Genomic DNA, 115,343 nt, shown 5'->3' with positions numbered 1-115,343 from the left:
TTACCAAGCATGATTTCACCACCTTCTTAACCTATATATCGGTCCATCATCTCATCTATTGACCTTTTTTGGAAATGGTTTCTAATTTTTTATGAGTTATTAACATATTATAGTTGATCAACCACATCATAAAAGCACCTGCTTGTCATTTATGAAAAGTAGGTGCTTACTGGACATGCCTTCTATTCAATTTTGAAACCCCCATGTTGATGGTTCTTTTGCTGTAGCAATTCGAAAAAGAGTGCTTTATCATTCTCTAGTAATGCTTGATCAATTAAATGATCCCAATTTCTGTCCTCTAGCTCTGCGATAAGCTGATCGATTTCGCCAACTGTCACAGTAGAAACCATCGGAATTTGTTGCTTTGGTGTAGCGCTTTCAAGTATTGGTGCTAAATGCTCATGTACATTGGTAATAAGCAATAGTTGATAAAGTGGTAATCGAATAAAGCGATTTCCTTTTTGGAAAACAAATACCTCAGATAAATTTTCAATCTGCTGTGTCTTCATGTTGATGATCATCTCTTTACCTTCTATGGGAATGAAATGGAAAATCTCATTCTCTTTTAAAATAGAGAAATATTGATAAGCAAATACGAGACGTAATTTATCTCCAGTAACTTTTGTGTAAAACGGCTTCATGTATTGAACTTGCATCATCCTTCATCCCTCCTTAGTTATCTGATTATTCAGATTTTAACATAAATCAAAAGCCTTGTTAACTATCTTTACCTCATTTTTTTCTTTCTGATCATTCAGCTTATCATTACTGCATTTTAATCGTATAATGGAAGGACAGTCTTTTTTTCCTTTTTACAATTAACAATGTTAACTATAGCCATACATGATGAAAGGAGTGAGGTTATGGCATTGTCTATATCGCAATTAGCTAAGGAACATCAAACATTTGTGCTGACTAAATTAAAAGAAGCTGAACAAGGGTTACATCCTTCCTCTACCGAAGATGAGGAACTAGTACGCCGTGCTGTCTTTTCAGTAAGGAATAAGTCCATTGTTTTTGAACGATTTAATGGAGCAAGTTCTATATTATATGCAAGTGTTCAAGATGTCAGACCCGCTTCTGTTGAAATTGATTTTTCAAAGGAAGAGCTACATTGTAGCTGTCCTCAAGCAAAATGGTGTCGACATCAAATAGGTGCTTTACTCGCTCTCTACCAATATTTTGATTCGGTTCAAAATTGGTCGAGTGCTTGGCGTGCACAAAAATCAGTTCAATTAAAATCTTTAGCAGATGAACGCAGCCCGCAAAGCTGGTCGATGATGGTGGATGAGGTGATGAAACGATTATTACCACCTGGGCGCATACTAGAAGGCTATGGGCTTTCCGCTGTAAGAACCGATGCTTTGGAGCGTCTTCGTCGGCATATGCCCTTTGAGCGTGAATGGCAACCCCTTTATAAGCTCTATATGGAACTAGCCATTTTAAATTCGATATGGCGGCATTTAAATGAAACACCTGGTCATTCTTTAGATTCATCTTATATGAAATATTTTATCGATCAAAGCACTCAATCTTTTGAGAGCATTCTCACAGAGCTTTCTAATCGGTCACGTCTGTTTGCGACTGACCCATTTTATGACGCCATCCAAGAGCTAGTAAGAGAATTTTTATTAGAACGACAAGGGCTTTTCGCCAACCGACTTCGTCTATACATGCTGCTATGGGCAGTGCTTTTTTATGAGAAGCCTCGACGTGAAAAGGAATTGGCATATATAAATAATCTTGATCACCCTTCAGCAGAAATTTCTCTACAATCGCTAAAATTATTATTTTATGTGCTATTACAGAAAGAGAATTTGCTGCTTGAAAGTTTGGCACAAATTGATTTACCACAAATGCAGGACTTGTTTGAACTGGCTACTTTTGCTCAACGTGCAGGAGAGTCCTATTCATTAGCAGTCATTTTACGAGCAATTTTACCTTTGACTGAAGTATTTCTACAGGAGGTCGTTCCGGTCGTTCAACGTGCCCAATACGTAAGGCAATTCCAACTTCTATTTGATGAGATCCAGCTTACGGAGGAAGAGGAAGCAATGCTATACAGTGCCTTTGGTGTGTATGGACTACAGCCGTTCTCAAGTTTTTTAATTAAAAAAGGTCGCTATCGGGAATGGGCAGCCCTACATCAATTAAACCCATCCTCTCTATCCTATTTAGAAATGTGTGGATTAAAGGATGTATTGCAGATTGAACCTGCAACTGTTTTACCTTTATATCATGTCTATGCAATGGCTGAAATTGCTCAAAAATCACGCTTAAATTATAAACAGGCTGTGCGTATTTGGAAAAGTATGCGGAGTGCTGCAAAGCGAGCTGGCAAAGCAGCTTATTTTGAAACATATATGCAAACCATTCGTGCAGAATATAAACGACTACGTGCGTTACAAGAAGAAATTGAGAAAGGAAACTTAGTATGATGACAATAAATGCTCCTTCCCCTTTTTCCAAAACACAACAGCTCCGTATTGAAGTAGCTCGGGAAGGATATTTTACGTTGCAGGGTTTTACTGCAAATGGTGCAACAATTGATGTTGATACACTAATTTCTTCGCTATTCTTTACTTATGAGGCAAATGTTTATGGATTATTAACAAATCGGACTGATTATACAATTGAGGTTTCTACAGCTGAGTTACTAGATATTTTTTCAACAAGCTTCCAGCACCCTTTCATCAATTGGATTGGTGCAAATGAAGAAAGTATGGAATGGCTGAAAAAGGTATTCGCATTACAGGAATACTGGCAAGAGCCGTCCCTTTGGTCACATGCTGTGATTGCAGATGATTTTTTATCATTAAGTTTCCCTATTGATCATATAGATTCAGCATTATTGGAAACAGCTGTACAGCAGAAGCTTTCTCAGGTTGGTCTAATACTAGCTGATTTACCAAAGTTACTACCTTTTTTCCTACGAGGTGGCTGGCCATTAGATCAAGCTCGTCAGGCTGGAGCCGTTTCCGTTTCTTTACGGTTAAGTGAGCCCGAGGAAGAGACAGATGTATGGTTATTAGAAACGGTCCTAAGCACCGCTACAACCAAAAACTATTGGACACCTGCTATTCGTAAACAATCTTTACCTATAGAAGAGGCACTACCTGCAAAATGGCGAATGTTTGCAACTGAAATTGCGCAGCAACAACAACAAATTGTAGAACTTCTATCCACTGATACGATCAATAGTGATATCTTTATTCGTGTGACACTGGAAGATTTAGAAGTTCGCTCATTCCTACGTGAGGATCTCGCTAGATTACAGGCTCTTGGTTTCGATGTTGTACTCCCAGCATGGCTAAAGGATTTAAAACAATCTAAAATTCGAGTACGCGTCACAACTAGCAATGTCTCTACAAGGAAGGTAGCAGGTTTAGATGATATTTTAACGTTTAAATGGCAATTTTCTATGAACGGACAAACGATTTCGGCTGAGCAATTTAAAAAGCTCGTGGATGAGAAACGTGAATTTATTCGTATTGGTACTGAATGGTTCCGAGTAGATGCCAATTGGATGCAAGAAATGCGTGAATTAATGCAGCAGGCAGAAGATGAAAGTTGGACTGTTCGAGAATTATTATTTAGAGAATTACCAGAAGACTTGTCTGCCCCTCTTGAGGAAGAGGATGCAGATGATGCACTGAGAGATGATCCAGTCTTTGCACTAGAAATACAACAATCATTAAAAGCATACATGGAGCAGCTTCTAGAGAAGAAAGGCTTGCCTACCGTTTCAATTCCATCGTCCTTACAAACCGAATTACGCCCCTATCAATTAGAGGGCTATGAATGGTTAGTCTTTATGCGCCAACAAGGTTTCGGTGCATGTCTAGCTGATGATATGGGCCTTGGAAAAACGGTTCAATTGATTACCTATTTACTTCATATTTATGAGTCATCAACTGATTATACAAAGCCATCCATCATTATTTGTCCTACTTCAGTGCTTGGGAACTGGCAAAAAGAACTTGCTCGATTTGCCCCGTCTCTAATTGTGCATACACATTATCAAACAAATCGAGCAAAGGATGAAGAGTTTAAACAGCTAGTGACAGCAGAAAGACCACATGTCATTTTATCAACCTATGGTACTGTGTCACAGGATACTGAATTTTTACAGAATATCGATTGGGCAGCAGTTGTACTCGATGAGGCTCAAAATATAAAAAATATGCAAACATTACAATCAAAAGCCATTCGTAAATTGCTAGGTGACCATCACATTGCTCTCACTGGGACACCTGTAGAAAATCGTTTATCTGAGTTATGGGCTATTTTTGATTTTATTCATAAGGGCTATCTAGGTAGCTTTGGCCGCTTCAATGAAGAATTTATTTTGCCTATTGAACGGGACGAATCAGAGTCGCATAAACAGAAGCTTCGAGCAAAAATTCAGCCGTTCTTGTTACGTCGTACAAAGCGTGACCCACATTTACAGCTTAACTTACCAGATAAGCTAGAATCGAATGAATATTGTCCATTAACAACAGAGCAGGCTTCACTCTATGAGGGCTATATTTTAGAGACGCTTGATCAGCTAGAGCAATTAACAGGCTTTCAAAAAAAGGGGCGCGTCTTAAAGATGCTCAGTAAATTAAAGCAACTATGTAATCATCCTGCCTTATATTTAAAGGAACCTTTCGAGGATGCCAAAACAATGCTTGCACGTTCAACTAAGCTAGAGCGCATTGTACAAATGGCAGCAGAGATTGTGGACAATGGAGAGCAATGTCTCATCTTTACACAATATATTGGAATGGGACAATTACTACAGCATTGCTTTAGTGAATTATATAATGTAGATGCACCGTTTTTAACTGGTGCTATGCCTAAGCAGCAGCGAGACCGCTTAGTAGAGGCTTTCCAGGCAGGAGATTTCCCTATATTTATCCTTTCTTTGAAAGCTGGTGGAACAGGACTTAATCTAACAGCAGCCAATCATGTTTTACATGCAGATCGCTGGTGGAATCCTGCTGTTGAAAATCAAGCAACAGATCGTGCTTATCGCATCGGACAGACACAATTTGTGCAGGTCCATAAATTTGTGACAATTGGCACGATCGAGGAAAAAATTGATAAGATGCTGGTGCAGAAATCTGCATTATCCGAAGAGCTTATTCAGTCAAGCCAATGGTTGACCGAGTTAGAAGATCAAGAACTCCGCGATTTAATAACATTAGATATATAATAATGAGATGCGCCAAGAGCAAATTCTTGGCGCTCTTTTAGTGGAACTTGCTACTTCTTTTCCCTACTTACTTCATCATTCATATTTAGTTGTGTTGAAAATCCCATTGCTGTGCGGTCTTCAGCAATGTTTATTATTAGGGGTACACATCACATTCCTTTCTGTCGTTACGGTGCAAGAATTATAAGGAGAATGGCGGATCAGACAATGAATATTCTCTTGCCCCGTATGTAAACTTTCTTGCTAAGGTAATACAAAATCCTTTAAGTGCTCTTGTTCATTCGGTGGCTGTGACGGTACAGTAACTGCTTCGTCACTATCTCTTTGTTTAAGTTGATAAAATCTAACATCCTCAACCACTACCTCTGTCATAAAAATCTTTGTGCTTTCCTCATTTACAAATGACCTTGTTTGAATACGGCCATTGGCACCGATTAACGAACCTTTACCGCAATATTTAACGATATTCTCTGCAAGCCTTCCCCAAGCTGTACAGAAAACAAAATCTGTATCTACTTCCCCTTGATTGTTTTTAAAATTACGATTAATGGCTAGTGAGAAATGAGTCTGCACACGATTTCCAGATAAGTAACGTAACACTGGGTCTTTTGTAAACCTTCCAACCAATCCGACTTGATTCATTCGTTCACCTCCTTTGTTTTTGATTGCTCTCATCTTACAAAATGATTCCAGCATTCGCAAAAATCAATATTGTTAATTTCCTTCAGTTATTGAGCATAAATTGGGTAAATTAGCAATTTTAATTTTCTATTTTTTATTAATTTTTTAACTGAATGCTTTAGGCTGTAATGGCAAATGCTATTTCATGAAATCTGCAATTTCGCAGTTTTTGAAAAATCGTCACAGGTGCGCATCACAAACAACTGCTACCTCATGTGTTATACTAAAAGAATGACAGACTTAGGAGGAATATACATATTGAAAACCTTTAAAATGCTTTCCTTTGACCTTGTCACAGAAGATGGCGTGCAACCATTCCCTTTAATCGATGGCATCATTATTAATCAGGAAAATAGCCATCAATCTTGGGTACTTGAATTGTTTATGGAAAAACAATATCGCTCAACCTTTGATGAGCTCTTAGCGAATGCTACAGTCTTCAATGTACGTGCAGTTATTTCATTTCCAGATAATGAACCTGCTCCTTTTCAGGTGATCGTACATACTGTTGAAGAAATCGGTGATCATGTTTCAGTACTATTAAAAGGTACTCTTAAAATTAAACGCTCAAAATATGCAGAACAATTACTTTCAGAGCTACTTGCTGAGGGCGTCTCTCTAGAGGATTTATTGGATCGCTTTACGCAAGATATGAAAAAGCGACCAAAATTAAAAAATGACTGACGATGCGAATTTTGCATCGTTTTTTTTATTGGACAAGCAGTAATTTTTTTGTACAATACAATTTAAAAAAGGAGGGTTACATTTGGTGGTTGCTATAAGGAAGAAGCCTTTAAAATTATTATGGCTTGAGGCTTTGATGAGGCGCCTTTTAAAGGATGATGTAGAATTTCATTATTATCAAGAGCAGTATCGTCGACTAGATGCAGGGTTTGCTGGCGAACAAAAAGTTGATCGCGTATGGCATGAATTAATATACCCAAATACCTTTTTTGTCTTACATAATTTATGTCTTATGAACTCGGCTCAACATCTGCATCAGATTGATACGCTTTTTATTTGTCCTCATTTTATGTTGGTTGTAGAAATCAAAAACATACATGGTCGTCTTGAATTTGATCAACACACACATCAATGCATACGCACAAAGGTTGATGGTACTGTTGAAGGATTTCCAAATGCTCTTACTCAAACTGAGCGTCATAGGGGATTTCTTAAAAATCTTATTGCAAGTTATTCCCTTCCTGTTGAAGGGGCTGTTGTTATAGCAAATCCTTCCACAATCATCGTCAATTCAACTAGTACTCTCCCCATTTTTCATGCGTCCGGTCTTCATAAGTATCTCCAGTCGCTTTTTAAAAAGCACCCTAAAAAATTAATGACGGATAATCATTTAACCCAATTAGTGAACGCGCTACTTTCTAAACAGATGATTCCTCAAATTCATACATCGATTTCCCCATCACGATTTCGACACGGTGTTCTTTGTCCAAAATGTACCTATCAAAATAATATGTACTTTCATCGTGGCATTTGGAAATGTTCATTTTGTCATTATAGAAGTATAGAAATTTTCGCAGAGGCTATGCTTGATTATCGGTTATTGATTAGTCATTCTATTACCAATAAACAGTTACGAGCGTTTTTTAGAATTAATTCTAGCGATGCAGCTACTCGATTGCTACGGAAGTTTCAGTTTCCATATACCGGTACCTATAAGAATCGTGTTTACCATTTACCTGAAAACTTACTGGAGCATATGAAGAATTTTTTTTGATGGGGGTTTTGCTTAGCTTGCAGGTATTCACTCTGCTTCCGCGGGTATTCACTTTGCTTCAGCGGGTATTCACTTCGCTTCCGCGGGTATTCACTTTGCTTTCGCGGGTATTCACTTCGCTTTCGCGGGTATTCACTCTGCTTTCGCGGGTATTCACTTCGCTTTCGCGGGTATTCACTCTGCTTTCGCGGGTATTCACTTCGCTTTCCTCTAAATTGAAAAAAGAGTGTTTTCCGCAGAGGAAACACTCTTTTTATGTTATCGGTTGTTCATACCATCACGGTATTTTTCAGTGTTGTTTACTTTATCGTCGACAACATCATTTTTATTGTTACCGTTCATGTTGTCATTACGTTCAACACCATTTACACCGTTTGCATTTGGTGTGTTGTCGTAGCCGTTTGTGCCGTTCATATCGGCATTTGAACCAGGTGTTGTTGCTTCAGGTAATGTTGTATTATCGTTAACAGTACCTCGATCTACACCATTCCCATTTACATTATTGCGATCGTATGCATCATCACGATTATTCGGATCTAATGCGTCTTCGACATCGTCGACTCCTCGACGTACGTCATTCTCGACTTCTCGAACAGGGTGATCTTCTACTGCATTATTTCCCCAGTTACAACCTCCAAGGAATGCAGTTGCAAGAATGATGGTTAAAAATGACATTTTCCACATAGTAAAAAACCTCCTTTCTTGGGTACTATGTCATCAAATACATCTACTGTATTTGTGATCCTACATAGATTGCCCGAGAAAGGAGGGAACTATCCGATTTTTGTACAAACTATTTTTGTTTTTCTTTTAATAACTGTTCAATATATGCTGCCTCTGCTTTACAGTCGTAGCTATAGTTTGTGCCTAGCTCTTTTTGCAATGCCTCGATTGTTTCGACTTGCTGTGCTGTTGGTTCTTCATTTAAAATTTTGGCAATAACCTCATCGATTTTTTGTGCCATTTCTTCATGAAACTGTGCGCTCATCAATGTATCAGAAGGGATTTTTTCGATCCACGCGGCATTCTCCTGAAAATAAGTCTGCCAGTTTGCAATGAAGTCTTCCATGGAAAAGCGCTCTTCATCCCAACCAATACTTGCTAAGTATGTTTCAAAAGATGTTGAAATCGAACGAGTAATGCTAATTTTAATACCTGAAGACAATTCCTTATACATCTTAATAATCCTCCTACGTTTGTAAAACCTAAAAATTACATCTATTTCAATTCACAATCGCTTATTTACCATCGCAATTTAAGAACCTACTAATCAATTTTTGACTTGACTTTATCTATTTTATATCTTTTGGTCTACAAATGCAAATTAAGCTTGTTTAGGCTGTTCAGGCCCAATGGCAAATAGAATATCGGCTTCACATACAAGTTCTCCATCTACCGTTGCTACACCATGACCTTTACCCATTGCGCCACGAAGTTTTACAAATTCTACTTCCAATTTAAGTTGGTCGCCAGGTACGACTTGACGCTTGAAACGACAATTATCAACACCCGTTAAAAATGCTAAACGACCCTTAAATTCTTCAGCATTTAATAAAGCCACTCCACCTACTTGAGCTAAAGCTTCCACAATTAACACACCCGGCATAACTGGATAACCTGGGAAGTGCCCATTAAAAAAATCTTCGTTGATTGAAACGTTTTTTAATCCTACTGCACGCTTCCCTTCTTCTAATTCAATGATGCGATCTACGAATAAAAAAGGATAGCGGTGTGGTAAAATTGCTTGTATTTGTTCTGCAGATAACATGTCATTTCCCCCTCAAAAATTAAGTATGTATACACAAAGTAAGGTAAAGAATAATGTTATTCTTTACCATTCATAATATCAAATATATGCTGCCATGTTTCTCGTTTAAAAATATCCATAGCATTGCCTTCTCCAATAACGCTAAAGCCAAACATTGCGCCTAATGCTGCGGCAACAACGACTAAAATGAGAACAATTACAATGCGTAACCAAATCGGAATCAGTCGGATTTGCACCCATCGAACCTCGCGTTGCTCTCCAGTCGAGCGGCGTTCTTTCTTTTCTGGTTGCGGTTGCGTATCGGTTTCTTGTGTCGGCACAGAACGTCGACGTGAATCGTTTGTCATAGATTGTACTCCTCTTCATTCCTTACTATGCGCTTTTGGATAACTTGCTATCGAATGCCATTAATTAGTCCAAGCATTTGATCTGCTAATGTCACCGCTCTTGCGTTGAATTGATAAGAACGTTGTGTTTGAATGAGTTCTGTCATTTCTTTCGAGAGGTTAACATTGGACATTTCTAGTGTACCACTTTGCATGCCAATTTGCTGACGGTTGGCTCCCACAAGCTCTGTCAAAACTTCCGCCTGCGTATAGCCAAGTTCAGCTAAATTATTAGGTAATCCCATATAAGAACCGGCAACATGCTCCATTAATTGCGGCTTTTGGAATTCTGTTACAGCTAAATTCGTACGAATTATATCTCCATTTTGATAAGCTGCTTCTAATACGCCACCATCTCGAACAGCAAACTTTTGAACCGTGTCGGGTAATGTAATAGCTTGTCCTGCAGCATTAGCTACTGGATAACCCTCTGCTGTTACAAGCATAACTGTTCCATTATTCAATGGAGATAAATAAAAGTCACCTTGTCGAGTATACACTGTTTCAGTTCCATTTTCACCATCTGGCATCAAAATATTGAAATATTGTTTCGCTTTTGTGAAAGCTAAGTCTAAATCACGATTAGTTGTTTGTAATGAACCTTGCTTTTCATTGGATTTAATTTGGCCGACCATTGCACCAGATCCATAGCGAATACCAACAGGTGTTTGTCGTTCTGCGCGATCCTGCTTATCATTATTAAATTGCTGATAAAGTAATTCATTAAAGGATGCTTCCTTTGTTTTATAGCCCGTTGTATTACTGTTAGCAATGTTATTACTAATTGTATCCAGTTTGTTTTGTAATTGCCCCATTGTGTTTGTAGCTGTAATCATTGTACGTAGCATTGATAAAAGCCTCCTGTTCGCCCATTAAATTTTTCCGATTTCATTTACAGCCTTCTCCATGCTACGATCATAAGCTTGTAATACTTTTTGGTTTGCTTCAAATGCACGGTAGGCAGTCATTAAATCTGTCATTGTGCGACTAGAATCTACGTTTGACCCTTCTAAAAAGTTTTGACGTAGTGTAAAGGAAACACCATTCGCTCCATAAGCTGTTGGCAAGTTCTCACCATTTTCTGTACGAATAAGGCCATTATCTTGTTTTTGTAGCATGTTCGGGTTAGCAGCAAATGATACACCAACACGAGCTACTTGTTGATTATTTACAAAGATAGCGCCACTTTCATCTAATCGGAAATCATCATTTGGTAGCTGGATACGTTGCCCAGCATCATTTAGTACATATAATCCTTGACCGTTAACTAAATAGCCTTGCCCATCTAATGTGAAATTACCATTACGTGTGTAAGCCTCACCACCAGCAGGATGTTCTAGTCGGAAGAAAATTGAACCCGTAACACCATCTTCATTTTGTGGTAAGTTTCCATTAATCAATGCCATATCTGTTGTAAAATCAGTGTTATAGATTTGGCCTTGTATGTAATTTGGTAATGTTTCTTGTAAATATGTCCCTGTATTTAAAGCTCCTACTTGACTCATATATTCAGCGCCGGCTTGTTGGTGAGCAGGAGCATTTGTTTTTCCAATGCTAGACATTAGCATATCTGGGAATGAGCGAATCGTAGATTGATCTGCCTTAAATCCTGGTGTATTCGCATTTGATAAATTATTGGTAAGTAATTCTGTTCTTCTTTGTTGCGTGATCATACCTGTTGCAACTGTATAAAATCCTTTAAACAAAGAAATCACCTCATTTTAATTTTATAAGGATGCTGGCACACGATCAATATTTTCAAGCATGATACCTGTACCAATGGCTACACAATCCATAGGTCTCTCTGCAATGAAAACAGGTACCTTTAGCTCTTCTATTAATAGCTGGTCCATTCCATGTAATAATGCACCACCACCAGTTATAATCACTCCACGATCAATGATATCGGCTGATAGTTCAGGTGGTGTTTTTTCTAAGACATTTTTAGCTGACTGGACAATCATGGCTACTGATTCATGTAGTGCACGTTCAATTTCTTCAGACTCAATTGTAATTGTACGTGGTAAACCCGTTACCATATCACGGCCACGAATATCCATTGTATCATTGCGACTACCTTTGAAAACTGTACCAATTGTCATTTTGATTGCCTCTGCAGTACGTTCCCCAATTAGCAATTTATATTCTTTTTTAATATATTGCAAAATATCGTTATCAAACACATCGCCTGCTACTTTAATGGATTCACTTGTTACGATATCACCCATTGATAGAACTGCGATATCTGTTGTTCCGCCCCCGATATCGACTACCATATTTCCACTTGGTTGGAAGATATCCATTCCAGCACCTATTGCTGCTACTTTTGGCTCTTCCTCTAAATATACTTTTTTACCACCGGATTTTTCAGCAGCTTCACGAATTGCCTTTTGTTCAACACTTGTAATATTCGTTGGACAACAAATTAATATGCGTGGTTTCGCCAAAAATCCTTTTACGTTTAATTTATTGATGAAATGTCTTAACATCGCCTCTGTCACATCAAAATCTGCAATGACTCCGTCTCTTAGTGGACGAATAGCTGTGATATTACCTGGCGTTCTCCCTACCATTTGGCGGGCTTCTTCCCCTACCGCTAATACTTTATTTGTCTTTTTATCGATCGCCACAACAGATGGTTCATTGAGGACAATCCCTTTCCCTTTAACGTGGATTAATACGTTCGCAGTCCCTAAGTCAATGCCAATATCTTTCGAAAACATTTTATAATTTCTCCTTCCCGCCAGTTCCAACTACATAACGTTCATTTTATCTCTTTATCTAGAATATTTTATCATATTCTATTGGTAATTTCACCTAAATTTAGTGAATAAGACTGTTTTCTTTTTACGCAGTGAACGGCTATAATATAGAATTACTATTCCTTAGAAAATCATCACTTATGTTTGTCCAACACAACAAAAAAGAACGAATCATTCTTGACTCGCTCTTTCTTTCCACTTGTTTTTCGTTGCTTCTCCTCCGCGAATATGACGTACGGCCTTATGGTAGGCGAGTATTTCTTTCACTTGGTCAGCTAATCCTTCATGAATTGTTGGTAATCGCTCTGTTAAATCCTTGTGCACCGTACTTTTTGAATAACCAGTCATTTTCGCGAGGACACGCACAGTCTCACGCGTCTCAATCAGTAATTCACCGAGGCGTATGCAGCGCTTCCGAATGTGCTCATGCACGTTCTTCGTCCTTTCCACACAATTTCACAAAATGCTTTGGCAATCAGATGCACATTTGCGCATTTCTTCACCTTATGTGAGGACAAAGCTATTCAGAACACGTTTTGCATTTTCTTGATAAAATGCTGACTTTTTATGCGTTACTAGCTTTTCTCATTAAAAAGCTAGTAATTTTTTCGGATTGATATATTTTCCGTTTTCAAGAATTTCGAAATGCATGTGGACGCCAGCCGCTTGATTCCACTCGTTGTCAGTCGCTTTTCCTAATGCTTGACCTTGTGTAACCTCATCGCCTTCTTTAACAGCGATATCCTTCACAGAGCTATAATGTGTCTGCATGCCATTTGGATGTTCGATCACGATCTTATTGCCTGTAAATGCGTCTAGTTTTACCTCTAGTACTTTACCACTCATTGCAGCTAGTACTTCAAATTCTTCACCATTCATAGCAATAGAGATTCCAGAAGATGTAGTAAATGTTTGATTAAATACCATTAGTGCATTTTCACGAGACTCTTCATTTGCCTCTAACTCGTAAAATTCTTGTAAGACTTGTACTTTACTAAAATTCTCTTCTTTGAATGGATACATCATGTTTTCTGTACGTGCATTCGTTTCCACTACAGGACCTGGATCTACTTCAGCTAAATCTGGTAAAGGAGCCTCTTCTACTTTTGATACGAGACTATTGTAACCAAATAACAATCCTGCTAGAACAAGTGCACCACCTGTGTAAACTACTGGCCAAAACCACGGTTTCTTTTGTAATTGGCCATTTTCCTTTTGATTTGGATCTTGGTTTTGAGAAGCTTTGTTATTTTTATCCTCTCTCATTTTCATCACCTCTAGTTGCAGTGTGAACAACTAGAAGTTATTTTAAACATGCATCTATTTTTTTTATTTCAATATCTTGATAATAATAGTGTAAAATTTCGGCAGCAGATTTCCCTTCATTTGCCATTGCCTCAGCTCCATATTGACTCATGCCCACTCCATGCCCATAACCTTGAGTTTTCACTTGAACCTTTCTTTTATTGGCATTAAAGATGATTGTGAAATCAGTTGATGGAATACCAAGGAGCGTTCTTACCTCTCTCCCTGTCCAGACGTTATTCCCTAGCTGTAAACGTTCTACTCGCCCAGAATCATTATAAAATAACTGAATACGATTAAAATCACTAGGTTGCCATTGTATAGGCCAGAGCTTATTCCATTGAGCTAAAGTCCATTCTTGTTCAGCCTCAAACTTAGGAGATGCTTGATCAGATATACTTGCAACACTTTGCAAATATGGTATATCATTTCCACCATATCCATAAGCGCTTTCTGTTTTACCATTGCTTGTTGAATGAAACATAGCTGTAATCAATTCATTATTATAAAGAATAACTTGTCCTTCTGTTTCATTGATAGCTTCGACAATTTTCTTTTCATTTCCCAGGAAATTGCTAGCCCAATTCGCCTTTCTTTGTTCTTCATCATAGAAGACTTGCTTTGCCACAGTTGGGGCGATCGCAATTTTACCGTAATTTGTCGTTTTCAAAGCATATGTGCGTGCTGCAATAGCTTGTGCCTTCAGTGCCTCTTTTTTAAAAGAAACGGGCATTTCTGCAGCAACTACCCCTGTAATATACGTTTCCAAAGGGATTTTTTCTTCTTGCCCCTCCACTTCTATAAATATTTCACAAGCATTCTTATCACTAGCTTGAGGTATGATAGCCTCTTGTCTTTCACTAAACCCTACTAAAGGAAGCATATATAATGCTCCAATCAAGCAAATGACACCTATACTAATCATCCATTTTTTCATAAGGAATAATATGCTAGATTTCTTGTAGTTATGAGAAAACAAAAACCCTCTGCTTAAAAAAGCAAAGGGTTTTAAAATCTATTTAGTTTGTAGGCAATTCAACTGTTACATCTTCAATTGTCACTACTTCTTCTGTAATACGTTCAATATTAGCACCAAGAGATGCTAACTTTCCATGGAAATCAACATAACCACGATCTAAATGATGAAGTTTTGTGACACGTGTCATTCCTTCAGATACAAGACCCGCTAAAATTAATGCAGCCGCAGCTCGTAAATCCGTTGCCATTACCTCAGCTCCCTGAAGATCCACAGGCCCCTCGATAAACACAGAACGTCCCTCTATTTTAGCACCAGCATTCATGCGACGGAACTCCTCAACATGCATAAAACGGTTTTCGAATACCGTTTCTGTAATAATACTCGTACCTTCAGCAGTAAGCATTAACGCCATCATTTGTGATTGCATATCTGTTGGGAAACCAGGATGTGGCATTGTTTTGATATCAACTGCTTTTAGTGTTTGAGGAACTCGTACACGGATACCTTCATCCAACTCAGTAATTTCTACGCCCATCTCACGCATTTTAGCTATTAAAGCAGTCATATGCTCAGGAACTGCGTTTTCAATCACCACATCTCCTCTAGTAATAGCTGCTGCTACCATAAATGTACCAGCTTCAATACGGTCAGGAATAATATGATGCTCTACTCCATATAATGTATCGACTCCTTCGATACGAATCGTATTTGTCCCCGCACCGATTACACGGCCACCCATACTATTAATAAAGTTTGCAAGATCCACGATTTCAGGCTCTTTCGCTGCATTTTCAATTACAGTTGTCCCTTCAGCTAAAGATGCAGCTGTCATAATATTTTCAGTCGCCCCAACACTTGGGAAATCCAAATACACATTAGCCCCTTTTAAGCGACCCTCTGTCTTCGCCTCAACATAGCCATGGCCAAATGAAATTTTTGCACCCATTGCTTCAAAGCCTTTTAAGTGTAATTCAATCGGACGTGATCCAATTGCACAGCCTCCAGGAAGTGCTACACGAGCATAGCCATTACGAGCAAGTAGAGATCCCATTACTAAAATAGATGCACGCATTTTACTAACAAATTCAAATTGTGCTTCACTTGAAAGTTCTTTTGTTGCATCTATATATACGGCATTATCTTCAGGTATATATGTAACTGCTGCGTTTAAACTTTTAAGTACTTCATTTATTGTAAAGACGTCTGCTAAATTAGGGACTTCTTTAATTACATTTTCTCCTTTTGAAGCAAGTAAAGCTGCTGCAAGTATTGGTAACACTGCATTTTTTGCGCCCTCTACACGTACTTTTCCCTGTAGTTTTTGGCCGCCAGTCACTATTATTTTATCCACCCTATGTCCCTCCGAATTCAATCTATTAACCTACCAAATTTTTATTTTAATAAAGAAGTATAATGTCATAATCAGTAAACAAACAACTCTATAGTACAACTTTTCTAACGCTCGTTCAAGCGTCCAAATCACTATTTTAAGCTATTATTAGATTTTTTGCTATTTATTTATTGTACGCTGCTAAATTTTTTTTGTGAATGACCAATAACCCGTTCGCTTCTAATACATACCCAAAGATATATGAATAAAAAACAACTTTTCATTTTTTTCTATAAAAAATGAAGTGGCGGGCACCTATTATCGTACATTTATCAATGGGTATCTTGGTAGCTAATAGCGTGAAATTCATAAGAATTTAATGCATTAGCGTCTTTTTACATAGTTCAAAGGGCCACACAAATGGTATTATAAAGTCCTTTGAAGCATGTAGACCTATAAATTTATGAAAGAAAGAAACAAATTCTTTAAAATAAATAAGGGAGTTTGCCTGACCAGCTAGATATTTGAAGAAAGAAATTTGATACTGCTGAGCCTATCGCAATACTAAGTAAAATATAAATGAGCTGAATTTGAAAAACTCGATTCTTTTTAAATAGTTTTTCGATCATAAAAGCTTGTAAGGCGTAAAAAGTAATAGCAATAAAAAACAGGTGAGATAAAATACCCAATAAAGCTTCTTGGCCAATCGCTTCATATATTTCCATGTAGCATCCTCCATTTCTCTATATTTATTCACCTTAAAAAACGGGCAGATGCGATATCTGCCCGTTAAAAATGAATTAGATATTACCCTCATGAACGTTGATACGATTCAACGCACGTTTTAATGCTAGGTCAGCACGTTTGAAATCAATGTTGTCTTGTTTACTTTGAAGACGTCCTTCAGCACGTTTAACGGCTTCTTTAGCACGTTGAACATCGATGCTTTCAGCAATTTCAGCAGACGGCGCTAAAATTGAGATTTTTTCTGGACGAACTTCAATGAAACCACCGCTTACAGCAACAATATCAGTCGAACCGTTTTCTTTTTTAAGCTTCACTGCACCAATTGCAAGTGGAGCAACCATTGGAATATGGCCTGCAAGAACACCGATTTCTCCTGAAGTTGTTTTAGCGATTACCATTGATACTTCAGAATCGTATACTGGGCCGTCGGGAGTGACAATATTGACTAGAACTGTCTTCATATTTTTTCCTCCTCGTCCCTAGTATTAAACCTCTACGCCCATGCTTTTCGCTTTTTCAACTACTTCATCAATTGAACCAACTAGACGGAAAGCATCTTCTGGTAGATGATCCCATTTGCCATCAAGGATTTCCTTGAATGAACGAACAGTTTCTTTTACAGGTACATAAGAACCTTTTTGACCAGTGAATTGTTCCGCTACGTGGAAGTTTTGTGATAAGAAGAATTGAATACGACGAGCACGTTCTACTGTTTGTTTATCTTCATCAGATAACTCATCCATACCTAAGATTGCAATGATATCTTGTAATTCACGGTAACGTTGGATTGTACGTTGTACACCAGTAGCAATTGCGTAGTGCTCAGCGCCTACGATTTCAGGTGATAATGCACGAGAAGTCGAAGCTAATGGGTCAACCGCAGGGTAGATACCCATTTCAGATAATTTACGCTCAAGGTTAGTTGTTGCATCTAAGTGGGCGAAAGTTGTAGCCGGAGCCGGGTCAGTATAGTCATCGGCTGGTACATAAATCGCTTGAATAGAAGTTACAGATCCTTTGTTCGTAGATGTGATACGCTCTTGTAGTTTACCCATTTCAGTTGCAAGTGTTGGTTGGTAACCTACCGCAGAAGGCATACGACCTAATAGGGCAGAAACCTCAGAACCTGCTTGTGTGAAACGGAAGATATTGTCGATGAATAAAAGTACGTCTTGGCCTTGCTCATCACGGAAGTATTCCGCCATTGTAAGACCAGTTAAAGCTACACGCATACGTGCACCAGGTGGCTCGTTCATTTGACCGAATACCATCGCTGTTTGCTTGATAACGCCTGAATCGCTCATTTCGAAGAATAAGTCGTTCCCTTCACGAGTACGCTCACCTACACCAGCGAATACAGAGATACCAGAGTGCTCTTGTGCGATATTGTTGATTAATTCTTGGATTAATACAGTTTTACCTACACCGGCACCACCGAATAGACCGATTTTACCACCTTTGATATATGGTGCAAGTAAGTCTACTACTTTGATACCTGTTTCAAGAATTTCAACTGTAGTTGAAAGATTCTCGAAAGTTGGTGCTTCACGGTGAATTGAATCACGACGTGCGTCTGCTGGAATCTCTTCACCTAAGTCAATTACTTCTCCAAGTACGTTGAATACACGACCTAGTGTAACTTCACCAACTGGTACTGAGATAGCTTTTCCTAAGTCTGTTACTTCTGCTCCACGTTGTAAGCCATCAGTAGATGACATCGCAATTGTACGAACAGAATCATCACCTAAATGAAGCGCAACTTCTAATGCAAGAATTGTTGGTTCTTCATTAGGACGTTCAATCTTAACAGTTAAAGCGTTATAGATTGCTGGTAATTGGCCATTGTCGAATTTAACGTCAACAACTGGACCCATTACTTGAATAACATGTCCTTTATTCATTACTGTGTACCCTCCTATCGTATTCTTATACGACATTGGGAAGCTGCTTGCCTATTCTAAGGCTGCAGCTCCACCAACGATTTCTGTAATTTCTTGTGTAATCGCCGCTTGACGTGCACGGTTATATTGCAAAGAAAGGTCTGAAATAAGATCAGTTGCATTATCTGTTGCATTTTTCATAGCCGTCATACGAGAAGCATGTTCACTTGCTTTTCCATCTAATAATGCGCCATAAACTAAGCTTTCCGCATATTGTGGAAGTAAAACTTCTAGAATTGCTTCACCAGATGGCTCGAATTCATAAGAAGCAGTACCGCTTGCAGGGGCAATATCTGTTAATGGAAGAAGTTTTTTCTCTGTCACTTCGCTAGCAATAGCGCTGACAAAGTGATTATAGTACATATAAAGTTCGTCATACGTACCATCAATGAACATACCAACAGCATTACGAGCGATTTCTTTTATATCAGCAAATGTCGGTTGGTCAGGTAGACCGACAACATTACTGATGACATTATGATCACGTTTCACAAAGTAGTCACGAACAACACGACCTACTGCTAAAATAACGTATTCGTCTTTTGATTTATGACGCTCGTTAATTGTACGTTGTACTTGACGTAGGATACTTGAGTTGTAAGCACCTGCAAGACCACGGTCAGAACCAATGACTAAGTAAGCCGTTTTCTTAACAGGACGAGCAGTTAACATTGGATGTCCGCTGTCTTTTGTGCCTGAAGCGATCGCGCCTACTACGTCCTGAATTTTTTCCATGTAAGGAACGTAAGCTTTAGCATTTTGCTCTGCACGACGTAACTTAGAAGAAGAAACCATCTGCATTGCTTTTGTAATTTGCTTCGTACTCTTTGTTGAAGTAATACGACCTTTAATTTCGCGTAAGTTTACCACTGGTATTTCACCACCTTCTGTTTTTTAATCAAGTGACTAGCTAGAACTTATTCTGATTTAGCGAAAGTTTTTTTGAATGCATTGATTGCTGCTTCATAATCCGCATCAGGAGCAAGCTCTTTAGTAGTACGAACATGATCTAAAACGTTTGTGTGGTTTGAATCTAACCAGCTTAAGAATTCTGATTCGAAGCGAACGATATCTTGTACTGGAATATCATCTAAATGACCTTTAGTTAATGCGTAAAGGATCGCAACTTGTTTTTCAACTTTTAGTGGTTTGTTAAGGTCTTGTTTAAGAACTTCAACCGTACGTTTACCACGCTCAAGTTTAGCAAGTGTTACTTTATCTAAATCTGAACCAAATTGAGCAAATGATTCAAGCTCACGGAATGCAGCTAAGTCAAGACGTAGTGTACCCGCAACTTTTTTCATCGCTTTAATTTGAGCAGATCCACCTACACGTGATACAGAAAGACCGGCGTTAATCGCTGGACGTACACCTGAGTTGAATAAGTCAGATTGTAAGAAGATTTGTCCATCAGTGATTGAGATTACGTTAGTTGGGATGTATGCAGAGATATCCCCAGCTTGTGTCTCAACGAATGGAAGAGCTGTAATTGAACCATTTTGATATGTTTCATTTAACTTCGCAGCACGTTCAAGTAAGCGGCTGTGTAAGTAGAAAACGTCACCAGGATATGCTTCACGACCTGGAGGACGGCGAAGAAGAAGTGAAAGTTCACGGTAAGCTGATGCTTGTTTAGAAAGATCATCATACACGATTAATACGTGTTTACCTTGTAACATGAATTCTTCAGCCATAGATACACCAGCAAATGGTGCTAAGAATAATAATGGAGCTGGTTGAGAAGCAGAAGCTGTCACAACGATTGTGTAATCTAAAGCGCCATGTTTACGAAGAGTTTCTACAACACCACGTACAGTAGATTCTTTTTGACCGATTGCTACGTAGATACAAATCATGTTTTGGTCATTTTGGTTAAGAATTGTATCGATAGCTACAGATGTTTTACCAGTTTGACGGTCACCGATGATTAACTCACGTTGACCACGACCGATTGGTACTAATGCGTCAATCGCTTTAATACCAGTTTGTAGTGGTTCGTGTACTGATTTACGAGCCATTACACCGAAAGCAGGACTTTCGATTGGACGAGATTTTGTAGTGTTGATAGGACCTTGTCCATCCACTGGTTGTCCAAGTGGGTTTACAACACGACCAATTAGTTCTTCACCAACTGGTACTTCCATGATACGACCTGTACGACGAACTTCATCGCCTTCTTTGATGTCAGTGTATGGACCTAAGATTACGATACCAACGTTACCTTCTTCTAGGTTTTGAGCCATACCCATAACACCATTAGAGAACTCTAGTAGTTCTCCAGCCATGGCGTTGTCGAGGCCATGAGCAAGAGCAATACCGTCACCAATACGGATAACTGTACCAACTTCGCTTACTTTAAGTTCAGATTCATAATTCTCAATCTGTTGTTTAATCAGACTGCTGATTTCTTCAGCCTTGATGCCCATGTATGTCACCTCTCACATTTCTAAATTATTAACCGATTAATTCACGTTTTAGACGCTCTAGTTTGTTTGCTACTGAGCTATCATAAATATGGTTACCGATTTGAACACGAATACCACCAAGTAAAGATGGATCAACTTCGTTTGTAATATTTAATGATTGTTTTCCAACAAGTTTCGCGAACGCTGCTGAAATATTAGCGCTTTCTTCTGCAGAAAGTGCACGTGTTGAAAATACTGTTGCATCTGCAGTGCCTTGTGCTTGCGCAGCAAGTTCAGCATATGCCTTAGCAATTTGTGTCATCTCGTTTACACGTTTTTTCTCAACTAGAAGTTGAACAGTGTGTAAAACTTCTGGTGTTGCACCATTAAAGATGTCAGCTACCATTTGTTTTTTTCGTTCGACGGAGAACTTAGGTGCATTTAAAAGCGTTAAAAAATCAGGAGATTCTTTTACTACTTTTGTTAGTTCACTTAAGTCTGCTCCTACTTCAGTAAGAATATTTTTTTGTTGCGCCAATTCAAAAAGCGCTTGAGCGTAACGTTTTGCTACAGTTGAATTACTCATCGAGCTTCCCCTGCCTTCGCAATCGTCTCTTCAATTAGAGCACGGTTGTCTGCCTCAGAAATCTCTTTGCTAAGGACTTTAGATGCTGCAAGTACAGATAATGAAACGACTTCATCACGTACAGCTGCAATAGCTTTTTCTTTTTCAGACTCGATTTCACGTAAAGCCGATTCTTTTAAGCGGTTTGCTTCATTACGAGCTACAGTAAGAATTTCTTCTTTTTGTAATTCGCCTTGCTTCTTAGCGCCCTCAACAATCGATTGTGCTTCTGTACGAGCTTCCTTAAGAAGGCTCTTTTGTTCTTCTAAAAATTGGTGCGATTCTTTGCGCGCTTTTTCAGCTGCTTCGATTTCACTCGCTACTAATTCTTCACGTTGTTGCATAATGCCCATAAGTGGACCCCAAGCGAATTTCTTTAGTAGTAACATTAATACGATGAAAATAACTAATGTTGCGATGATATCTCCACTATTTAACGAAGCACCGCCTGCACCTAGTACAAGATTATCTAAAAACACGATTGTTTCACTCCCTTCAAGAGCTTTAACTTCAACATAATATAGTGACTAAAAAACTACCTATTTTAAAAAGCTATATTTACACATAGCTTTTATCCGTTCCAAAATGAAGGGCGAAGTTTCATCTGGAGAATCCTGCTTCGCCACTAGTAAAATTCAGTGTTCAACTGAATTATTTGTTCATTACGATGAATGCTACTACTACTGCGATGATCGGTAGGGCCTCAACTAATGCAACCCCGATGAACATTGTAGTTTGAAGAACGCCACGAGCTTCTGGTTGGCGAGCGATACCTTCTACTGTTTTTGATACGATAAGACCGTTACCAATACCTGCACCAAGTGCACCTAAACCGATTGCGATTGCTGCTGCTAATAAACCTAATGAACCTGTCATTTGAAAATTTCCTCCTTGGAATTGTTTGTTTTTGTTGTTCAAGCATAGGGTATATGCTTTATATTAATGGTCATCGCTCACTTTATGAGCCATGTAAACCATTGTTAACATTGTAAAGATAAAGGCTTGGATAAAGCCGATGAAAATTGAGAAACCTTGCCATGCCATCATAGGAACGATTGCCCCGATGAATCCCACAGCACCTGATGATGCTAAACCTGCAAGTAAGCCAAGTAAAATCTCACCCGCGTAAATGTTACCGTAAAGACGTAAACCTAATGTTAATGTGTTTGCAAATTCTTCTACTAATTTAAGTGGGAACATGAATGACATTGGTTTGAAGAATGTACCTACATAATGACCTGTACCCTTCATTTTTACACCATAGAAATGCGTTAAGACTAATATCATTGCTGCTAACGTCATCGTTACTGTAGGGTCAGCTGTTGGTGATTTCCACCATAGCTCATGCCCATAGACAATTGAGAAAGGAAGACCTAGTAAGTTAGATACTGCGATAAACATAATTAGTGTGATACCTAGAACGTGGAATCGACCACCAGTTTTCCAATCCATGTTGCTTTTAATGATATTCTTAACGAAATCCATAATCCATTCCATAAAGTTTTGCATACCAGTAGGTTTTAACTTTAGGCTTCTAGTTGAAATAAAGGCAATTAAAAATACGATAATTGCTGCAACTAGTAACATCATAACTGTTGATAAGTTAAATGTTAAAAAACCGACTTCTAGTAACGGAGCTTCATGATTCATTGTTATTTTTCACCTCTCTTTCTAATTTAAAGCACATTAGCGGTTCCTTACATGTGACACAATTCTCTCGACAAAGAGAAAAACGTACGGAATCATTAGCCCTATAACCGTGCTAATTAAGTGAAAATAGTTTGGCAACGAAATGGCTATTGCGACTGCCGCAACACCTGATCCAAAGCGAAGCGCTGTACCAAGTGAGCCTATTTTCTTCCCTTCACTAATGGATCTGTCAAACTTCTCCATACGCCGAACTAGAATCCAAAAATTATACGTACCAAAGAATGCACCGACTGCGATGCCCGCAAAAACAGTTTGATAGGGGGTAAATCCCCAGCCTAATGCGCAGAGTGCAAGCAAAAAAAATAACGCCCTCTTCTGCACAGCAAAAATGTGATGCAAATCTAGCATTGGTTGTAATCTCCTGAATCGTTTTTTCGAGTAATGAAAACGTTTGCTGACCACTATGTGAAATCAGAAAAGAGCAGTGAAAAGCACTACTCACAGCGGAATAGTAATGGGAGAGTCATTTCAATTACAGGTGTAAATGCCCAAAAAAATAACTTACACCCCTTACCGACTCGGTAAAAACCGAAACGCACAAAACGTTGCAAATCGACAGTTTTATTTTGAACTGTCAATTTAGTAGAAAGTTGATATAACAAGTGTTTCAACGTCCTATTTATAAACAGAAACCCTTATCATTCTTACCCTTTGTAAGCATACAATAGGTGATATTTGAAGTCAATTGGTAAAGGAGAAAAACTTCACAGCCTCTATACTCTTGTCAAATTGTTGACAAATTTGTGTATGAAATTTCATAGTTTCAAAATTTCAAAACCTGCTCACGCATAAAAAAAGCTAATTTACGACAAGATTATGCTCGTAAATTAGCTTACCCATTTCAACAGGTACATTAGACTTATTTTTATTATAAAATATAGTATTTTATTTAGTTTTTTGTAAAAATCCTAGCAACGCTTCAACAATACGCTTAGATGCATGTCCATCACCATATGGATTTGATGCTTTAGCCATTGCTTCGTAGGCATTATTATCTGTTAGTAATTCCTTTGCTAGGGCATAAATTGTTTCCTCTTCTGTGCCTGCAAGCTTTAATGTTCCTGCTGCAATTCCTTCTGGACGTTCTGTTGTATCTCTAAGTACAAGTACTGGCTTCCCTAATGAAGGGGCCTCTTCTTGCACACCACCTGAATCCGTTAAGATCATATATGAATTTGCTGCAAAGTTATGGAAATCAAATACTTCAAGAGGCTCAATTAAATGCACTCGTTTATTTTTCCCTAAAATTTCATTCGCAATTTCTCTTACAGCCGGATTCATATGAACTGGATAAACAACTTGAACATCTTCATGTTCTGCTAGTATTCTGGTAATCGCTTTAAACATATGGCGCATTGGCTCACCAAGATTTTCGCGACGATGTGCCGTTAATAAAATCATACGATCTTCGCCTATTTTATCTAATACCGGATGTGTGTAGTGTTCACTGACCGTTGTTGCTAATGCGTCTATTGCTGTATTTCCTGTAACAAAAATTGTTTCTGGATTTTTATTCTCATCTAATAGATTCTTTTTAGATACTTCTGTTGGCGCAAAATGTAAATCAGCCATCACGCCTGTTAGTTGACGATTCATTTCCTCTGGATATGGTGAATATTTGTTCCATGTTCGAAGTCCCGCTTCTACATGCCCTATAGCAATTTGGTTATAGAACGCAGCAAGACTCGCAATGAAAGTCGTCGCTGTATCACCATGTACTAAAACGATATCTGGTTGTGCTTCTTTCATTACTTTATCTAAACCCTGTAAGGCGTTTGTCGTTACATCAATTAATGTTTGGCGATCCTTCATAATATTTAAGTCATAGTTTGGTGTAATACTAAATGTCTCTAATACTTGATCGAGCATTTGGCGATGCTGTGCTGTTACCGTTACAATAGATTCTATTTGCTTAGGATACTTTTGTAACTCCAAAACAAGAGGAGCCATTTTAATTGCTTCTGGTCTTGTACCAAAAATCGTCATTACTTTCCATTTCTTTATCAAAACGATCTGCACCGTCCTTTTTGTTATTGTATGTAAGGTCAATCTACCCGATGATGAGGGGTTACTTACCTACACATACTATGAAACGCCCTTCAATTTGAAGGACGCTTTCACAAGTTATTAGTTTCCTAAATGAGGAAATATCATGTATTAATTTTTATTTTGTACCGAATAGGCGGTCTCCCGCATCACCTAAGCCAGGTACAATATAGCCATGGTCATTTAATTTTTCATCAAGTGCAGCAATGTAAATATCTACATCCGAATGTTCTTCTTGAATAGCTTTTACACCCTCTGGAGCAGCGATTAAGCACATGAATTTAATGTTTTTAGCTCCACGCTTTTTCAATGAATGAATTGCCTCCACTGCAGAACCACCAGTTGCAAGCATTGGATCTACAATGATGAAATCACGTTCTTCAACATCTGCAGGAAGTTTTGCATAATATTCAACTGGTTTTAATGTTTCTGGATCACGATAAAGACCAATATGACCAACTTTTGCAGCTGGGATAAGCTTTAATACGCCATCCACCATGCCGATACCTGCACGTAGAATCGGTACGATTGCAAGTTTTTTACCAGAAAGTACTTTTGTTTTTGCAATTGTTACAGGTGTTTCAATTTCAATTTCCTCTACTGGCATATCACGTGTAATTTCAAATGCCATTAGTGTTGCCACTTCGTCTACTAGCTCACGAAATTCTTTTGTTCCTGTATTCTTGTCGCGAATATAAGTTAATTTGTGTTGGATTAGTGGATGATCAAATACATAGACTTTGCTCAAAGGGATTCTCTCCTCACCGTTCGGATTCATTTTTATCTCAACTAGTATAACAGAAAAAAGGAGTCGCCTCAAAAATAAATTTAGGACAACTCCATTTATCATCTATTCTTTTATCAAAACTAAATTATTGATCAAGGATTATATCTAATTGTTCAATTGGCATTGGCTTAAAATAGAAATAACCTTGTCCTACAGTGCAACCTAGCGCACGTAGAATTTCAACCTGTTCCTCTGTCTCTATGCCCTCTGCCACTGAAATCATTCCTAAATTTAATGCTAACTGAATGATAGAGCGAACAATAGCAAGTGTTGCAGGATCTTCAATAGCATTAATAAAGCTACGATCAATCTTTAATTCAGCAAATGGCAGTTGTTGCAAATAGCTTAATGAAGAAAAGCCTGTTCCAAAATCATCTACGGATGTTTTAAAGCCATAGCTCTTTAGCTCTTGAATGATCTTATAGGCTGATTGAAAATCTACTAAACCAATATTTTCTGTCACTTCTAAGATAATGTAGCTAGGGTCAATTTTATATTTCTGTACAAGTTTCAGCGTGTCCTGAACAAAGTGTGTGTAGTAAAAATGATCGGGTGAAATATTGACTGCTATTTTCACTAATTTCTTTCCTAGGCGTTGTCGTTCTGAAAGCCATGAGAGTACCGTCTCTAAAATAAGCACATCAATTTCTCGAACCTTACCAGCACTCTCTGCTACTGGAATAAAGACTGCTGGTGAAACAAAACCCAATTTTGGAGAAATCCACCTTGCAAGTGCTTCAATACTTTGAATTTCTCCATTGCGTAAATCTACTTTAGGCTGTAAATGGACTGTAATTTCTTTATTTTTGATGGCTTCTGATAAATGATTCAAGACCGTCATCTTCTGTACAAGCACATCATTTTTCTCTGTTGTAAATATTTCTGTATGTGTGCCTGGTCGATCAATTGCAAAGGATAACGCATTATCTGCAAAACGGATCGCATCATTAATATTTATGTCATCATTATAGGAAGCAATTCCCGTTTTTAATGTAATATAGATTTGCTTTCCTCCTATAATAAAAGGCTGGCGAATCGTTTCTTTTATTCTCATCTCATAATCATGCAAATTTTCATGAAGTGACATTGTAGTCATAATCAAACTAGAGCTTGTAAATCTAGCAACATACTCATTATTTTCCGATTTGTCTTGCTCAAGACGTTTGGCAAGTTGTCTTAATAGTTCATCACCAATTTCACGGCCATACAGTTCAACTACTTGATGAAATTCACTAGGTTTTAATATTTTTATAAAGCCGCTTTGACCCTGTTGAACTTCTCTTTCAATCGTATTAACAAAGCTGTGACGATTAGGTAAACCTGTTGTAATGTCTGTATAGGCTAAATCCCAAATTTTTTTCTGCGTCCTTGCATACGAATAAGCCAATGCAACAAGAGCACCTATTTTTCGAAACATATTTTTAAACATTTGGTCACTTTGTGTTTTTTGGCTAAAGATCGAAAAAACACCTATTACTTGCCGCTGTTGATTTCGTATAGGTATAAACCATCCATGCGGCTTTTTCGCTAGCGAAGCATATTGCTTATGTTCTTCAGGAATATTCACTTCATCTAAGTTCTCTATGAAAGTAGATGTTTCTGATTGCATGACCTTATTAAAGAAATCATTGTTTGCACAACATCTTGGTACGCTCTCTGTTTGATTATCTCCTATGAAAACTTGTAATTGGTTTACTTCTGTTTTTATAAGCACCATACTCGCAATATTTGGCATAAAAAATTCATCGAGACCATGACAAATAATCTTCATCTTTTGTTCGAAAGTAAACTCCTTCTCAATTGCCCTGTACATATCATTTTCTAAACGCATTAAGAAGTCTTCCGTATGATAATATGTAACATCCTTCACAAATACTAAAACAAATTGCGTTATATTTGCATCATTGCAAAATGGTAATGCTTGTATTTCTGCCCAGAAGGGAGGTTTATTGATGCCGTTATGATATAGCTTCGCCTGCACCATTATTCCGTTATGTATTTTTTCTTTAATCATTCCAATGGTTGTCTTTTTTTCGTCCATAGATAGCCATGAAAAATAATCAGTATTGAGAACTTGTGAACGTGCAGCATTAGTAAGCATACAAAAAGAATCATTACACTCCAATATGCAATGATGCTTTGTCGCATCAAAAATAACGTAGCTTTCTTTAGAATTATTCCCTAATTTGCGAATGCTGTTTAATAATACATCATAATCTGTGTTTAACGATTTAGTGACCATCCAACCCCTCCTTTTCTATCACTTCATCTCATTTCCATTGTACATAAAATTTAATTAAATTTTCACTTTTATTAAAAAAAACTTCTTTTCTAGGACACTATCTGTCCTCTGCCTACTATAATATATCCCTTTATACCGTTTTTATGTAAATTTATTCAAAAATAAGAGGATTATTCTACTTTATTAGAAAAAAGATGTTTTTTACAGTTTAATCTTTCATTTCCAAAATAAAAAGCTGTATTTAAAGTAAATTTTGTACTTTAAACACAGCTATTATTCTATTGATTATACATATAATGGATGCTTATCAGTTAATGCCTTCACACGATCTTTTGCATCTGCTTTAACTGCCTCATCTTCAGGGTTTTTAAGAACAGCTGCTATAATTGCTCCTACTTCTTTCATATCTTCCTCTTTAAAGCCACGAGAAGTGACAGCTGGAGTACCAATACGAATTCCAGAAGTGACAAATGGAGATTCAGTATCGTAAGGGATTGTATTTTTATTTGTTGTAATACCCACTTCATCTAGTGCGTGCTCTGCTACTTTACCTGTTAAGCCAAGAGATTTAACATTTAGCAATAATAAATGGTTATCTGTACCACCAGAAACAATTTCAACACCCTCAGCAATTAATACTTCTGCTAATGCCTTTGCATTGGCTTTAATTTGTTTTGCATAGTCTTTAAATTCTGGTTGTAAAGCTTCTCCAAATGCTACAGCTTTTGCAGCGATAACATGCATTAATGGGCCACCTTGAATTCCTGGGAATACAGATTTATTTAATTTTTGCTCCCATTCTTTTGAAGCAAGAATTAATCCACCACGTGGTCCACGTAATGTTTTATGTGTAGTTGATGTAACAAAATCAGCATATGGCACTGGTGATTGATGTTCGCCAGCAGCAACAAGTCCAGCAATGTGTGCCATATCCACCATGAAATAGGCACCCACTTCATCTGCAATTTCACGGAATTTAGAGAAGTCAATTTCACGTGGATAAGCAGATGCACCTGCAACAATAAGTTTCGGTTTATGCTCTAAAGCCTTTTGTCGTACATCTTCATAATCAATCACTTGTGTATCTTGAGTTACTCCATACTCTACAAAATTATATAGAATTCCAGAGAAGTTTACTGGAGAACCATGTGTTAAGTGACCACCATGTGAAAGGTTCATACCAAGAACTGTGTCACCTGGTTCTAGAATCGTATGGTAAACAGCCATGTTTGCCTGTGCACCTGAGTGAGGTTGTACATTTGCATATTCTGCTCCGAAGAGTTCTTTTACACGATCACGTGCAATATCTTCTACTACGTCTACATGCTCACAGCCACCATAATAGCGTTTACCAGGATAACCTTCAGCGTATTTATTTGTCAGTATAGATCCTTGCGCTTCCATCACTGCTTCGGATACAAAGTTTTCTGATGCAATCAATTCAATATTTGCTTGCTGACGTGTTTTTTCTGCAAGAATTCCATCTAATACTGCTTTGTCTTGTACTGCTAATTTTTCATATGCCATGTTTGAAAAAGCCTCCTAAAGTATCGTTATTCATCTTTACCACTAAATAGGGTGGTAATTATTTATATACTGCACGTTCTCCGCCAATTAGCTTAGGACGTGTTGTTGCAATCGTCACAACAGCTTCTCCTACCATTTTTACTGATGTTCGAACAGGTACAGCTACTGCTTTCAAATGCATACCGATTAATGTTTGTCCAATATCAATACCTGCATGTGCCTGTATTGTTTCAACAATCACTGGGTTATCAAATTGCGTATAGGCATATGCTGACATTGAGCCGCCTGCCGTGCGTACTGGGACAACTGCTACTGGATCATAGCCAAATTTTTCAGCTGTTGATGCTTCCATAGTAATGGCGCGATTTATATGCTCACAACCTTGGAATGCTAAAAGCAATTGATGCTTTGCTGCAAATTCTTGTAACGGCTCAAAAATAGCTTCTGCTATCTCCAACGCTCCCGCTGTGCCAATTTTCTGACCAATCACTTCAGATGTAGAGCACCCTACTACAAAAATTGTATGGGGTCGTAACGTTACCTGCTCTTCAAATTCACTGAGTAACTGAGTCAAATGTGTTCGTATTTGTTTTACAACCATTAAGCTCAGCTCCTTCATCTATATCCATTAAAATCACGCCATCTATGACATCCTATACGAATGCCATAGATGGAATAACAAAACTACTATTGCTCTAGTTCAGTAATTTTTTCAATTCGGCGCGCATGGCGGCCACCTTCAAAATCTGTTTCTAGCCATGCTTGTACAATTTCACGTGCAAGACCAGGGCCAATAACACGCTCACCCATTGCTAAAACATTCGAATCATTATGGCAACGCGTTGCCTTGGCACTAAATACATCGTGTACTAATGCACAGCGTATGCCCTTGACCTTATTAGCGGCAATGGACATACCAATTCCTGTGCCACAAATTAAAATGCCTTTATCAAATTCTCCGTTCGCAACACCTTCAGATACAGGTTTTGCATAGTCTGGATAGTCTACTGAATCCGCAGATTGTGGACCAAAATCTTCGTAGCTAATTTGAAGTTCATCTAATAGCTGCATAATCTCACGACGTAAGTTATTGCCTCCGTGATCAGAAGAAATTGCTATTCTCACTGGGTTCCCTCTTTTCGAATTATAGTCAACCTTAGTGTACCACTTCTTTCTGAAGAATAACACGATTTTTCTTGTATTTTTACGCTGATTTCTCCCGAAAGACGAACATTATTGTATATTAACATAAAAATATTCACTTTTAAACCTATATTTTTGTGGATAATGTGAATATCATGTTAATAAGTTCGGATAATGGTCTTTTGTTGTAATATTCCATCTTCTGAAGTTTTTTTAGATTTTTACTTACAGTGGACATAAATTGTCCTCTAATAAAAAAGGTTATACATAAATCCGATTTTTCATGGATTTATGTATAACCTTTAGGACTATGCTTGTCTATCAAATTGTTGAATCATTTTATGCAATGCTTCCGATTGCTTTTTCAAACTTTGAGCCAGATGCTCGACTTGCTCAATTGCATAGGCTTGCTCTTCAGCCGCACTACGAACTTCCTGTGCACCCGCTGACGTTTGTTCTGCAATGGCAGCAACTTCCTGGGATTGTCGAGCTGTCGTTTCAATATTATGCATTTGCTGTTCGATTAAAGAAGAAATCTCAACAATTGATGATGCCATTTCATGTACATTAGAAGCCATATTTTCTACTGCTGTCGTTGTTTCAGAAACTCGATCAGCTTCCTTTGTAGCAAAGGCTACTTGTTCATTCATTTGTTTCACAACTACTTCTACGTTTTGCTGCATGGTTTGAATTAAAGCTGTAATCCCTTGTACTGCTTTTGCACTTTCATCAGCCAAACCACGGACTTCCTCAGCCACTACCGCAAAGCCCTTTCCATGCTCTCCAGCACGGGCAGCTTCTATAGAGGCGTTTAGTGCCAACAGATTGGTTTGTGCTGCAATGTCACCAACTAAGCTAATTATACGTTCTACCTGTCCCGCGTTCTCTTCTAGCGCATGAATGCTTTTTAATGCCTCATTATTGCCTGTCGCAATTTGTTGAATACTATTCACTAATGTTTCGATGGCTTTTGTTGTTGTCGATAAATTATGTAGAATCTCTTTAGTTTGTGATGCTGATGCCTCTGCCCTACTATTTACCTCTGTTGCAAGCGTTCTTACATCTTCAATTGCTTCAGCAGTATCTTGTACAGCTGTTGCAGATGCTTCTGCTCCTGTAGAAATATGCTTTACGGTAGACGCAATGCCTTCTGCCTTCCTTGTCGCCACTCCTGCTTCATCGGATAGCTGAATAATCGATTGATTTGTTTGTTGGAAGTTTTGATCAATACTTTCCACCATTTGACGCAAGTTTAAGACCATTTGTTGGAACGCCTCTGCAACGGATCGAATCTCATCATTGGTATTAGGCATTTGTACATCCTGCCCTATTTTTCCTTCAGCCACAAGTGTTGCTGAATGCTCAAGCTGCTGTAAGGGCTTGATGAGGATTACACTTAAAAAGGCAGCTAATATCCCTGACCAAGTGATGCCTAACGCATACGTAATCACTTCAAAAACTTTTCTATTTGTATCAGGGAAGAAAGTAGGTTGTAAAAACTCAATGAATATAAAACTGACACTGTAGGTGATTAGCGCAAGAATACTAACAAATAATACCAATTTTAGTCGTAAACCAAATTGTTTTTTCATAGGACCCCTCAATTCTTTTCTAGTTTTAGTATTAATTGATCGACCAGTTCTTTTAATTCTGCAAATGTTGCTTCATAAATTGCTCTATTACCACCATAAGGATCCCCTACATTTTCCAAACTGCCCTCATTTGTATATTCTTTCAATGTAAATACTTTATGCTCAGCTTCTGGATAATTGGAAATGACGGTATCTTTGTGCGCATTCGTCATCGTTAAAACTAAATCTGCCCATACCATTTCAGCTTGTGATAATTGCGTCGCAAAATGTTGATGGGACATTTGGGCTTCATTTAACACTTGTTGTGCATGTGCTGACATTTGTGCATTAGGCATCGCATAAATACCTGCTGAGCGCACTTCTACATTGTTTATTTGTTTATGTTTTAAAATAGCTTCTGCCATCGGACTGCGACAAGTATTGCCTGTACAAACAAATAATATCTTCACACTTATCACTCTCCAATTTGATCTATTGTTGAATAGCTAGAATACTCATGATAATAAATATAATGCCAGCAACTACTTGAATTTTACTGCCAAAAAAGACTTGGCTTCTACGCGCAATGACTAATGACCCATAAGCACAAATTAATGCACTTAAGCCTGCACTCATAATAAAAATTGTTTTTTCTAAGTTAAGCATACCAAAAGAAACACTAACTGAAAAGGTATCTAGGCTTGCAGTCACTGCTAAAAGTACAGGTGAAATCGTTACTTTTTCATCTCTGTGAGAAAATAAGAGTAAATGCATACCGATACAAAATAATAAAATACTTGAAATCCATTGTCCCCATTCTAATAGAAATCGAATTAAATAGTTTCCTAATTCAAATCCTAATAAAGGGAAAAGCATATGTAATGCAGCCGTCCATAATGATAAAAATAATCGATATCTAACATTTGGCAGCAAAACATATAGACCAATCACATCAACAGACGTTAATATACCTGCAAGAATACCCTGCAAGAATGCACTCCTTCGCTCCCTAATATTTTATCATTTTATGCTCGAAAATACATTATTATCATAACTGTTTACTATTGTTTTTCATTTTAATAGGACAAAAAAAGACAAAAAACATGTGGTTGTTCAATGCCTTTTGTCTATAATGATTCTATTATTATTTACAGTGAATACCATTTACCTCCAGAGGCTTTTTCAAGTCTATTCATAATAGCTGCTCCTACTCCTTCTTTTGAAGTAGTTGTGGCTAATATTACGGTAGCGGTAGTTTTATCACATGCTCTAAGTGCATTATATAAGGCCGCACCCATTTCTTCTTTACTTCCTGCTTCACCAATGGAGAAGTAAAAATCAACTTTGATTTCCTCAAAGTTTACAGGTGCAAGTAGTGCTACGCGATGTCCTTGTCTCTGTAAATGTAGAACCGCTTCGTTGACTTTCTCAACATCACAGTCTATTAAATACACTGGAGCATTTGGTGCATAATGCGTATATTTCATTCCTGGTGCCTTAGGCGTTGTGTCTAGCTTCTGTTCTATTTTAGTTGGTTGAATCACTGGGCCAATCTTAGCCTCAAGCATTTCCTTCGTAATGCCACCTGGACGTAAAATTACTGGAGGTTCATGTGTCACATCTAATACAGTAGACTCAAGCCCTATGCCTGTAGAACCTCCATCTAAAATATAAGGTATGTACCCTTCTAAATCATCTAAAACATGAACGGCTTCTGTAGGACTTGGCTTTCCACTACGATTAGCGCTTGGTGCAGCAAGTGGTTTTTGGAGCTGTTGTAGTAAGGCGAGCGCTACTGGATGATCAGGCATTCGAATGCCTACTGTTGATAACCCAGCTGTGACACTTTTAGCTAATACATCTGGCTTCGCTGGCATCACCAGTGTTAATGGACCTGGCCAAAATAAATCCATGCATTGTTTAGCTATGTCAGAAATATGGTCGATATAGATCGCTACTTCCTCTTTTGTACCAACGTGGACAATTAAAGGATTATCTGAAGGTCGACCTTTTGCTTCAAATATCTTTTTAACTGCCAGATCATTTGTGGCAATCGCTCCTAAGCCATAAACCGTCTCTGTTGGAAATGCGACTACCTCTCCTGCATTTAAGATATCCACAGCTTGTGTATAATTAATCTGACTATTCACATTACTGTCCACAACCTTACAAACAGTTTTCATGATTAATACCTACCTTCAATTATTCGTTTTTACTGAATTATCCACAAATTGTTTATAACTTATTAAAAAATGTGTATAAGTTGTCTGAATTTGTGCACAATTCATTCAAAAAGTCCTTTAATCCATTCCCATATAAAGAATGTAACTTGTTCTTTTTCTTCTTCTACTTCTACTTCTTCTTTTACCTCTTCTTTATCAGGCTCACATATCGATGGGAAGATACTGCACCACCAGTTATCTCCACGTGCATCACCAATCTTTACAACAATTGATTGATAGACATTTTGTGGATAAAGTACAGCACCTTGTCTTTTTGGTGGGAACAAATTATCCCCAACAACAACCTGTGTATCCAATTGTGGATAATTTTCGCTCAGTTCAGCTTCAATTTGTTGTTTTAACGAAAGTATTTGCTCATTCCCAGCAAATCCAGCAGTACCTACTTGTAGAAAGTATGGCTTTAAATCTTGAACAAGCTGCTGTTTCGCTAGCTGATCTTGTGCAGTATTACTGTTTGCAATAACACGTATACGAAAATCTTTTTCTTGCACATCAACGGAAGATTCCTTCGCCAAACCTACTAATGTTGGAATATATAAAACACATAACTGTAAAACAATCGCAATTAATACTAGTCTAGCAAAAGCTAGAAAGATATTTTGTTTAGGTAATCTAATAATCTTGTATTCGTTCAACATAAAAATCCCTCCTTGCTCAACATTGTTGGCAAGATTAAGAAACTTTATACATGTAACTCACAAAAAATCATTCGAGGTTTACCATTAATATCTTTTTCTACTGAAACTGTCGCCTGTGGAAAACTATCTTGAAAGAATTTGGCTACTTTTTCCCCCTGTGTATAACCGATTTCTAATCCAATCAACGCTGGCCTATTCATATAAGCTGGTAATTGTTCAGCTAATTTTCTATATAAAATAAGACCATCTTCCTCTGCAAAGAGGGCGCTATGCGGCTCATGCTCTAGCACAACGCTTGACATTGCTTGTGCCTCATTAAATGCAATATACGGTGGGTTCGATAAAACAATATCAAATTTTTCTCCTGCAAGTGGAGCAGCTAAATCTCCCAATCTAAAATCAATATCTGCCTCTAATCGCTGTGCATTTTTTTGAGCAGTTGCTAGTGCAGCTTCTGATAAATCGGTAGCTATGACCGTTAATGCTGGACAATCCAGCTTCATTGAAATAGCAATGGCTCCACTACCTGTACCGATATCAGCCAGCTTCAATGTTTGCTTTGTAAATAATTTAGGTAGTCGATTAATTGTTCCAAGTACCAATTCCTCTGTTTCAGGTCGGGGTATTAAGACAGATTCATCGACTAAGAATGAACGACCATAAAACTCCTCATACCCAACACAGTATTGGACAGGGCGTCCATTGGCATGTTCTTCTATGAGCTCATTAAATCTCATTTGCTGTGCTGCTGTTAATTCATCCTGCAAATGCAACATAACTTCTCCATAACTAGTACCAAGCACATGTTGCATAACAATCCGCGCTGCTGTTTGTTCACAACCATTATCCACTAAAAAAGAAGAAGCCCACTCAAGGGCCTCCATCACATTTTTATAAGTCATCATTTAAACGCTCTAACTTCGATGCTTGTTCTTCTAAAATAAGAGCATCGATAATCTCGTCTAGTCTGCCTTCAACGATTTGATCTAGCTTTTGAATCGTTAAGCCGATACGGTGGTCGGTTACGCGGTTTTGTGGATAATTGTATGTGCGAATTCGCTCAGAGCGATCACCAGATCCAACAGCTGATTTACGTGTAGCATCAATCTCTTTTTGCGCTTCCTGCATATACATATCTGCAACACGAGCACGAAGAATTTTCATTGCTTTTTCACGGTTTTTAATTTGTGAACGTTCATCCTGCATCGAAACCACAACACCTGTTGGTAAATGGGTCATACGAACAGCAGACATCGTTGTATTTACAGATTGACCACCCGCACCAGAAGATGCGAATGTATCTACACGGATATCTTTTTCATGGATTTCAACATCCACTTCCTCAACCTCAGGTAAGCAAGCAACTGTTGCTGTTGATGTATGAATTCGGCCTTGTGATTCTGTAGCAGGGACACGTTGTACACGATGTGCGCCATTTTCAAATTTGAATTTTGAATAGGCTCCTTGTCCATTAATCATAAAGATTACCTCTTTATAGCCGCCCATTGGGTTTGGTGTAGCTTCCATAATATCAATTTTCCAGCCTTGCGTTTCTGCATAGCGAGAATACATACGGAACAAGTCACCTGCAAAAATATTAGCCTCGTCACCACCAGCTGCCCCACGGATTTCCATAATTACGTTTTTATTATCATTCGGATCTTTTGGAATTAATAAAATACGTAATCGCTCTTCTAGCTCTTCCTGCTGTGCTTTTAAAAGGTTAAATTCTTCCTTTACCATTTCGTGCATATCAGGATCTTTTTCGCTATCTAACATTTCTCGTGTATCGACTAGCTGTTCTTTCACACTTTTATATTCACGATAAGTATCTACTGTCTCTTGGATATCTGATTGTTCCTTAGAATATTCGCGTAATTTCTTACTATCATTAACAATATCCGGATCGCTCAAAAGCTCAGTAAGCCTTTCATAACGATCTTCCACTGCCTGTAATCGATCAAACATGGATTTCACCTCTATTTAGTTTTTTAAGTTGCTCCTTTTTTATAGAGAAGCCGCTTTCATCAAAATTACGCTAAGGCGTAATGGTTTTTTCATTTCTTATTTCCACTACTTAGTATAAGGAAATTTTCACATGTATGCTACTTTTTCTTAGTGCTATAACAAGCTACTTAGCTTTAAAGCGGTGGATTTGCATGACATTTTCGGCAAACAGGGTAATACGAATCATTGCCACCGATTTGAATTTGATCTCCTGTGTAAACTGGCTTTCCACTTTCATCTACTCGCAAATTCATTGTTGCTTTTTTATGACAGAACCAGCAAATTGTTTTCATTTCCTCAATTTTATCTGCATATGTAAGCATGTACTGGCTACCTTCAAATAGCTCATTTTGAAAATCATTTTTTAAACCAAAGCCCATTACGGGAATGTCCAATTTATCTACAATGTTAGCTAGCTGTAAAACATGTGCTTTTTTTAGAAATTGAACTTCATCCACAAGCACACAATAAGGTTTGACAGCATTAGTTTTCACTATTTCAAAAATATTTGTATCTTCATAAACAGGAATGGCTTGTTGTCGTAAACCTACTCGACTGGAAACAAAGCCCACCTCATCACGCGTATCTAGACCTGAAGTAAACATCATTACAGGTTTTTGTTGTTCTTCATAATTATGGGCAACTTTTAGAATTTCTATTGACTTCCCACTATTCATTGCACCATGTTTAAAATATAGCTGTGCCATTTTGTCTTCTCCCTTTCTTTGTGTCAATCTGGATTTTGAAAAGACTTGCATCAACGTGTATTATTTACTGAAAAAAATACCTGCCAAGCGCATGCTTGGCAGGTATTAAACTAACATTAGTTTTTAAGACCGTATTTTTTGTTGAAACGATCCACGCGACCATCAGCAGACGCGAATTTTTGACGGCCAGTGTAGAATGGGTGACATTCGTTGCAGAACTCGACAACGATGTTTTCTTTTACTGAACCAGTTTTGAAAGTGTTCCCACAAGAGCAAGTTACTGTTGCTTCTTTGTAGTCTGGATGAATTCCTTGTTTCATATTCGTTTTCTCCTCTCGCCCTGAACCATCTGGAACAGAGTATTATCGAACTGTACCTTACATAGCCCGAATATGTCGACTACAAAATTTGTGTCGAAGTGGAACGTCAGCTACATATGTACACGTTGCATACTTTTGAAGTATAGCATAGGCATTTTATTTTTTTCAAGTAAAAAATATTAAAAGCAAACTATCCCTAATACCTAACCTCGAACTTCACGATAATCATTGTCTACTAACCCAATTTTCTCATTTCGCTCTTTAAAGCGAATATTATGTGAAGATACATAGGCTACTTTCGGTGCATCTGGCTCCAAGTATAGTTTTGCACTATTTAATGCTAGTATTCCATCGGTAAATGCACCAGCTATTAATCTAACTTTACTAGGGTGATCAATAAAATCGCCAGCTCCATAGATACCTGCTACGTTCGTTTCCCGATTCTCATTAACAATCGCTACGCCATCCTGGATGTTTAATCCCCATTCTTCAAGCGCACCGTAATCACATTTTAAGCCATGATTGACAATGACAGCATCTACCTTCACTCGTTCCATTTCATCGGTATCTTTATTGACAATGGATACATATTGAATTAAATCACCGTCCCCATGCAATTGAACGACTTCATAGGGCGTTTTTACATGAACTGAGGATTCTTTCATACGTAAGACATTTTTTTCATGTCCACCAAAATCATCTCGACGATGAACAATCGTGACGCTTGCGGCAATTGACTCTAGCTCGTTTGCCCAATCAACCGCAGAATTACCACCACCTGAAATCAACACATGCTTGTCTCGGAAGATTTCTAATTCCTGAACTGTATAATGTAAATTCGTTACTTCGTAGCGATCCGCTCCTTCAATTTCAAGCTTTTGCATAGAAAGGACGCCATAGCCTACTGCTAAAATAACCGTTTTGGAATAATGCTTTTCTCCTGTAGAGGATGTTAAAATAAATGTTCCATCCTGTTGCTTATCTAATTTCTCCACTTTTTGATTTAAGACAATCGTTGGATCAAAGGTTTCAGCTTGCTCCACAAGTTGTTTAATAAGCTGACCACCTAAAATAGGTGTTACTCCACCTACATCCCAAATCATTTTTTCAGGATATATTAGCATACGACCACCTAGTTGTGAGCTATACTCGATAATTTTCGTTTTTAAATCTCGCATTCCACTATAAAAGGCAGTATAAAGCCCTGCTGGACCACCACCAACAATCGTTACATCATATAGTTCCTCTGACATCTCCTCTTCTCCATCCCCTTCTAATCTATTCAAACGTAAATTGTTTGACAAGAATTAATCTAATAACCGTCTATTCTTTCCCCTCATGGAGAAAGGGAAAAGTGCTATTTACTCTTTTAATCGTGCTAGTAAATACAAGAAATAGGGTGCTCCTAAAACTGCTACCACAATCCCTGCTGGAATTTCTGAAGGTTCTAAAATGGAACGACCAATTGTATCAGCCATTAACACTAAAAACCCTCCTAATAATGCTGCAGTTGGCAATAAAAACTGGTGTTTGGCCCCAACAAGCTGTCGAGCTAAGTGTGGCGCAACAAGTCCTACGAAACCAATACCACCACTTACAGAAACACTAGCTCCAGCCAAACCAACAGCAGCAGCCAACAACCAGCGTCGCTCTTTTTCAATCGAGGCACCTAGTCCTACTGCTGTTAATTCACCTAAATTCAATATGTTTAATACACGTGATTTTGAATAGACGAATGGCAATAAGATAACTAACCATGGTAATAACGACAGAACAAATCTCCAATTTGAGCCCCAAATGCTACCTGCTAACCATGTTGCTACAAATTGATAATTCTCTGGTGATAGACGTAGTGTTAGCACAATCATAGCCGAGCTAATCCCTGCTGCCACAGCTACCCCAGTTAAAATTAAACGCATTGGTGTAATCCCCTCATGACGTCGATAAGAAAGTGAATAAATCAGTACAGCTGTCAAACCTGCTCCTACAAAAGCCAGTATCGGCAGTAAATAAACAGGTGCTGCTTTCGTAGTGGGGAAAAATGACACATAGAGCATAACGGCTAGACCTGCTCCCGCATTAATACCTAGGATTCCTGGGTCTGCTAAGGCATTTTTAGAAATGCCCTGTAAAATAGCGCCTGATATAGCTAAACCCATACCTACTAATACAGCAATCACAATTCTAGGAAGTCTGAATTCATATAAGATAAGCTGCTGTTGTGCGTCACCTTGACCAAAAAGAGTCCAAAGAACCTCCATTGGTGTCAGTTTAATGACACCTGTATTCATACTTATGACAAAGGTAATAACGATTAACACAATGAGCGTAGCAAGGATGGAAAAATTTTTCCTTTTCGCCTTCAGCTGACTTGGTGTTAAATAGCTGTTACTCATAGTTCTTTCCCTCCTTTTCGAGCTAAATAAAGGAAGAATGGTACTCCAATAAAGGCTATAAGCGCACCAATGGGTGTTTCATAAGGTGGATTAATAACACGTGCTACTAAATCAGCTAACACAACAAGCAATGCTCCATATACCAAGGAACAAATGATGATCCAGCGATAATCATGACCAACTATGTATCTGGTTAAATGAGGGATAATTAATCCTACAAAACCAACCGCACCGACAACAGAAACTGCTGCACCCGCTAAAACTAAAACAATGATCATTCCCCATACTTTAACCACAGCAGTACGTTGCCCTAGCCCGACTGCAATTTCTTCACCTAAGCTCAGTACGGTGATGGAACGCGATAGGATAAGAGCTCCTATCATCGCAACAAGTATCCATGGAGATAAGATTTGTAGATGGCTCCATTTTGTACCCGAAACACCACCCGCATACCAAAATGCGAGGTCTTGTCCGATACGAAAATAAAGAGCAATCCCTTCTCCGAGCGCTCCAAGTAATGCACTAACAGCAGCTCCTGCTAAAACTAGTCGCATAGGTGTTAAGCCACCTTTAGAAAGCGAGCCAATACCATAAACGATGGCCACACCAAGACCTGCACCTACAAAGGACCATAAAATTAAATACATATAAGGTAGCCCAGGGAAAAAGGCAAAACATACGGCTAACATAAAGGCAGCTCCTGAGTTCAAGCCTAATAACCCTGAGTCAGCTAAAGGGTTCCGTGTCATCCCCTGCATAATCGCACCCGCTACCGCGAAGCTTGCACCGACTAACGCTGCTCCAAGTACCCGTGGTAAGCGAATATCATGGATAATTTGATGTGTTGTTAATTCTGGTGAAAAATGGGTAACTGCTGTCCAAACAGTACCCAATGAAATATCTGCTGCACCAAAAGAAATTGATAAGCCAATGGCAAATAATAATCCAATTACTCCTATGATTAAAGCCACTACTCCACGGATCGGATGAGATCGCTTCTGTAGCTCTTCTAAATCGTGGAGCTCTCCTACTCCTGTCGACGTAGTCATTTTATTTCCTCCTCATAACTTCCAACTAGCTTTTATTTTTTCATATCGTACAGCTGATAAGATAGGCAGATTGGATTTTCACTATAGGGACATACTGCCATTTCTGCATCGATATTAAATACCCTTTGTAAATTTTCTTTTGTCATCACTTCTTTTGGACTGCCATTCACCATTAAATTGCCGTCTCTCATGGCCATCATAAAATGAGAGAAGCGTGATGCATGATTTAAATCATGTAAAACCATGATAATTGTTCGCCCTTCTTCTTTATTTAGCTTTTGTAGCAACAATAAAATATCGAGCTGATGTGCTAAATCTAAATAAGTTGTTGGTTCATCCAGTACTAAAATATCTGTGCCTTGCGCCAATGCCATAGCAATCCACACTCTCTGACGCTGACCACCTGATAATGCTTCGATTGGTCGATCACTAAATTCTCTTAGCCCCGTAACATCAATAGCCCAATGGATATATTCATAGTCTTCCTTTTGCAATGTACCAAACCCTACTTGATGAGGAAAACGACCATAGGATACCAGTTCAAAAACCGTTAATCCTCCTGGTGCAGTTGCTGTTTGAGGTAAAATAGCCATTCTTTTGGCCACTTCTTTTGTTTTTAATTGATGTATAGCTTTGCCATCTAAATAGACAGCTCCATTTTGTGTGCGTAATACACGTGCAACAGCCTTTAATAAAGTAGATTTGCCACAACCATTTGGACCAATAATCGTGGAGATCTGGCCTTTCGGAATCTCCACACTTAAATCATTGACGATGAGCGCTGAGGAATAACCAATCGCAACATGATCTATTTCTAGTACTGACATTTTTAACTTCCTTTCACTTTTGAGAATGCTATTACTTTTACATTTGTAAACCAAATTGGGCTGTATACAAGCCATAGTAAGCATTTTGGCGTTCCATTAATTGCTCATGTGTGCCTTCTTCAATAATGCCCTTTTTCGATACCACAACAATTCTGTCTGCATCCTTAATCGTTGCTAAACGGTGGGCAATCACTAATGTAGTACGACCGATAGAAAGCTCGTTTAAGGCTTGCTGGATAGCTTGTTCTGTTTCTGTATCCAATGCAGATGTTGCTTCATCTAGTATTAAGATTTTTGGATTTTTCAAGAAAATACGTGCAATTGATAATCTTTGTTTTTGTCCGCCTGATAATTTGACACCACGTTCACCAATGAGTGTATCCATGCCCTCTGGTAAAGCATTGATTACATCCGTCAGTTGTGCTCGTTGTGCGGCATACCAAATATCTTCTTCGCTGGCATTTAAATCCCCATAGGCTATGTTTTCACGAATGGTACCATCGAATAAAAAGACATCTTGCTGGACAATCCCGATATGCGAACGTAAAGATTGCAATTTAAAATCTCGTATATCAACACCATCAATCTTAATGGAGCCTTCATTCACCTCATAAAAACGTGGCAATAGGCTACAGATCGTAGATTTCCCTGCACCAGAAGGTCCTACTAAGGCAACCGTTTCACCAGGACGTACCTTTAAATTAATTTGATGTAAGGCACGATTATTGGCAGCGTAACCAAACGATACATTAGAAAAAGTAATTTCACCATCAATTTCATCGATTGTTTTCGCTTCTGGACGGTCTGCAATTTCGGGCTCCGTTTCGAGGAATTCAATATAGCGCCTAAATCCTGCCATGCCCTTTGGATAGCTTTCTATAAACATATTGATTTTGTTAATTGGTCCTAAGAGAATACCTGAAAGTAAAATAAATGCGATAAAATCACCATTTGTTAAATGCCCATTTAATACAAAATAAGCCCCAACAAATAAAGTAAAGAGTGATAATACCTTCGTGAGTATGCCTGAAATTGCTTCATTCCAAGCCATTACTTTATAGGAAAAAAGCTTTGTCATACGGAATCTTTCATTATTTACTTTAAAGCGTTTAATTTCATGATCTTCATTTGTAAAAGCTTGTACAACACGAATACCACTTACATTGTTTTCAACACGTGCATTGAAATCTGCGATATCTCCAAACATTTGACGGAATGCCTTGGACATTAATTTTCCGAAAATAATAGTTAAGATTAAGATAATCGGTACAAGTAAGAAAATAAGAATCGTAAAGGTTGGATCAATATAGTACATGACACCAAATGTTCCAATAATCGTCATAGCTGCAATAAAGATATCCTCTGGACCATGGTGAGCAAGTTCACCAATATCCATCAAATCATTTGTTAAACGAGAAACAAGATGCCCTGTTTTGTTGTTATCAAAATATCTAAAGGATAACTTTTGCACATGACTAAAGGATTCTTTTCTCATATCTGTTTCAATATTAATGCCCAGCATATGTCCCCAATACGAAACGATAAAATGTAGAATGGAGTTAAAAATATATAATGCAAACAGCAATAAGCTTGCCATAATAATCCACTTTAATTCCCCATCTGGCAGAATATCATCAATTACTTTATTTAAAACAATCGGAAACGCAAGCTCTATTAATGCCACTAATATGGCACAGCTAAAATCTAAAATAAATAAACCTTTATAGGGCTTATAATATGAAAAAAAACGCCGTAATAACATGGTGTAGCCTCCTATTATGATCTCGTTTACGTATCTATAAATGAGCTATCAACAATAGCTCTCCTGTTATCTCAGTTATTGTTGATGAGCCTTTGTAAATTCAACGATTTTGTCAGCTAGTTCTTCAGCTTGGTGTAAGCCAGAGAGTGGGTCAGAGGCAAAATAATATTCAGATGGAAGCTCTAATACTTGATTACTTTTAACGACATCTAAGTTTGTCCATGTTGCTGGCAACTGGCCATCTTTGTTAAAGAAATTAATCATGAAGTTATAGTCACCTACATAGTCCCCTACTACCTCATAGGAAATCTCATAGCGTCCATTATTTCCTTCCTTTGTATCAAACAGCTCCTGCACCTTTTCTTGAGGCAACATGTCTAAAATTTGATAGAGTGCTCTACCGCCCGAAACACTAGATTTCCCTATAATCGTTGCATTTTTTTCAAACATTTCATAAATAGTAAATGTAGATCCTTTTGGAATCACATCCATGATTTTTTCTTTAGCTTTGGCGATCCGATCTTCAAATTCTTTTGTAAAAGCCTCAGCCTCTGCTTGTCTTCCTAAGTAATTCCCCATTGCCTTAATCTCCTCAGTCGCTGATCGATGGGCATCTTCAGCGAAAACAATTGTGGGAGCAATTTTTTCATACTTTGCTACATCTTCCACATTCCAAGTAATAATCAAATCTGGCTTTAACTCTAAAACTTTTTCTAATGACACCTTACCATCTGTACCAATATTCGTAATTTCTCCATCCTTATAGTGTCGCTTTAAGAAAGCAGCATAATCAAGGTTAGCCGTTACGCCTCCGACTGGTACAACATCTAACGCTAAAATTTGTCCCAGATACCAATCAGTTACGACTCTCTCTGCCTTCATTGGAATTTCTACTTCACGTCCACTATCATCTGTTACGGTTCTAGTCTCTGCTTTCTCGGGCGAAGTTGGTTCATCAACCTTAGATTGGCTTGTCTCTTCATTACACGCTGCTAGTAAAACGAACAGGCTTAATAAAAAAGGAAGCTTTATATGGTGAATCATCTTCTTCATCATGATTTCATTTTCTCCATTCTCAAATCGTTTTGCTTGCGCGAGCTGATTATTATTGTATTGAAAATGATTCTCATTTGTAATGGCAATTTCGGACATATTAGATGCATATTTCAGCCTAAAGCTACTTGGAGCCAGATTTGTTGCTTTTTTAAAAGCACGACTAAAATAATATTCATCTTCAAATCCAAGAGATATGGCAATTTCTTTTATGCCATATTGATTGGTTAATAAATACTGCTTAGCCTGCTCTATTCTCAATTGTTGTAAATATATTTGTGGGCCTATTTCATAGCGTGCTTTAAAGATGCGTAATAAATGCCGTGTACTAATCTGAAGCATATCTGCTAATGTCTGGATAGATAATGGTTGATGAATGTGTTGCTTTATAAATAATCGTGCGGCTTCCGCCTTATCAATTTCATGTGGTTTCCCTTGTCCTTCTACTAATTCTCGAAAGACATGATAGATAATTTCATAGAAGGACGCCCTTACAGATAAATGCTCCTGTATAGAGCCAGATTGCCATTTGCTATACATATCTTGAAGGATGCCGTGAATGACTATCGGATTTGCGGGTACACAAGAGAAATGTGTTTGAAATGGTTGATAGTGCATGTGCAAATGCTGTATAAAGGCATCTTTGTACATGACATCTCCCTTATAGCTAATGAGAAAATAGCTAACACTTTGCTGTACCCTAATGTGAAGACATTGAGATTTTCCTATATGAAAAATACTGAAGCGCTGCACACGATAAGATTGATCATCAATGACAATCTGTGCTTCGCCTGCTGTGACAATAAGAAACGAGCTATATGTTAAAACCTTTGACACATGAATGTCTGATTTATTTATGTAATCGATTTGCTTCAACTGGATAAATGCATTTTGCCAAAGAAGCATATAGGCATCATAATTCATCTTCGTCTCCTTCAGAACATATTTACTTACCATTATATTGATAATGATTATCAATTTCAATATACATATATAAAATAAACATATACAAAAAAAAATCACCATTGACAATTTGTTTGTCAATGGTGATGCCATTTATAAAAGTCCCTTACCCTTTGTTGCTTTTTTCATATCTTCGTTTAGCTTTTCAAAAAATTCTTCATTTGATTTTGTTGTACGTATTTTTTTCAGGAAGCGCTCTGCAAAATCTGGTGCATCAGAAAATGTTTTACGAATCGCCCATAGCTTTTCAAGTTGTTCTGGCTCCAGAAGAAGCTCTTCTTTACGTGTACCCGAACGACGAATGTCAAGTGCAGGGAATATACGGCGTTCTGCTAACTGACGATCAAGATGAAGCTCTAAGTTCCCTGTTCCCTTAAATTCTTCATAGATAACTTCATCCATACGAGATCCTGTATCTACTAAAGCCGTCGCTAAAATTGTTAAACTACCGCCTTCTTCAATATTACGAGCTGAACCAAAGAAACGTTTTGGTCTATGGAACGCAGCAGGATCAATACCACCAGAAAGTGTACGTCCACTCGGTGGAATCACTAAGTTATAAGCACGAGCTAAACGTGTAATGGAGTCCATTAAAATGATTACATCACGCTTATGTTCCACTAAACGTCGCGCACGTTCTAATACTATTTCAGCCACTTTGACGTGGTTCTCAGGTACTTCATCAAATGTTGAGCTGACAACATCTGCATTGACAGAACGTTCAATATCCGTCACTTCCTCAGGTCGTTCATCAATCAGTAGGACAATTAACTCTGCTTGTGGATGATTGGTTGTAATAGCGTTTGCAATCTCTTTTAGTAAAGACGTTTTCCCTGCCTTTGGTGGAGCAACAATTAATCCACGTTGTCCAAAGCCTACAGGTGCCACTAAATCCATTATACGTGTGGATAAATTGCGTTGTGTTGTTTCTAGTTTAATTTGTCGATTTGGATATAAAGGTGTTAGTGCTGGGAAATGAACTCGTTCTTTCGCTACTTCAGGATCTTCGCCATTGACAGCATCTACTTGTAATAGGCCATAATAGCGCTCATTTTCCTTCGGTGGACGCACCTTTCCTGAAACCTTGTCCCCATTACGCAAATCAAAGCGACGGATTTGGGATGCAGAAATATAAATATCTTCTTTACTCGGTGAGTAGTTGATTGGTCGAAGGAAGCCGAAGCCCTCTTGCGAAACAATTTCTAGTACGCCTTCCATAAAGAAATAGCCCTCTTGCTCTGAACGCGTTTTCAAAATAGCAAATATCAATTCTTTTTTCGTTAGCTTGCTATAATAAGAAATTTTATATTGGCGTGCAAGGGCGTAAAGCTCTTTTAACGTCATGTTTTCTAATTGAGCGATTGTCAATGCAGACATATGCACAACTCCAGTCTTTTTCAAAATATAATTCAATTTAATGGGGTTATCATTGAAGTTTACGCTTGGCTCTGCTAACGCTTATATGGTTGCCTTTAATAATATCTTTTGGAATACTTTCCACCATATAACTAAACATTGCCTTAAAAATATGGGATGGTTATTTAAAGAAGAAGGTACCTAGCACAAGAGATGTACTAGGTATATTTTAGAAGAAAATAACATTAATATCTAGGTTTTTTCTCAAGAGCGTGACGGCCTTCAACAAAGCGAACTGTACCAGATTTAGCACGCATAACTACTGAATGAGTTAAGGCATAAGCACCTTTATATTGAACACCCTTTAAAAGCTCGCAATCTGTTACAGCTGTCGCTGCAAAAATAGCATCGTCACCTTTTACTAGGTCATCTAAATAAAGTACTTTTTCAACATCCACACCCATTTTTGTGCAGCGTTCTAATTGCTCTTCATCTTCTGGTACTAGTTTTGCTTGGAAGTCACCACCAAGACATTTTAAAGCTACTGCCGCAATAACACCCTCAGGTGCACCGCCTGTTCCAAACATAATATCAATGCCTGTTTCATCAAAGGCCGTATTGATTGCAGCACCAACATCGCCATCTTGGATAAATTTAATACGTGCACCAGCCTCACGAATTTCATCAACAATCGCTTGGTGACGTGGTCGATCTAAAAGAGTAGCTACAACATCCGAAATATCTTTATTTTTAGCTTTTGCTACTTGTAATAAGTTATAAGTGACCGAAGCATTGATATCCACTTTGCCCGCTGCTTCTGGTCCTACAGCAATTTTCTCCATGTACATATCTGGTGCATTTAACAGATTCCCTTTATCTGCAATAGCAAGAACTGTCATAGCACCATTTGTACCTTTTGCTACAATATTTGTACCTTCTAAAGGATCCACTGCAATATCTACTTTAGGACCACCATTTCGTAAACCAAGTTCTTCACCAATATAAAGCATTGGTGCTTCATCCATTTCGCCTTCACCAATTACTACTGTAGCATGCATTGGAATTGTATCGAACATTTTGCGCATCGCTGTTGTTGCTGCATCATCTGCCTCAATTTTCAAACCGCGCCCCATCCATTTCCCGGATGCGATTGCTGCTGCTTCTGTTACTCGTACTACTTCCATCGATAAACTACGTTCCATTGTTGCTTTGCCTCCCGTTATGGGCACCTTTTCGTGCCAAAACATTCAAATTACCTCTATTGTAACATAATTGGTTGAAAACTTTTAGCTCTCATTATTCCTTTGTCTCAGCTACACGTGCCACAATTGTTTCACGTCGAATATCCGCGCCTAAATCACGTAATTTCTCAATAAGTGAGCTATAACCACGTTCGATATGATAGATATCCTGAATCTCAGTTTCTCCTTCTGCTAAGAGTCCAGCTAACACTAAAGCTGCTCCAGCACGAAGATCTGTAGCTGTTACAGTTGAGCCATGTAATCTACTTGGCCCTTTAATAATTGCTGTGTTTCCTTCTACACGAGCATCTGCATTCATACGACGAAGCTCATCAATATGCTTGAAACGAGCTGTGTAAATAGTATCTGTTACTTTTGAGGAACCAAATGCTTGTGACATTAACACGGCAAGCGGTTGTTGAATATCCGTTGGGAATCCAGGGTATACCAATGTTTTAACATCCACTGCCTGTAATGTTGAGAGGTCTGTTTTTGGCACATAAATACTTTCTTCACCAATCTCAATTTTCACACCCATTTCACGAAGCTTGGCAATAATTGCTTCTAAATGCAGTGGAATAACGTTATCGATCGTTATACCATCACCAACTGCTGCAGCCATAATTAAAAATGTGGAGGCCTCAATGCGATCAGGTATAATCGTATGTTCAGTACCATGTAGCTCTTCTACGCCTTCGATACGAATGACACTTGTACCTGCACCTTTAATATTGGCACCCATATTTGTTAGAAGTGTCGCAACATCAATTATCTCAGGTTCTTTTGCAGCATTTTCAATGACAGTACGTCCCTTAGCAAGGACTGCAGCAAGCATGATATTAATAGTAGCCCCAACACTTGCTACATCTAAATAAATTTTTGCCCCAATTAACTCATCTGCACGTAAATAAATGGCTCCATGTTCATTCGTAATTTTAGCTCCTAAAGCCTCAAAGCCCTTTATATGTTGATCAATAGGTCGAGGTCCTAAAAAACAACCTCCAGGTAAACCAATAACTGCTTTTTTGAAACGTCCAAGCATAGCACCCATTAAATAATAAGAAGCACGTAACTTTTTAACGTTGCCGTTTGGTAAGGGCAATGCAATCATCTCTGTTGGATCGATTGTCATTTTCCCATTCTCAAATGAAACTTCCCCACCAATTTCCTCTAATAGAGCCTTTAACGTCCAAGCATCTGAAATTTCGGGTATCCCTCCAATAGTCACTGGAGAGTTCGCCAAAATTGATGCAGGAATTAAGGCGACTGCACTATTTTTTGCACCACTAACTTTAATTGTACCTTGTAGACGATTTTCGCCAGTAATTTTATAAACATCCATTTTGCGTTCTCCCTCATGATTGGAAAGTAGTATTTTTGCAATTTGCACACTTTATAATCTTATTATTCGCCTTTTCTCTTATTCCAATCCGCTAAAAATCCTTCAATTCCTTTTTCAGTTAATGGATGGTGGAAAAGCTGTTTTAATACTTTAAACGGAGTAGTTGAAATATGTGCACCTGCTAAAGCTGCTGCTGTAACGTGTTGAGGGTGACGGACAGAGGCAGCGATAATTTGTGTATCGATATTATGGATTGTAAAAATATCTGCAATTGTTTCAATTAACTCAACACCATTTTGACCAATGTCATCTAAACGGCCGATAAATGGTGATACGTATGTAGCACCTGCACGCGCAGCCATTAATGCTTGGTTAGCACTAAAAATTAATGTCACGTTTGTTTTAATACCTTTGTTTGCAAAGAAACGACATGCCTCTAATCCAGCTGGTGTCATAGGTAGCTTTACTGTGATGTTTGGTGCAATAGCAGCTAACTCCAAACCTTCTTTAATCATTCCTTCTGCATCAAGTGCAATAACTTCCCCACTTACAGAGCCATCAACAAGCTCAGCGATTTCGCGAAGACGATCATGGAAAGAAACATTCTCTTCTTTAGCCACTAACGATGGGTTTGTTGTCACTCCTGATAAAATACCCCATGCATGTGCCTCTTTAATCTCTTCAAAGTTTGCTGTATCAATGAAAAATTTCATATTATTATTTCCTCCTGATCATTTTTCTTATATTATTAAATATTTTCCAAAATTTCTTTATTTCAAAAACAAGAGAAGGTCGATTGAAAGCATCAACACTTCTCTTATTATGTGTATTTATCTATGCTTTTGTAACATATTAAATGCAAAAATTATGCTTTTTGTGCACTTCCAAATTCACGAATTTTACCAATAACCGTAGCTTTGATGGCTTCACGTGCTGGACCAAGGAATTTACGAGGGTCGTAAACAACTTTGTCGTTGTCAAGAATTTCACGAATTACTTTTGTTGCTTCAATTTGATTTTCAGTATTGACGTTGATTTTAGCCGTACCTAATGAAATAGAACGTTGGATATCTTTTGTTGGGATACCTGTACCACCATGTAAAACAAGTGGAAGGTCTGCCAATTTAGAGATTTCCTCCATTTCTTTAAAGCCTAAGTTTGGCTCTCCTTTGTAAGGACCGTGTACAGAGCCAAGTGCTGGCGCTAAGCAGTCAATGTCAGTTAGTTCAACCATTTTGCGACATTCTTCTGGATCAGCGTAAATAATACCACCGATTACGCCATCTTCATCTCCACCAACAGTTCCTAATTCTGCTTCCACAGAAACGCCTTTAGCATGTGCGTATTCTACTACTTCTGAAGTAATTTTCACATTTTCCTCAAATGGGTGATGTGATGCATCAATCATCACGGAAGTAAAGCCTGCATCAATTGCTTCTTTACATTTTGCAAAGCTAGATCCATGGTCAAGGTGAATTGCTACAGGAACTGTAGTACCGTAAGATTCCATTAAACCTTTTACCATATGAACAACAGAAATAAATCCGCCCATATATTTACCTGCACCTTCAGAAACACCAAGAATCACTGGAGATTTTTCTTCTTCAGCTGCTTGTAAAATTGCTTGAGTCCATTCAAGGTTATTAATGTTGAATTGACCAACAGCATAACCTTCTGCTTTTGCTTTAATTAACATCTCTTTCATAGATACTAATGCCATACTAAAAATCCTCCTCATAGGACTATTCTTTCTACATAAACATGCTCCTCAATCATAGCAAAAATAATAGCCCCTGAAAAGCAGGGGCTATTATTTTCTACCCGAAAGCGGAGGGTAACGGAGCGGCAGGGTGACGAAGTGAAGAGTAACGCAACGAAGTCCTACTCCCCTGAAAAGCAGGGGCTATTATTTTCTACCCGAAAGCGGAGTGTAACGGAGCGGCAGGGTGACGAAGTGAAGAGTAACGCAACGAAGTCCTACTCCCCTGAAAAGCAGGGGCTATTATTTTCTACCCGAAAGCGGAGGGTAACGTAGCGGCAGGGTTGACGAAGTGAAGGGTAACGCAACGAAGTCCTACTCCCCTGAAAAGCAGGGGCTATTATTTTCTACCCGAAAGCGGAGCGTAACGTAGCGGCAGGGTTGACGAAGTGAAGAGTAACGCAACGAAGTCCTAGCCCCTGAAAAGCAGGGGCTATTATTTTCTACCCGAAAGCGGAGCGTAACGGAGCGGCAGGGTGACGAAGTGAAGAGTAACACAATGAAGTCCTACTCCCCTGAAAAGCAGGGGCTATTATTTTCTACCCGAAAGCGGAGCGTAACGGAGCGGCAGGGTGACGAAGTGAAGAGTAACGCAACGAAGTCCTCTCACCTGAAAAGCAGAGGCTATTAATCAACATAAAAAACAGGCCGTGTGTCCACTGCCTGCTTTTTAAACTTGTAAAGCTTTATTTACTTCATCACGCACTTCGAAAATATCAAACGGTTTTGTAAAGTAACGAATGGCTCCTAATTCTAACGCTTCTTGCACAACATCCAATTCTCCGTATGCTGTCATCATAAAAACAGGCAGCTTCGGAAATTTCTTTTTTAAACGTCTCAAAATTTCAATACCATCCATTCCTGGAATTTTCATGTCCAGTAAAACACAATCCATCTCTTGTTCGTCTGCATACTTTAATGCCTCTGAACCATTCGCTGCTAAATATGTAATATATCCTTCCTTTTTCAGCACTTCATTTAAAAGTAAACGAATTCCCTGCTGATCATCGACAATTAGTAATCGTTTCACATCGCATTCCGCCCTTTTTAGTTTTATTCTTACACAAAAACTTTCTTTATTATGTATAATTCTCCTTTTTCAGCTTAATACCTTCTAGTATTATAAATTATCTGCTTTTGCTTTCTACCTTTTACCCTCTATAATATGAATAGAGGTGGGAACATGTCAAAAATTCTAACAACACAATTAAGTGGATTATTACAAAGAATTACACAAAATGAAGAAGATGCTATCGAGGAGACAGCAAGGTTATTAGCACAAGCCGCAATCGGCGAAGGAAACGTCTATTTTGCTTGCTTTGGAGAAATGCAGGTTGTGGAATTAAATGCACTTCAAGCAGTCGAAACCTTTAGCAAGTTAGCACCTTGGACTACAGACACAAGCTTAACAGAAGCTGATCGGGTTTGCATTTTTACTCGTAGTGCATATGATGAAGAAGCACTCGTCTTAGCCCAAAAATTAAATACACAATTTATTCCCTTTGCTGCTATAGCTAGTGAAGCAGCTAGTGGAGATAACCCTCTTGCAGATTTAGCCTATACGTATGTTTCTACGCGCATTAAAGGCGGTTTAATACCAAATGATCTAGGTCAACGTATTGTTGTACCACATGCACTTGCAGGACTCTTTGTATATGAAGCTGTCAAAATTGCTTATGATGAAATGCTTGGGTTGGATGAAGAAGAATTGTAGTGATCAACTTAAAAAGAGTTGTCTCGTGTATAACGAGACAACTCTTTCTGATTATTTAAATGTTGAGCCGATAAAGTCGCGGAACAATGGTTGTGGACGATTTGGACGTGACACTAGCTCTGGGTGGAATTGACATGCTACAAAGAAGTTGTTTTCTGGTAGCTCAATAATTTCAACCAATTTGCCATCAAGACTTGTACCTGAGAAGACAAGGCCAGCTGCTTCCATTGCCTCACGATATTCATTGTTAAATTCATAGCGGTGACGATGACGCTCATAAACAAGCTCTTTACCATAGGCTTGGCTAGCTTTTGAACCATCCTTTAATTTACATGGGTATAAACCTAAACGTAACGTACCACCGATATCTACAGTATCATTTTGATCTGGTAGGAAGTCGATAATTGGATACTCTGTATTTGCATCAAGCTCTGTAGAATGAGCACCTTTTAGGCCAAGTACATTACGTGCAAATTCTACTGTTGCTAATTGCATACCTAAACAAATGCCTAGGAAAGGAACATTATTTTCACGTGCATATTGTGTTGCTAAGATTTTACCTTCAACACCACGATCACCAAAGCCGCCTGGTACTAAAATAGCGTCAGCACCTTTTAATAGCGTGGCAACATTGTCAGCATCAACGTGTTCTGCATTAATCCAATCAATTTCAATATCAGAATTAAATGCATATCCAGCATGCTTTAATGCCTCAACTACAGAAATGTACGCATCTTGTAGTTCTACGTATTTCCCTACTAATGCTACCTTTCTTTTATTTGGTAAGTTCTTCACTTTTTCTACAAGGTCACGCCATTCTTCCATATCTGCTTCTGGAGCTTCCATACCAAAATGATCCAATACGATATCATCTATATCTTGCGCATGTAGGTTTAATGGTACTTCATATAAATGCTCAGCATCACGAGATTCAATAATTTCATGTGGTTGAACATCACAGAATAATGCTAATTTCTCTTTCATATCTTGTGGTACTTCTTGTTCAGTACGAACTACGATAATATTTGGCTGAATACCTAAAGAGCGTAATTCTTTAACAGAATGCTGTGTAGGTTTTGTTTTAAGTTCACCAGCTGCTTTAATATAGGGAATAAGTGTACAGTGAATATACATTACATTGTTATGCCCTAAATTTGTTTTCATTTGGCGAATGGCTTCTAGGAATGGTAATGATTCAATATCACCTACTGTTCCACCAACTTCTGTGATCACAACGTCTGCATTTGTTTCACGACCAGCACGTTGGATACGATCTTTGATTTCGTTTGTAATATGAGGAATTACTTGGACTGTTCCACCATTATAATCTCCACGACGTTCTTTCTGTAATACAGATTGGTAAACACGACCTGAAGTTACTGTAGAATGTTTCCCTAGGTTAATATCAATAAAACGTTCATAGTGTCCTAAGTCTAAATCAGCCTCAGCACCATCATCTGTGACAAATACCTCACCATGTTGATAAGGACTCATCGTACCTGGATCAATATTGATATATGGGTCAAATTTTTGAATCGTCACTTCTAACCCACGATTTTTTAATAAACGGCCTAAAGATGCTGCAACAATCCCTTTTCCAAGTGATGATACAACCCCACCTGTTACAAAAATATACTTCGTCATGAATAAATTCCTCCTTATGATGTTCTAAAATATTAGTGCGTTTAGGGGAGATCAGAACCATTTACATTCTAATACCCTAAAAAAAGAAAAGCCGAGAATGTCTACACAATGTAGTCGATTCGAAGCTGTAATCGGTTCTATCTCTTTTCCACTTTCCTTTAAACCATAAAACTCTAATAACTATTCAGTCACCTTTTACTATACATCATGAATAATTAAAAACATTTATATTCATATCGGTATTAAAAGTATGGGAGAACTAAAATGATTAAAGTTAAAAACAAAAAAACGCTCCTCCTGCATAGGTTTGCAGGGGGAGCGTATTATATACACGGTCTTTCTCCTTCTTTTAAGGAGCCCAAGTAAAAGATTAAACGTAACCGCGATAGAAGTCAAGATTTTTTGCTTCTAGCTTAAAAGAAAGAAAATTCTAAGAGTACTGTATTAGATCTCTTCCTCTTCTTCTTCAAATTCTTCTTCCTCTTCATCAATAAACTCTTCATCGATTTCTTCATCAATTTCTTCTAGTTCTTCATCGTCAAAGTCGATATCTTCTTTATCGTCATCTTCTTCCTCAAGATCCTCTTCATCAATGAACTCTTCAAAGTCTTCATCAAAGTCGATATCTTCTTCATCTAAGTCTACATCTTCATCAAGATCTTCATCATCAAAGGCAGCTTTAGATTTTTTCTTTTGAGTTTTAACAGAAGGTGCTGTTTCTTCTTCGATTTGCTCTACTTTAAACCATTCACGTAAGCCCCAGCCTGCTTCTTGATTATATAAGAAGCGACCATCAATATTGATATCTGTATAAAATTGTAACAGACGGGATTTCATTTCTGCATCACTATAGCCCACAAGCTCTTGAATTAATTTTAATAAATCATTAAAAGACACTGAGGCACGTTTTTCATTTAAAATTGCATAAGCTAAGTTAATTAACGATTCTTCTGTTAATTGTTCCTTTGTCATTTCACGAAAATTCAATTCGTGCACTTCCTTTCCCTCGTCACAATGGACGTTTTAAAATTACATGGTGCTTTATTCTCCAAGCGCAGCAAAAAAGGCCACGCAAAAGGTACTTTCCATACAATAAGCATAATACCCATTATATACAAAGTTTTAGCCCCTTTGCTAGCTTCAATTACTGTTTTTTATATTACGCATTTTTTTTATTCCAAGATAAAACAAATAGACAGATAATAGTAGTAAAGGAATAGCGCCAATTTGCTTATTATACAGGAAAAAGGCTCCCAATACTAAAGCTAATATAATTATGTAGTGAATAGCTGATTTCATCCTCTACTGCGCCTCCCCTTTTTTTACATTTCTATTATAACGAAAATAAAAAGAAGTGCCTAATCTTAAGACTAGACACTAAAAATTAGAGAAGCATGATGCTTGAAGCAGAATACAAGAAGTTTTGATCAACCTTGCTTACATATTACGACGATATTGTCCGCCAACTTCATATAAAGCTTTTGTAATTTGCCCTAAACTTGCTACCTTTACTGACTCCATCAGCTCAGCGAAAATATTACCATTATTGACAGCCACTTCTTGTAGACGTGCAATCGCAGCTTCACTTTCCTCTTCATGTGCTTTCCAAAAGGCTTGTAAATTACGAATTTGCGTCTCTTTTTCTTCTGTCGATGCACGAGCGATTTCCATATTATCTATATCAGCATCTGAAGGTGGATTTGGGTTCAAGTAAGTATTAACACCAATGATTGGTAACTCTCCTGAATGTTTTAACATTTCGTAGTACATAGATTCTTCTTGAATTTTACCACGTTGGTATTGTGTTTCCATAGCACCTAACACACCGCCACGATCATTGATACGATCAAACTCTTCAAGAACCGCTTCTTCCACAAGATCTGTTAATTCTTCAACAATAAACGCGCCTTGTAGTGGGTTTTCATTTTTTGCTAGACCATGCTCTTTTGTAATAATCATTTGAATTGCCATAGCACGTCTTACAGATTCCTCCGTAGGTGTAGTAATGGCCTCATCGTAGGCGTTTGTATGCAATGAGTTACAGTTATCTTGTAATGCCATTAAAGCCTGTAATGTTGTACGAATATCATTGAAATCAATCTCTTGTGCGTGTAAACTACGCCCTGACGTTTGAATATGATACTTTAGCTTTTGAGCGCGCTCATTCGCACCGTATTTATCACGCATTACAATAGCCCAAATACGTCGTGCGACACGACCGATTACTGTATACTCTGGATCTAGTCCATTTGAGAAGAAGAATGATAAATTTGGTGCAAAATCATTGATATTCATGCCACGACTTAAATAATACTCTACATACGTAAAGCCATTAGCTAAGGTGAAGGCTAATTGGGAAATAGGGTTTGCGCCAGCTTCCGCAATATGATAACCCGAAATGGAAACAGAATAATAGTTACGTACTTTATGGTCTATAAAATATTGCTGAATATCGCCCATCATACGTAAAGCAAACTCTGTTGAGAAAATACATGTATTCTGTCCTTGATCTTCCTTTAGAATATCTGCTTGCACTGTTCCACGTACAACCTGTAATGTTTTTTCACGTGTCTCGGTAAACTCTTCAACTGTCAAAGTTCGTCCTAGCTCTTGCTCACGTAATTGAACTTGTTGATCGATTGCTGTATTCATAAACATTGCTAAAATAATAGGTGCTGGTCCATTGATAGTCATTGATACAGATGTAGACGGTGCACATAAATCAAACCCTGCGTAAAGCTTTTTCATATCTTCTAGTGTACAGATCGATACACCTGATTCTCCGACTTTACCGTAAATATCTGGTCGGTAATCTGGGTCCTCCCCATACAATGTCACGGAGTCAAAGGCTGTAGATAAACGTTTTGCATCATCATCCTTCGATAAATAGTGGAAGCGTTTATTTGTACGTTCTGGTGTTCCCTCGCCAGCAAATTGACGCTTCGGATCTTCACCCTCACGTTTGAATTGGAATACACCCGCCGTATATGGGAATTCTCCAGGAACATTTTCTTTATAAACCCAACGCAAGATTTCACCATAGTCTTCAAACTTCGGTAATGCTACTTTTGGAATTTTCGTGCCAGAAAGACTAGTTGTTTTTAAGATGGTACGAATTTCTTTATCGCGAACTTTAGTCACAAACTCATCACCAGCATAAGCTTCTTTTAATGCCTGCCAATTATCCAATATACGCTTGGATTCTGCTGTTAATTCATCTCTAACACCTTCTGCTAAAGAAGTAAGCGATGCCACAAGCGCATCATCTGGCGCTTTTTCTTGAACGGCGGCAATAGCACCTTCTAATTGGAATAGTCGTCGAGCAAATCCTACCTGCTGCTCTGTTTTTTTATGATAGCCACGGACAGTGTCCGTAATCTCACGTAAATAATAACGGCGATCGTTTGGAATGATAACATCTTGCTTTTGCGTTTTCGCAAATTGCTCATAGCTTGTTTCCCAATTAAAGCCTGTTTTTTCATTAATTATTTTAACGAGGGCGGCAAATAATGCATTTGTTCCTTTGTCATTAAATTGGCTAGCAATTGTACCGTAGACTGGCATGCTATCAAGTGATTCATCCCAAAGTTCACGTGAACGTTGATATTGTTTTTGTACTTGTCGAAGGGCATCCTCTGAGCCTTTTCGCTCAAATTTATTGATCGCAATAACATCTGCAAAGTCAATCATATCGATCTTCTCAAGTTGTGTAGGTGCACCAAATTCGCTTGTCATGACATACATGGATAGATCCGTGTATTTAGTAATTTCGGCATCACCTTGACCAATTCCACTTGTTTCTACGATGATTAAGTCATAACCTGCTACACGTACTACATCTAGCACATCACCAATTGATGCAGATAATTCAGTACGTGAGCCACGTGTTGCTAAACTACGCATATAAACGCGGTTATTAAAAATAGCATTCATACGAATACGATCCCCAAGCAATGCTCCACCCGTTTTTTGCTTTGTTGGATCAACGGATAGGATGGCTACACGTTTATCTGGGAATTCTTTTAGGAAGCGGCGAATCAGTTCATCCGTTAAGGATGATTTCCCTGCACCACCTGTTCCCGTAATCCCCATTACAGGCGTACCCTTTGAAAGCTTTCTTGCCTCTGCTAGCATTTCTTTCGTAGCTTCATCGTCATTTGACTCAGCTGCTGTTATTAGATTGGCTAAAATCTCAGGCGTCTCTGTCGTTAAAGCCTTTAATTTCTCTAAATAATTACCTGTTGCAGTCGGAAAATCTGTTCCTTTAATTTGTTCATTAATCATTCCTTGTAGCCCTAAAACACGGCCATCCTCTGGTGAGAATATCCCTGCAATACCATACGTATGAAGCTCTTTAATTTCACGTGGTAAAATAACTCCTCCACCACCGCCATAAATTTTAATATGTGGTGCTCCTTTTTCACGCAGTAAATCATACATATATTTAAAGTATTCCATATGTCCGCCTTGATAAGAAGAAACAGCAATCCCTTGTGCATCTTCTTGTATCGCAGCATTCACGACTTCTTCAACAGAACGGTTATGACCTAAATGGATTACTTCTACACCGCTCGATTGTAAAATGCGTCGCATAATATTGACTGAAGCATCATGTCCATCAAAAAGACTCGATGCTGTCACAAAACGTACGTGATTTTTTGGACGATATACTTCTACCTTTGTCATATGAAATCCCCACTTTCTCCCCTTATTGAATAAAAAAAGCCAGCAATTGCAATATCGCTATATGCAATTGCTGACAAACCCCTTACAAAATATTAGAACCCCTTTATGCCTGAAATGAACAAGGTGATTTGCATGTCAATGAATTCGTCTATAGAGTGCTGACGATGTAAAGCCCATTTGCGGAACGCCCAACTTTGTCCTGAAACAACTAAGTTATTGGCTGCTAAATGGATTTGCTTGTCTGTCATTGTTAGTTCGCCAGACTGTACACATCGCTGTAATAAGCGTTCAAATGTGGCAACCATTTCAAATTCTTTACTAAAGACATAGCGTTGTGCTTCTTTTGACAATGATTTTGTTTCTTGATACATGATTGTTAGCTCATCAACCATACTATCGATTTGCAGGAAGTATTCCCGGATCATTTCTTTTAGCTCATCAATTGTTCCTGCTTTAATCTCATAACTTGAAAGACGCTCCATCGCATGGTGATAGATACTGTCACAAACAAGGTATAGAACGTCTTCTTTCGTTCGGATGTATTCATACAACGTACCGATACTAAAGCCTGCAGCTTTTGCAATCTCTCTCGTCGTGGCACGGTGAAAGCCTTTTTCTTTAAATAGCTTAATAGCTCCTTGAATCATTTGTTCACGACGAATGGCGATTAGATTTTCATCTTTTACGGTTGACTGTACTTGGGGCCTTTTATCTTTATCAGTCATCAATTATTTCGTTAGCATACGCGAGATAACAAGACGTTGAATCTCCTGCGTACCTTCGTAAATTTGTGTAATTTTAGCATCACGCATAAAGCGCTCTACAGGGTAATCTTTTGTATAACCATAGCCACCAAATACTTGAACCGCCTCTGTCGTTACACTCATCGCTGTATCGCCAGCCATTAATTTCGCCATTGCAGATGCCTTACCATATGGTAGGTTATTAGATTCTAACCATGCCGCTTGGTATGTAAGAAGTCGAGAAGCCTCTATTTGCGTTGCCATATCAGCTAATTTAAAGGAAATGCCTTGATTTGCAGTGAGCGGTTTACCAAATTGCACACGTTCTTTGGCATAGTCAACTGCTGCATCGAGTGCTCCTTGTGCAATTCCTACTGCTTGAGCTGCAATACCATTACGTCCACCATCTAGTGTCGTCATGGCAATCTTAAAGCCTTCCCCTTCAGCCCCTAATAGATTTTCCTTTGGAACACGACAGTTATCAAAAATAATCTCTGTTGTTGGAGATGAACGAATTCCTAATTTCTTTTCTTTCTTCCCTACAGAGAAACCTTCAAATCCAGCTTCCACGATAAATGCGGATGTGCCATGTTTTGCTTCTGGATCTGTTACTGCAAATACAATATATGTATCTGCTACTCCACCGTTCGTAATAAAGATTTTTGAGCCGTTTAAAATATAATCATCGCCATCACGTTTTGCATAAGTTTTCATGCCACCCGCATCAGAGCCAGAGCCAGGTTCTGTTAAACCATATGCACCAATATGTTTGCCTTCAGCCATTGGACGAAGGTATTTTTGTTTTTGTTCTTCTGTACCGAATTTGTAAAGTGGCCAACCTGCCAGTGAAGTATGTGCAGATAAAGTTACCCCAGTCGAGGCACAAACACGTGAAAGTTCCTCAACAGCTATGACATATGCAAGGTAATCAAATCCTGCACCACCATATTCCTCAGGCCACGGAATACCAGTAAGCCCAAGCTCCGCCATTTTGTCGAAAATCGCACGGTCAAATTCTTCATTTTCGTCACGTTCAGCAGCTGTTGGCGCCACTTCATTTATAGCAAAATCACGAATCATTTCACGTAATTGTTCATGCTCTTCTGTTAACTGAAAGTTCATTGTCCATTTCCCCTTTTTAGTTAGACTCTGTTTTGTATTACCTGATTATGGTTAGTTTAGATTAGGAGCGTTTTCCCCTCACTCTGGAACGGTACACATCACTTTGTACCATTCGCAATATCAGGCTTTATTTCAGTAAATGTTTACTAATGACTAGTCGTTGAATCTCACTTGTACCTTCATAGATTTCTGTCACCTTTGCATCGCGGAAATAGCGCTCTACTGGATAATCTTCCGTATAGCCATAGCCGCCAAATATTTGAACAGCCTCTATTGCCGTTTGTACCGCTGTTCGTGATGAGAAAAGTTTAGCCATTGAAGCTTCTGCTCCACATGATAAACCTTTTGCTCGTAAATCGGCTGCACGATAGACTAACAGTTTTGCAGATTCAACTGCCGTTGCCATATCCGCAAGCTTAAATCCAACACCTTGTTGCGTGGCAATCGGCTTGCCAAATTGAATGCGTTCTTTAGCATAGGCAGTAGACGCTTCTAGTGCCGCCTCAGCAATTCCTAACGCTTGTGCTGCAATGCCGATTCGTCCAACATCTAAATTGGCCATCGCAATTTTAAAGCCTTCTCCCTCTTCCCCAAGTAGGTTGTCAGCTGGAATGCGACAATTATCGAATGTCAGCTGAACTGTACGTGAGCCGTGTAATCCCATCTTATGCTCATCTTTTCCGATGATTAAACCAGGCGTTCCCTTTTCAACAATAAATGCTGAGATACCCTTTGTTTTTTCAGCTGGGTTAGTTGAGGCGAATACAATATACACATCAGCTTCTCCACCATTTGTAATAAATACTTTGGAGCCGTTAATCACATAATCATCGCCATCACGCACTGCCTTAGACTGTAAAGAGCCAGCGTCTGAGCCTGCACTTGGTTCTGTTAAACAAAATGCGCCTAAATATTCGCCTGTTGCAAGCTTTGGTACATAACGTTTCTTTTGTTCGTCATTCCCAAAGTAAATAATTGGATTCGTTCCAACTGAAGTATGGACGGATAAAATAACACCCATTACAGCGCTTACTTTTGATAGTTCATTAATCGCAATAATATAAGATGTAAAATCCATGCCAGAGCCACCTAAGTCTTCTGGCGTCGTAATCCCCATTAAGCCAAGTTCACCCATTTGCTGTAGAAGTTCACGTGGAAATTCTCCCGCTTCCATTCGCGCCACCCATGGTTGAATTTTTTCCTGAGCAAATTGACGAACCATATCGCGCATCATAATTTGCTCATCTGTAAATTGCAAATGCATCTATAATGTCACCCCTCTAAGTTGTCCCGAAACATCTAAATAACCCCATCCCCATAGGATTACTCGTAAACGTAAAAACCTCTTCCTGATTTCTTACCTAGCCAGCCAGCTGCAACGTATTTACGTAGCAGTGGGCAAGGGCGATATTTACTGTCTCCAAGACCCTCATGTAAAATTTCCATGATGTAAAGACAAGTATCTAATCCAATGAAATCTGCCAATGTTAATGGCCCCATTGGATGATTCATACCAAGCTTCATCACATCATCAATTGCTTCTTTTGTCGCCACACCTTCGTAAAGTGCATAAATCGCTTCATTAATCATCGGTAGTAGGATTCGGTTTGAAATAAATCCTGGGAAATCATTCACTTCTACTGGTGTTTTCGATAATTTAACCGTCATCTCTTCAACAGCTTTGTACACTTCATCTGTTGTTGCTAAACCTCGAATGATTTCAACAAGTTTCATAACTGGTACAGGATTCATAAAGTGCATACCAATTACTTGCTCTGGACGTTTTGTTACTGCTGCAATTTCTGTAATAGGCAGTGAAGATGTATTCGTAGCTAAAATAGCATGGGCTGGCGCAATGCCATCAAGTTGCTTAAAAATGGATTGCTTAATTTCCATATTTTCCACAGCTGCTTCAATAATAATATCTACATCACTAGCATCCTGTAAATCTAGTGACATACTAATTCGACTTAGAACAGCAGCCTTCTCATCTTCTGTTTTGCGCCCTTTTTCTACATCACGTGACAAATTTTTGGTAATAACCCCTAAACCACGCTCAAAAAATTCTTGTTTGATATCGTTCAATTTCACATCAAAGCCTGCTTGTGCACAAACTTGGGCAATACCAGAGCCCATTTGCCCTGCACCAATGACCATTACCTTTTGAATTCCCATTAGTTCAGTCCCCCTGTTTTTGGTACTTCAATCATAATTGCATCACCTTGGCCGCCGCCTGAACAAATTGCGGCAATGCCAATGCCACCGCCACGACGCTTCAATTCCTGTGCAAGTGTTAATATGATACGTGCTCCAGATGCCCCAATAGGATGACCTAAAGCAACTGCACCGCCATTAACATTCACTTTTTCTGCATCTAAATCTGCCAACTGCTTGCTGACTAAAGCTACCGCTGCAAAGGCTTCATTGATTTCAATTAAATCAATATCTGCTAATGATTTATTAGTCTTTTTCAGTAATTTATTAATAACAAGACCTGGTGTTTGTGGGAAGTTTTCTGGCTCAAGCGCAAGTTCTTCGTGACCAACGATTACTGCCAATGGTTCTCTACCTTCACGTTTTGCACGTTCCTCACTCATGACAACAAGTGCACATGCACCGTCGTTAACCCCAGGTGCATTACCTGCTGTAATCGTGCCATCTTTGTCAAAGGCTGGTTTTAGCTTCGCCAGTACCTCCAAAGATGTTCCTGCTCTTGGTGCCTCATCTGTATCAACAATAAGTGGATCACCTTTCCGTTGAGGAATCTCTACTGGTACGATTTCTTCAGCAAAGTAACCTTTTTCAATTGCGGCTAGCGCACGTTCATGACTGCGTACTGACCAAGTGTCCTGTTCTTCTCGACTTAGCGAGAACTCTTTAGCTGTTGCATTACCATAGCTACCCATATGCGGTCTTGCTTTATCGAAAGCACATGTTAAGCCGTCATATAGCATGCCATCTACCATTGTAGAATCTCCCATACGCAAACCATTTCGACCATTCAGAAGATAATATGGTGCATTGGACATAGATTCCATGCCACCCGCAATAATCACTTCTTCGTCCCCTAAACGAATCAATTGATCTGCTAATGTCACCGCACGCATCCCTGAAGCACAAACTTTATTGATTGTTTCTGTTTTTACTGCTGTTGGTAAATTTGCCTTCAGAGCAGCCTGTCGAGAAGGAATTTGCCCCTGTCCCCCTTGTAAAACCGAACCTAAAATTACCTCATCCACTTGCCCAGGTGCAAGATTTGCTTTCTCTAATGCCCCTTTAATTGCAATCGCACCTAAATCACTCGCATGTAATGCTGATAATGAACCTCCAAATTTACCAAATGCAGTTCTTGCCCCTGCTAAAATTACAGCTCTATTCAAGTAAAACACCCCTTTTGTTTTACGTTCTCGATGAAGCTGCAAAGCATTATTGACTGAACGCTCGCTCGACTTCTATCGAGGAAAAATGGGAGTTTATTATCTCAACTCCCATTCCCATTTAATCTTATTCTACAAAACAATTTTTTATTGTGCAATTTATATTTTTCAGATAACTAAAATATTTCTGCAATAGCAATCATTTTTCTGCGTTCGCTTCCGTATTCTCGTCTTGTTGAGCATTTTCTATAGACGCTACCACTTCTTCGTATGTTTCTTCTGTTTCTTCGGAAGAAGGATTAACTGCCTTTACTTTTTCACCAAACACTGAACGTTCTAGTAATTCTGCAACATCAAATGTTCCAATAGAGTCTTCAACCTCTTTTGCCTTTGTACCATCTTCTAGCATTGTTAGGCAGTAAGGACAGCCCGATGAAATAACTGATGCATTTGTTGCAAGAGCCTGTTCTGTTCGAGCTACGTTAATGCGATTTCCTACATGCTCTTCCATCCACATTAATCCACCACCAGCTCCACAGCACATCGCTGTTTCGCGGTTACGTTCCATTTCAACAAGCTTCACGCCAGGGATTCCTCGAAGGATCTCACGTGGGGCATCATATACATCATTGTAGCGGCCTAAATAACAAGAATCATGGAAAACAATCGTTTCATGAACCTCATAGTTTAGCGCTAGACGATTTTCCTCAATCAACTGATTTAATAACTCAGTGTGATGATACACTTCACCTTTCCAACCAAAGTCTTGATATTCATTTTTAAAGATATTGTAGGCGTGAGGATCGATTGTTACAATTTTCTTCACGTCATTTTTCTCAAACTCATCAATATTTGCTGTAGCTAGCTCTTGGAATAAGAATTCATTCCCTAAACGACGAGGTGTATCCCCAGAGTTTTTCTCTTTATTACCTAAGATTGCAAACTTCACACCAGCTTCGTTTAATAGACGGCAGAATGCTAAAGCGATTTTTTGAGAGCGATTGTCGAAAGCTCCCATCGAACCAACCCAGAATAAATACTCCATTTCCTCGCCAGATTTTTTCAGCTCTTTTACAGTTGGAATTTGGATTGTTGGATCTAGATCACGCCAATTTTCTTTTTCCTTGCGGTTCAAGCCCCAAGGATTACCTTGTCGTTCGATATTCGTCATTGCACGTTGAGCATCAGGATTTACTTTCCCTTCAGTCATTGTTAGATAACGACGTAGATCAATAATTTTATCAACATGCTCATTCATTACAGGGCATTGATCCTCACAGTTACGACATGTCGTACAAGCCCAAATTTCCTCTTCTGTAATGACATCGCCAATTAAAGATGGACTGTAGATATCCTCAATTACAGCACCTTCAGCACCAGCTGCCATTGCAAGCTGATTACCCTTTGTATTGGCAAAGAATTGATAAGGAACCCATGGTTTTTGCTTTGTTACGACTGCGCCCGTAAATGTTAAATGGTCACGCAATTTTACGATTAAATCCATAGGAGACAGCATTTTCCCTGTTCCTGTTGCTGGACACATGTTTGTACAACGTCCGCATTCTACACAAGAATATAGATCGAGCATTTGCTTTTGTGTGAAGTCCTGTATGCGTCCTACCCCAATAGAAGGCATATCCTCTTCGCTTTCAGCATTTTCTAAGGCCTCAAAATCAATTGGTGTTAATGTACCCGTACGATCTAAACGATTCATGTAAACATTAAGCGGACTGACAATTAAATGGAAATGTTTAGACTGCGGTACGTATACAAGGAATGTTAATAGAATTAAAAGGTGTGCCCACCACATTACATAAAACACACCAGCGGCAACTGATGTAGGTAAGAAGCCAAAAATAGCAGCAATACTTGAAGCAACTGGCTCCGTATAAGTTAATCCCTCACCATGCCAAATTAATCCCATACCATTAGCGATTAATGTAGATACCATTAACCCCCCAATGAAAATTAATACAAGGCCGTTTTTCCATCCTCGTTTTAGACGCACTAGCTTTTCAACATAGCGGCGGTAAAATGCCCACACTACCGCGATTAAAATCATTAAAACTACTAGTTCCTGGAAGAATGTAAAGACACCATAGAAAATGCCTAGTGGCAGATGTGACTCTGGTGCTAGTCCTTTCCAAATTAAATCAATGGCCCCTAACTGTACCATCAAAAATCCATAGAAAAACATAACATGTATTAAACCACTCTTTGGATCCTTTAATAGCTTATTTTGACCAAATACATTGACCATAATATAACGAAGTCGTTCTTTAACACTTTCATCAAACTCAACCTTTTTCCCCAATTGCACATACTTATAGCGTGTTTTCAACAGGTAGAAGAACAATCCTACTGCATAAAGCACAACCACGACTGTTAAGACAATGTTAGCAATTAATAATGGACTCATGGTTGGTCCCCCCTTTAGTTTGTCGTAATTTTCTCTCTTTGTGACGAATTTGCTAGTTCATACAGAAATGTACTTCACTTTATCATTATATTCCTATTCTAATAAATGAGTGAGCATTCAGTCAACATAAAACGGAAATATTTCTGATAATTTTATATTCTTACATTTTACAAGAAAAAAAGCCACCCTGAATTTTTTCAAAGTAGCAATTTTTACTTTCCTTACCTTTTGTACTTAGTTGGATGTCGCATATTCAGTAGACATTTGAACATCTGCTAAAATTGCATACAAACCTATACCGCCCCGTAGCTTAATACCTAGCAATTCATTTTTTGTATAAAAACATTTACTAAATTAAACTTTATTTTTTAAAAACATTCCCACTGCGGATATATTCAACATCTGCAACGTTTAAGCGAGCATTTACAACACGTGCAGCTGCAAATAAATAATCCGATAAGCGATTTAAATATTTTTGTACAACCTTTGGTACATCTTCAACTTCTTTCATGAGTGTCACCATCTCACGCTCTGCTCGACGTGCAACCGTGCGTGCAATGTGTAAAGTTGCCGCTGCTGGTGCACCTCCTGGTAAAATAAAACGTTGTAAAGGTGGTGCTTCGTCTGATAAAGCATCTATACGAGCTTCAAGTACTTCAATCGGTTGCTCTGTTAATTTATAATGACGTTCTTTCATCACATTAGCAAGGTCTCCACCAGCATCGAACAGCTCATGCTGAATTGTCTCTAGGTCTGTTAAAATATCCTTAAAAAGCGCTTGATCTAATTCACTTACAGCCTTCCCAATAAAGGAATTTAATTCATCAATTGCCCCATATGTTTCCACACGTAAACTATCTTTATCAACCCGTCCTCCAATAAGACTTGTTTTCCCCGTATCGCCTGTTTTCGTGTAAAGCTTCATTTCTCTCATCTCCTAAAACTGATTTTTGTAATTCCTAATCGCCTGAACTGTTGTTTCATAGACACCCTTTGCAATTATTTTACCAACTTCTGTAATTGGGCCACCATACAGCATTTCTTCCCCTTTTTGAGTTGCAGCAATTAACAGACTATCTGTAGCAGTACCTGTTGCAATAGTTCCACTTCGTTCATCACGAATATTTTCTGATTGCAACGCCTTTGTTTTTGCCTCAGTTGCTGTCATCAATGCCTGAAAAAATGCCTCTTCCGATAAACAGCCATTAATGATAACCCATGTATTAATAGTACCAATATATGGATCATCTTGTCTTTCATGGACTCGAGATACATCAACTGCATTGCCTACGCCAGCAGTTACAGCTACGATTATACTGCCAAAAGGTGCTGAAAATTCATTGATGGCCACTAGAGCTGTTGGTACTGCGGTTAGCATAACAACAGTATTGGTAGGTGAAAAATTTTCCCTTTTTAAAAATTCTTTAACTTCTCGTTTCACATCGCTGATGACATAATCCCCAGGAACTGAGCGATTTAATAAGCAATTATGCCAGCCTATACCCGGGTTATGAACTGCCGAAGATACGATCTTCAAAGGAAGCTCTGATTGAAGTTGGATATATTGTTCAGTTATCATAAAATGCTCTTTTTTGATGACAGCTCGCTGTTGGTAGTCTGTAGCTGCGGGCATCATTGTAATTTGAGGTTTTGGTATTTCAGGATGAGCATATGTAGTCACCCGTGCTTGATAAACTTCTTCAATTTGGGAGGCAATTAATACTTCATGTGGTGCACCAAGTGCTCTCATTCGTCCGCTTTCCATCAGCAATAATTCATCACAATAAAGAGAGGCTAAATTCATATCGTGTAGTACCATAACAACCGTTAAACCACACTCCATCGCTTCCTTCCGAACCATATCTAAAATTTGACGTTGGTGGGCAATATCTAAATGATTAGTTGGTTCATCCAGTAATAGTATTTCTGCAGTTTGAGCTAAGGCTTGTGCTACAAATACTCTTTGTTGTTCACCACCAGATAAAAATTCCATTGGTGTATGCTCATATCGCTTTACACCTGTTTGTAGCATAGCATGTTGTACAGCCTGTTCGTCCTGTTCAGACCAACTCGAGAAAAAGCCTGTTTGATGCGGATAGCGCCCCAGTGAAACTGCCTCTCTCACACTGTTTGAGAAAGCATTTGCATGAAGCTGTGGTAATACAGCCATTTTTTTTGCCAAAGCACGAGCATTATAAGAAAGAATATTTTGTCCATCAATCGAAATGGTTCCAGCAGTAGCTGGTAAAATACCACTCATTACTTTTAATAATGTAGATTTCCCGCTACCATTCGGCCCTAGAATACCAAGAATTTTTCCTTTTTCAACAGTAAAACTAATGTCCTTGACGATTGGTACATCTTCATAGCCACCTGATAGCTGTTCAACAATAATCATGCCCGTACCCCCTTACTTCTTCGCTGCTTATAAAAAATATAGGAGAAAACAGGAGCTCCAATAAATGCCGTAATAACACCAATTGGTAGCTCTCTTGGCACAATGATTGTTCGTGCTACTAGGTCGCAAATAATGAGTAATGTTGCACCATTGAAAAAAGATAATGGTAATAAATGGCGATGATCAGAACCCCAAATCATCCTTGTCATATGCGGCACCACTAATCCTACAAAGCCAATTGTGCCAGAAACCGCTACAGCCGCTCCAGTGAGCATGGAGCCACCTGCTAATATCAAATATTTACTGCGCTTCACATTAACACCTAAATGTTTTGCCCGTTCTTCACCATACAACAAAACATTTAGTTCTCTTCTTTGTGTCCATAGCATAATTGAACCTACAATCACAAATGGAATGATCATTTGGACATATGGCCAACCACGCATCGAAACAGAACCAAGTAGCCAGCCTATTACCTGACGTAATTCTTCACCAGATAAGGCAATCATTAATGAAATAAGGGAACCTAAAAATGAACTAAAAATAACACCTGTTAATATCAACGTTTCCATTTTCAATGAGCGGTCTACGAGTCTAGCAAAGCTCATAACAACTACCATCGTGATGATAGCACCAATCATACTGAAGGTTGGCAGCGCATACAAACCGACAACAGGTATAGAAATACTAAAAAAGATCGTTAAAACAGCACCAACAGATGCCCCTGATGAAACCCCTAGTGTATATGGATCTGCTAATGGATTTTTTAATAAACCTTGGAATGCTGCTCCAGCAATAGCTAGAGATGCGCCTACTAGTCCCGCTAATAACACGCGAGGCAAACGAATTTTCCAAAAAATATTGGCGGCTGTTTCATCAACCGCCTTATTCCATAATACTTCTAATGGAATATGAACTGAGCCTATCGCTACGCCACACCAGATGCTAATAAGAAGAAGCGTACATGTTAGTGTATAGGCTAGTGCTATTTTTTTCACTTAAATACCTCAGGATAGATTGCTTTTGCTAATTCTTCTAGACCTTCTGCTAAACGTGGCCCTTGACGACTTGTTGTACTTTCATCTACCTGCACAATCGCATTATTTTTTACGGCATTAATCGTATCAAAGCCCGCCCGTTTTGGTATTTTCGTTAAAATATCTGGTACATAATGATATGTCACCACGATGACATCTGGATTTTTTGCGATAATTTGTTCTGCATCAATTTTATACCAATTATCGCCATCTACAGCTACATTCTCTGCATTGATCATTTCAAGCATCGCGTTCATAAACGTACCATTGCCAGATGTATAAATATCTGGCTCATCTGATGCTTCAACTAACACTTTTTTGGGTTCAACATCCTTGACTTTAGACAAAACTTCTTCTACTTTCGCCTTCATATTAGCAACAATTTTTTCTGCCTCTGGTAATTTCCCTGTAGCACGTCCAAGTTGCTCAATTGTTGTATATGTTTCATTAAAGTCTTGTGCATTTCTTACTACAAAAACTTTCAAACCTGCTGATTCAAGCTGTGCAATAGCCTCTTCTGAAAGAGACATGCTAGATTCGTGTGAAAAAACGATATCTGGTTTTAAGGCAATAATTTTTTCAATATCGTACTCCATACCGCCAACCTTATCCTTCTCAGCTGCCTCTGGCGGATAATCGTCGTTGTCAGTAACACCAACTATTTCATCATTTAAACCTAGTCCAAAAAGGATTTCAGTATTACTCGGAATAAGTGAAACAATTTTCTCAGGAGGTGCTTCAAGTGTAATGTCCTTACCAAGGGCATCTGTTATCGTCATTGGGAATGTTGCTTCATCCACCTGTGCTGTTTCTTGCTGTGTTTGCTGCTCGTTAGATGACTTGTTATCTTTTGCTTCCTGCCCACAAGCAGCTAGCAAGCCTACTGCTAAAAATGCTGATAATCCTATTTTCCAAAATTTCTTCATGTGAATCCTCCTTCGTTGGTCCATGCGACATTTCGCTTTATTTTGCATCAAAATAAAACCCCTCATCTTTGAACGATGAGGGGGCAAAATCGCACCAAAAAACTGATACAAAATCCACCACCCTATCCTCGTAGGTTGTCATGTCGTTATAAAGGCAGGTCTCCTGGCTAGTGCTACTTGCGATTTTTCAAGCCTTCCCGAAATCTTCAGTGGCATCATTTGAAAAAACTCACACTTACAGTGGCGGGACCGCATCGGAATTACACCGATTTCCCTTTTCACTTTACTTAAGTAAAGAACCTTTATAATATTCAGTTGATTTCATTATACATGAAAATGAAAGAAGTCGCCTCCATTCAAGACGACTCCCCGGCCATTATACAATTTCAGAAAAGTATTGGACTGTTTTCATTTGAGCACCCATTTCTCTTAATGACCATGTCTGTTCTAAATAAACGTCCGCTAGTTTTTCATATTTTCCACCAAATTTATGTGCCCACTCAACCGCAATGACACTTTCATAAAGGTGAGCCATTTTTTCAGCCATACCTTTTGCTTCAAAAGTTTTCGTTGCCTCGTCTAAAGCGCTAAAAATTTGCAGTTTTATAGAAATATTCGCCAATTGTTCTTTAACGATTTGTACTAGTGAGCTGTCAGCTAATTTCTCTAATCGTTCCTCCATCTCACAGACAAACAGTTCATGTGCATGAAACTTATCCACTAAACGAATGAGTTCTAAGGCCAAAATATTAGCCGTCCCCTCCCACACCGTCAACACTTGCGCGTCTCTTAATAAGCGGGGCGTTACAAAGTCTTCTATATAGCCATTACCCCCGTGTAATTCAATTGCCTCACTAGCATAGTGAACAGCTTGCTCTGCCGTTTCCTTTTTCATAATGGCAATATATAAACGATTCATAATAAGGTCTTGCTGTGTTCCCTGTCCACTTGTCACTTTATCGTATAATTGAATAAGATCAAAAACTGTCGCTACTTCCACGTGCAACTTAGCTGCAAATTTCCCTAAAGTATCCTGAATCATAGGGTATTGTGTTAAGGGCTTGCCAAATGCATGTCGATTGCTTACATAATGTTTTGCCTCTAAGAAGCCACGACGCATAATACCAATAGAAGCGACTGCATTACAAATTCTTGAGAGATTTAGTGCTTCTAGCATATAATAAATCCCTTTATTTTGCTCCCCTACAACATAGGCAAGTGCACCATCAAATTCTACCTCACCAGAGGGAACTGCCCGAACGCCTAATTTATCTTTCAATCGACGAATACGTAGATGATTTGTTGTACCATCTTCTTTACGCCAAGGAACTGCAAACAACGTTAAGCCTTTGGAACCTGCTGGCGCCCCTTCTATTCGTGCCAATACCATCGCTACACCACACATGCCCGCATTGGATGCAAAGTATTTTTCACCATATAGACGATACGCAGTGCCATCCTTTCTCGCCTCCACCACATTTGCACCGACGTCAGAGCCTCCTTGACGTTCTGTTAAAAAGGTCGCACCTTCATATAAATCTGTGTCACCTGTTGCACAAACATGTGGTAAAAAACGTTGCTTTACCTCTTCATCTGCATAATGATCTAATAGATAGGCAGTAGCCATCGTCAATGTTACAGGACAATAAAATCCTGGCTCTGCATGTGATAGCAAATAACCTTGTGCAAAGCTATAAACATAATTCCCCTTGTGACCTAGCTGCGGAATATGCTTGTGTACATAACCTACAATCCCAGTATTATATGTCTCTTCAATCGTTTTTTTATAGCCATCATTAACCCAAACCTCTGATATCTCTTCACCATAGGCATCGTATCTTTGAAGGCGAGGTTCACCCTGTCGATCTGTATGCTTTGCCCTCGTATCAATATCACCTGCACATAGCTCACCAAAATCTGTTAACTCTCGTTGGGCATATGATAGAAACTCTTTATCTAACATCATTCCTACTATTTTTTGAAGCGTGTCATCTTCCGTAAAAAAGTTCGTAGTACGCATTGCTTCTTTTTGTAATACTTTCATGCTATCTCACCTCTTGCCCCTTCAAATTTTGTTTTAATATTTTGCCTGATGCATTGCGTGGTAGCGCTTCCACTTTTTCAAAAATACGTGGTATTTTAAATTTTGCAAGATGTTCCTCTAAATAAGCTTTCAAAGCTTCCTCATCGATGTCTTGTTTAGCAGAATACATCGCCTTTACCGTTTCGCCCCATTGCGGATGTGGCACACCAATTACCGCAACCTCGAATATTCCTTCAAAGCTCAATAAACAATCTTCAATTTCTTTCGGATAAATGTTGACACCACCCGAAATAATGACATCCTTTTTACGATCTACAATCCAAATAAAACCATCTTCATCCTTACGAGCTAGATCTCCTGTTTTTAACCAACCGTCAATAAAGGCTTCATTAGTTGCTACTTCATCCTTATAGTAGCCAAGCATGTTACCCTCACCCAACAAGACAATTTCCCCCACTTCGCCTACATTTACATCTTCTCCACTGTTATTCACAATACGCAATTCTGTACCAAGTGGCGCCCGCTGACCAATACTTCCTGCCTTTGCTTCATGCTCCTTGCCAAATAATAATGAACCACTTGGACCTGCCTCTGTTAATCCATATACACAAGTTAAATTATTTGTGCGGAATGCCTGCTGAATGAATCGAACCTCACTTTGAGATAACGGTGCCCCACCATAGACCCACCATTTCATAGAAGACAAATCTGCCGAATGTAGCCTTGGCATCTGTGCCGTTAATAAATAAGCAACAGGTGCACCAAAGAAATGTGTTGTTTTCTCCTTTTCAATGGAATCAATGAATAAATCGGGTGTAAAAGTTGGTGTTAATACATTTGTTGAGCCTACCAATACACCCGCCATTAAAAATAAATGTAATGGTGCAGAGTGTGTTAATGGCATCATGAGCAAAATACGGCTCTCGGGCTTTACCTCCATTTCAACAGCTATCATTTGCGCCACTGTTAAAATATTACGGTAGCTAAATAACACACCCTTTGGTTTTCCTGTCGTACCAGATGTATATAAAATCGTGGAAGGGTCATCCTCTTGTAACTGACAATCAATTGTTTGTGTACTAGCATTTTGAAGCATTATTTCATATTGATGCCATCCCACTTTTTCTTGACCTGTTTTAATTTTTAACGGAATTCCAGCTAGCTGTTCAACTGCTGCAAAAATAGTCTCATGTACGACAATTGCCTTCGCTTCGGCATGCTGCGCCACGTACTCTACTTCTTGCAATGTAAATTTCGCATTGACTGGCACAACGATCGCTCCGATACGCTGAATAGCAAAGTAACTGACTACAAACTCTAAAACGTTTGGCATAAAAATTAAAACCTTATCCCTCTGCTTTACTCCCTGCTCTAGTAAAGCATGACTAAAACGTGTCACCTGCTTATCTAAATCTTGGTAGGTTACTCTTCTGCCATGACAAATAACGGCTTCATTTTTCGAATACTTACGGGCATTACGTGCTAACAAATTGGAACTATTCATCTTGCATCTCTCCCTTTAAAGTCGCTAATTTTTCACTAAACATGCCATGCATTTGCTGTAACTCATGCTTCATCTGCGTCAGCTCAGCTATTTTACTCTCAATCTCTTGGATTTTTTGATCACCGTATTCAACCGTTCGCTCTAATTGCTGAATTCCTGAGCGATCAAAATCAAATAGTAAAACCATCTCTTTGATTTCCTCCAACGAAAAACCGTAACGCTTGCCTCTGAAAATAAGCTTGAGCTTCGCCAATTCTTTTTTTGAAAAGGTTCGTTGGTTGGTAGATGAACGATGGGGGCAAAGAAGCCCAAGTTCCTCATAATAACGAATTGTCCGCGTAGACACATTAAACTCCTTTGCTACCTCCTGAATCGTCTTCAAAACCATCTCCCCTTTCCTAATTGGCAACAGTATACCATTGACGTTAACGTAAACTACAACAGAATTTTCGGAATTAACAGAAAAACAAAGTTTGAAACAGCTAATTTCCCACGGTTTATCCATGTCTTTTGTCTTTCTATCCGTCACATTTGGAACTTTATCTCGCATATTCAGCCTTCTATCCATTAAAAAAGCCCCTAACCCTTTTCAGGTTAGGAGCTTAAAGTTTAATTACATTTTTTCAGGTGCAGATACGCCGATTAAGCGTAGTGCATTTGCAATTGTTGTGCGGACAGCCGTAATTAATGCTAAACGAGCCTCTGTTAACTCTTTGTTTGAAGCATCTAATACTTTTTCTGCATTATAGAAGCTGTGGAATGCAGCTGCTGTTTCTTGAATATAGTTTGCGATACGGTGCGGTGTGCGGTGTTTCGCTGCTTCCGCTACCACTTTCGGGAAATCACCAATCTTTTTCAGTAAATCGATTTCCTTTTCTGCTGTTAACAAATTGAGATGTTCTGTTGTAGCAGCAAAGTCTTGTTCATTTGCTGAACGTAAAATAGATGAAATACGTGCATGCGCATATTGTGCATAGTACACAGGGTTTTCATTAGATTGTGATACTGCAAGATCAAGATCAAAGTCCATATGAGAATCGCCAGCTGTTTTTACAAAGAAGTAACGAACTGCGTCAAGGCCAACCTCTTCTACAAGCTCACGCATTGTTACTGCATTTCCTGTACGCTTAGACATCTTGAATTTTTCACCGTTTTTATAAAGCTGAACCATTTGAATAACTTCCACTTCTAACGTATCACGATCATAACCAAGCGCTTGAATCGCTGCTTTCATACGTGGAATATATCCGTGATGATCAGCTCCCCAAATATTGATTAATTGATCGAAGCCACGGACAATTTTGTCTTCGTGGTAAGCAATATCTGGTGTTAAATATGTGAATGACCCATCATTTTTAATTAGCACACGATCTTTATCATCACCAAATGTTGTAGAGCGGAACCAAGTAGCACCATCCTCTTCAAACACATGTCCATTGGCTTTTAATTTATCTAAAGCTACTTCGATTTTTCCGTTTTCATATAGAGACGTTTCAGAATACCAGACATCAAAATTTACACGGAAGTTTGCTAGGTCTGTTTTTAATTTATCTAATTCTAAAGCTAAACCGTGCTGACGGAAGAAGGCAAAACGCTCATCATCTGATTTTGCTAAAATTGCATCACCATGCTCTTTTGCTAATTTACCTGCAATATCAATAATATCTTGCCCATGATAGCCGTCTTCTGGCATTTCAGCTTCCATTCCTAATGCTTGTTTATAACGCGCTTCTAATGAATAAGCTAAGTTATTAATTTGATTACCTGCATCATTAATATAATATTCACGAGAAACACTGTAACCAGCCATATCCAACACATTACATAAGGAATCACCAACAGAAGCGCCACGAGCATGTCCTAGGTGAAGATCTCCCGTAGGATTTGCTGAAACGAACTCCACTTGAACCTTTTCCCCAGCGCCAGCATTTGAGCGGCCATAGTCCGTACCTTGCTCAAGCACCTGTGTCACTACCTCTGTTAGGAAATCTTTACGCACTGTGATATTCATGAAGCCTGGGCCTGCAATATCGATCTTTTCAATATCTGTGCCTGTTGTATCAAGATTTTCTAAAATAGCTTCGGCGATAGCACGAGGTGGCTTTTTAGCTAACTTTGTTAATTGCATCGCAATGTTTGTTGCATAGTCACCATTTGCTTTATCCTTTGGTGTTTCTAGGTGAATCGATAATTCTGTGCCAGCCTCAACTAGACCAGCTTTTTCAACAGCCTGCACGATCGCTGCTTTAATAGCCTGTTGTACTTGTTCTACTGCGTTCATCATTGTACCTCCGTAAATGTAATATCTAATGTATAGTTGCCAACGGATTGCCCACCCATTAGTAAATCGTACTGTACATGGAAATCTCCGCTTGTTGCCAGTTTTGTAAACGTCATATTTTTCGTATCAATCACGAGTGGCATAGCACCGCACTCACTTTCATAATGCCCTTTTTGTTGTTCAATTATGTTCAGCGGTAATCGCATATTAACCGCTCCAGCACGCATAATTAGTGCCTTCTCATGACCTAACTTCATCGTTGTGCGGATGGTTTTATCCTCCTGCACCTCATCATATTTCAAATACAAGCTTCCTGCTTTTTCAAGTAGCTGCCCTTTGAGCCACATTTCATAACTTTCGGACTCCCCATCACTTGGACGAATGGTAGAAATGAGCTTTATGTTCACTTGCGATCTTACATCGTTCGCCATAACGGATGCCCCTTTTTAGTCTTTTACTATAACCTTTTTATTATAGGATGAATACTTATGGTTTTTCAAGATAGAAGTGAAGTAAAGCTCCTCAACAAGTTTATTCGAGAAAATATAAACCCTCTCCTTCCATTAACGGAAAGAGAGGGTTTCATTTTATCTATACCATTTTTTTATAATCAACTGTTGAACTATTAACAATAAAGCACTAACAGCCCAATAGATCGGGATAATCGCTGGATTGAACAGACTAAAAATGAGGATCATGATTGGATTAATAAATACCATTATCTTCATATTTAATGGTTGACTTTTCTCTAGGGCTATACAACTTTGAATGAAATAAATCAAACAAGCAATCATCGAAACCCCAATATCAATCGTTCCTAAATTCATCCAAAGGAAATTTTCACTGGCAATCACTAAATCTAGTTTAATAGCGTAGTACAGTGAAAATAATATCGGTAGTTGAATAAGGATTGGTAAACAACCTAGTAAAGAGCTTTTCAATGAAGCTGAAGTTAGCTCTTGGATTTGTTGCTGTACCATTCTTTTTTCAGATTCGCTTTGACTATTCTTATATTTGTCTGTAAGCGCATCTAACTCAGGCTTAATGGTAGTCATTAATTCTTTTGAGCGCTTTTGGTGTTTTGCCGATCGAATAAATAACGGCATAAGAATTAATCTGACTGCAATCGTAATAGCAATGACACTAAGTGCGTAGCTACCTGTAAAAGAATGGATGAAATGAATGAGGTTAATAATAGGTTGTGCTAAAAATGTTAACAATGGTTGTCCTCCTAGTTTTAAAGTTTAAATCAAACTAGGAGATACACTTTCTTCCTCATTGTCTTCGGACATTCTAATACACAGAACAAACCACGTTAGCATAGGTGGAGTCCAAGTATTCGTGATAGTATAGTCAACTTCAAACTCCTCGTCCTTCACATCTTGAACGGTTATTTTATTGACGAGATACAGATGCAAATGAACACTTAGTACAGTTAAAACCAAAGATGCTAATAGCCAAAAGTATTCCATTGTACTGACAAAAATGAATAAATCATTAATGAGAAGTGACCAAATCATAATACTCCTCCTTCCTTTATTAAAATTGAAGAAACATACATTTTACTAACCAAAAGATGACATTGTTTTCATCAATCTTTCTCTCTTTGTAATATAAACTATTACCTAACTTATCTACGCTATAAAGTAAAATAAGTTTCAATTTTATGCTAAGGCTCATTCTTCATTTCAGAAATATAAAATGGGGCTAGCTCATAGCTCACCCCATTCAACCAATCTTATTTATTTTACCCAGCCTAAGATCATTTCTCGTAATAATTTTGAGGCTGTGTTTGCTGTCATTTCTGAAGAATCGTAGATCGGTGCTACTTCAACTAAGTCGAAACCTACTACATTTACACCACTTGCTGCAATAGCATGGATGGAAGCGAGTAATTCTTTCGAAGTAATACCACCACAGTCTACTGTACCAGTGCCTGGTGCGTGTGCTGGATCTAAAACATCAATATCAATTGTTACATACACACTGCGTCCAGCTAGTGTTGGTAGGACCTCTTTTAACGGTTCAAGCACTTCAAATTTTGATATGTGCATGCCGTTCTCCTTTGCCCATTCAAATTCCTCTTTCATACCTGAACGAATACCAAATGAATAGACATTTTTTGGTCCTATATGTTCCGCAATTTTACGAATTGGTGTAGAGTGCGAAAGTGGCTCTCCCTCATATTCTACTCGTAAATCTGTGTGAGCATCAAAGTGAATGATAGCTAGGTCATCATATTTAGCAGATACTGCTTTCATGACAGGCCAAGACACTAAATGTTCTCCCCCCATACCAACAGGGATTTTGCCATCAGCTAGTAATTTTTCAATAAATTTTTCAATTTCATCTAATGAACGTTGTGCATTCCCAAATGGTAGTGGAATATCACCTGCATCAAAGTACTTTACTTCCTCAAGCTCACGATCTAGATATGGACTGTACTCTTCAAGACCAATGGATACCTCGCGGATACGCTGTGGACCGAAACGTGATCCTGGACGATAACTCACTGTCCAATCCATTGGCATGCCATAAATTACTGCCTGTGCATCGTCATATGTAGGATGACTTTTTATAAAAACATTTCCTGAATAAGCTTCATCAAATCTCATTGCTAGCCCTCCATATAATTAATCATCATTTTTCGTCTTCTTCTATTATGGCTTACAGGATTGTAATGAAACCTGTATCCTTTTATCCTCGTATACATTATTGGAACGTCTAGCAAATTTCGATTAAAATCTACAAGGTACGATTTTTTTGTCGAATGCCAGCATTTCAAGTAGTACAAAAAAAGTATAGATGTTTTTGAATAAAGTGCAATAGTTTTTAGTTAGAATTTAGATTAAAGATGAATGTTCGAACACATACTAAAGCTAAGTTCGAAGTTGTGAGAAAACGAGGTGAAGTCGGATGAAACGAAAAAGCTATCATCGAAAGCAGCAACGTGTAAAGCGCACACGCAGAAGCCTTACGTTATTTGTGGCCTTTACATCTGCAATTGTCGTAGCGTTTGTCGCACTCCGCATCTATGTTCAAGTGGCTGGTGCACCGCCTTTAACCGTACCAAAGGCTTCTATTTTCTTAGATGAAAATGAGAACCAAATTGGGGATCACTTTACAAATCAACGACGATATTGGGTCGGCCTCGATGAGATGTCACCTTATTTAAAGGAAGCAGTTGTTGCTGTTGAAGATAAAGATTTTTATCAACATGGCGGTTTCGACTATTCACGTATTGCTGGTGCCATTTTAGTGGACATTAAAGCTGGCGGTAAGGTTCAAGGAGCTAGTACTATTACGCAACAATATGCTCGTAATCTTTATCTTTCCCACGAAAAGTCTTGGACACGTAAATTAAACGAAGCCCTGTATGCTTATAGATTAGAAGTTTTTTATGACAAGGACAAAATACTAGAGGGCTATTTGAATACGGTATATTACGGTCATGGCATGTATGGAGTAGAAGCTGCCAGTCGTTTTTATTTCGGAAAATCTGCCAGTGATTTAACACTTGCTGAAGCAGCAATGCTAACAGGCGTACCAAAAGGACCTAGTATCTACTCACCAATTGCCAATTTAGATAAGGCTACCAATCGTCAACACGTTATTTTAAAACTTATGGCAGACCAAGGTGCCATTACACAAGAAGAAAAAACGCGTGCTGAAAATGAACAGCTCGTCTTAAAAAATGATAGCTGGGTTGCAACCAAATCTGTTGCTCCATATTTCCTGGATGTGGCTTGGCAAGAAGCCAGTGAAATCTTAAAATCAAAAAACCTTGATATTAGTGAAGGTGGCTGGACAATTCAAACAACGCTTAATCTGGAGCATCAAAAAGCAGCTGAAGAAGCAGTAGCCAAAAATATGCCTGCCAATGATCTGCAATCTGCGTTTGTAAGTATGGAATCTAAAACAGGAGCTGTCACTGCACTAGTTGGTGGTCGTGATTATTCAGTAAGCTCATTTAACCGAGTTACACAAGCCAAACGTCAACCAGGCTCTACTATTAAGCCGATCTTATATGCAGCGGCGCTAGAAAATGGTTACACGCCACTAACTTTTTTAGATGTTGGTGAAACAACTTTTACGTATGATAATGGGCGTGGCACTTATGCACCTAAAAACGTCAACGGTCAATTTGCAGATCATGATATGACGATGGCACAAGCTATTGCTATCTCAGATAATATTTACGCAGTAAAAACCTTAGAGGACATTGGCTTCAAAGAGTTTCATGATATGGCAAACCGTTTTAATGTAGGAATTGGTGCGAAGGATAATTTATCCATTGCACTAGGAACGATTGAAACGACATTATACGAAATGACAAATGCATATAATATTTTGGCGTCGCAAGGACAGCAAACAACACCAACAACCATTGTATCCATTAAAAATGCACATGGAGATGTTATTTATGAAAACAAAGATGTAGCAAGCAAAGCTGAAACAGCCATTTCTAAAGAAAATGCATACATCTTAACAGAAATGATGACAGGTATTTTTGATCCTGTTTTCAGTGACTATTCACCCGCTACAGGAATCAGTATTCGTTCACGTATGACACACACATATGCTGCTAAATCAGGTTCTACGAATAGTGATCAATGGTTAATTGGTTTTACTCCAAAACTAACTGCTGGTGTATGGAATGGCTATGATCAGGGTAAAAACCTTACCACGAAGGAAGATACTGCTGCAACAAAGCAAATCTGGATTGACTTTATGGAAACGGTCAACAAAGGTACAAAAAATGAGGATTTCAAAAAACCTAAAGGTGTAGAGGGCGTTGTCATTGATATTGAAACAGGTAAATTAGCGACTGACGCTTGTCCTAAACAACGTCTAGTCTATGTAGAGTCGAAGGATGTACCAACTGAAAAATGTACAAACTTCGATATTCTCGACAGTAATACATGGGGAGAATTTTGGAATATGCTACCATTCTCTATATTTAAGGACTAAAACGAGGTAATTTCGGAAACCTTTTTAATCCTAATACGTTTTAAGCTACGAAGGCTCTCGACAAAGTAACTGATATACGAAAAATAAGAAAAGCTTTCTCTTCCCCGGAGACGTGTCCGTGGGAACAGAAAGCTTTTCTTTTTTATGGTCCGCGAAGTATGAGCATCATGGGGCATTTGGCTTGGGTTTGGGTTGTTCAAATGCCGCATAGCGCTCATCACATTCGCGATACCAAGTGTCCTAGCTTACTAAAATGTAAGCTCTGCCTCAAGTGTACTTTGTTTCAAACACACTTTCAACCTAATATCGAAAGCGATTGCAAAATGTCACAGATTGTTCAATCATTACGAGTCTATTCGACAAATAAGTCTTGACGTAATTGCTCCTCACTACGTTCCCACAATTCTGGATTAAGTTGCTTAAGGAAAGAAGCTAACACTTTTTTAGACGGTGCATCCATATGCTCTACAATAATATGACGTTTCATGGATTTATCCATTTTATTTACATGATCAGCTAGAATTTTATAGCCACGTCGTTTTTCACGATTTACAACCATCTCACAGGCTGTAACCCCTGCATAATATGGCCCATTTTCTTTATGGTCTATCGTCACCCACACGAGCCAATACGGTTTCCCGCCCTCTGAATCAGCACGGTCCATTGTAAATTTAATACCACGCTCTACGTCACTTCTTGCATGCATGGCACCAATTTCAACAGAAGCCGTCCCCTCTTCTACGTCCACTATTACAGGCGATACATTCTCTAATGAAAGTGAACCGATACCAAACCCTTTATGTCCATCTGTTGGATCGTTTTTTATAATGGTAAAACCCATTTTTTGTTTTGGTTTTTCTTCATTTGTCATACTTAAATATCCTCCATTCTGCTATTATAAAGGAAAGCATATCAACGCATATTTTATCGAAACAATCACTATTTTCGCCATTGCGCATATGCCTCAACGCAAGTAAGAAGTTTATACTTTCTTATAAACTAACTATACAACATTATTCTATAAAGGAGGCAATATTATGCCATACGTAACAGTGAAAATGCTAGAAGGTCGTACAGAGGAACAAAAACGTGCTCTTGTAAAAGAAGTAACGGAAGCAGTATCTCGCACAGTTAATGCACCTGCAGAAAATGTAACAGTTTTTATTGAAGAAATGTCTAAAAACCATTACGGCGTTGCAGGCGTTCGTTTTAGCGACAAATAATAGTAAGATGGGTAGAGCACATTAGAGTGCCCTACCCTTTTTATAAGATTTCATGGAAATCATGTTGTCAGAAACAACTTACTTTCCGTCTCTTCTTAACAATGTTAGTATTTGTTGTTTGATCGTTGGATGTGAAGAGTCGTCCTCTAAGAAATCTAATGGGAAATAGATTTTATGATCTCGTTTCATTCGCCCTGAGATGGCATCAACAATAATTGATTCACGTGAAAGCTCCCGTAGCTCACCATTTTTCATTTCTAAAAAAATCGGTACACGCACTTCTTCCTCTCCAGGTCTGTAAAAATCATATGGCAGATCTGCCGTTGTATCATGTACAAGGTAATAATCGGGATTTAATCCTGCTTTTTTAAAAAGCTCTTGGAGTTTTTGATATTTATTGAGCTCCACCCCCGGATCTAAATCAATGTATTGAAATAGCTTACGATTGACAAAGCGGCGACTTAAATCACTTAGAATTGCATCCTCTTCTTGCATCCATAACTGAAAATATGTAAAAAGTATACTCTCGTCTAACGCAAGATAATCCTCTAATGTAATAGTATTTCGGAAGAATGCCAGGAAATGAGTAGGCTCATGCTTAAATGTATAGCCCTCTAAGCTTAATTGTTTTACTCTTTTTAATATATTATTTAAAATTACCTCTGCACTTCGTGAAACAGGATGAAAGTAAATTTGTAAGTACATTTGATAACGACTCATTATATAGTCTTCCACCGCATGCATGCCTGTTGCTTTAATTACTACTTGGTTTTTTCTTGGACGCATTACTCTTAAAATCCGCTCCATATCAAAATGACCGTAGCTTACACCTGTAAAATAAGCATCACGTTGTAAGTAATCCATACGATCTGCATCAATTTGGCTCGAAATTAAACTAATTACTTGCTTATTTGGATATGTCTTTTCAATTACTTGGGATACCTTTTCAGGAAAATCAGCTGCCACTTTTTTTAAGATCGCATTTACTTCCGTATCTTCCAACAAAATTTGCCTTGTAAAATATTCATGATCAAGCTCAAATACATTTTCAAAGGCATGGGAAAATGGGCCATGACCTAAATCATGTAAAAGGGCTGCACATAACACTAATAATCTTTCACTTTCATCCCAATCTGGACGCCCTACAAAGATATCATCTACTATGCGGCGTACAATTTCGTAAACCCCCAGAGAATGACTAAAGCGACTATGTTCTGCTCCATGAAATACTAAAAATGTGGTACCTAGTTGACGAATTCTACGTAAACGCTGAAATTCCCTTGTACCCACTAAATCCCATATCACTTGATCTCGAACATGTACATAACGGTGTACTGGATCTTTAAATACCTTTTCTTCTTCTAATTTAGCGTTTGCATATGTCATTTGGATAGCACCCCCATTTTGTTATAGCTCTATTATATGCGATAAATCTAGGACTAGCATACTTATTGCCATTTTTCTATAGATATTAACAACCTATTTCAATTACCTTTAACATTATTTTTATATTTATATTGGTCTAATTTCTCAACATATAAAAAAGCAAAATAAAAACTATCCCCCAAGTAGAGATAGCTTTTAGTTTTACTTTTTTAATTTTGCTAAAACCTTTTCCATTAGTTCATCTTCTGTTAATGCAGCAACAGGTCGGCTATTTACAAAGGTAAATGTCTTTTTGCGTCCTGGACCACAGTAAGAATGACAGCCAATTTCGATGGTTGCATCAGGATCGATTTCCTTTAATTTTGGAATTAACGTCTTTAAGTTAACGGCCTGACATTCATCGCAAACTTTAAATTCGTTTGCCATTTTGTCAACAACCCTTTCTATATAGTATTTTTCAAACATAATTTCGCTCTATTGCACACATGACCTTCACATATTTAAGTATGCAGCATGTGCACAAACCTACATCGGGTATTGTATCGTACTTTTCCCCTTCTATTCAAGCATAATTCCTTCTACATAGATGAATAAAAGGTTAAAAGATTGGTCATGCTAGTCTTAAATAACAAGTTCCAGATAAAGGTGGGAGGATTTTAATATGAGTAAAGTAAGACAAGATGCTTGGTTAAAAGAAAACGATGAATTACTAGCAGAGGCTGTAATCCGTCATGTAACAGAAGGTAGTACACAGCTTAATGCCTTTGAAGAAGCAGGCGATGCATTAAATCGTACTGCTGCAGCCTGTGGTTTTCGTTGGAATGCTGTTGTTCGTAAAGAATACGAGGAGCAACTAGCAGAAGCTAAAAAGGAAAGAAAAGAGAGAATGCGAGTGTTGGGAGCACCAGCAAGACGCCGTGCTTCTAGTATGTTTACTGTCAATAATAGTGCCGCAGAAGGAAAATCAATTCCGCTATCTGCCCTTTCTCTTGATATTGTCATAGCTTATTTACTACGTTTACAGCATTCTGGTGAAGTAGGAAATGAATCTTCAAAATGGCGACAACTTGTCCATGTAACATCTGAGAAAAATAAAAAACTAGAGAAAACCATTACAAAACTAGAAGAAGAAAATCGAGCGATTCGCAAAGATTACGAGCAATTTGTTCAAATTATGAACCGTGCTAGACGTCTTGTTACGCTTGATGAAGAGGAAGAGCGAATTGCACCCGTTTTTAAAATGGAGAAGAACGGAAATCTTGTAACTAGCAGTTCTATTTATCAACCAGAAAATGGCGATGCGCTAAATTAGCCGCATCGCTTTTTCTGTTTCATATAATCAACCCATTTACTTTCGTTCAAGCATTTTGGTGTTGCGTTCAAAAACACGCTGTAAATAAAAACCATACAACGCTAATTCTTCATCGTAGAAGGACTGTGGACGTACTTCCTCGGCCCAATAATTAAGTAGTTGTTGTAGACGAATAACAACCGCTTCTACAGTTAAATTTGGGTCTACAAGCTCTGATAGCGAAGCCATCACTTCGGGCATGATTTGAGGGTAAGTGAATTTTGTTTCCTCTTGTTGTAAGCTATGTTCATAAAAATCACGGATAAGGGCCGCACGTTGCGAGCCACTTCCCTCAATACATAAATAAATTTGCACTGCCACCCCTTGTCGTAAGCGTCTTTGTGAAATGCCAGCAAATTTTTTCCCTTCAATACTTAAATCATAAGAACCTGGGCAATAAGAGCCCACAATTTCATAAGCCTCAATTTTTTCTGCTACCTCTGGGAACAATCCCTTCACAAGTTCAACCATCACATCATAGCCATCGTTTATACTGAGTGACTCTTTTTGTTCAGACAATACAATGGAAATATTGAGAATTCCCTCATCTAGCACAACCGCTAATCCACCAGAATTACGAACAATAGGATGATAGCCTCTAGATTCTAGTAATTCCATACCTTGCTGAACATAAGGTAAACGGTGGTCTTGGATACCTAGTACAACAGATGCCTCATGCACCCATGTACGAATTGTTGGCGGAGACATCGATTGGCCAACTAATTGGCACAACGTATCGTCCGTCGCAAAAGATTCAAGCGGTGACCTTTGCTTCGCACTAATGGATTGATCATAATAACGCCAAATTGGCTGTTGTAAAATATGTTTCATATTGGTACTCCTCTAATTACATCTCTTCTCTTTAGAATACATTATCTTTAGTTGGTGTCAAATTCGTGAATAACTATCATGAACTTAGGGATTTTGTACAAACTATGATAAACTAATTTTTGAATGGTATTCACTTATAAAGGAGTGTTTTCAATAATGAATGAAGCAGCAATTACGTTAGATGGTTGGTACGCTTTACATGATTTCCGCTCAATCGACTGGGCATCTTGGAAACTTGTTTCTGCAGAGGAACGTCAAGCAGCAGTAGAGGAGTTTATTACTTATTTAGAAAAACTGAACGAAGCAGACGTAGCTAAAACAGGTGCTCATGCTTTTTATGCAATCGTTGGTCAAAAAGCAGACTTTATGATTATGACATTGCGTGAAACGATGGATGAGTTACAAGAGCTTGAAGCGGAATTCAATAAATTAGCTATTGCAGATTTTACAATTCCTACATACTCTTATGTATCTGTTGTAGAGCTTTCAAACTATTTAGCTGGCGAATCAAATGAAGATCCTTACCAAAATCCACATGTACGTGCGCGTCTATATCCTGAACTTCCACGTGCTAAATATGTATGCTTCTATCCAATGGATAAACGCCGTCATGGGAACGATAACTGGTACATGCTATCAATGGATGAGCGTAAATCATTAATGCGTTCTCACGGGATGATTGGTCGCGGCTATGCTGGTAAAGTAAAACAAATTATCACTGGCTCTGTAGGCTTCGATGATCACGAATGGGGCGTAACTTTATTTGCTGATGACGTACTACAATTCAAAAAACTAGTATACGAAATGCGCTTTGACGAAGTGTCGGCACGCTATGGCGAGTTCGGGGAATTCTTCGTCGGCAACCTACTTGATAAAGAAAAATTGGTTAAATTCCTAACTGTTTAATATCTAATTAAAAATGCGAGTCCATATTGGCGGACTCGCATTTTTAAATTTCGTTTTCTTCTGCATTTTCGGATTCGAAGATTAAAATAATAATGTGAATAAAAAATCCAGTTAGCATCATAAGAAAAACTAAATACCAATTATATGGTTGATGATAATATTCTGCTATTCCAACTGCCAGAAAAGCGCTGATGATGATCGCTACAAACATACTAAAAATACGCATGAAAACGCTCCTTCATAAAAGCAAAAATTAAATCATTTTTAGTATGTCTCGGTATATTTTTAATATACTTGCAAGGTAAGAATAATTACGTCTCATTGAAATAGCAGCTAAAACAAGCATTCATCGCCTATTAAGGAAAAGTCATTTTTCCTGATGCTTTGCTTTCCACACTAGAACATTTATACTCAATATAAAAAAGTGCCATCCTTCAGCGATGACACTTTCTTAACCCCAACACTTTCTTTTGTACCCTTCATTAAGAGCTCTCGTCCTTTACTTTTAAAATTAAGATAACCGTTTGAATAAAAAAACCAATCACTATAATGACAATAAAGAGATACCAATGGAGTGGCTGTCCATAAAACTCCCCTAATAGAAAAGCCAGTACTGCACTTAATAGAATCCCAAACCAAACGCCAATTTCCATAAGCCATCACCTCACATGTATTAGATACACATGCAATTCATTGATCTCACGTTCCCCTAATTCTATTTTTTTCTATTTACCCTTTTTGATAAAAAAACTATCGGATCTTGCAGGGTTTCGAAGTAATTTCTACGTACTTGTCGTTATTACTACTATATGCATAGTAACTTTAATGTGTGAATGTCTTTCTTAACAAAATTGAACATGTCTACAATACCTTCATGCATATACTGTCTGCGAGGAGGTATGAAAATCGCTGTTATTAAGACGAATGATGCACAGACAGCCCTACTCGCAAGACTAATGCGTGCCGAAGCAGAAGGTGAAGGAGAATTAGGCATGCTGATGGTTGGGAATGTTGGCGTTAATCGTGTAAGAGGTGATTGTTTAGATTTTGGTGATATTCGAACAATTGAACAAATGGTTTATCAGCGTCCGGGAGGCTTTGAGGCAACACAAAAGGGTTATTTTTATCAACGAGCACGTGATCAAGATATTCGGTTAGCTAAAAGGGTGATTCAGGGTGAAAGATTTCATCCAGCTACCCGCTCTTTGTGGTTTTTCATGCCAGCAGGTGATTGTCCTGCCCAATGGTATGGCCAATGGAATACTGGCAGATTCAAATCCCATTGTTTTTTCTCGCCAACTGAACAAGATTGTCCTCAAATTTAAAAAGAAAGTAGGTTGATAATTGATGATGCCTTATTATTGGACACCAACAACGCAACAACAAATGACTCCTCCTCCAGTCACACTCCCGAGCGGACGACCACCAGGCCGTGAGGAGTCCTATATAGAAAATATTTTGCGTTTGAATCGTGGAAAACCAGCTACCTTCCATTTTTCTTTTGAGCACGCAGTAGAGCAGGGAAAAAACACAAAAACTGTTCGTGGTGTGGTAGAAGCTGCTGGTCGAGATCATGTCATTATTCGTGAGCTTAAGTCTAATCATCGTTTTCTTTTCCCTATGATTTATTTCGATTTTGCTGAGTATGATGAAGAAATGGCTTACTTTAATCAAAATCCATAATTCTATCTTCTAGAGTAAAAATCCGCAATACACTCACTGACCAAAAGTCGATGGGCGTATGCGGATTTTTATCATTCACTATGCTCAATTTTCTTTTAAATACGTTAAAGTTGCCTTACCTAAGGTTTTCGCTGCAATGAGCATTGCACGTTCATCAAAATCAAAGCGTGCATGATGATGCGGATAGGCCTTTTCCCATTCAGGCTTTTTAGCACCTGTGAAGAAAAATGTGCCAGGTACTTTTTCTAAATAATACGCAAAGTCTTCCCCAATCATAAACGGAGGACATGTTATTACTTGATCTACCCCTGGTATAGTCGACGCGATCTGTGCCACAAACTCGGTTTCGCTCTGATGGTTATAAACGGGTGGATAACCTCTTGTGTAACGATATTCGTAACTTGCCCCAAATGCCAGACAGGTCGCATTTAATACTGCTTCTAACTCTTGTTCCATTTGTGTGCGTACTTCTTCTTCAAAAGTACGAATTGTCCCCGCCAATACTACCCGATCAGCAATAACGTTAAACGGATTAATCGCCTCAAAATGACCGATTGTTAAAACAGCTGATTTCAATGGGTCAATACGTCTTGAGACAAGCTGTTGAGCATTGACGACGAATTGGGAGGAAAGGGTAACAGCATCAATGGAATGATGCGGCTCTGCGCCATGTCCACCTTTTCCTTGAACCGTTATTTCTACTTTATCCGCGGCAGCCATGATGGCTCCATCTTTCACTAAAATTTCTCCTAATGGTGTAGGTGCCCATAAATGCGTTCCAAAAATAACATCTACTCCTTCTAAACAACCATCCTCAATCATCGGCTTAGCTCCACCTGGTGCAACTTCCTCTGCATGCTGATGAATAAATACGACATTGCCTTCAATTTCGTCCCTCATCGCATTCAATGACTTGGCTAGACCAAGCAATGTAGCTGTATGTCCATCATGTCCACATGCATGCATTTTCCCAGCTATTTTAGATTTGTAAGGTACATCATTTTCTTCTTGTATCGCTAATGCATCAAAGTCCGCTCGCAATGCCACCGTTTTACCAGGCTTTTTGCCACGTAATATCGCTACGACACCGCGCCCTCCCACTCCTTCTCGAACCTCATGACCTAATTCTCTATGAAAAGTAGCTATATAGGATGGCGTTTCCACTTCTTCAAAGGACAATTCAGGGTATTCATGTAAATGGCGGCGAATCCCTACCATCTCATCATAGTTAGCATCTAGTAATGTAAATAGTTTTTCCATACTACATAACCTCACTTTTGGTATTTTCGAAATATTGCAAGTAATAGTAGTAGTGTACTATAAATTCTTACAAAATGGATAGGATTTAAATCCCTATCTTAAAATTATGACTGATCACAAAGAAAAACTCTCCTACAAATAATGTAAGAGAGTCAACTTAAAATTAACGTGCATGCTTGAGAGCAGTAAAAATAATAAGTAGCCATCCAGCTAAAAATAGTACACCACCGATTGGTGTAATAGCTCCCAATACTTTTATTCCACTTATCGCCAGAACATATAAGCTCCCCGAAAAGAAAACAATCCCAAGGTTAAAGAAAATACCTGCTAGATTTAATTGTTTCACTTCACCTAATAGTTTAGAGCTCATTAACAGACCGATAACTAATAATCCTGTAGCGTGAAACATTTGATATTGCACAGCCGTTTCCCAAATACCTCGACTATATTCATCTAAAACTTCCTTTAAAGCATGTGCACCAAATGCACCGAATGCTACTGCTAATAGGCCATGAAGAGCACCTGTCACGATAAATCTTTTCATTTTCGTTACCCTGCCTTTAAAATGGATTAAAAATCAAAAATCGAATCGCCATTTGCTCCATCTTCTTCGATCTTTGCTGTATATAAAGAGGATGGTTTTGTCTCTGACACAAGCATCTGCGGTACGTGCTTATGGGGAGTGATATATGGTGCATCACCTGAAGAATCTAACACCACATCACATAATGCTCGAATGGCTGTAAGCGCCTCACGAATCTGCTGATCATTTCCCGCATTTTTGGCGTTAGATAATTGTTTTTCAAGTTGCTGTATAACAGCTTGATAAGAAATCATTACATTCTCCCACTTTCTACTTTTGGTACGAATTTTAAACAATCTACACCCGATGATTGCTTCACAACAACGGATGGTATTTGCTTTGTTTTAAAGCCATAAGCTGAACATGCGCGTGGGGTTTGAGGGTCCCAGGTTACTTTAAAAAATTGACACTTAAAACAATTCACCTTCATCAATGTCCCTCACTTTCTTCTATATTAAATGTAACATGATTGCTAAAGCGTATAAAGCAAACGATTTGTGCCAATCTATTCTAAACACCAATCAATTGGCTGCTTGCCCCACTCCACTAATTGCTGATTAATCTTTGAATAAGGTTTACTGCCAAAGAATCCTCGATAAGCACTTAATGGACTTGGGTGTGGCGCTTCGAGTATGACATGAGGTATTTTATATTTTCGGATTAATTGCTTTTTGCGTTGTGCTGGTTTACCCCACAATACAAAAATTAGTGGTTCTTCCCTTGCAGCTAATAGATCGATAACAGCATCGGTAAATTGCTCCCACCCTTGTTCTTTATGGGAATTCGCTTGTCCTGCTCGAACTGTAAGCACCGTATTTAATAGCATAACACCCTGTTCAGCCCACTTTGTTAGTGTTCCATTTTGAGGAATTGGACAGCCTAAATCATCCTGTAGCTCTTGCAACATGTTCCGTAAGCTAGGAGGATGTGGAATACCTGGTTTAACAGAAAAGCTTAGCCCATGAGCTTGATTAGGTCCATGATAAGGATCTTGTCCTAAAATAATAACTTTCACATCATGATATGCTGTTGTATAAAATGCGTTCATTACATCATTCATAGGTGGATAAATGGTTTGTGTCGAATATTCATTTGCGACAAATTGACGTAGTTTTTGATAGTAAGGTTTTTCTAATTCATCTTTGAGTACTTCTTGCCAATCATTCGGGAATACTTGTTTCATCGCTCTTTAAGCCCCTTTCTCTTCTTACAACGGTACAAAAAATTAACGATGAATTCAAGCATCAGTTGAAACTGACCATATAAAAATATAGTATTCTGGCTATTTTTATAGAATCAGAATCAGACTATACTAGATGGTAATTTTATAACTCTAGACAATAAAGGAGATCTTTAAAAATGACTCTAAAAAAAACATTAACAATTGCTGGTTCAGATACATCAGGCGGTGCAGGGATGCAAGCCGACCTTAAAACATTTCAGGAGCATGGTACATATGGGATGGTGGCATTAACAGTTGTCGTAACAATGGACCCGAATGGCTGGACACACAACGTCACACCTTTGCCAACTGATTTACTACAAAAGCAAATTGACACAGCTCTTTCAACAGGAATTGATGCCATTAAGACAGGGATGCTCTCAACAGAGGAAATTATCCGTATTGCTGGAGAGGCTATCGCAAATTCAGGCACTACAAATGTTGTCATCGATCCTGTTATGGTATGTAAAGGGGACGATGAAGTACTGAATCCCGGTAATACAGATGCCATGATTCAGCATCTTTTACCATTAGCAACGGTAACAACACCAAACCTTTTTGAAGCTGGACAATTAGCTGGCATAGGTACACCTAAAAACATTGACGACATGAAGATGGCCGCTCGCAAAATCCATGAGCTAGGGGCTAAAGCTGTTGTCATTAAAGGTGGAAAGGCCCTAGCTACAGAAAAAGCAACAGACTTATTCTTTGATGGTGAAGCATTCTACTTATTAGAATCTGAAAAAGTTGCATCTACAAATAACCACGGTGCAGGCTGTACATTTGCTGCATCTGTAACAGCCAATCTTGCTAACGGTCTTACTATTAAAGATTCAGTCATTGAAGCAAAAGAGTTTGTATCTGCTGCTATTGCACATGGTTGGGCGTTAAATGATTATGTAGGACCTGTCATGCATGGAGCGAAATCTCGCTTCGGCGCTCCACACGTAACAGTAACAGAAATATAAAGATGAAAGGGATGTCTCAAAGTCATTTGAGACATCCCTCTTTTTACATATAATTCTCCATCATTTCTAGCCGATAATCCCATGGATCATTCATAGATATAAATTGCGCTAACGCTTTACTTTCCTTTTTACGTTCAGCACGTGCCTTCGCTCGTTCTGAAGCTGTTTCATGCAATTTTGTCTCTTCTACTGTTTCAGGAATTACTCGTGGGACCAGCGCTGGTTTATTATTTTCATCCAATGCCACAAATGTTAATAATGCAGTCGCTGCCACCTTTCTCTCTCCAGTTTTCAAGTTTTCAGAAATAACTTTGACAAAAACCTCCATAGAAGATCTTCCAGTCCATGTTACATAGGATTCGAAATAAACCGAATCTGTAGGGCGAATGGGATGTAGAAAATCAACAGAATCAGTTGAAGCTGTGACACAATCTTTCCTGCTGTGCTTTGCAGCCGAAATAGAAGCAACCTGATCAATATCGCTCATCAACCGTCCACCAAATAATGTATTATGATTATTCACATCGTTTGGAAACACACGACTTGTACGCATCACTCTTGATTCCTTACAATATTTAAAGTCCTTATTCACATCATTTCCCCCTCTAAACGTTTGTTTATTCCTACTATAATGCTATATTTAAATGGAAAAATCAATGTAATTATTAGAAAATTACAAACATTAAACAATCCGTTAATGATTAGCATCTATCAGATAAAGATTAAAATAGGACAAGATACGTTAATGCTTCCCACCCCATATATTAGCTGTATGGGAGGGGAAAAAATGAAAAAAAATAAGGTAGAGGACTTAACGGAAGAATCAGGTTTACTAGCTGGCGAAATCACCTCTTCAAAAGTTGAAGTAATTGCTTCCATCGTATTAACACTCGGTTACTCTTTATCCACCCTTGCCACAATATTAGCTCTGCAGGAGGAGGAAGAATTGGCACATGCCAAAAATAATGAAAAACAGGATCAAAATCTTTATATGAAGCAAATGTTTAAACAATTACAAAATGTTAATAATCGTTTAGATACAATAGAACGAAAGCTTAATCGATACTAACAAATACATAGCCTACACTAATTTTTAATAAAAAACCGCGACTCTCCGTCATAAAAGAGAGTCGCGGTTTTTATTATACTATGATAATGAGCTTCATCTTTCTTCCCTTTTTCACAGCTACCAATTATAGCCTGTTCAAGGAACGTCATCTATTGTACCAAGATAGAATTCGTTATTTCTGAAATAATACTCCCTTCAACAATTGGAGCTGTCTACACACACGAATTAGGAAGAAATCATGGTTGCAATATCTTTTCAGATGTGAAAACGGATACAATACGAAACGACACATTTTGTACATATTTATTTCCACATTCCCTATATTGATACATTACAATAATTTTTTCAAGAATATTGCTTAGGAACTTGTCATAGATTTAGAGATGATGATTTATTTCCCTTGATGTTTCACACTCTCAAAAAATTCGAATCCCGTGGCGCAGTGGTATATAAATACAATCAATTTTTCTTATCAAAGCAATCAATTTCCCTTTGCGAATTTTTTTTACTATACTTAAAGGAGAAATGATCGAGAGGAGTGTTAAGATGCAAGAAGTACAAGTAGAGACGTTGCAAACATTGCTGAATTCTTTCGCCAACAAAGACGTTTATATTCATCTTGAGACGACAAACGGATCTTATGCAGCACACTATGATGAACAGTTTTTTAATGCAGGTGCTTTTATTCGTAATGCTAAAATTAATTATGAGCTTGCTAAGGTTGTAGATCATGCACCTCATCGTGTTGGTTTAAAATTACCTCATGGCTGGGTTTATGCTCAGGGCATTACACATTTCGAATTAGATGATTTAGGCCGTTTATTAATGGCTGGACTAGACTACTCTGGAAAATTGGCGATTGCACTTGAAATTAGTGAAACGCCATTTACTTACTAAGGGGGACGACTATTTGAATTTACAACCACAACGTCATATTTTAATTGTGTACCCTCACCCAGATGACGAGGCTTTTTCAGTTGCTGGGACCATCGCCTACTATACAAAGAAAATGAATACACCTGTTACATATGCCTGTTTAACATTAGGCGAAATGGGACGTAATTTAGGTAATCCACCCTTTGCAACGCGCGAGTCTTTACCTGAAATCCGCCGTAAGGAATTAGTTGCAGCAGCAGAGGCAATGGGTATTCAAGATTTACGTATGCTTGGTCTACGTGATAAAACAATTGAATTTGAAGATGATGAGAAGATGGTAAAGCTAATGGAAGGGCTAATCGAAGAACTAATGCCCTCTTTAATTTTCACTTTCTTACCTGGCTTTGCTGTCCACCCAGACCATGAAGCAACAGCACGTGCGGTAGTTGAAGCTGTACGTCGTATGCCAAAGGCTGCTCGTCCACAAGTATTCGGCTGTGCCTTCGCCAATGATACGATTGAAAAAAATGGAGAACCACATGTTGTTTACGATATTCGTGAAATGCGAATGGACAAATTAAAAGCATTACAAGCCCATGCATCTCAGACTGGTTGGATGATGCAGGAAACTGAAAAACGTATTGATGACGGCGAACCAATGAGTGAGAGCTGGCTAAATGTTGAAAAGTTCTATATTGTTGACCCAGATAAATATGTAAAATAAAAAAAGTACTGTTCTCATTTTTGGAGAACAGTACTTTTAATTAGGCAGCTCTTACTCTCTTCATCATATGCACAATGATTGTAATGGAAAAAGCAATCACTAAGAAAAGGAAGAATAAATAATGAGGTATATGGACATTGAAGACACTCACTAACATTTTTAAGCCGATGACACCTATAATAATGAAGGCCGTTGCTTCAAGCTCTGGAATTTTTTCGATAATGATTAAAAAAACACCTGCAATGGTCCTCATCATTAATATCCCTAACATCCCTCCTATTAAAAGTACCCAAACTTGATCTGATATCGCAAAGGCAGCGAAAATTGAGTCAATTGAAAAGGCAATATCCATTAGCTCAACCGAAATGACAGTTGCCCAAAACGTGCCAAAAAGACGTACCATCCACCCTGACCTCTTTACCTCTTTCACACTATCCTCATTCCCTATATGAAGGAAATGAGCTATACAAAGCCAGCCTAAATATAAAGCACCTAATACTTTAATAAACCAAAATTCTACGAGATAAACTCCTATACCAATAAATAAAAATCTAAAAAAATAGGCACCTAACATACCATACATTAATGCCCGTTTTCGCTGTTTATCTGGTAAATGTTTCACTAGTACCGCTAATACCAATGCATTATCTGCTGACAGCAAACCTTCTATAATAATTAATGAGGATATTAGTCCCCAGGAGACAGGGTCCATTAATACTTCTTGCCACATCGCAAAATCAAAAAATTTCCAATATGTTGATAAAATTCCTTGAATGATTTCCACTACATACCCTCCTACTTGGCCTAAGCTAATCTAGTATATGCTTGACCATTTTTGTTATGAGAGTTGTATTTTTTAGATTTGAAACAACAGATTTTCTCCCCTTAAATTGAGCTAATTCTAGGTCTGAGACATTGCTTCTTTATAAAATAATTAGCTATATCAAGATAAAACGCTTACATCATAAAATAGACACGGAAAATTTAGAATTTACTAAAAATTAATCACAAAAAGCAAATAAAGTGTGCTATCATAGATAAATGTTTTAAACGTATAACGGAGGATGAATACTATGGAAGTTGCTGATACTAGAACCGTGCAAGTGGAGAATGTCTTGATTGCACATCATTTTTTAAAAGATGTAGTTGTGCATACACCACTACAAAAAAACGACTATTTATCCGAGAAATACGGAGCTAATATTTATATTAAACGCGAAGATCTACAGCATGTACGCTCATTCAAGCTTCGTGGTGCCTATTATAAAATTAAAAAAATCGAGGATGAAGCACGCAATGCTGGAGTTGTCTGTGCAAGTGCAGGCAATCATGCACAAGGAGTAGCTTATGCCTGTGCCCAATTAAAAATTCAAGCAAGCATTTTTATGCCTCAAACAACGCCGAAGCAAAAAATAGACCAAGTGCGTATGTTTGGACGCGAATATGTAGAAATTATTTTGGCGGGAGATACATTCGATGATTCTGCTGAAAGCGCGTTAAGCTATTGTGAAGAGCATGGTAAGATTTTCATTCACCCATTTGATGATTTCGATGTCATTGCTGGTCAAGGGACGGTAGCCGTAGAAATTATGAATGATATGGAGGAGCCTATCGACTACGTATTCGGTAGTATTGGTGGTGGTGGCTTAATGTCAGGCGTGTCTGCCTACATTAAAAATCTCTCTCCTTCTAGCAAAATTATTGGTGTGGAACCCGCTGGTGCTGGTAGTATGAAGGCTGCCTTTGCTGAAGGTGGCGCAGTTGCCCTTGATTGGATTGATAAATTCGTGGATGGTGCTGCTGTAAAATGCGTCGGTCACCACACTTATGATGTTTGTCGTCGCTATTTAGATGATATAGTTCTTGTACCTGAAGGCAAAGTATGTACGACCATTCTAGATCTATATAATAAACACGCGATTATCGCTGAGCCAGCTGGAGCATTATCAGTGGCAGCTCTTGATTTTTATAAAGAAGAAATTAAAGGTAAGTCAGTTGTTGTCATCATCAGTGGTGGTAATAATGACATTGGACGGATGCAGGAGATTAAAGAAAAGTCACTTATTCATGAAGGCTTACTTTACTATTTTATCGTCAGCTTCCCTCAGCGTGCAGGAGCATTACGTCAATTCCTCACTAGCGTACTAGGTCCAAACGATGACATTACTACCTTTGAATATACGAAGAAAAACAATAAAGAAAGTGGCCCTGCACTAGTCGGTATTGAGCTAGGTGATCGTGCTGAATATGAAGGACTACTTGCCCGAATGGATGAATTCGGCTTTAAATACAAGGAAGTAAACAACGACATTCAACTATTTGGCTTACTCGTTTAAAATGAAGAGTCTCACTTCACTGCAAGTGAGGCTTTTTTATGTTTATCTTTCATTTTATTACCCTAAAAAACGCCCATACTATTGTATGAGCGTTTCGTTATTAGCCTAATAGAGCACGGTCTGAATTCATTTTTTCACCACGAATACGTTCAAACTCAGCCATTAAATCAGGGATTGTTAATTCATGTTTGCGATCTTCACCGACTTCTAAAATGATTTGGCCTTTGTCCATCATAATAAGACGATTGCCTAAATCTAATGCTTGCTGCATATTGTGCGTTACCATTAATGTCGTTAAATTATCTTTTTCCACTAAATACTTCGTAATACGAGTAATTAACTCTGCACGTGATGGATCAAGTGCAGCCGTATGCTCATCCAGCAATAAAATAGATGGCTTTGTAAAGGTAGCCATTAAAAGCGACAAAGCTTGACGTTCCCCACCTGAAAGTAAGCCTACCTTAGCAGAAAGGCGATTCTCAAGATTTAAACCTAGCATCTCTAGTGATTCTTTAAAAAATTCCCGACGCTTTTTATCCACACCATTACGTAGCCCTCTATGCTTATTGCGAGAGTATGCTAGTGCTAGATTTTCTTCAATTGTCATCGTAGGCGCGGTTCCCGCCATTGGGTCCTGAAAGACACGACCAATGTATTGAGAGCGTTTATATTCAGGCAAACTTGTCACATTATTACCATCAATTAACACTGTCCCAAAATCGGGTGTTAAGGCACCTGAAATCATGTTCATCATCGTTGATTTACCTGCACCATTACTACCAATGATTGTCACAAAATCACCTGGCTTTAAATGTAGGTTTATCTCTGCAAGTGCAATCTTCTCATCTGGTGTTCCTTCATTAAATACCTTATTAATACCATGTAATTTAAGCAATGCCTTTTCCTCCCTTCTCTACTGTTTTTACTTACGAAAGTTCTGCAGCTCGTTTGGCTTTACGTTTACGTTCTTTATTCTTATTGATAAATTGCGGTAAGATCAGCGCCAAAATAACAATGATCGCCGTAATTAATTTCATGTCTCCTGAATCAAGGAAATCTACACGTAATGCTAATGCTAATATAATACGATAAATGATGGCTCCTGCAATGACTGCAAAAGTTGTACGGATAATAGTTTTTGTCCCAAAAATTGCTTCACCAATAATAACGGATGCGAGACCAATCACAATCATACCAATCCCCATGCTAACATCGGAGAATTTCGAGTATTGTGCGATTAAAGCTCCAGAAAATGCGACAAGTGCATTGGAAAGTCCTAGCCCCAAAATGATAAGTGTATCTGTATTTGCTGAGAAGCTGCGAATCATTCGTTTATTATCACCAGTTGCTCGGATAGCTAGCCCGACCTCTGTCTTTAAGAACCAGTCTGCTATTAACTTAATTAAAATCGTGATGATTAATACAACAATCAGCACACTCCATGTACCTGGTACATGCTGAAAGCCTATGCCTTTTAATAGGTTATTAAGAGCAGCATCGATCCCTAAATTGCTCCAAAAAGCTTGAAACTTCGAAAAGATGGTTTCAGAGTTTAATAGTGGAATATTCGGGCGACCTATCGTATTTTCTGCAGTTAACCCCATGATACGTAGATTAATCGAGTATAAAGCAATCATCATTAAAATCCCTGATAATAACGGATTAATCTTTCCCTTCGTGTGAAGAATTCCTGTCATACATCCAGCAATAAATCCAGCAACAATTGCCACTAAAGTCGCTAAGATTGGGTGGTAGCCAAGCAAAACCATTGTTGCTGCCGTTGCCGCCCCTGTTACAAAGCTTCCATCAACCGTTAAATCCGGAAAATCTAACACCCGAAATGTTAAATATACACCAAGTGCCATAATTGCATAGATGATTCCTTGCTCCACTGCGCCAAATAATGCTAAAAACATCGTTGAATCATCTCCTAAATCTCTTTATTATTTATATCGCTTGTAAAATGAAGATAAAGCGGGGATAGTTCTCCCCCGCTTCGTTTTACTGTTCTAGAATTTCGGCACCCCAAGAATCTTTAATTTCGATTCCTAAATCATCTGCAACTTTTTTATTGATTAATAGTTTCAGATTTTGTGGGTATTGTGCGGGTGTATCGGCAGGTGTAGCTTCACCTTTTAAAATTTTCACAGCCATTTGACCCGCTTCATAGCCGATATCGAAATATTCAAAACCATAAGCGGCTAAACCGCCACGTGCCACAGAATCCAGTTCTCCTACGATTAATGGTAGTTTATTCGTATTGGCAACATCAATTACCGATTCTAATGCAGAAACTACTGTGTTATCAGTAATAATATAGAAAGCATCTACCTTACCAATTAGAGATTCTGTCGCTTGTTTTACATCTGCGGAAGTGGATGCTGATGCTTCTACCACCGTTAAACCTTGTTCATCCATAACCTTTTTCACTTCTGAAACTTGTGCAACTGAGTTTTGCTCACCTGCATTGTAGACCATCCCTACCTTTTTCGCACCAAGTTCTTTTAAGAATGCTACTGTTTTAGAAATCGTTTCAGGATGTAAATCGATTGTGCCTGTAATATTTTTCCCTGGCTTTTCCATTGAGTCAATTAACTGTGCACCAACAGCATCTGTAACCGATGTAAAAATAATTGGAATATCACTTGTTGCTGTTGCAGCGGCTTGTGCAGAAGGTGTAGAGTTTGCAAAAATTAAATCTACGTTTGCACTTACTAGATTGTTAGCAATCGTTGTGTTAAGGCTATTATCCCCCTGTGCAATTTGTGGATCGTAGTCAACTTTTAAGCCTGCATCTTCAATTGCTTTTTTAAAGCCTTCCGTTGCTGCGTTTAACGATGGATGCTCAACAATTTGAGTAATCCCGATTTTATATGTTTTATCATCTGCATTTCCGCTCTCACTTGCATTGTTTGATTCATTTCCTTTTGAATCTGTTGTACCTGAGCCACTGCTACCACAAGCAGCAAGAAGCAACACTAATCCAAAAAGAAGGAATGACAACTTCTTTACATTGCTTTTCACAAATAATCCCCCCGATTATATTCTCGAATATCTATCGCACTTTATCCAAACAAAGTGTGAATGTATCGCTATATTATCGTTATTATCGAGCTCCGTCAACAACATTATGAATGTTCTGACTTTTAAAAGTGACAAAATATTTTAGTTTTTCATTTAATTTGGCGCTTTAAACCGCTAAACTACGCTGTTTTAGTTATTCGATTTCTTTTTTCAACATAGTAAAAAATATTTATGACAATTTTGCGACGATAGGACATTATAGACAAAGTCTGACATTTGACTTCTACTAGATATCTATAATAAAATATTTACTTGTGTGAAAGCACCGTGGTTCGTAACCATCCCACGAAAAAATTGAGTTAGAATTAATTCCAATAAGTAATTTTAATTAAAACAAAAAACCAGTGTTATCAACGTTTAGAAACTTTCTTCAAATTTTCACGTTGGGTTTAGCTAGGATTAGTTTTTGTTTCATTTTACACATTTTTTTCACAAGGCTATAGCTCTGAGTTTACATTATTGTAAAACTCTCTTGATAAAAAATAATAAGACCAACGTATTATAAACTCGTTGGTCTTATTACTAAATTAAACTGCGTTCTATTTTAGGAGCAACACAATCTTATTTATGTAGTTATATTCTAGTACGAATATCTTGACGTGTTTCAAGATTATTTGTAATATGCCCTTGTTGTCTCAACTCTCTTACCATTTCAGAATAAATATCTGAATCTTCATCCGTTTTTATAGTTACAATCAAAACAAATTCCTGTTCTTGGAATTCTAAATCATTTCGAGGAGTTAAATCAATTCTTAATTTCCAACCATCTTTTTCTTTAATTCCTTGACTCATTTTACGATAGAATGATTTAGTAGGACACCACTTAAAACCATTCCTTACTCTTTCTTGTTCAAATTTTTGATCCCAGCGAGCATCTATCGGCACCTCGCCTTTAAAATCTAATTTTCCGTCACTTTTAATACTATATGCACCAAAACTAACATCAATATTTGTTCGACAATATTCACTTCCATACCTTGCATCTAACGGTGGTTCATATACCAAGGTCATAGTAATTTCTCCATAGTATTTTCCATTCCGAATTAATGAAGGTGGATAAGGGAAATCAATTAATTCTAAATGTCTGCCACGTCTAATAGTTTGATTAAAAACTAATGTAATTTCATTCTCTGTGCATTTTAGTATATCATTCACATTGTTTGAAGGTTTTCCAAAACCATAATACTTCATCAAGTGTTGTTCTTTTTTTCTAATAGTTTTAGTTTCTAACCTTGCAGAATGCATTAACATTGCTTTTGCCATCAATAGATTTCTCTCAGTTAGTTCATGATAAATGGATGCAAACTTTTGAACAATTCTAGGAGTCGCATAACTTGTCCCTATATCCTCTACTATTCTCCCATCGCAATCTAAACCTATTAATCCTAAATTACTGATGCTTCCTGTATTAGTAAGGTTGCCTCCATAATCTACAACATCCGGTTTTACAATATAATTTGCACCAGGTCCTCTACGACTAAACGAAGAGGGCTCTTCTTTTCGTACAATTGAGTCATCAGATTCTTTTAATGCAACAGATCCTACGGTAATACCTAACACAGAATCTGCAGGTGAACCCATACGATCAAATTCATCATTCTCCTCACTAGCTGGCCACGTTCTTTGTAAAGTTAGATCATTTATATTTCCGCTAGCAATAAAAAATTGCACATTATATCTTGCTTGCATTTCATCTAAAAATATTGCTAAATCAGAGATTTTTGTATCATTCACCTGTTTATCTAAACCTAAAGACAAATTCCAAATTTTCACTTCAGGATATTCCTCTAACACTTCTAAAATAATTTCTTGCAATTCTTCTTCACTGAGGCTACAAGTAGGTCCATAATTTTCATTACTATTCGGCATTGCTATCACATCTAAAAATCTAAAATGAATGTCCCCCGTACTTGACAAATCATTTAGTCGATTACCAAATTGGATTGTAGAAGCAATAAATGTTCCATGACTGTGGTTTTGATATTCTGGAGCCACATACTCTTTACGTGCATAAATAAATGGATTTAATAAATCATTTTTCGGACTAATTCCACCATCAATAATACCAATAATAACATCACTTAGAGTAACATCTAAATTATTGTTAAAAATCGATTCGATTGGAATTTGTTTTAACTGCTGTGGAAGATAATATTTTTGAAAGACATCGATTTTCCTAACGCCATTTATTTCAGCTAGTTGCTGTACAATTTTTGATTCTGGTATTTCAAGCACAAAATATTTTAAATTAACTCCAAAATCTTTGTAAACATATTCAAGTCCTAATTCACTTAATTTATGCTCTACATATGCGTGTACTTGTTGGTTATCATATTCGCTTCCAAAATCAAAACATTTTAGTTTAACCCTTTTAGAAAATTCTTCATATTCCAATTCTTCTTTTAAACCTATGGAAATTTTATCTTCTGGTTGAAATGCAGTAATTTCGGCAACTGCCGTTAGATTTGCACCTAAATATTTCGAATCTGATGTTCTAATATATTCAATTGTTTTTTGAATTCCTTCTTTTGTTACTTTAATATAATTTTCTTCGAGATCCTCACTGCCGACAATAGGGCAATATTTACATAGTGTGTTAGGTTTATGTGATTTAGCTATCGCCTGCTCCTTCATCAACACTTTTCCTATTACCGGAATCGTAGGATTATTCTCAAGAAACTCATCATAATATTCTAAAACATTTTCCAATTCTTGAATTACGTCTTCTTTTAGGCTTTCAGTAACCTCACCAAAAAACTTGGGTTGACCACCAGGCTGATTAGGAAAAATATGACTATCTTGTTGCATTATTAATTTTATAGGTAACTTTTTTTCATCCATCTTCTTTCACCTCATTAATTAGATTTGAAGCTGTAGTTTTTGAAACACCCAAAATATTACCAATTTTATTATAGCTAAAAATCTTCTCATCACTCATTCTAAGATATTTAGCTTTTAAGACTTGCATCTTCTTTTCATCTTCCTCTTGTTCAGCTATAATTCCTTTGAACTTGAACAATTCAGAATAAAGTAATTGAAGGTTAAAGTTTTCTTTTCTTAAAATTGATTTTCTTAAAGCCTTAGTAATAATTTCTTCTATACTTGATCCACTTAAACTTTTTGTTGCAGCCGCAAATTCTTCTACCTCTTTGACCGACAATTCTTTTGTCTTCAAGAATAATTGAATCAATTGCTTTCTGGCTTCCTTATCAGGAAGATCAATATATATTTTATAATCGAACCTTCTCCAAACGGCACTATCTAACAAATCCTCATGATTTGTAGCACATAAAAGCAAACTGTTTTTATTTAAGCTATCTATGTTTTGTAATAGGCTATTAACTACTCTCTTTAGCTCTCCTAATTCATTATTATCATCTCTAGCTTTAGCTATGGCATCAAACTCATCTAGGAACAATACACATGGTGTTCTTTGTGCAAATTCAAATAAATTTCGAATATTTTTTGCTGTAGTTCCTAAATAAGATGAGATTAAACTGTCTAACCTAGCTATAACTAAAGGCATACCGATTTCTTTGGCAATATAACTTGCAGCTTTAGATTTCCCACATCCTGGAGGACCATATAGTAATAAAGAATTTGGTACTTCAATATCTAAATTATTTAGTTCATCTGCGTTTTTATAGCTGCATACAAAGTCATTCATCTGCTCTTCATTACGTTTTGAAAGAACAACTTTTATATTATTTTCACTGGGTAAAATAATGTCTGCCAGCATAGCTCTAGACTCACTGTCAACTGGAATTTTCGTTATATCATTACCACCCATTGCTTTTAATGTACTTTCATCTGTCGTAGCCAAAAGTCGTTTAAATTTGTTAGCAGGTATAGTTTCACCATTTGACTCTAATTGTTGAATTAACTTTTCTGTATAGTTTCTAACTTTAACTCGATCATGCTTTAATGCCCCTTCTACAATTTTTCCGATTTCTATAGAGTACTTCATAAAACCACCTCTTCGATAGAATAACATATTTTTGAACGTTAAACACATTTATTCTTTATATTATATATATTTTTTGAACGATTATGTATTTTTAATCTTTTTATCCTACTTAAATTTGAACGAACTTAAGTTCTTAATCATATTTGTTAAATTTTAATAATTCATATCTGGTCCCTGTCATCACTTTCGCATGTACTATTGGAAATATTTTCTATATAATGAAATTACAATTATCTGTAAGGAGTGCATGACATGGATACTATCGCTGAAACAATCAAATTTGCTGGCTTTGGTAAGAAGAAAGCAATGGCTAAACAAATTCAAATGTTCGATGATCGACTAACTGAACAAGGTGAAACGCTACTAGCTGTATGTGCATCTGTTAAAGGCATCAAACAGCTTTATGTAACTGACAAACGTATTTTATTACATGAAATCAAAGGCATTGTTTCAAACGATGAAAGAAGCATTCCTCTATCTTCAATTAGCAGCATTAACATTTCCAATAAGCTCGTTTACTCTACAATCGAAATCGTATCAACTGGAAATAAGGCAATCATTGACGATGTGCCAGCGCATATTACATTGGAAATTAAAGCAGCTATTGAAAACCTAAAAGCAATGGCAAAAACATCGTCTGCTCCTGCAGCTAAACAGGAAAAGGACATGTTTGATGTAGCCGATGAAATCCGTGAATTAAAGGATTTATTAGATGATGGGATATTAACGCAAGAAGAATTTGATGCGAAGAAAAAGCAGTTACTAGGGATATAAGAACGAGGTGAAAGCATGTTCGACTTCCAAGCAAAAGTAGTTGAAAGAATGTTAAAAACAGTAGAGGCGAATGTAGAGAATATCATTAACTGTGGTAACTACGGACCAAAACAAAATGTTGATTACAACGATCCAAAGCGTAAAGAAGAAGTTGATCGTCATACTCGAGAAGCTTTAGATAGAATGGGTCGTTAAAAAAGCCCAGGTACTCAATTGAGCGCCTGGTCTTTTACTATTAAGCACTACGTTGTTCAACGATAATCTTCAATCCTTCAAAGTCACCACTTGTCATGGTTCCAGTATCGAACTTCTCCAACCAAGATTCATTAATTAATCCCTTATCGACTGCTTGTTGAATGTAATCACGTACTGCAGCCTTTGCGGTTGTGCTTGTGAATTTCATCGTATCATCATCCTCTACTATTTGTTGTGGTTTATTCTCTACTATAAGCTGTACTCTTACAGAACTACTTGTTGGAACAATTACTTGTCCTTCTAATTTATAGCCTGCAGGTATTTTCCATGTTGTAGGAATTTCAAAATGAGGTGCATCGTACTTTCCTGCCTCCCAATATCCACCCCATTCAATGCCTAACTTCTTAGCAATCGCACCCACCTTTGAAAGTGTTGTTATATCATATAGGTTTCGTGGTGGTGCCACAGCAACATCCCAAGCTCTACGTGATGTATGATTGCTATTACGTGTCCAGGTAACTACTTGCCCTGGTCTAGTTCGTCCTTGCTCATACAAGTAGTTTTGCCGTGCTTGGCTGCGGAATGTTTCTGTGATAAAAATGTCCACAATGCCAGCTTTGAAGCATTCCTGAAAAAGTAAACGACAAGCTGTTTGAGCAGCTGCAGTTAATTCGCTTAAATCTCGACATGTTTGAGTTACGCTTGTCATTTGACTTCACCCTCTCCTGATTTATCCTTAACGATAGCTAAAATATTTTTAATGAAATCAGGCATCGGCAAGCCCATCTTAGTACCGTTTTCTGTGATTGAAATAAATTCTAGTACACAAAAGGCAATAGCTGCCCCATCCCCTGCGTACTCAATGCCAGGGATCACAACAGACAATAAGTAAACTGATCCTACCAACATCAAATAATAGATTTTTCGTATGATGCCGTTAAAGCCTGTACGACTATTTAAGTTTTGATTAACGACCCCACTCATAATTCCTGTAAGGTAATCAATGGCCATAAAGCCGATCAGTACGGTAACAGCCATTCCTAGACCATCCACTGAATATGAAACCATAGTGCCTATTGTTCCACTTACTACAGCAATCCATTTTTCCATTAGAACACTTCCCTCTTCTCAATATAAAAGCCCTCCACGATAAACGTGGAAGGCAAATTCTTTAATGTTTAGGTATATAAAAAGCACCCTCGATGGAGAGTGCTTTGTTTAATTATAGGTATTCTTTAGTTGGACAATACCAATCATGATGTTCAGACATTTCTACATATCGTAAAAGAAAATCTTTGTCATTGTGCGCAGCTATTAAAGGTTTTAACGTTACATTGCATTCATTTTCTTGATAGTTGATGATAACCTCAATTACTTCATACTCATAAGGATCTTTAAAGCACAAATCTGCAATATAATCCCCTTTATGAGGAATTACATTTGATTCGAAATCCTTATATATATTTACATAACCTTCTCTAAAATCTTTTAATTGTACTTGATGATTTAAAACTATTTTCATAAAAAACCTCTCCCATTCTACTTTGATATACCTAATTTACGAATAGAATTGGAAAAGGTTTCAAAAAAATAACGCTAGGCTTATGCCTGCGTTTTCTGTGCGTCCATATCTGTTAATAGCTGCGTATATTCTTCATCTGCCAGCTGATTGTTGGCGTAGAATACATTCACTTTCTTTAACATATCGTCATAACTGTAACGGTTGCGATCAATTAAAAATTTACATAAGTCATATACCTTCATTATACTGTCCCTCCCTGGATGCCCATTTCATTCATGGCAATTAAGTATTCTGTATTGATAAGTGTTTGAGCCTGCATTTCCTCAACTGATGGCGGTGTTTCTACTGGTGTTGGATCAGGTACAACTGGCGGTGTAAATTCGCCTGTTTCACTGTTGTAATCCCATCCTTCCTGAATATCATTACGCCCTGTAATCTCGATAAAATCCCCCTGATTAGGATAAGGTGGAAGTTCTTCTGCCTCAAAAATCCAGTATGCTTTGTTAGCTACGATTTGAACGAATTTTTTCATTTTCTATCGCTCCTTAGTATTCAATAATAATGATGCCGTCCCCGCCTTTTCTCGTACTAATAGCAATATTAAGGTTTCCTGTAATAGCTCCACTACCAGCACCATAACCAATGGGTTTCGATTCTACTTGCGCTCCATCTCCACCATTACCACCATCTCCAAAACCAGCACCTCCTCCTGATAATTGTGAAGTACTTGATCCACCCTGTCCGAAGTTTGTATTAGACAATGCATATATATCTGCTATAGTAGTCGATGTGCCATTCATAGTATTCGTTGTACCCTTGTTACACAGCGGGCTATTACCATACGCTTGTGGAACAGTGCTCCACGTGGCAGAATGGGCATAACCGCCTGAACCACCATTACATATCAATCCAAAAGCAGATGAAGCACCGCCAGTGTTTCCATTCACCCCAGAACCTCCACCAACATAAGAGGCTGGTACTCCACCAGGACCTACGATCAATTGATATGTTGTACCAGGAACTACTTTTATATATCGGTTATCAACATATGATCCTCCCCCTCCTCCTAGCGCATAAGTTCCTCCGCCACTTCCTGATAAAATAATACTTCCACTACCACCACCTGCAAACATTGTTAGTCTAATTTCTTCAACACCTTCAGGACAGGTCCATGTATAAGTGCCAGGTTTATCAAAGATGGCAACATTTCTTTTCAACTCACCATTTTGTATTTTTTCCAGAACAGTATCTTGTTTTACATTCAAGTTATCCACGCCTGTTTTAGTGGCATCAGTAGTTGTTTTGATTGTATCTACAACAGCCTTAATTGCCGTTTGCATAGATTTAGTTGCTAAATCAATAATGTTCATTAAATCACTTCCTCGCTAATAATCTGAGGCTCACCATTTACTGTCCTAAATCCCCATCTATACGTTTTGCCATTATCAACAAACATGTGAGGCATTGGATCGATTACATGGCTTTTCATGTCATTCTTTACCTCATTAATGGCTCCACCTAATGTTTTATCCTCTGTCTCTAAATCAGGAATTTCCTTTGTGCCTTGTTGTAATTCATTTACTGCAGCATCTAAGACATCCATATTCTCATTAATATCTGTTATTAAAACATTTTCAGTTAACTCAGGCTGTTTTAAATTTAAATTTGGTGTATATTTCATTAGATCACTCCATCCCATACTCTAATATCATCCCAAGTTAAATTGCTTACACTTCCCCAGGTACGATTTTTTACAAAGTCCCAAACATTGAAAGTATAAGCATATCCAAACTCTAAATGAGCTGGCACAATAATATCTATTGCTTGCATAAGGCCACTCAGATTATCAGGAATGCCCTTCGTTCCAATAAATTTGATTTCATATACGCCAGGTGTATTAGTTGTATTTATTTCTACTTCACCATTGCTATATGCAGCTGCTACAGCCTTAATTGTTTCTTCGGTTGTTTGGTCAAAGCTTGCGCGATTTCGTGATGATATTTGTTCCCTGCGTTGATCGTAGCGTAATTTGCTATTTGGTTTAATACCTAAATCACGTTCATAAATAGGTAGGGCTTCAATGGCGGTATCGATAAAAATGTTGCGGTTCACAATTTCAAGCTGTTGCTCTGTATTTCTTAGCTCCCGATCATCAGTCGTGAGGATCGTTCTAAAGACGTTTGATTTACGCTCATACAACGGCAAATACTTCATCATGTCGGATAGATAATCTTTTGTGGAAACAACAATACTTGTAATCATTTCAGCTCTTGTCTGCATGATAATAGGTGATTGTACCACCTTTACGCCTTGCGATAACTGCTCAGTAATTACCTCGTTTGTTGCACCTGTTGAAGCAATGGAAACACCTTGCCCCTGCAGTTCTGTTTCAGTAATCATTAACGCAAGTCGAAAACATTCCCATTGGTGCGCTGTTAGCTCTCCCCACGTAAAGACTGATACTTGGCCCCACTCAGACTGCGGTATTGCATGCATTTGCCCTCACCTACCTTAAACGGACAATTAAATAGTTTTTAGGGATCTTGTATTGGCTGGATACATCGATGTTTTTTGTGAATTCTGCTTGCGACTTAAATAGCAAATTTCCTCCTGTTTTTGCATCAAGAATCCCAATGTGGGTTATATCCCCCCAAGATTCTGCAGCAATAGGAAACAGAATATCAGCGTTGTTGGATGTTTGGCCATCCGTTGGCGTTGTAAAGCTTGCAGATTGACGCGAATAGCTAGCTGCAGTTACTTCCACATCACCATTGAACAATGCGACAAAGACTGGCGTTGTCCTTAAATTGTCCGTTAGAACCTTATTTTTTAAATACACTGTCATGTGATTCATTCATTAACACCTCCCATAACTGGCACCCCATCATCAGGAATAACCACGTTAGCAGTTGATCCATTGATTAATAGATTCTGATAATCTAAAACACCATCACTTTCAATAATGAGCGCCCCAACCTTTGCATAGCTCACGAATGATGTTCTAAAGGCTATTTCTTTTAAGTGCTTCGTAATGTTCTTTTTAATATTCGCTTTGACTACTTCCTCTGTATAACCAGGCATCAATGAAAGGGCAACTGATAGATCAATCAGCAATGCTTCTGCAGAAATTATAAGCAGATCATCCACCCCAAAAGGCATTTCTTCTTCGATGTGGTCCCTTACAGCTTCGATTAATTCGACATTAGCAGGTAATTTATTCGCATCGATTACAACTACTTTCATTGATAATGGACCATTATAGCGAGGGAATATTTTTGCATCCCCTACGCCTGTCACTTCTAACGCCCATTCTCGATAATGATACTTGTTACCTGCTTTGCCTGGACGCTGTAGCTTATCATAATAGCGCTGGCGCAAATCGTTATCTGTTTCCTCGTCATAGCCATCAACGACAGGATCAGGATTATACACATTCACAAGGCCATTAATAGATGCAGGGAAATTTACAATGGTGTTTGCTGGCACGTTTCCTATTTGGCCGAACTCATTACATTGCACCCGAACATGAGCGAACCCACTTTCATTAAGAATGGCTTCTTCAATGACTGTGTATAAAATTGTGTCAGTACCAACTAGCTCACCCACTTTTACAAGTGTTCCAGCTGTACCCGAAACAATGACCGTAGTTGTTGCTTGTGTAGCAGGTTTACGGCTAACACCTGTCCGCTGATAAACTGTTCTTGTTAATTCGTCACCTGTTAATTTTTCAACATCTAACTTTTCTTGTACTGCAGCAATCTTTTTTTGTTGTTCGGCAAATTCTACGGCCACTGGCTTTGTAATGTCATAAACAAAATTACCTTTTGACTTGTCGTAATCATCGCTTATATTGGTAATCATCCGATCATGAATAATCTTCTCATCTTCCATCTACGGTGCCACCTTCTTTATTGGCTCGTCAATTTCGAATGCTCCTTCTACCGTGACGACTCTAAATTTTATCCGCATCCACTTTCCATCATGGTTAAACTGCCATTCCTGAATTTCTTGAATGTGGGTATGTTCCATTAAGGACGCTGTGACTTCTCGTTTTATTTCTGCTTCAATAAAGGCGCGTGGCAGACTAGAACCTATTAAATCCTCCAATGTCACACCATAAGGAATATCTTTGTAAATCCTAAAGCGAAAGCGCTCAGTCTTTAACACTTTTAAGATCCATTGCTTCAATGTTTCAAGTCCATGAACTTCAACCATTTTTCCATTCCTGAATACAAAATCGCCTTTATCAAAGTCATACAAAAAAGACTTACCTAGTGGTGGCAAGTCCGTTTTAATTTCCTGTGTATCAAATTCTAGTTGCGTGATTTTAGGTAACATTATTCGAATCTCACCGCCTTACCTACAACAAAATACAGCTGTTCATCTGCAGTTGGTAACAGAATTACTTCGTCACCTTCTTTGAGCGTGTCCTTTGTTTTAGATTTTACTTCTTTAGCTTCAAAAGTTTGAAAAGGGCTATCTGTAATCCGAATATCACCTTCTAGCTCTATTTCACGTTCATAATCTTCAAGGACATGTGCCGCAAAAACTAATCGGTTATTACCAAGAATGACTGTATCATTTAACCGTATTTGAGCATTAGGCGGTGGAGAAATAACAATTCCAGTAGACATTGATACAGGTTTAGGATTTTCTTTATCTTTAAGTATCTTAGCTAAAGTTGTTATTGAATCCATTTTACTTCACCTCTAATGTAGGCTTCATGGTGTGAATGCCTTTACTAATCGTGTGCAATACATCCTTAATTAAAAATGTACCTTTAATGCCTGTAGTTGGTTCCTCTAATTTAAACAATCGACCTGCTCTAAAATCATCATGGCCCATCAATTCAACACTATTTTCTTCTGACACTTTTGACAGCTGCTTTAATTCATTTTCAGCCACCTGTTTAGCACTTTTCTTTTCATTCTGATCTAGCTTCACAACTTTAGTAATACGACCATATTTCTCAGCCATTTTATTATCAGACTTGGTTAAAACTACTTTGTCATTGTTTCCGACAACCTGGATTGTATTGGCCATTTCTGTAATGCTGCGTCTTTTAGAAGGATTCATAAGAGCTGAATGAATGTTGTACTTTGGGCCACCTTCATACAATTGAAATGTGCCTGTTACAACGACATCACCTTGCTTTTCGATGTATAGCTTGCCCTGGCGCATTTCCATGAGGTATTTAACACCTAATGACTGTTCTGCAATAGTAAGAATGTCTTTTATAATTTCACTTACCTTTTTATCGTTGTATATTTGATCGATAGGTTTTGGAATAGATACGATCTTACCAACTTGGATATTGAAGTCTTTGGCGATCTTCTTGATACAAGCATCTGCAGATAGCTTATTAAATTGATAAACTGCATTCGATTTGTTTAGATAAAAGGCATAATCAAAGGCAACGTATGCAATTGGTGATCTTCCATTTTTCAGCTCGTCCACAATAATAGCGCGTGTTATTTCCTTGCCGTTATTGTAAAGGGCCACCATATCACCAATATCACATGGATTCACAGGGAAGTAATTTGTATCAGTAAAAGCGATACTAAAATTAATTTCGTCCCCTAATTCCTCCATGTTGCTACGCCAGGTTAATGTGCCAAGCAAAGGCGTAATATTCGTCATGGTACCACCTTTAATTAGCCATAATTCATGAGCCATTATTTCACCTTCTTTGTTTCTAAAATGATCTCTTTAAACTCTGATAGGGCCAGCGAATAATAAACATCCCCTGAACCGTCTTGAAGTCCTGCCTCAAAGTTTTCGATTGTCATGAGCATATTAATAGGTGTGTTTGACATGATTAATCGAATTGGCATTCGTTTGTCTATCCAACCCTCAATGATCTCGTAATACTCCCACCCAAAATATTTATTGTTTCGTGAAAATGGATACACCTTTGAAGGAAAAAAAGAATCAATCGTAAGAGATTTCAACCCTCTACGAC

At 38.1% G+C, this 115,343-nt stretch carries 122 protein-coding genes and 1 riboswitch (2 of these 123 running past the window's edge); of the genes, 18 read left to right on the top strand and 104 right to left on the bottom strand.

The window, feature by feature from the left end; translation table 11 throughout:
* Both PSR12_RS03130 and PSR12_RS03125 read right to left on the bottom strand, forming a co-directional pair.
* On the bottom strand, window positions 1-11 hold the 5' end (the start) of the coding sequence (locus PSR12_RS03130) for a flagellin N-terminal helical domain-containing protein (protein ID WP_274771560.1). It extends 820 nt beyond the left edge of the window; the window shows 11 of its 831 coding nt (coding positions 1-11); the start codon lies at window positions 9-11; the stop codon falls past the left edge of the window.
* 171 nt (window positions 12-182) lie between these two features.
* Complete coding sequence (locus tag PSR12_RS03125) at window positions 183-659, bottom strand: hypothetical protein (RefSeq protein WP_036076109.1); 477 nt, start codon at window positions 657-659, stop codon at window positions 183-185.
* A 204-nt stretch (window positions 660-863) separates the two neighbouring features.
* Between PSR12_RS03125 and PSR12_RS03120 the strand changes: the two genes are divergently transcribed.
* Window positions 864-2,438, top strand: coding sequence for a hypothetical protein (locus PSR12_RS03120; protein ID WP_274771557.1), 1,575 nt, complete (start codon window positions 864-866; stop codon window positions 2,436-2,438).
* Complete coding sequence (locus PSR12_RS03115; protein ID WP_274771554.1) at window positions 2,435-5,200, top strand: DEAD/DEAH box helicase; 2,766 nt, start codon at window positions 2,435-2,437, stop codon at window positions 5,198-5,200. Before PSR12_RS03120 ends, PSR12_RS03115 begins: the two co-directional genes overlap by 4 nt.
* A gap of 243 nt (window positions 5,201-5,443) precedes the next feature.
* Here PSR12_RS03115 and PSR12_RS03110 read toward each other — a convergent pair whose 3' ends face one another.
* Window positions 5,444-5,842: a single-stranded DNA-binding protein gene (locus PSR12_RS03110; RefSeq protein ID WP_016991811.1), complete on the bottom strand. Its 399-nt coding sequence runs from the start codon at window positions 5,840-5,842 to the stop codon at window positions 5,444-5,446.
* 297 nt (window positions 5,843-6,139) lie between these two features.
* On the opposite strand from PSR12_RS03110, the gene PSR12_RS03105 reads away from it, so the two are divergent.
* Both PSR12_RS03105 and PSR12_RS03100 read left to right on the top strand, forming a co-directional pair.
* On the top strand, window positions 6,140-6,565 hold the full coding sequence (locus PSR12_RS03105) for a YwpF family protein (RefSeq protein ID WP_274771552.1): 426 nt from the start codon (window positions 6,140-6,142) through the stop codon (window positions 6,563-6,565).
* 85 nt (window positions 6,566-6,650) lie between these two features.
* Complete coding sequence (locus PSR12_RS03100; RefSeq protein WP_274773415.1) at window positions 6,651-7,619, top strand: nuclease-related domain-containing protein; 969 nt, start codon at window positions 6,651-6,653, stop codon at window positions 7,617-7,619.
* A 258-nt stretch (window positions 7,620-7,877) separates the two neighbouring features.
* Here PSR12_RS03100 and PSR12_RS03095 read toward each other — a convergent pair whose 3' ends face one another.
* The 48 genes from PSR12_RS03095 to PSR12_RS02860 form a co-directional block, all read right to left on the bottom strand.
* On the bottom strand, window positions 7,878-8,303 hold the full coding sequence (locus PSR12_RS03095; protein WP_221679383.1) for a hypothetical protein: 426 nt from the start codon (window positions 8,301-8,303) through the stop codon (window positions 7,878-7,880).
* Between the two features lie 109 nt (window positions 8,304-8,412).
* Complete coding sequence (locus PSR12_RS03090) at window positions 8,413-8,796, bottom strand: hypothetical protein (protein ID WP_221679381.1); 384 nt, start codon at window positions 8,794-8,796, stop codon at window positions 8,413-8,415.
* Window positions 8,797-8,943: 147 nt separating this feature from the next.
* Window positions 8,944-9,387, bottom strand: coding sequence for a 3-hydroxyacyl-ACP dehydratase FabZ (gene fabZ / locus PSR12_RS03085; protein ID WP_009371926.1), 444 nt, complete (start codon window positions 9,385-9,387; stop codon window positions 8,944-8,946).
* A gap of 56 nt (window positions 9,388-9,443) precedes the next feature.
* Window positions 9,444-9,734: a DNA-directed RNA polymerase subunit beta gene (locus PSR12_RS03080; RefSeq protein WP_004269489.1), complete on the bottom strand. Its 291-nt coding sequence runs from the start codon at window positions 9,732-9,734 to the stop codon at window positions 9,444-9,446.
* A 47-nt stretch (window positions 9,735-9,781) separates the two neighbouring features.
* Window positions 9,782-10,621, bottom strand: a complete 840-nt coding sequence (locus tag PSR12_RS03075) for a flagellar hook-basal body protein (RefSeq protein ID WP_274771547.1) — start codon at window positions 10,619-10,621, stop codon at window positions 9,782-9,784.
* A 24-nt stretch (window positions 10,622-10,645) separates the two neighbouring features.
* On the bottom strand, window positions 10,646-11,479 hold the full coding sequence (locus PSR12_RS03070) for a flagellar hook-basal body protein (protein ID WP_221679375.1): 834 nt from the start codon (window positions 11,477-11,479) through the stop codon (window positions 10,646-10,648).
* 21 nt (window positions 11,480-11,500) lie between these two features.
* Window positions 11,501-12,496 (bottom strand): rod shape-determining protein, encoded by a 996-nt coding sequence (gene mreB / locus PSR12_RS03065; RefSeq protein ID WP_004269486.1) that lies wholly within the window; start codon window positions 12,494-12,496, stop codon window positions 11,501-11,503.
* 210 nt (window positions 12,497-12,706) lie between these two features.
* Window positions 12,707-12,967 carry a sporulation transcriptional regulator SpoIIID gene (locus tag PSR12_RS03060; protein WP_004269485.1) on the bottom strand — a complete coding sequence of 87 codons (261 nt, stop codon included), beginning with the start codon at window positions 12,965-12,967 and terminating at the stop codon, window positions 12,707-12,709.
* Window positions 12,968-13,123: 156 nt separating this feature from the next.
* The gene (locus tag PSR12_RS03055) at window positions 13,124-13,801 is read right to left on the bottom strand and encodes a M23 family metallopeptidase (protein ID WP_004269484.1); all 678 of its coding nucleotides are present in this window, start codon (window positions 13,799-13,801) and stop codon (window positions 13,124-13,126) included.
* A 37-nt stretch (window positions 13,802-13,838) separates the two neighbouring features.
* On the bottom strand, window positions 13,839-14,777 hold the full coding sequence (spoIID, locus tag PSR12_RS03050) for a stage II sporulation protein D (protein ID WP_446720647.1): 939 nt from the start codon (window positions 14,775-14,777) through the stop codon (window positions 13,839-13,841).
* Window positions 14,778-14,859: 82 nt separating this feature from the next.
* The gene (gene murA / locus PSR12_RS03045) at window positions 14,860-16,170 is read right to left on the bottom strand and encodes a UDP-N-acetylglucosamine 1-carboxyvinyltransferase (protein WP_036076091.1); all 1,311 of its coding nucleotides are present in this window, start codon (window positions 16,168-16,170) and stop codon (window positions 14,860-14,862) included.
* 464 nt (window positions 16,171-16,634) lie between these two features.
* Entirely contained in the window at window positions 16,635-16,874 is a 240-nt protein-coding gene (locus PSR12_RS03040) for a DUF1146 family protein (RefSeq protein WP_004269481.1), read from the bottom strand.
* A 75-nt stretch (window positions 16,875-16,949) separates the two neighbouring features.
* Complete coding sequence (locus PSR12_RS03035; protein ID WP_004269480.1) at window positions 16,950-17,357, bottom strand: F0F1 ATP synthase subunit epsilon; 408 nt, start codon at window positions 17,355-17,357, stop codon at window positions 16,950-16,952.
* Between the two features lie 24 nt (window positions 17,358-17,381).
* On the bottom strand, window positions 17,382-18,797 hold the full coding sequence (gene atpD / locus PSR12_RS03030) for a F0F1 ATP synthase subunit beta (RefSeq protein ID WP_004269479.1): 1,416 nt from the start codon (window positions 18,795-18,797) through the stop codon (window positions 17,382-17,384).
* Window positions 18,798-18,848: 51 nt separating this feature from the next.
* Window positions 18,849-19,706: an ATP synthase F1 subunit gamma gene (gene atpG / locus PSR12_RS03025; RefSeq protein WP_004269478.1), complete on the bottom strand. Its 858-nt coding sequence runs from the start codon at window positions 19,704-19,706 to the stop codon at window positions 18,849-18,851.
* 47 nt (window positions 19,707-19,753) lie between these two features.
* Window positions 19,754-21,262 carry a F0F1 ATP synthase subunit alpha gene (atpA, locus tag PSR12_RS03020; protein WP_004269477.1) on the bottom strand — a complete coding sequence of 503 codons (1,509 nt, stop codon included), beginning with the start codon at window positions 21,260-21,262 and terminating at the stop codon, window positions 19,754-19,756.
* A 28-nt stretch (window positions 21,263-21,290) separates the two neighbouring features.
* Window positions 21,291-21,827 (bottom strand): F0F1 ATP synthase subunit delta, encoded by a 537-nt coding sequence (locus PSR12_RS03015; RefSeq protein ID WP_036076089.1) that lies wholly within the window; start codon window positions 21,825-21,827, stop codon window positions 21,291-21,293.
* A complete protein-coding gene (gene atpF, locus PSR12_RS03010; RefSeq protein ID WP_016992759.1) occupies window positions 21,824-22,345 on the bottom strand; it encodes a F0F1 ATP synthase subunit B in 522 nt (173 codons plus the stop codon). The genes PSR12_RS03015 and atpF overlap by 4 nt, the downstream gene beginning before the upstream one ends.
* A 172-nt stretch (window positions 22,346-22,517) precedes the next feature.
* Window positions 22,518-22,742 (bottom strand): F0F1 ATP synthase subunit C, encoded by a 225-nt coding sequence (atpE, locus tag PSR12_RS03005; RefSeq protein ID WP_004269474.1) that lies wholly within the window; start codon window positions 22,740-22,742, stop codon window positions 22,518-22,520.
* A 63-nt stretch (window positions 22,743-22,805) separates the two neighbouring features.
* Entirely contained in the window at window positions 22,806-23,516 is a 711-nt protein-coding gene (gene atpB, locus PSR12_RS03000) for a F0F1 ATP synthase subunit A (RefSeq protein WP_016992758.1), read from the bottom strand.
* A 36-nt stretch (window positions 23,517-23,552) separates the two neighbouring features.
* Window positions 23,553-23,924 (bottom strand): ATP synthase subunit I, encoded by a 372-nt coding sequence (locus PSR12_RS02995; RefSeq protein ID WP_004269472.1) that lies wholly within the window; start codon window positions 23,922-23,924, stop codon window positions 23,553-23,555.
* Between the two features lie 537 nt (window positions 23,925-24,461).
* Window positions 24,462-25,583, bottom strand: coding sequence for a non-hydrolyzing UDP-N-acetylglucosamine 2-epimerase (wecB, locus tag PSR12_RS02990; protein WP_274771530.1), 1,122 nt, complete (start codon window positions 25,581-25,583; stop codon window positions 24,462-24,464).
* A 157-nt stretch (window positions 25,584-25,740) separates the two neighbouring features.
* On the bottom strand, window positions 25,741-26,370 hold the full coding sequence (upp, locus tag PSR12_RS02985; RefSeq protein WP_004269470.1) for a uracil phosphoribosyltransferase: 630 nt from the start codon (window positions 26,368-26,370) through the stop codon (window positions 25,741-25,743).
* A gap of 124 nt (window positions 26,371-26,494) precedes the next feature.
* Window positions 26,495-28,651 carry an EAL domain-containing protein gene (locus PSR12_RS02980; RefSeq protein ID WP_274771523.1) on the bottom strand — a complete coding sequence of 719 codons (2,157 nt, stop codon included), beginning with the start codon at window positions 28,649-28,651 and terminating at the stop codon, window positions 26,495-26,497.
* A gap of 285 nt (window positions 28,652-28,936) precedes the next feature.
* Complete coding sequence (glyA, locus tag PSR12_RS02975) at window positions 28,937-30,178, bottom strand: serine hydroxymethyltransferase (protein ID WP_274771521.1); 1,242 nt, start codon at window positions 30,176-30,178, stop codon at window positions 28,937-28,939.
* Window positions 30,179-30,236: 58 nt separating this feature from the next.
* Window positions 30,237-30,779, bottom strand: a complete 543-nt coding sequence (locus PSR12_RS02970; RefSeq protein WP_016992753.1) for a TIGR01440 family protein — start codon at window positions 30,777-30,779, stop codon at window positions 30,237-30,239.
* 86 nt (window positions 30,780-30,865) lie between these two features.
* Window positions 30,866-31,303 carry a ribose 5-phosphate isomerase B gene (gene rpiB / locus PSR12_RS02965; RefSeq protein ID WP_036076084.1) on the bottom strand — a complete coding sequence of 146 codons (438 nt, stop codon included), beginning with the start codon at window positions 31,301-31,303 and terminating at the stop codon, window positions 30,866-30,868.
* A 326-nt stretch (window positions 31,304-31,629) separates the two neighbouring features.
* Window positions 31,630-32,913, bottom strand: a complete 1,284-nt coding sequence (locus PSR12_RS02960; RefSeq protein WP_016992751.1) for a methyl-accepting chemotaxis protein — start codon at window positions 32,911-32,913, stop codon at window positions 31,630-31,632.
* A gap of 8 nt (window positions 32,914-32,921) precedes the next feature.
* Window positions 32,922-33,362 (bottom strand): low molecular weight protein arginine phosphatase, encoded by a 441-nt coding sequence (locus PSR12_RS02955; protein ID WP_274771516.1) that lies wholly within the window; start codon window positions 33,360-33,362, stop codon window positions 32,922-32,924.
* A gap of 22 nt (window positions 33,363-33,384) precedes the next feature.
* Entirely contained in the window at window positions 33,385-33,882 is a 498-nt protein-coding gene (locus PSR12_RS02950; RefSeq protein WP_016992749.1) for a manganese efflux pump MntP, read from the bottom strand.
* A 158-nt stretch (window positions 33,883-34,040) separates the two neighbouring features.
* On the bottom strand, window positions 34,041-35,075 hold the full coding sequence (locus PSR12_RS02945) for an L-threonylcarbamoyladenylate synthase (protein ID WP_274771512.1): 1,035 nt from the start codon (window positions 35,073-35,075) through the stop codon (window positions 34,041-34,043).
* Between the two features lie 101 nt (window positions 35,076-35,176).
* Window positions 35,177-35,773 (bottom strand): stage II sporulation protein R, encoded by a 597-nt coding sequence (locus PSR12_RS02940; protein ID WP_274771510.1) that lies wholly within the window; start codon window positions 35,771-35,773, stop codon window positions 35,177-35,179.
* A gap of 44 nt (window positions 35,774-35,817) precedes the next feature.
* A complete protein-coding gene (prmC, locus tag PSR12_RS02935; protein ID WP_221679361.1) occupies window positions 35,818-36,678 on the bottom strand; it encodes a peptide chain release factor N(5)-glutamine methyltransferase in 861 nt (286 codons plus the stop codon).
* The gene (prfA, locus tag PSR12_RS02930) at window positions 36,665-37,741 is read right to left on the bottom strand and encodes a peptide chain release factor 1 (RefSeq protein WP_004269459.1); all 1,077 of its coding nucleotides are present in this window, start codon (window positions 37,739-37,741) and stop codon (window positions 36,665-36,667) included. Before prfA ends, prmC begins: the two co-directional genes overlap by 14 nt.
* A gap of 173 nt (window positions 37,742-37,914) precedes the next feature.
* The gene (locus PSR12_RS02925; protein ID WP_048395608.1) at window positions 37,915-38,487 is read right to left on the bottom strand and encodes a thymidine kinase; all 573 of its coding nucleotides are present in this window, start codon (window positions 38,485-38,487) and stop codon (window positions 37,915-37,917) included.
* 116 nt (window positions 38,488-38,603) lie between these two features.
* Complete coding sequence (rpmE, locus tag PSR12_RS02920) at window positions 38,604-38,807, bottom strand: 50S ribosomal protein L31 (protein ID WP_004269457.1); 204 nt, start codon at window positions 38,805-38,807, stop codon at window positions 38,604-38,606.
* Window positions 38,808-39,010: 203 nt separating this feature from the next.
* Window positions 39,011-40,060: an NAD(P)/FAD-dependent oxidoreductase gene (locus PSR12_RS02915; RefSeq protein ID WP_221679360.1), complete on the bottom strand. Its 1,050-nt coding sequence runs from the start codon at window positions 40,058-40,060 to the stop codon at window positions 39,011-39,013.
* Window positions 40,061-40,168: 108 nt separating this feature from the next.
* Window positions 40,169-41,203: a FecCD family ABC transporter permease gene (locus PSR12_RS02910; RefSeq protein ID WP_221679359.1), complete on the bottom strand. Its 1,035-nt coding sequence runs from the start codon at window positions 41,201-41,203 to the stop codon at window positions 40,169-40,171.
* The gene (locus PSR12_RS02905; RefSeq protein WP_221679357.1) at window positions 41,200-42,252 is read right to left on the bottom strand and encodes a FecCD family ABC transporter permease; all 1,053 of its coding nucleotides are present in this window, start codon (window positions 42,250-42,252) and stop codon (window positions 41,200-41,202) included. Before PSR12_RS02905 ends, PSR12_RS02910 begins: the two co-directional genes overlap by 4 nt.
* Before the next feature lie 32 nt (window positions 42,253-42,284).
* Window positions 42,285-43,079, bottom strand: coding sequence for an ABC transporter ATP-binding protein (locus PSR12_RS02900; protein WP_066036941.1), 795 nt, complete (start codon window positions 43,077-43,079; stop codon window positions 42,285-42,287).
* A gap of 37 nt (window positions 43,080-43,116) precedes the next feature.
* Window positions 43,117-44,841, bottom strand: a complete 1,725-nt coding sequence (locus tag PSR12_RS02895) for an ABC transporter ATP-binding protein (protein ID WP_274771500.1) — start codon at window positions 44,839-44,841, stop codon at window positions 43,117-43,119.
* Between the two features lie 75 nt (window positions 44,842-44,916).
* On the bottom strand, window positions 44,917-46,818 hold the full coding sequence (locus tag PSR12_RS02890; RefSeq protein ID WP_274771499.1) for a helix-turn-helix domain-containing protein: 1,902 nt from the start codon (window positions 46,816-46,818) through the stop codon (window positions 44,917-44,919).
* A 132-nt stretch (window positions 46,819-46,950) separates the two neighbouring features.
* Entirely contained in the window at window positions 46,951-48,234 is a 1,284-nt protein-coding gene (rho, locus tag PSR12_RS02885) for a transcription termination factor Rho (protein WP_016992739.1), read from the bottom strand.
* 224 nt (window positions 48,235-48,458) lie between these two features.
* On the bottom strand, window positions 48,459-49,415 hold the full coding sequence (glpX, locus tag PSR12_RS02880) for a class II fructose-bisphosphatase (RefSeq protein WP_004269449.1): 957 nt from the start codon (window positions 49,413-49,415) through the stop codon (window positions 48,459-48,461).
* Between the two features lie 94 nt (window positions 49,416-49,509).
* Window positions 49,510-50,796 carry a UDP-N-acetylglucosamine 1-carboxyvinyltransferase gene (locus PSR12_RS02875; RefSeq protein WP_048395599.1) on the bottom strand — a complete coding sequence of 429 codons (1,287 nt, stop codon included), beginning with the start codon at window positions 50,794-50,796 and terminating at the stop codon, window positions 49,510-49,512.
* A 62-nt stretch (window positions 50,797-50,858) separates the two neighbouring features.
* Entirely contained in the window at window positions 50,859-51,509 is a 651-nt protein-coding gene (fsa, locus tag PSR12_RS02870) for a fructose-6-phosphate aldolase (protein WP_004269447.1), read from the bottom strand.
* Between the two features lie 152 nt (window positions 51,510-51,661).
* Complete coding sequence (locus tag PSR12_RS02865) at window positions 51,662-52,516, bottom strand: class II fructose-bisphosphate aldolase (protein WP_004269446.1); 855 nt, start codon at window positions 52,514-52,516, stop codon at window positions 51,662-51,664.
* Between the two features lie 709 nt (window positions 52,517-53,225).
* Window positions 53,226-53,585, bottom strand: a complete 360-nt coding sequence (locus PSR12_RS02860) for a response regulator (RefSeq protein ID WP_004269444.1) — start codon at window positions 53,583-53,585, stop codon at window positions 53,226-53,228.
* A gap of 153 nt (window positions 53,586-53,738) precedes the next feature.
* Between PSR12_RS02860 and PSR12_RS02855 the strand changes: the two genes are divergently transcribed.
* Window positions 53,739-54,269, top strand: a complete 531-nt coding sequence (locus tag PSR12_RS02855; RefSeq protein WP_221679352.1) for a DUF2529 family protein — start codon at window positions 53,739-53,741, stop codon at window positions 54,267-54,269.
* Between the two features lie 51 nt (window positions 54,270-54,320).
* On the opposite strand, the gene PSR12_RS02850 is transcribed toward PSR12_RS02855, so the two are convergent.
* The 21 genes from PSR12_RS02850 to speB all read right to left on the bottom strand — a co-directional run bounded on the left by PSR12_RS02850 (window position 54,321) and on the right by speB (window position 81,065).
* Window positions 54,321-55,913 (bottom strand): CTP synthase, encoded by a 1,593-nt coding sequence (locus PSR12_RS02850; RefSeq protein WP_274771495.1) that lies wholly within the window; start codon window positions 55,911-55,913, stop codon window positions 54,321-54,323.
* 444 nt (window positions 55,914-56,357) lie between these two features.
* Window positions 56,358-56,900, bottom strand: a complete 543-nt coding sequence (gene rpoE, locus PSR12_RS02845) for a DNA-directed RNA polymerase subunit delta (protein ID WP_088364077.1) — start codon at window positions 56,898-56,900, stop codon at window positions 56,358-56,360.
* A gap of 450 nt (window positions 56,901-57,350) precedes the next feature.
* Window positions 57,351-60,599, bottom strand: coding sequence for a fused isobutyryl-CoA mutase/GTPase IcmF (icmF, locus tag PSR12_RS02840; protein WP_016993587.1), 3,249 nt, complete (start codon window positions 60,597-60,599; stop codon window positions 57,351-57,353).
* A 92-nt stretch (window positions 60,600-60,691) separates the two neighbouring features.
* Entirely contained in the window at window positions 60,692-61,324 is a 633-nt protein-coding gene (locus PSR12_RS02835) for a TetR/AcrR family transcriptional regulator (protein ID WP_004269438.1), read from the bottom strand.
* A gap of 3 nt (window positions 61,325-61,327) precedes the next feature.
* Window positions 61,328-62,464 (bottom strand): acyl-CoA dehydrogenase, encoded by a 1,137-nt coding sequence (locus PSR12_RS02830; protein WP_004269437.1) that lies wholly within the window; start codon window positions 62,462-62,464, stop codon window positions 61,328-61,330.
* 127 nt (window positions 62,465-62,591) lie between these two features.
* A complete protein-coding gene (locus PSR12_RS02825; RefSeq protein WP_221679346.1) occupies window positions 62,592-63,728 on the bottom strand; it encodes an acyl-CoA dehydrogenase in 1,137 nt (378 codons plus the stop codon).
* 59 nt (window positions 63,729-63,787) lie between these two features.
* Window positions 63,788-64,639 carry a 3-hydroxybutyryl-CoA dehydrogenase gene (locus tag PSR12_RS02820; RefSeq protein WP_004269435.1) on the bottom strand — a complete coding sequence of 284 codons (852 nt, stop codon included), beginning with the start codon at window positions 64,637-64,639 and terminating at the stop codon, window positions 63,788-63,790.
* Entirely contained in the window at window positions 64,639-65,844 is a 1,206-nt protein-coding gene (locus PSR12_RS02815) for an acetyl-CoA C-acetyltransferase (protein ID WP_221679345.1), read from the bottom strand. Before PSR12_RS02815 ends, PSR12_RS02820 begins: the two co-directional genes overlap by 1 nt.
* Before the next feature lie 196 nt (window positions 65,845-66,040).
* Window positions 66,041-68,260: a heterodisulfide reductase-related iron-sulfur binding cluster gene (locus tag PSR12_RS02810; protein WP_221679344.1), complete on the bottom strand. Its 2,220-nt coding sequence runs from the start codon at window positions 68,258-68,260 to the stop codon at window positions 66,041-66,043.
* A 361-nt stretch (window positions 68,261-68,621) separates the two neighbouring features.
* Window positions 68,622-69,185 carry a cob(I)yrinic acid a,c-diamide adenosyltransferase gene (locus PSR12_RS02805; protein WP_004231536.1) on the bottom strand — a complete coding sequence of 188 codons (564 nt, stop codon included), beginning with the start codon at window positions 69,183-69,185 and terminating at the stop codon, window positions 68,622-68,624.
* 12 nt (window positions 69,186-69,197) lie between these two features.
* The gene (locus tag PSR12_RS02800) at window positions 69,198-70,658 is read right to left on the bottom strand and encodes an adenosylcobinamide amidohydrolase (RefSeq protein ID WP_221679343.1); all 1,461 of its coding nucleotides are present in this window, start codon (window positions 70,656-70,658) and stop codon (window positions 69,198-69,200) included.
* Window positions 70,655-71,656, bottom strand: a complete 1,002-nt coding sequence (locus tag PSR12_RS02795; protein WP_004231533.1) for a FecCD family ABC transporter permease — start codon at window positions 71,654-71,656, stop codon at window positions 70,655-70,657. Before PSR12_RS02795 ends, PSR12_RS02800 begins: the two co-directional genes overlap by 4 nt.
* Entirely contained in the window at window positions 71,653-72,621 is a 969-nt protein-coding gene (locus PSR12_RS02790; protein WP_221679342.1) for an ABC transporter substrate-binding protein, read from the bottom strand. The genes PSR12_RS02795 and PSR12_RS02790 overlap by 4 nt, the downstream gene beginning before the upstream one ends.
* 136 nt (window positions 72,622-72,757) lie before the next feature.
* A riboswitch (cobalamin riboswitch) is annotated at window positions 72,758-72,940 on the bottom strand.
* A gap of 57 nt (window positions 72,941-72,997) precedes the next feature.
* Complete coding sequence (locus tag PSR12_RS02785) at window positions 72,998-74,665, bottom strand: acyl-CoA dehydrogenase family protein (protein ID WP_221679340.1); 1,668 nt, start codon at window positions 74,663-74,665, stop codon at window positions 72,998-73,000.
* A gap of 1 nt (window position 74,666) precedes the next feature.
* A complete protein-coding gene (locus tag PSR12_RS02780) occupies window positions 74,667-76,169 on the bottom strand; it encodes a class I adenylate-forming enzyme family protein (RefSeq protein ID WP_274771489.1) in 1,503 nt (500 codons plus the stop codon).
* Window positions 76,162-76,551, bottom strand: a complete 390-nt coding sequence (locus PSR12_RS02775) for a MerR family transcriptional regulator (RefSeq protein ID WP_255600530.1) — start codon at window positions 76,549-76,551, stop codon at window positions 76,162-76,164. Before PSR12_RS02775 ends, PSR12_RS02780 begins: the two co-directional genes overlap by 8 nt.
* A gap of 231 nt (window positions 76,552-76,782) precedes the next feature.
* A complete protein-coding gene (argS, locus tag PSR12_RS02770; RefSeq protein ID WP_274771488.1) occupies window positions 76,783-78,450 on the bottom strand; it encodes an arginine--tRNA ligase in 1,668 nt (555 codons plus the stop codon).
* Window positions 78,450-78,881: a YwiB family protein gene (locus PSR12_RS02765; RefSeq protein ID WP_221679336.1), complete on the bottom strand. Its 432-nt coding sequence runs from the start codon at window positions 78,879-78,881 to the stop codon at window positions 78,450-78,452. Before PSR12_RS02765 ends, argS begins: the two co-directional genes overlap by 1 nt.
* Before the next feature lie 156 nt (window positions 78,882-79,037).
* The gene (gene yidC / locus PSR12_RS02760; RefSeq protein ID WP_274771487.1) at window positions 79,038-79,670 is read right to left on the bottom strand and encodes a membrane protein insertase YidC; all 633 of its coding nucleotides are present in this window, start codon (window positions 79,668-79,670) and stop codon (window positions 79,038-79,040) included.
* Window positions 79,671-79,694: 24 nt separating this feature from the next.
* Window positions 79,695-79,970 carry a hypothetical protein gene (locus PSR12_RS02755; protein ID WP_221679334.1) on the bottom strand — a complete coding sequence of 92 codons (276 nt, stop codon included), beginning with the start codon at window positions 79,968-79,970 and terminating at the stop codon, window positions 79,695-79,697.
* 222 nt (window positions 79,971-80,192) lie between these two features.
* Window positions 80,193-81,065 carry an agmatinase gene (speB, locus tag PSR12_RS02750; RefSeq protein WP_274771485.1) on the bottom strand — a complete coding sequence of 291 codons (873 nt, stop codon included), beginning with the start codon at window positions 81,063-81,065 and terminating at the stop codon, window positions 80,193-80,195.
* 301 nt (window positions 81,066-81,366) lie between these two features.
* Between speB and PSR12_RS02745 the strand changes: the two genes are divergently transcribed.
* Window positions 81,367-83,421 (top strand): transglycosylase domain-containing protein, encoded by a 2,055-nt coding sequence (locus PSR12_RS02745; RefSeq protein WP_274771484.1) that lies wholly within the window; start codon window positions 81,367-81,369, stop codon window positions 83,419-83,421.
* A 352-nt stretch (window positions 83,422-83,773) separates the two neighbouring features.
* Here the strand turns inward: PSR12_RS02745 and PSR12_RS02740 are convergent, their stop codons facing one another.
* Complete coding sequence (locus PSR12_RS02740; protein WP_004231517.1) at window positions 83,774-84,292, bottom strand: YwhD family protein; 519 nt, start codon at window positions 84,290-84,292, stop codon at window positions 83,774-83,776.
* A 166-nt stretch (window positions 84,293-84,458) separates the two neighbouring features.
* Between PSR12_RS02740 and PSR12_RS02735 the strand changes: the two genes are divergently transcribed.
* On the top strand, window positions 84,459-84,644 hold the full coding sequence (locus PSR12_RS02735; RefSeq protein WP_004231516.1) for a 2-hydroxymuconate tautomerase: 186 nt from the start codon (window positions 84,459-84,461) through the stop codon (window positions 84,642-84,644).
* Window positions 84,645-84,722: 78 nt separating this feature from the next.
* Here the strand turns inward: PSR12_RS02735 and PSR12_RS02730 are convergent, their stop codons facing one another.
* Together PSR12_RS02730 and PSR12_RS02725 are read right to left on the bottom strand one after the other, a co-directional pair.
* The gene (locus PSR12_RS02730; RefSeq protein WP_274771481.1) at window positions 84,723-86,030 is read right to left on the bottom strand and encodes an HD domain-containing protein; all 1,308 of its coding nucleotides are present in this window, start codon (window positions 86,028-86,030) and stop codon (window positions 84,723-84,725) included.
* 201 nt (window positions 86,031-86,231) lie between these two features.
* Window positions 86,232-86,456 (bottom strand): YuzB family protein, encoded by a 225-nt coding sequence (locus PSR12_RS02725; protein ID WP_004227652.1) that lies wholly within the window; start codon window positions 86,454-86,456, stop codon window positions 86,232-86,234.
* A 235-nt stretch (window positions 86,457-86,691) separates the two neighbouring features.
* Between PSR12_RS02725 and PSR12_RS02720 the strand changes: the two genes are divergently transcribed.
* Window positions 86,692-87,342, top strand: a complete 651-nt coding sequence (locus PSR12_RS02720; protein WP_004227650.1) for an RsfA family transcriptional regulator — start codon at window positions 86,692-86,694, stop codon at window positions 87,340-87,342.
* Between the two features lie 36 nt (window positions 87,343-87,378).
* On the opposite strand, the gene PSR12_RS02715 is transcribed toward PSR12_RS02720, so the two are convergent.
* A complete protein-coding gene (locus PSR12_RS02715) occupies window positions 87,379-88,212 on the bottom strand; it encodes an octanoyl-[GcvH]:protein N-octanoyltransferase (protein ID WP_274771477.1) in 834 nt (277 codons plus the stop codon).
* Between the two features lie 156 nt (window positions 88,213-88,368).
* On the opposite strand from PSR12_RS02715, the gene hemQ reads away from it, so the two are divergent.
* Window positions 88,369-89,118 carry a hydrogen peroxide-dependent heme synthase gene (hemQ, locus tag PSR12_RS02710; RefSeq protein WP_274771476.1) on the top strand — a complete coding sequence of 250 codons (750 nt, stop codon included), beginning with the start codon at window positions 88,369-88,371 and terminating at the stop codon, window positions 89,116-89,118.
* Between the two features lie 43 nt (window positions 89,119-89,161).
* On the opposite strand, the gene PSR12_RS02705 is transcribed toward hemQ, so the two are convergent.
* Together PSR12_RS02705 and PSR12_RS02700 are read right to left on the bottom strand one after the other, a co-directional pair.
* The gene (locus PSR12_RS02705) at window positions 89,162-89,344 is read right to left on the bottom strand and encodes a hypothetical protein (protein WP_016993376.1); all 183 of its coding nucleotides are present in this window, start codon (window positions 89,342-89,344) and stop codon (window positions 89,162-89,164) included.
* Between the two features lie 256 nt (window positions 89,345-89,600).
* The gene (locus tag PSR12_RS02700) at window positions 89,601-89,771 is read right to left on the bottom strand and encodes a hypothetical protein (protein WP_016993377.1); all 171 of its coding nucleotides are present in this window, start codon (window positions 89,769-89,771) and stop codon (window positions 89,601-89,603) included.
* A 246-nt stretch (window positions 89,772-90,017) separates the two neighbouring features.
* Between PSR12_RS02700 and PSR12_RS02695 the strand changes: the two genes are divergently transcribed.
* Together PSR12_RS02695 and gerQ are read left to right on the top strand one after the other, a co-directional pair.
* Complete coding sequence (locus tag PSR12_RS02695; RefSeq protein WP_004227631.1) at window positions 90,018-90,443, top strand: cell wall hydrolase; 426 nt, start codon at window positions 90,018-90,020, stop codon at window positions 90,441-90,443.
* A 22-nt stretch (window positions 90,444-90,465) separates the two neighbouring features.
* Window positions 90,466-90,801 carry a spore coat protein GerQ gene (gerQ, locus tag PSR12_RS02690; protein WP_004227629.1) on the top strand — a complete coding sequence of 112 codons (336 nt, stop codon included), beginning with the start codon at window positions 90,466-90,468 and terminating at the stop codon, window positions 90,799-90,801.
* A gap of 84 nt (window positions 90,802-90,885) precedes the next feature.
* Here the strand turns inward: gerQ and PSR12_RS02685 are convergent, their stop codons facing one another.
* The 5 genes from PSR12_RS02685 to PSR12_RS02665 all read right to left on the bottom strand — a co-directional run bounded on the left by PSR12_RS02685 (window position 90,886) and on the right by PSR12_RS02665 (window position 93,827).
* Window positions 90,886-92,061, bottom strand: coding sequence for a M20 family metallopeptidase (locus PSR12_RS02685; RefSeq protein WP_274771474.1), 1,176 nt, complete (start codon window positions 92,059-92,061; stop codon window positions 90,886-90,888).
* Between the two features lie 163 nt (window positions 92,062-92,224).
* The gene (locus PSR12_RS02680; RefSeq protein WP_016993379.1) at window positions 92,225-92,605 is read right to left on the bottom strand and encodes a DUF423 domain-containing protein; all 381 of its coding nucleotides are present in this window, start codon (window positions 92,603-92,605) and stop codon (window positions 92,225-92,227) included.
* Between the two features lie 26 nt (window positions 92,606-92,631).
* The gene (locus PSR12_RS02675; protein ID WP_274771473.1) at window positions 92,632-92,898 is read right to left on the bottom strand and encodes a YwdI family protein; all 267 of its coding nucleotides are present in this window, start codon (window positions 92,896-92,898) and stop codon (window positions 92,632-92,634) included.
* Window positions 92,898-93,074, bottom strand: coding sequence for a hypothetical protein (locus PSR12_RS02670; RefSeq protein ID WP_016993381.1), 177 nt, complete (start codon window positions 93,072-93,074; stop codon window positions 92,898-92,900). The genes PSR12_RS02675 and PSR12_RS02670 overlap by 1 nt, the downstream gene beginning before the upstream one ends.
* Window positions 93,075-93,149: 75 nt before the next feature.
* On the bottom strand, window positions 93,150-93,827 hold the full coding sequence (locus PSR12_RS02665; RefSeq protein ID WP_274771471.1) for a uracil-DNA glycosylase: 678 nt from the start codon (window positions 93,825-93,827) through the stop codon (window positions 93,150-93,152).
* 176 nt (window positions 93,828-94,003) lie between these two features.
* On the opposite strand from PSR12_RS02665, the gene thiD reads away from it, so the two are divergent.
* Window positions 94,004-94,834: a bifunctional hydroxymethylpyrimidine kinase/phosphomethylpyrimidine kinase gene (gene thiD, locus PSR12_RS02660; protein ID WP_274771469.1), complete on the top strand. Its 831-nt coding sequence runs from the start codon at window positions 94,004-94,006 to the stop codon at window positions 94,832-94,834.
* 43 nt (window positions 94,835-94,877) lie between these two features.
* On the opposite strand, the gene PSR12_RS02655 is transcribed toward thiD, so the two are convergent.
* Window positions 94,878-95,426: an acyl-CoA thioesterase gene (locus PSR12_RS02655; RefSeq protein ID WP_016993384.1), complete on the bottom strand. Its 549-nt coding sequence runs from the start codon at window positions 95,424-95,426 to the stop codon at window positions 94,878-94,880.
* 195 nt (window positions 95,427-95,621) lie between these two features.
* Here PSR12_RS02655 and PSR12_RS02650 point away from each other — a divergent pair, with 195 nt between their 5' ends.
* The 3 genes from PSR12_RS02650 (at window position 95,622) to bshB2 (ending at window position 97,503) form a co-directional block, all read left to right on the top strand.
* On the top strand, window positions 95,622-95,903 hold the full coding sequence (locus PSR12_RS02650) for a hypothetical protein (RefSeq protein ID WP_016993385.1): 282 nt from the start codon (window positions 95,622-95,624) through the stop codon (window positions 95,901-95,903).
* A 546-nt stretch (window positions 95,904-96,449) separates the two neighbouring features.
* A complete protein-coding gene (locus tag PSR12_RS02645; protein ID WP_016993386.1) occupies window positions 96,450-96,800 on the top strand; it encodes a YojF family protein in 351 nt (116 codons plus the stop codon).
* A gap of 13 nt (window positions 96,801-96,813) precedes the next feature.
* Window positions 96,814-97,503 (top strand): bacillithiol biosynthesis deacetylase BshB2, encoded by a 690-nt coding sequence (gene bshB2 / locus PSR12_RS02640; protein WP_016993387.1) that lies wholly within the window; start codon window positions 96,814-96,816, stop codon window positions 97,501-97,503.
* Window positions 97,504-97,543: 40 nt separating this feature from the next.
* On the opposite strand, the gene PSR12_RS02635 is transcribed toward bshB2, so the two are convergent.
* Window positions 97,544-98,287, bottom strand: coding sequence for a TerC family protein (locus PSR12_RS02635; RefSeq protein ID WP_016993388.1), 744 nt, complete (start codon window positions 98,285-98,287; stop codon window positions 97,544-97,546).
* 289 nt (window positions 98,288-98,576) lie between these two features.
* Between PSR12_RS02635 and ilvA the strand changes: the two genes are divergently transcribed.
* Window positions 98,577-99,839: a threonine ammonia-lyase IlvA gene (gene ilvA / locus PSR12_RS02630; RefSeq protein WP_036078191.1), complete on the top strand. Its 1,263-nt coding sequence runs from the start codon at window positions 98,577-98,579 to the stop codon at window positions 99,837-99,839.
* 100 nt (window positions 99,840-99,939) lie between these two features.
* On the opposite strand, the gene PSR12_RS02625 is transcribed toward ilvA, so the two are convergent.
* The 5 genes from PSR12_RS02625 to PSR12_RS02605 form a co-directional block, all read right to left on the bottom strand.
* Window positions 99,940-100,734 carry an ABC transporter ATP-binding protein gene (locus PSR12_RS02625; protein WP_036078189.1) on the bottom strand — a complete coding sequence of 265 codons (795 nt, stop codon included), beginning with the start codon at window positions 100,732-100,734 and terminating at the stop codon, window positions 99,940-99,942.
* A 31-nt stretch (window positions 100,735-100,765) separates the two neighbouring features.
* Window positions 100,766-101,755, bottom strand: a complete 990-nt coding sequence (locus PSR12_RS02620; RefSeq protein WP_016993391.1) for an ABC transporter permease — start codon at window positions 101,753-101,755, stop codon at window positions 100,766-100,768.
* An 85-nt stretch (window positions 101,756-101,840) separates the two neighbouring features.
* Entirely contained in the window at window positions 101,841-102,863 is a 1,023-nt protein-coding gene (locus tag PSR12_RS02615) for an ABC transporter substrate-binding protein (RefSeq protein ID WP_016993392.1), read from the bottom strand.
* Between the two features lie 633 nt (window positions 102,864-103,496).
* On the bottom strand, window positions 103,497-105,764 hold the full coding sequence (locus PSR12_RS02610; RefSeq protein ID WP_274771467.1) for a S8 family peptidase: 2,268 nt from the start codon (window positions 105,762-105,764) through the stop codon (window positions 103,497-103,499).
* The gene (locus PSR12_RS02605) at window positions 105,757-106,890 is read right to left on the bottom strand and encodes an AAA family ATPase (RefSeq protein ID WP_274771465.1); all 1,134 of its coding nucleotides are present in this window, start codon (window positions 106,888-106,890) and stop codon (window positions 105,757-105,759) included. The genes PSR12_RS02610 and PSR12_RS02605 overlap by 8 nt, the downstream gene beginning before the upstream one ends.
* Before the next feature lie 252 nt (window positions 106,891-107,142).
* Here PSR12_RS02605 and PSR12_RS02600 point away from each other — a divergent pair, with 252 nt between their 5' ends.
* On the top strand, window positions 107,143-107,664 hold the full coding sequence (locus PSR12_RS02600; protein WP_274771464.1) for an SHOCT domain-containing protein: 522 nt from the start codon (window positions 107,143-107,145) through the stop codon (window positions 107,662-107,664).
* 15 nt (window positions 107,665-107,679) lie between these two features.
* Window positions 107,680-107,859: a hypothetical protein gene (locus PSR12_RS02595; protein WP_274771462.1), complete on the top strand. Its 180-nt coding sequence runs from the start codon at window positions 107,680-107,682 to the stop codon at window positions 107,857-107,859.
* A 40-nt stretch (window positions 107,860-107,899) separates the two neighbouring features.
* On the opposite strand, the gene PSR12_RS02590 is transcribed toward PSR12_RS02595, so the two are convergent.
* The 14 genes from PSR12_RS02590 to PSR12_RS02525 all read right to left on the bottom strand — a co-directional run.
* Window positions 107,900-108,568, bottom strand: coding sequence for a M15 family metallopeptidase (locus tag PSR12_RS02590; RefSeq protein ID WP_274771460.1), 669 nt, complete (start codon window positions 108,566-108,568; stop codon window positions 107,900-107,902).
* On the bottom strand, window positions 108,565-108,969 hold the full coding sequence (locus tag PSR12_RS02585) for a phage holin family protein (protein ID WP_274771458.1): 405 nt from the start codon (window positions 108,967-108,969) through the stop codon (window positions 108,565-108,567). Before PSR12_RS02585 ends, PSR12_RS02590 begins: the two co-directional genes overlap by 4 nt.
* Before the next feature lie 112 nt (window positions 108,970-109,081).
* Window positions 109,082-109,381, bottom strand: a complete 300-nt coding sequence (locus PSR12_RS02580; RefSeq protein WP_274771457.1) for a hypothetical protein — start codon at window positions 109,379-109,381, stop codon at window positions 109,082-109,084.
* 80 nt (window positions 109,382-109,461) lie between these two features.
* A complete protein-coding gene (locus tag PSR12_RS02575) occupies window positions 109,462-109,623 on the bottom strand; it encodes a hypothetical protein (protein ID WP_274771455.1) in 162 nt (53 codons plus the stop codon).
* The gene (locus PSR12_RS02570) at window positions 109,623-109,913 is read right to left on the bottom strand and encodes a hypothetical protein (RefSeq protein WP_274771453.1); all 291 of its coding nucleotides are present in this window, start codon (window positions 109,911-109,913) and stop codon (window positions 109,623-109,625) included. Before PSR12_RS02570 ends, PSR12_RS02575 begins: the two co-directional genes overlap by 1 nt.
* Before the next feature lie 13 nt (window positions 109,914-109,926).
* Complete coding sequence (locus PSR12_RS02565) at window positions 109,927-110,751, bottom strand: glycine-rich domain-containing protein (protein WP_274771452.1); 825 nt, start codon at window positions 110,749-110,751, stop codon at window positions 109,927-109,929.
* On the bottom strand, window positions 110,751-111,062 hold the full coding sequence (locus PSR12_RS02560) for a hypothetical protein (RefSeq protein ID WP_274771451.1): 312 nt from the start codon (window positions 111,060-111,062) through the stop codon (window positions 110,751-110,753). The genes PSR12_RS02565 and PSR12_RS02560 overlap by 1 nt, the downstream gene beginning before the upstream one ends.
* Entirely contained in the window at window positions 111,062-111,877 is an 816-nt protein-coding gene (locus PSR12_RS02555; protein ID WP_274771450.1) for a putative phage tail protein, read from the bottom strand. The genes PSR12_RS02560 and PSR12_RS02555 overlap by 1 nt, the downstream gene beginning before the upstream one ends.
* 10 nt (window positions 111,878-111,887) lie before the next feature.
* Window positions 111,888-112,235: a phage tail fiber protein gene (locus tag PSR12_RS02550; protein WP_274771449.1), complete on the bottom strand. Its 348-nt coding sequence runs from the start codon at window positions 112,233-112,235 to the stop codon at window positions 111,888-111,890.
* A complete protein-coding gene (locus PSR12_RS02545; protein WP_274771448.1) occupies window positions 112,232-113,272 on the bottom strand; it encodes a baseplate J/gp47 family protein in 1,041 nt (346 codons plus the stop codon). Before PSR12_RS02545 ends, PSR12_RS02550 begins: the two co-directional genes overlap by 4 nt.
* The gene (locus tag PSR12_RS02540) at window positions 113,273-113,719 is read right to left on the bottom strand and encodes a DUF2634 domain-containing protein (RefSeq protein WP_274771447.1); all 447 of its coding nucleotides are present in this window, start codon (window positions 113,717-113,719) and stop codon (window positions 113,273-113,275) included.
* Window positions 113,719-114,078 carry a DUF2577 domain-containing protein gene (locus PSR12_RS02535; RefSeq protein ID WP_274771445.1) on the bottom strand — a complete coding sequence of 120 codons (360 nt, stop codon included), beginning with the start codon at window positions 114,076-114,078 and terminating at the stop codon, window positions 113,719-113,721. The genes PSR12_RS02540 and PSR12_RS02535 overlap by 1 nt, the downstream gene beginning before the upstream one ends.
* 1 nt (window position 114,079) lies before the next feature.
* Window positions 114,080-115,057 carry an XkdQ/YqbQ family protein gene (locus PSR12_RS02530; protein WP_274771443.1) on the bottom strand — a complete coding sequence of 326 codons (978 nt, stop codon included), beginning with the start codon at window positions 115,055-115,057 and terminating at the stop codon, window positions 114,080-114,082.
* Window positions 115,057-115,343 carry the 3' portion of a hypothetical protein gene (locus tag PSR12_RS02525; RefSeq protein WP_274771442.1) on the bottom strand. The gene runs 136 nt beyond the window's last position, so 287 of the gene's 423 nt are visible here — the last part of the coding sequence; its start codon lies beyond the right edge, outside the window — the gene reads right to left on this strand; the stop codon is at window positions 115,057-115,059. Before PSR12_RS02525 ends, PSR12_RS02530 begins: the two co-directional genes overlap by 1 nt.

Origin of the sequence: Lysinibacillus sp. G01H, assembly GCF_028872195.1 — a bacterium.
Classification (GTDB): Bacteria; Bacillota; Bacilli; order Bacillales_A; family Planococcaceae; genus Lysinibacillus; species Lysinibacillus capsici.
Note: the sequence above shows the minus strand (reverse complement) of the source record. Positions and strands in the feature narration are given on the sequence as shown.

Coding starts and splice junctions, on each gene's coding strand:
- PSR12_RS02610 (WP_274771467.1), bottom strand. CDS start 105,764: ATGGATGAAAAAAAGTTACCTATAAAATTAATAATGCAACAAGATAGT.
- PSR12_RS02685 (WP_274771474.1), bottom strand. CDS start 92,061: ATGGAAAAACTATTTACATTACTAGATGCTAACTATGATGAGATGGTA.
- PSR12_RS02535 (WP_274771445.1), bottom strand. CDS start 114,078: ATGGATTCAATAACAACTTTAGCTAAGATACTTAAAGATAAAGAAAAT.
- atpE (WP_004269474.1), bottom strand. CDS start 22,742: ATGACAGGTTCATTAGGTTTATTAGCAGCAGCAATCGCAATCGGTTTA.
- PSR12_RS02865 (WP_004269446.1), bottom strand. CDS start 52,516: ATGGCATTAGTATCTATGAAAGAGATGTTAATTAAAGCAAAAGCAGAA.
- glyA (WP_274771521.1), bottom strand. CDS start 30,178: ATGGCATATGAAAAATTAGCAGTACAAGACAAAGCAGTATTAGATGGA.
- PSR12_RS02650 (WP_016993385.1), top strand. CDS start 95,622: ATGAAAAAAAATAAGGTAGAGGACTTAACGGAAGAATCAGGTTTACTA.
- atpB (WP_016992758.1), bottom strand. CDS start 23,516: ATGAATCATGAAGCTCCGTTACTAGAAGTCGGTTTTTTAACATTTAAC.
- PSR12_RS02555 (WP_274771450.1), bottom strand. CDS start 111,877: ATGCATGCAATACCGCAGTCTGAGTGGGGCCAAGTATCAGTCTTTACG.
- PSR12_RS02720 (WP_004227650.1), top strand. CDS start 86,692: ATGAGTAAAGTAAGACAAGATGCTTGGTTAAAAGAAAACGATGAATTA.
- PSR12_RS02715 (WP_274771477.1), bottom strand. CDS start 88,212: ATGAAACATATTTTACAACAGCCAATTTGGCGTTATTATGATCAATCC.
- PSR12_RS03075 (WP_274771547.1), bottom strand. CDS start 10,621: ATGCTACGTACAATGATTACAGCTACAAACACAATGGGGCAATTACAA.
- PSR12_RS02810 (WP_221679344.1), bottom strand. CDS start 68,260: ATGAGTCCATTATTAATTGCTAACATTGTCTTAACAGTCGTGGTTGTG.
- prmC (WP_221679361.1), bottom strand. CDS start 36,678: ATGATGACTTATAAAAATGTGATGGAGGCCCTTGAGTGGGCTTCTTCT.
- PSR12_RS02565 (WP_274771452.1), bottom strand. CDS start 110,751: ATGAACATTATTGATTTAGCAACTAAATCTATGCAAACGGCAATTAAG.
- PSR12_RS02700 (WP_016993377.1), bottom strand. CDS start 89,771: ATGGAAATTGGCGTTTGGTTTGGGATTCTATTAAGTGCAGTACTGGCT.
- PSR12_RS03035 (WP_004269480.1), bottom strand. CDS start 17,357: ATGAAGACAGTTCTAGTCAATATTGTCACTCCCGACGGCCCAGTATAC.
- PSR12_RS02835 (WP_004269438.1), bottom strand. CDS start 61,324: ATGACTGATAAAGATAAAAGGCCCCAAGTACAGTCAACCGTAAAAGAT.
- PSR12_RS02755 (WP_221679334.1), bottom strand. CDS start 79,970: ATGATTTGGTCACTTCTCATTAATGATTTATTCATTTTTGTCAGTACA.
- PSR12_RS02890 (WP_274771499.1), bottom strand. CDS start 46,818: ATGAATTATGATGCCTATATGCTTCTTTGGCAAAATGCATTTATCCAG.
- PSR12_RS02820 (WP_004269435.1), bottom strand. CDS start 64,639: ATGGGAATTCAAAAGGTAATGGTCATTGGTGCAGGGCAAATGGGCTCT.
- PSR12_RS02790 (WP_221679342.1), bottom strand. CDS start 72,621: ATGAAGAAATTTTGGAAAATAGGATTATCAGCATTTTTAGCAGTAGGC.
- spoIID (WP_446720647.1), bottom strand. CDS start 14,777: ATGAAAAAATGGATGATTAGTATAGGTGTCATTTGCTTGATTGGAGCA.
- PSR12_RS02875 (WP_048395599.1), bottom strand. CDS start 50,796: ATGGATGTTTATAAAATTACTGGCGAAAATCGTCTACAAGGTACAATT.
- PSR12_RS02550 (WP_274771449.1), bottom strand. CDS start 112,235: ATGAATCACATGACAGTGTATTTAAAAAATAAGGTTCTAACGGACAAT.
- PSR12_RS02925 (WP_048395608.1), bottom strand. CDS start 38,487: ATGGCACAGCTATATTTTAAACATGGTGCAATGAATAGTGGGAAGTCA.
- PSR12_RS02940 (WP_274771510.1), bottom strand. CDS start 35,773: ATGTTGAACGAATACAAGATTATTAGATTACCTAAACAAAATATCTTT.
- PSR12_RS02530 (WP_274771443.1), bottom strand. CDS start 115,057: ATGGCTCATGAATTATGGCTAATTAAAGGTGGTACCATGACGAATATT.
- PSR12_RS03120 (WP_274771557.1), top strand. CDS start 864: ATGGCATTGTCTATATCGCAATTAGCTAAGGAACATCAAACATTTGTG.
- PSR12_RS02910 (WP_221679359.1), bottom strand. CDS start 41,203: ATGAGTAACAGCTATTTAACACCAAGTCAGCTGAAGGCGAAAAGGAAA.
- ilvA (WP_036078191.1), top strand. CDS start 98,577: ATGGAAGTTGCTGATACTAGAACCGTGCAAGTGGAGAATGTCTTGATT.
- PSR12_RS02585 (WP_274771458.1), bottom strand. CDS start 108,969: ATGGAAAAATGGATTGCTGTAGTAAGTGGAACAATAGGCACTATGGTT.
- prfA (WP_004269459.1), bottom strand. CDS start 37,741: ATGTTTGATCGATTACAGGCAGTGGAAGATCGTTATGAAAGGCTTACT.
- PSR12_RS02705 (WP_016993376.1), bottom strand. CDS start 89,344: ATGCGTATTTTTAGTATGTTTGTAGCGATCATCATCAGCGCTTTTCTG.
- PSR12_RS02735 (WP_004231516.1), top strand. CDS start 84,459: ATGCCATACGTAACAGTGAAAATGCTAGAAGGTCGTACAGAGGAACAA.
- PSR12_RS02905 (WP_221679357.1), bottom strand. CDS start 42,252: ATGACTACGTCGACAGGAGTAGGAGAGCTCCACGATTTAGAAGAGCTA.
- glpX (WP_004269449.1), bottom strand. CDS start 49,415: ATGGAACGTAGTTTATCGATGGAAGTAGTACGAGTAACAGAAGCAGCA.
- PSR12_RS02695 (WP_004227631.1), top strand. CDS start 90,018: ATGAAAATCGCTGTTATTAAGACGAATGATGCACAGACAGCCCTACTC.
- PSR12_RS02945 (WP_274771512.1), bottom strand. CDS start 35,075: ATGAAAACTGTTTGTAAGGTTGTGGACAGTAATGTGAATAGTCAGATT.
- PSR12_RS03015 (WP_036076089.1), bottom strand. CDS start 21,827: ATGAGTAATTCAACTGTAGCAAAACGTTACGCTCAAGCGCTTTTTGAA.
- PSR12_RS02680 (WP_016993379.1), bottom strand. CDS start 92,605: ATGAAAAGATTTATCGTGACAGGTGCTCTTCATGGCCTATTAGCAGTA.
- speB (WP_274771485.1), bottom strand. CDS start 81,065: ATGAGATTTGATGAAGCTTATTCAGGAAATGTTTTTATAAAAAGTCAT.
- PSR12_RS03040 (WP_004269481.1), bottom strand. CDS start 16,874: ATGGAAATATATGAAGCGATTGGCCAAGAAGCTTTATTGGGTATTTTA.
- PSR12_RS02830 (WP_004269437.1), bottom strand. CDS start 62,464: ATGAACTTTCAGTTAACAGAAGAGCATGAACAATTACGTGAAATGATT.
- fsa (WP_004269447.1), bottom strand. CDS start 51,509: ATGAAATTTTTCATTGATACAGCAAACTTTGAAGAGATTAAAGAGGCA.
- hemQ (WP_274771476.1), top strand. CDS start 88,369: ATGAATGAAGCAGCAATTACGTTAGATGGTTGGTACGCTTTACATGAT.
- PSR12_RS02960 (WP_016992751.1), bottom strand. CDS start 32,913: ATGAAAAAACAATTTGGTTTACGACTAAAATTGGTATTATTTGTTAGT.
- gerQ (WP_004227629.1), top strand. CDS start 90,466: ATGATGCCTTATTATTGGACACCAACAACGCAACAACAAATGACTCCT.
- PSR12_RS02980 (WP_274771523.1), bottom strand. CDS start 28,651: ATGGTCACTAAATCGTTAAACACAGATTATGATGTATTATTAAACAGC.
- PSR12_RS02765 (WP_221679336.1), bottom strand. CDS start 78,881: ATGGCGAACGATGTAAGATCGCAAGTGAACATAAAGCTCATTTCTACC.
- PSR12_RS02540 (WP_274771447.1), bottom strand. CDS start 113,719: ATGTTACCTAAAATCACGCAACTAGAATTTGATACACAGGAAATTAAA.
- PSR12_RS02570 (WP_274771453.1), bottom strand. CDS start 109,913: ATGAAAAAATTCGTTCAAATCGTAGCTAACAAAGCATACTGGATTTTT.
- fabZ (WP_009371926.1), bottom strand. CDS start 9,387: ATGTTATCTGCAGAACAAATACAAGCAATTTTACCACACCGCTATCCT.
- PSR12_RS03080 (WP_004269489.1), bottom strand. CDS start 9,734: ATGACAAACGATTCACGTCGACGTTCTGTGCCGACACAAGAAACCGAT.
- PSR12_RS02895 (WP_274771500.1), bottom strand. CDS start 44,841: ATGTTATTACGGCGTTTTTTTTCATATTATAAGCCCTATAAAGGTTTA.
- PSR12_RS02605 (WP_274771465.1), bottom strand. CDS start 106,890: ATGAAGTACTCTATAGAAATCGGAAAAATTGTAGAAGGGGCATTAAAG.
- PSR12_RS02970 (WP_016992753.1), bottom strand. CDS start 30,779: ATGGTTGTAAAACAAATACGAACACATTTGACTCAGTTACTCAGTGAA.
- atpD (WP_004269479.1), bottom strand. CDS start 18,797: ATGAATAAAGGACATGTTATTCAAGTAATGGGTCCAGTTGTTGACGTT.
- PSR12_RS03115 (WP_274771554.1), top strand. CDS start 2,435: ATGATGACAATAAATGCTCCTTCCCCTTTTTCCAAAACACAACAGCTC.
- PSR12_RS02825 (WP_221679346.1), bottom strand. CDS start 63,728: ATGCATTTGCAATTTACAGATGAGCAAATTATGATGCGCGATATGGTT.
- PSR12_RS02580 (WP_274771457.1), bottom strand. CDS start 109,381: ATGAAAATAGTTTTAAATCATCAAGTACAATTAAAAGATTTTAGAGAA.
- PSR12_RS03090 (WP_221679381.1), bottom strand. CDS start 8,796: ATGTATAAGGAATTGTCTTCAGGTATTAAAATTAGCATTACTCGTTCG.
- PSR12_RS03055 (WP_004269484.1), bottom strand. CDS start 13,801: ATGAGAGAGGATAAAAATAACAAAGCTTCTCAAAACCAAGATCCAAAT.
- rpmE (WP_004269457.1), bottom strand. CDS start 38,807: ATGAAACAAGGAATTCATCCAGACTACAAAGAAGCAACAGTAACTTGC.
- PSR12_RS03110 (WP_016991811.1), bottom strand. CDS start 5,842: ATGAATCAAGTCGGATTGGTTGGAAGGTTTACAAAAGACCCAGTGTTA.
- PSR12_RS02620 (WP_016993391.1), bottom strand. CDS start 101,755: ATGTTTTTAGCATTATTTGGCGCAGTGGAGCAAGGAATCATCTATGCA.
- PSR12_RS02785 (WP_221679340.1), bottom strand. CDS start 74,665: ATGAAAGTATTACAAAAAGAAGCAATGCGTACTACGAACTTTTTTACG.
- PSR12_RS02675 (WP_274771473.1), bottom strand. CDS start 92,898: ATGATTTCTTATCAAGCTGTTATACAGCAACTTGAAAAACAATTATCT.
- PSR12_RS02915 (WP_221679360.1), bottom strand. CDS start 40,060: ATGTCAGAGGAACTATATGATGTAACGATTGTTGGTGGTGGTCCAGCA.
- PSR12_RS02995 (WP_004269472.1), bottom strand. CDS start 23,924: ATGCTAGATTTGCATCACATTTTTGCTGTGCAGAAGAGGGCGTTATTT.
- argS (WP_274771488.1), bottom strand. CDS start 78,450: ATGAACGCAGTAGAACAAGTACAACAGGCTATTAAAGCAGCGATCGTG.
- PSR12_RS02805 (WP_004231536.1), bottom strand. CDS start 69,185: ATGAAGCTTTACACGAAAACAGGCGATACGGGGAAAACAAGTCTTATT.
- PSR12_RS02575 (WP_274771455.1), bottom strand. CDS start 109,623: ATGAAGGTATATGACTTATGTAAATTTTTAATTGATCGCAACCGTTAC.
- mreB (WP_004269486.1), bottom strand. CDS start 12,496: ATGTTTTCGAAAGATATTGGCATTGACTTAGGGACTGCGAACGTATTA.
- PSR12_RS02725 (WP_004227652.1), bottom strand. CDS start 86,456: ATGGCAAACGAATTTAAAGTTTGCGATGAATGTCAGGCCGTTAACTTA.
- PSR12_RS02730 (WP_274771481.1), bottom strand. CDS start 86,030: ATGACATATGCAAACGCTAAATTAGAAGAAGAAAAGGTATTTAAAGAT.
- icmF (WP_016993587.1), bottom strand. CDS start 60,599: ATGACAAAGGTAGAAGTATATCGTCCAAAAAATCACGTACGTTTTGTG.
- PSR12_RS03095 (WP_221679383.1), bottom strand. CDS start 8,303: ATGTGGAAAATGTCATTTTTAACCATCATTCTTGCAACTGCATTCCTT.
- PSR12_RS02745 (WP_274771484.1), top strand. CDS start 81,367: ATGAAACGAAAAAGCTATCATCGAAAGCAGCAACGTGTAAAGCGCACA.
- PSR12_RS02800 (WP_221679343.1), bottom strand. CDS start 70,658: ATGATTATTGTTGAACAGCTATCAGGTGGCTATGAAGATGTACCAATC.
- PSR12_RS02545 (WP_274771448.1), bottom strand. CDS start 113,272: ATGGAAGATGAGAAGATTATTCATGATCGGATGATTACCAATATAAGC.
- PSR12_RS02595 (WP_274771462.1), top strand. CDS start 107,680: ATGTTCGACTTCCAAGCAAAAGTAGTTGAAAGAATGTTAAAAACAGTA.
- PSR12_RS02670 (WP_016993381.1), bottom strand. CDS start 93,074: ATGAAGGTGAATTGTTTTAAGTGTCAATTTTTTAAAGTAACCTGGGAC.
- PSR12_RS02590 (WP_274771460.1), bottom strand. CDS start 108,568: ATGACAAGCGTAACTCAAACATGTCGAGATTTAAGCGAATTAACTGCA.
- PSR12_RS02855 (WP_221679352.1), top strand. CDS start 53,739: ATGTCAAAAATTCTAACAACACAATTAAGTGGATTATTACAAAGAATT.
- PSR12_RS02740 (WP_004231517.1), bottom strand. CDS start 84,292: ATGACAAATGAAGAAAAACCAAAACAAAAAATGGGTTTTACCATTATA.
- PSR12_RS03125 (WP_036076109.1), bottom strand. CDS start 659: ATGATGCAAGTTCAATACATGAAGCCGTTTTACACAAAAGTTACTGGA.
- rho (WP_016992739.1), bottom strand. CDS start 48,234: ATGTCTGCATTGACAATCGCTCAATTAGAAAACATGACGTTAAAAGAG.
- PSR12_RS02850 (WP_274771495.1), bottom strand. CDS start 55,913: ATGACGAAGTATATTTTTGTAACAGGTGGGGTTGTATCATCACTTGGA.
- PSR12_RS02560 (WP_274771451.1), bottom strand. CDS start 111,062: ATGAAATATACACCAAATTTAAATTTAAAACAGCCTGAGTTAACTGAA.
- PSR12_RS02665 (WP_274771471.1), bottom strand. CDS start 93,827: ATGAAACAAGTATTCCCGAATGATTGGCAAGAAGTACTCAAAGATGAA.
- PSR12_RS02600 (WP_274771464.1), top strand. CDS start 107,143: ATGGATACTATCGCTGAAACAATCAAATTTGCTGGCTTTGGTAAGAAG.
- atpA (WP_004269477.1), bottom strand. CDS start 21,262: ATGGGCATCAAGGCTGAAGAAATCAGCAGTCTGATTAAACAACAGATT.
- PSR12_RS02900 (WP_066036941.1), bottom strand. CDS start 43,079: ATGTCAGTACTAGAAATAGATCATGTTGCGATTGGTTATTCCTCAGCG.
- PSR12_RS02780 (WP_274771489.1), bottom strand. CDS start 76,169: ATGAATAGTTCCAATTTGTTAGCACGTAATGCCCGTAAGTATTCGAAA.
- thiD (WP_274771469.1), top strand. CDS start 94,004: ATGACTCTAAAAAAAACATTAACAATTGCTGGTTCAGATACATCAGGC.
- PSR12_RS02645 (WP_016993386.1), top strand. CDS start 96,450: ATGCAAGAAGTACAAGTAGAGACGTTGCAAACATTGCTGAATTCTTTC.